Origin of the sequence: Butyrivibrio hungatei NK4A153, from assembly GCF_000424465.1 — a bacterium.
Classification (GTDB): Bacteria; Bacillota; Clostridia; order Lachnospirales; family Lachnospiraceae; genus Butyrivibrio; species Butyrivibrio hungatei_A.
In genome coordinates this window covers 1-115,343 of sequence record NZ_AUJY01000011.1, presented here as the reverse complement: position 1 = coordinate 115,343, position 115,343 = coordinate 1, and the positions used below count along the sequence as shown (strand labels likewise).

The 115,343-nt window shown below is 40.6% G+C and carries 109 protein-coding genes, 2 pseudogenes and 1 CRISPR repeat array (1 of these 112 running past the window's edge); of the genes and pseudogenes, 17 read left to right on the top strand and 94 right to left on the bottom strand.

Annotated elements, in window-relative coordinates:
* From G628_RS0107340 to G628_RS0107205, 28 genes are all read right to left on the bottom strand, one after another.
* Nucleotides 1-728, bottom strand: partial view of an aminoacetone oxidase family FAD-binding enzyme gene (locus G628_RS0107340; protein WP_026654697.1) — the 5' portion only. 502 nt of this gene lie to the left of the window's left edge; only the first 728 of its 1,230 coding nucleotides appear in the window; it begins with the start codon at nucleotides 726-728; the stop codon falls past the left edge of the window.
* 11 nt (nucleotides 729-739) lie between these two features.
* Nucleotides 740-2,371 (bottom strand): hypothetical protein, encoded by a 1,632-nt coding sequence (locus tag G628_RS0107335; RefSeq protein ID WP_026654696.1) that lies wholly within the window; start codon nucleotides 2,369-2,371, stop codon nucleotides 740-742.
* A 24-nt stretch (nucleotides 2,372-2,395) separates the two neighbouring features.
* On the bottom strand, nucleotides 2,396-2,899 hold the full coding sequence (gene ybeY, locus G628_RS0107330) for an rRNA maturation RNase YbeY (protein WP_026654695.1): 504 nt from the start codon (nucleotides 2,897-2,899) through the stop codon (nucleotides 2,396-2,398).
* Nucleotides 2,883-4,094 carry a hypothetical protein gene (locus G628_RS0107325; protein WP_027208845.1) on the bottom strand — a complete coding sequence of 404 codons (1,212 nt, stop codon included), beginning with the start codon at nucleotides 4,092-4,094 and terminating at the stop codon, nucleotides 2,883-2,885. The genes ybeY and G628_RS0107325 overlap by 17 nt, the downstream gene beginning before the upstream one ends.
* Nucleotides 4,081-5,130, bottom strand: coding sequence for a PhoH family protein (locus G628_RS0107320; protein WP_026654691.1), 1,050 nt, complete (start codon nucleotides 5,128-5,130; stop codon nucleotides 4,081-4,083). The genes G628_RS0107325 and G628_RS0107320 overlap by 14 nt, the downstream gene beginning before the upstream one ends.
* Nucleotides 5,127-5,609, bottom strand: a complete 483-nt coding sequence (rlmH, locus tag G628_RS0107315) for a 23S rRNA (pseudouridine(1915)-N(3))-methyltransferase RlmH (protein ID WP_155833785.1) — start codon at nucleotides 5,607-5,609, stop codon at nucleotides 5,127-5,129. The genes G628_RS0107320 and rlmH overlap by 4 nt, the downstream gene beginning before the upstream one ends.
* A 149-nt stretch (nucleotides 5,610-5,758) precedes the next feature.
* Nucleotides 5,759-6,802, bottom strand: a complete 1,044-nt coding sequence (locus G628_RS0107310; RefSeq protein WP_081670598.1) for a branched-chain amino acid aminotransferase — start codon at nucleotides 6,800-6,802, stop codon at nucleotides 5,759-5,761.
* Nucleotides 6,803-6,890: 88 nt separating this feature from the next.
* On the bottom strand, nucleotides 6,891-8,285 hold the full coding sequence (locus G628_RS16735) for an AI-2E family transporter (protein ID WP_051199076.1): 1,395 nt from the start codon (nucleotides 8,283-8,285) through the stop codon (nucleotides 6,891-6,893).
* 25 nt (nucleotides 8,286-8,310) lie between these two features.
* Nucleotides 8,311-9,132, bottom strand: a complete 822-nt coding sequence (locus tag G628_RS0107300) for an Mrp/NBP35 family ATP-binding protein (protein ID WP_026654688.1) — start codon at nucleotides 9,130-9,132, stop codon at nucleotides 8,311-8,313.
* Between the two features lie 38 nt (nucleotides 9,133-9,170).
* Nucleotides 9,171-10,157 (bottom strand): glycosyltransferase family 2 protein, encoded by a 987-nt coding sequence (locus G628_RS0107295; RefSeq protein WP_027208843.1) that lies wholly within the window; start codon nucleotides 10,155-10,157, stop codon nucleotides 9,171-9,173.
* Nucleotides 10,158-10,160: 3 nt separating this feature from the next.
* Nucleotides 10,161-10,658: a 3-isopropylmalate dehydratase small subunit gene (leuD, locus tag G628_RS0107290; protein ID WP_026654686.1), complete on the bottom strand. Its 498-nt coding sequence runs from the start codon at nucleotides 10,656-10,658 to the stop codon at nucleotides 10,161-10,163.
* A 12-nt stretch (nucleotides 10,659-10,670) separates the two neighbouring features.
* Nucleotides 10,671-11,942 (bottom strand): 3-isopropylmalate dehydratase large subunit, encoded by a 1,272-nt coding sequence (gene leuC, locus G628_RS0107285; protein ID WP_026654685.1) that lies wholly within the window; start codon nucleotides 11,940-11,942, stop codon nucleotides 10,671-10,673.
* An 83-nt stretch (nucleotides 11,943-12,025) separates the two neighbouring features.
* Nucleotides 12,026-14,506 (bottom strand): YfhO family protein, encoded by a 2,481-nt coding sequence (locus tag G628_RS0107280; protein ID WP_027208842.1) that lies wholly within the window; start codon nucleotides 14,504-14,506, stop codon nucleotides 12,026-12,028.
* A gap of 119 nt (nucleotides 14,507-14,625) precedes the next feature.
* Nucleotides 14,626-15,654 carry a ketol-acid reductoisomerase gene (gene ilvC, locus G628_RS0107275; RefSeq protein WP_027208841.1) on the bottom strand — a complete coding sequence of 343 codons (1,029 nt, stop codon included), beginning with the start codon at nucleotides 15,652-15,654 and terminating at the stop codon, nucleotides 14,626-14,628.
* 88 nt (nucleotides 15,655-15,742) lie between these two features.
* Nucleotides 15,743-16,246 carry an acetolactate synthase small subunit gene (ilvN, locus tag G628_RS0107270; RefSeq protein ID WP_026654681.1) on the bottom strand — a complete coding sequence of 168 codons (504 nt, stop codon included), beginning with the start codon at nucleotides 16,244-16,246 and terminating at the stop codon, nucleotides 15,743-15,745.
* Nucleotides 16,247-16,413: 167 nt separating this feature from the next.
* The gene (ilvN, locus tag G628_RS0107265; protein WP_027208840.1) at nucleotides 16,414-16,896 is read right to left on the bottom strand and encodes an acetolactate synthase small subunit; all 483 of its coding nucleotides are present in this window, start codon (nucleotides 16,894-16,896) and stop codon (nucleotides 16,414-16,416) included.
* A gap of 40 nt (nucleotides 16,897-16,936) precedes the next feature.
* Nucleotides 16,937-18,568, bottom strand: a complete 1,632-nt coding sequence (gene ilvB, locus G628_RS0107260; RefSeq protein ID WP_027208839.1) for a biosynthetic-type acetolactate synthase large subunit — start codon at nucleotides 18,566-18,568, stop codon at nucleotides 16,937-16,939.
* Between the two features lie 24 nt (nucleotides 18,569-18,592).
* A complete protein-coding gene (locus tag G628_RS0107255; protein ID WP_027208838.1) occupies nucleotides 18,593-21,061 on the bottom strand; it encodes a homocysteine S-methyltransferase family protein in 2,469 nt (822 codons plus the stop codon).
* A 3-nt stretch (nucleotides 21,062-21,064) separates the two neighbouring features.
* The gene (locus tag G628_RS0107250; protein ID WP_081670597.1) at nucleotides 21,065-22,138 is read right to left on the bottom strand and encodes an acyltransferase family protein; all 1,074 of its coding nucleotides are present in this window, start codon (nucleotides 22,136-22,138) and stop codon (nucleotides 21,065-21,067) included.
* A gap of 21 nt (nucleotides 22,139-22,159) precedes the next feature.
* Nucleotides 22,160-22,750, bottom strand: a complete 591-nt coding sequence (locus tag G628_RS0107245) for a hypothetical protein (RefSeq protein WP_207637988.1) — start codon at nucleotides 22,748-22,750, stop codon at nucleotides 22,160-22,162.
* 1 nt (nucleotide 22,751) lies between these two features.
* Entirely contained in the window at nucleotides 22,752-23,177 is a 426-nt protein-coding gene (atpC, locus tag G628_RS0107240) for an ATP synthase F1 subunit epsilon (RefSeq protein ID WP_026654676.1), read from the bottom strand.
* Between the two features lie 3 nt (nucleotides 23,178-23,180).
* A complete protein-coding gene (atpD, locus tag G628_RS0107235) occupies nucleotides 23,181-24,572 on the bottom strand; it encodes a F0F1 ATP synthase subunit beta (RefSeq protein ID WP_026666871.1) in 1,392 nt (463 codons plus the stop codon).
* Nucleotides 24,569-25,513: an ATP synthase F1 subunit gamma gene (atpG, locus tag G628_RS0107230; protein ID WP_026666872.1), complete on the bottom strand. Its 945-nt coding sequence runs from the start codon at nucleotides 25,511-25,513 to the stop codon at nucleotides 24,569-24,571. The genes atpD and atpG overlap by 4 nt, the downstream gene beginning before the upstream one ends.
* Nucleotides 25,500-27,011, bottom strand: a complete 1,512-nt coding sequence (atpA, locus tag G628_RS16730) for a F0F1 ATP synthase subunit alpha (protein WP_051199090.1) — start codon at nucleotides 27,009-27,011, stop codon at nucleotides 25,500-25,502. The genes atpG and atpA overlap by 14 nt, the downstream gene beginning before the upstream one ends.
* Nucleotides 27,012-27,279: 268 nt before the next feature.
* Entirely contained in the window at nucleotides 27,280-27,771 is a 492-nt protein-coding gene (locus tag G628_RS0107220) for an ATP synthase F0 subunit B (protein ID WP_081670596.1), read from the bottom strand.
* A 24-nt stretch (nucleotides 27,772-27,795) separates the two neighbouring features.
* Nucleotides 27,796-28,014 carry an ATP synthase F0 subunit C gene (gene atpE / locus G628_RS0107215; RefSeq protein WP_026654672.1) on the bottom strand — a complete coding sequence of 73 codons (219 nt, stop codon included), beginning with the start codon at nucleotides 28,012-28,014 and terminating at the stop codon, nucleotides 27,796-27,798.
* Between the two features lie 22 nt (nucleotides 28,015-28,036).
* Nucleotides 28,037-28,726, bottom strand: a complete 690-nt coding sequence (locus G628_RS0107210; protein ID WP_051199075.1) for a F0F1 ATP synthase subunit A — start codon at nucleotides 28,724-28,726, stop codon at nucleotides 28,037-28,039.
* Nucleotides 28,727-28,864: 138 nt separating this feature from the next.
* Entirely contained in the window at nucleotides 28,865-31,390 is a 2,526-nt protein-coding gene (locus G628_RS0107205) for a DUF342 domain-containing protein (protein ID WP_026654670.1), read from the bottom strand.
* A 248-nt stretch (nucleotides 31,391-31,638) separates the two neighbouring features.
* Here G628_RS0107205 and G628_RS0107200 point away from each other — a divergent pair, with 248 nt between their 5' ends.
* The gene (locus G628_RS0107200) at nucleotides 31,639-32,391 is read left to right on the top strand and encodes a hypothetical protein (RefSeq protein ID WP_027208835.1); all 753 of its coding nucleotides are present in this window, start codon (nucleotides 31,639-31,641) and stop codon (nucleotides 32,389-32,391) included.
* Between the two features lie 69 nt (nucleotides 32,392-32,460).
* Here G628_RS0107200 and G628_RS16725 read toward each other — a convergent pair whose 3' ends face one another.
* From G628_RS16725 to G628_RS16715, 4 genes and pseudogenes are all read right to left on the bottom strand, one after another.
* The gene (locus tag G628_RS16725; protein ID WP_081670595.1) at nucleotides 32,461-33,006 is read right to left on the bottom strand and encodes a cyclophilin-like fold protein; all 546 of its coding nucleotides are present in this window, start codon (nucleotides 33,004-33,006) and stop codon (nucleotides 32,461-32,463) included.
* Nucleotides 33,003-33,338, bottom strand: a pseudogene (locus G628_RS16720) (cupin domain-containing protein); the annotation flags it as partial. The gene G628_RS16725 and the pseudogene G628_RS16720, both read right to left, overlap by 4 nt.
* A gap of 39 nt (nucleotides 33,339-33,377) precedes the next feature.
* The gene (locus G628_RS0107185) at nucleotides 33,378-34,061 is read right to left on the bottom strand and encodes a YkgJ family cysteine cluster protein (RefSeq protein ID WP_027208834.1); all 684 of its coding nucleotides are present in this window, start codon (nucleotides 34,059-34,061) and stop codon (nucleotides 33,378-33,380) included.
* 89 nt (nucleotides 34,062-34,150) lie between these two features.
* Nucleotides 34,151-34,756, bottom strand: a pseudogene (locus G628_RS16715) (type IV secretory system conjugative DNA transfer family protein); the annotation flags it as partial.
* Between the two features lie 29 nt (nucleotides 34,757-34,785).
* On the opposite strand from G628_RS16715, the gene G628_RS18720 reads away from it, so the two are divergent.
* Nucleotides 34,786-35,127, top strand: a complete 342-nt coding sequence (locus tag G628_RS18720) for a hypothetical protein (protein WP_155833784.1) — start codon at nucleotides 34,786-34,788, stop codon at nucleotides 35,125-35,127.
* Between the two features lie 140 nt (nucleotides 35,128-35,267).
* Nucleotides 35,268-36,614 carry an MATE family efflux transporter gene (locus G628_RS0107175; protein ID WP_027208833.1) on the top strand — a complete coding sequence of 449 codons (1,347 nt, stop codon included), beginning with the start codon at nucleotides 35,268-35,270 and terminating at the stop codon, nucleotides 36,612-36,614.
* Between the two features lie 353 nt (nucleotides 36,615-36,967).
* On the opposite strand, the gene ppdK is transcribed toward G628_RS0107175, so the two are convergent.
* The 4 genes from ppdK to G628_RS16705 form a co-directional block, all read right to left on the bottom strand.
* A complete protein-coding gene (gene ppdK / locus G628_RS16710) occupies nucleotides 36,968-39,796 on the bottom strand; it encodes a pyruvate, phosphate dikinase (RefSeq protein WP_034500716.1) in 2,829 nt (942 codons plus the stop codon).
* A gap of 156 nt (nucleotides 39,797-39,952) precedes the next feature.
* Complete coding sequence (locus G628_RS0107165) at nucleotides 39,953-40,852, bottom strand: glycerophosphodiester phosphodiesterase family protein (protein WP_034461951.1); 900 nt, start codon at nucleotides 40,850-40,852, stop codon at nucleotides 39,953-39,955.
* A gap of 110 nt (nucleotides 40,853-40,962) precedes the next feature.
* Nucleotides 40,963-42,291 carry an MFS transporter gene (locus G628_RS0107160; RefSeq protein WP_027208832.1) on the bottom strand — a complete coding sequence of 443 codons (1,329 nt, stop codon included), beginning with the start codon at nucleotides 42,289-42,291 and terminating at the stop codon, nucleotides 40,963-40,965.
* Nucleotides 42,292-42,415: 124 nt separating this feature from the next.
* A complete protein-coding gene (locus tag G628_RS16705; RefSeq protein ID WP_051199073.1) occupies nucleotides 42,416-43,450 on the bottom strand; it encodes an iron-containing alcohol dehydrogenase in 1,035 nt (344 codons plus the stop codon).
* A 67-nt stretch (nucleotides 43,451-43,517) separates the two neighbouring features.
* On the opposite strand from G628_RS16705, the gene G628_RS0107150 reads away from it, so the two are divergent.
* The 3 genes from G628_RS0107150 (at nucleotide 43,518) to G628_RS0107140 (ending at nucleotide 47,090) form a co-directional block, all read left to right on the top strand.
* Nucleotides 43,518-44,378: an AraC family transcriptional regulator gene (locus G628_RS0107150; protein WP_026666878.1), complete on the top strand. Its 861-nt coding sequence runs from the start codon at nucleotides 43,518-43,520 to the stop codon at nucleotides 44,376-44,378.
* Nucleotides 44,379-44,542: 164 nt separating this feature from the next.
* Nucleotides 44,543-46,183, top strand: coding sequence for an ABC-F family ATP-binding cassette domain-containing protein (locus tag G628_RS0107145; RefSeq protein ID WP_027208831.1), 1,641 nt, complete (start codon nucleotides 44,543-44,545; stop codon nucleotides 46,181-46,183).
* A 31-nt stretch (nucleotides 46,184-46,214) separates the two neighbouring features.
* Complete coding sequence (locus G628_RS0107140) at nucleotides 46,215-47,090, top strand: phosphoribosylaminoimidazolesuccinocarboxamide synthase (protein WP_027208830.1); 876 nt, start codon at nucleotides 46,215-46,217, stop codon at nucleotides 47,088-47,090.
* Nucleotides 47,091-47,150: 60 nt separating this feature from the next.
* On the opposite strand, the gene G628_RS0107135 is transcribed toward G628_RS0107140, so the two are convergent.
* Nucleotides 47,151-48,845 carry a zinc ribbon domain-containing protein gene (locus tag G628_RS0107135; RefSeq protein WP_027208829.1) on the bottom strand — a complete coding sequence of 565 codons (1,695 nt, stop codon included), beginning with the start codon at nucleotides 48,843-48,845 and terminating at the stop codon, nucleotides 47,151-47,153.
* A 279-nt stretch (nucleotides 48,846-49,124) separates the two neighbouring features.
* Nucleotides 49,125-50,759: an Mbeg1-like protein gene (locus tag G628_RS0107130; protein WP_027208828.1), complete on the bottom strand. Its 1,635-nt coding sequence runs from the start codon at nucleotides 50,757-50,759 to the stop codon at nucleotides 49,125-49,127.
* Nucleotides 50,760-50,882: 123 nt separating this feature from the next.
* Between G628_RS0107130 and thrH the strand changes: the two genes are divergently transcribed.
* Entirely contained in the window at nucleotides 50,883-51,482 is a 600-nt protein-coding gene (gene thrH, locus G628_RS0107125; RefSeq protein WP_027208827.1) for a bifunctional phosphoserine phosphatase/homoserine phosphotransferase ThrH, read from the top strand.
* Between the two features lie 52 nt (nucleotides 51,483-51,534).
* Entirely contained in the window at nucleotides 51,535-51,954 is a 420-nt protein-coding gene (locus G628_RS0107120; protein ID WP_026654655.1) for an HIT family protein, read from the top strand.
* Nucleotides 51,955-52,003: 49 nt separating this feature from the next.
* Here the strand turns inward: G628_RS0107120 and G628_RS0107115 are convergent, their stop codons facing one another.
* From G628_RS0107115 to pheA, 16 genes are all read right to left on the bottom strand, one after another.
* Complete coding sequence (locus G628_RS0107115) at nucleotides 52,004-52,585, bottom strand: hypothetical protein (RefSeq protein ID WP_026666881.1); 582 nt, start codon at nucleotides 52,583-52,585, stop codon at nucleotides 52,004-52,006.
* A gap of 465 nt (nucleotides 52,586-53,050) precedes the next feature.
* Entirely contained in the window at nucleotides 53,051-53,353 is a 303-nt protein-coding gene (locus tag G628_RS0107110; RefSeq protein ID WP_026654653.1) for a Dabb family protein, read from the bottom strand.
* Nucleotides 53,346-53,942, bottom strand: coding sequence for a hypothetical protein (locus G628_RS0107105; RefSeq protein WP_027208826.1), 597 nt, complete (start codon nucleotides 53,940-53,942; stop codon nucleotides 53,346-53,348). The genes G628_RS0107110 and G628_RS0107105 overlap by 8 nt, the downstream gene beginning before the upstream one ends.
* 347 nt (nucleotides 53,943-54,289) lie before the next feature.
* A complete protein-coding gene (locus G628_RS0107100; RefSeq protein WP_027208825.1) occupies nucleotides 54,290-55,453 on the bottom strand; it encodes a glycosyl hydrolase family 8 in 1,164 nt (387 codons plus the stop codon).
* A 104-nt stretch (nucleotides 55,454-55,557) separates the two neighbouring features.
* Nucleotides 55,558-56,937 (bottom strand): TrpB-like pyridoxal phosphate-dependent enzyme, encoded by a 1,380-nt coding sequence (locus G628_RS0107095; RefSeq protein WP_026654649.1) that lies wholly within the window; start codon nucleotides 56,935-56,937, stop codon nucleotides 55,558-55,560.
* A 60-nt stretch (nucleotides 56,938-56,997) separates the two neighbouring features.
* Nucleotides 56,998-57,849 (bottom strand): PHP domain-containing protein, encoded by an 852-nt coding sequence (locus G628_RS0107090; protein WP_027208824.1) that lies wholly within the window; start codon nucleotides 57,847-57,849, stop codon nucleotides 56,998-57,000.
* Nucleotides 57,850-58,136: 287 nt separating this feature from the next.
* Nucleotides 58,137-58,847 carry a hypothetical protein gene (locus G628_RS0107085; RefSeq protein WP_026666886.1) on the bottom strand — a complete coding sequence of 237 codons (711 nt, stop codon included), beginning with the start codon at nucleotides 58,845-58,847 and terminating at the stop codon, nucleotides 58,137-58,139.
* A gap of 11 nt (nucleotides 58,848-58,858) precedes the next feature.
* Nucleotides 58,859-59,398, bottom strand: a complete 540-nt coding sequence (locus tag G628_RS0107080) for a hypothetical protein (protein ID WP_196803728.1) — start codon at nucleotides 59,396-59,398, stop codon at nucleotides 58,859-58,861.
* Nucleotides 59,331-59,609, bottom strand: coding sequence for a hypothetical protein (locus tag G628_RS0107075; RefSeq protein ID WP_027208822.1), 279 nt, complete (start codon nucleotides 59,607-59,609; stop codon nucleotides 59,331-59,333). Before G628_RS0107075 ends, G628_RS0107080 begins: the two co-directional genes overlap by 68 nt.
* Nucleotides 59,609-59,917 (bottom strand): hypothetical protein, encoded by a 309-nt coding sequence (locus tag G628_RS0107070; RefSeq protein WP_027208821.1) that lies wholly within the window; start codon nucleotides 59,915-59,917, stop codon nucleotides 59,609-59,611. Before G628_RS0107070 ends, G628_RS0107075 begins: the two co-directional genes overlap by 1 nt.
* A gap of 154 nt (nucleotides 59,918-60,071) precedes the next feature.
* The gene (locus G628_RS0107065) at nucleotides 60,072-60,899 is read right to left on the bottom strand and encodes a Cof-type HAD-IIB family hydrolase (protein ID WP_026666890.1); all 828 of its coding nucleotides are present in this window, start codon (nucleotides 60,897-60,899) and stop codon (nucleotides 60,072-60,074) included.
* Between the two features lie 17 nt (nucleotides 60,900-60,916).
* Complete coding sequence (locus G628_RS0107060) at nucleotides 60,917-61,171, bottom strand: hypothetical protein (RefSeq protein WP_026654642.1); 255 nt, start codon at nucleotides 61,169-61,171, stop codon at nucleotides 60,917-60,919.
* A 14-nt stretch (nucleotides 61,172-61,185) separates the two neighbouring features.
* On the bottom strand, nucleotides 61,186-61,761 hold the full coding sequence (locus tag G628_RS0107055; RefSeq protein WP_026654641.1) for a Maf family protein: 576 nt from the start codon (nucleotides 61,759-61,761) through the stop codon (nucleotides 61,186-61,188).
* 61 nt (nucleotides 61,762-61,822) lie between these two features.
* Nucleotides 61,823-63,982 (bottom strand): RNA degradosome polyphosphate kinase, encoded by a 2,160-nt coding sequence (locus tag G628_RS0107050; protein ID WP_051199072.1) that lies wholly within the window; start codon nucleotides 63,980-63,982, stop codon nucleotides 61,823-61,825.
* A gap of 19 nt (nucleotides 63,983-64,001) precedes the next feature.
* Nucleotides 64,002-65,549: an HD domain-containing protein gene (locus G628_RS0107045; protein ID WP_026654639.1), complete on the bottom strand. Its 1,548-nt coding sequence runs from the start codon at nucleotides 65,547-65,549 to the stop codon at nucleotides 64,002-64,004.
* Between the two features lie 35 nt (nucleotides 65,550-65,584).
* A complete protein-coding gene (pheA, locus tag G628_RS0107040; protein WP_026654638.1) occupies nucleotides 65,585-66,712 on the bottom strand; it encodes a prephenate dehydratase in 1,128 nt (375 codons plus the stop codon).
* 118 nt (nucleotides 66,713-66,830) lie between these two features.
* Between pheA and G628_RS0107035 the strand changes: the two genes are divergently transcribed.
* The 3 genes from G628_RS0107035 to G628_RS0107025 all read left to right on the top strand — a co-directional run bounded on the left by G628_RS0107035 (nucleotide 66,831) and on the right by G628_RS0107025 (nucleotide 69,314).
* Complete coding sequence (locus tag G628_RS0107035; protein WP_027208820.1) at nucleotides 66,831-67,841, top strand: DUF5050 domain-containing protein; 1,011 nt, start codon at nucleotides 66,831-66,833, stop codon at nucleotides 67,839-67,841.
* 61 nt (nucleotides 67,842-67,902) lie between these two features.
* The gene (gene pyrB / locus G628_RS0107030; protein ID WP_034500714.1) at nucleotides 67,903-68,850 is read left to right on the top strand and encodes an aspartate carbamoyltransferase; all 948 of its coding nucleotides are present in this window, start codon (nucleotides 67,903-67,905) and stop codon (nucleotides 68,848-68,850) included.
* Between the two features lie 20 nt (nucleotides 68,851-68,870).
* Nucleotides 68,871-69,314 (top strand): aspartate carbamoyltransferase regulatory subunit, encoded by a 444-nt coding sequence (locus G628_RS0107025; protein WP_026654634.1) that lies wholly within the window; start codon nucleotides 68,871-68,873, stop codon nucleotides 69,312-69,314.
* Between the two features lie 185 nt (nucleotides 69,315-69,499).
* Here the strand turns inward: G628_RS0107025 and G628_RS16700 are convergent, their stop codons facing one another.
* Nucleotides 69,500-70,057: a CAP domain-containing protein gene (locus G628_RS16700; protein WP_051199071.1), complete on the bottom strand. Its 558-nt coding sequence runs from the start codon at nucleotides 70,055-70,057 to the stop codon at nucleotides 69,500-69,502.
* A 322-nt stretch (nucleotides 70,058-70,379) separates the two neighbouring features.
* Here G628_RS16700 and G628_RS16695 point away from each other — a divergent pair, with 322 nt between their 5' ends.
* Nucleotides 70,380-71,666: a DNA polymerase Y family protein gene (locus G628_RS16695; protein ID WP_196803727.1), complete on the top strand. Its 1,287-nt coding sequence runs from the start codon at nucleotides 70,380-70,382 to the stop codon at nucleotides 71,664-71,666.
* Between the two features lie 58 nt (nucleotides 71,667-71,724).
* Here G628_RS16695 and G628_RS0107010 read toward each other — a convergent pair whose 3' ends face one another.
* From G628_RS0107010 to G628_RS0106930, 16 genes are all read right to left on the bottom strand, one after another.
* Nucleotides 71,725-72,636 (bottom strand): RluA family pseudouridine synthase, encoded by a 912-nt coding sequence (locus tag G628_RS0107010; RefSeq protein ID WP_027208818.1) that lies wholly within the window; start codon nucleotides 72,634-72,636, stop codon nucleotides 71,725-71,727.
* Between the two features lie 48 nt (nucleotides 72,637-72,684).
* Complete coding sequence (locus G628_RS18715; protein WP_155833783.1) at nucleotides 72,685-72,858, bottom strand: hypothetical protein; 174 nt, start codon at nucleotides 72,856-72,858, stop codon at nucleotides 72,685-72,687.
* 15 nt (nucleotides 72,859-72,873) lie between these two features.
* Nucleotides 72,874-73,634: a CRISPR direct-repeat array (repeat unit 36 nt; unit sequence GCTTGATATCCTTCTGAATTAACAACGCTCTCAAAC).
* Between the two features lie 107 nt (nucleotides 73,635-73,741).
* Nucleotides 73,742-74,413, bottom strand: a complete 672-nt coding sequence (gene csn2, locus G628_RS0107000) for a type II-A CRISPR-associated protein Csn2 (protein ID WP_027208817.1) — start codon at nucleotides 74,411-74,413, stop codon at nucleotides 73,742-73,744.
* The gene (gene cas2, locus G628_RS0106995) at nucleotides 74,410-74,715 is read right to left on the bottom strand and encodes a CRISPR-associated endonuclease Cas2 (RefSeq protein ID WP_027208816.1); all 306 of its coding nucleotides are present in this window, start codon (nucleotides 74,713-74,715) and stop codon (nucleotides 74,410-74,412) included. Before cas2 ends, csn2 begins: the two co-directional genes overlap by 4 nt.
* Nucleotides 74,716-74,719: 4 nt before the next feature.
* Nucleotides 74,720-75,592 carry a type II CRISPR-associated endonuclease Cas1 gene (cas1, locus tag G628_RS0106990; protein ID WP_027208815.1) on the bottom strand — a complete coding sequence of 291 codons (873 nt, stop codon included), beginning with the start codon at nucleotides 75,590-75,592 and terminating at the stop codon, nucleotides 74,720-74,722.
* 28 nt (nucleotides 75,593-75,620) lie between these two features.
* Nucleotides 75,621-79,673: a type II CRISPR RNA-guided endonuclease Cas9 gene (gene cas9 / locus G628_RS0106985; RefSeq protein ID WP_027208814.1), complete on the bottom strand. Its 4,053-nt coding sequence runs from the start codon at nucleotides 79,671-79,673 to the stop codon at nucleotides 75,621-75,623.
* Between the two features lie 319 nt (nucleotides 79,674-79,992).
* Entirely contained in the window at nucleotides 79,993-81,384 is a 1,392-nt protein-coding gene (locus G628_RS0106980) for a PhoH family protein (RefSeq protein ID WP_027208813.1), read from the bottom strand.
* Nucleotides 81,385-81,679: 295 nt separating this feature from the next.
* On the bottom strand, nucleotides 81,680-83,323 hold the full coding sequence (locus G628_RS0106975) for a SulP family inorganic anion transporter (protein ID WP_027208812.1): 1,644 nt from the start codon (nucleotides 83,321-83,323) through the stop codon (nucleotides 81,680-81,682).
* Nucleotides 83,324-83,507: 184 nt separating this feature from the next.
* On the bottom strand, nucleotides 83,508-85,382 hold the full coding sequence (locus G628_RS0106970) for a peptide ABC transporter substrate-binding protein (protein ID WP_026654630.1): 1,875 nt from the start codon (nucleotides 85,380-85,382) through the stop codon (nucleotides 83,508-83,510).
* 38 nt (nucleotides 85,383-85,420) lie between these two features.
* Nucleotides 85,421-86,413 (bottom strand): ABC transporter ATP-binding protein, encoded by a 993-nt coding sequence (locus tag G628_RS0106965; RefSeq protein WP_026654629.1) that lies wholly within the window; start codon nucleotides 86,411-86,413, stop codon nucleotides 85,421-85,423.
* A complete protein-coding gene (locus G628_RS0106960; protein WP_026666898.1) occupies nucleotides 86,410-87,399 on the bottom strand; it encodes an ABC transporter ATP-binding protein in 990 nt (329 codons plus the stop codon). The genes G628_RS0106965 and G628_RS0106960 overlap by 4 nt, the downstream gene beginning before the upstream one ends.
* Nucleotides 87,400-87,448: 49 nt before the next feature.
* Nucleotides 87,449-88,507, bottom strand: a complete 1,059-nt coding sequence (locus G628_RS0106955) for an ABC transporter permease (protein ID WP_026666899.1) — start codon at nucleotides 88,505-88,507, stop codon at nucleotides 87,449-87,451.
* A gap of 17 nt (nucleotides 88,508-88,524) precedes the next feature.
* Nucleotides 88,525-89,451, bottom strand: a complete 927-nt coding sequence (locus G628_RS0106950; protein ID WP_026654626.1) for an ABC transporter permease — start codon at nucleotides 89,449-89,451, stop codon at nucleotides 88,525-88,527.
* Nucleotides 89,452-89,802: 351 nt separating this feature from the next.
* Nucleotides 89,803-90,567 (bottom strand): flagellin, encoded by a 765-nt coding sequence (locus G628_RS0106945; RefSeq protein ID WP_027208811.1) that lies wholly within the window; start codon nucleotides 90,565-90,567, stop codon nucleotides 89,803-89,805.
* Nucleotides 90,568-91,009: 442 nt separating this feature from the next.
* Complete coding sequence (locus G628_RS18910) at nucleotides 91,010-91,906, bottom strand: hypothetical protein (protein WP_051199070.1); 897 nt, start codon at nucleotides 91,904-91,906, stop codon at nucleotides 91,010-91,012.
* A gap of 260 nt (nucleotides 91,907-92,166) precedes the next feature.
* Nucleotides 92,167-93,744 (bottom strand): helicase HerA-like domain-containing protein, encoded by a 1,578-nt coding sequence (locus G628_RS0106930; RefSeq protein ID WP_027208810.1) that lies wholly within the window; start codon nucleotides 93,742-93,744, stop codon nucleotides 92,167-92,169.
* 184 nt (nucleotides 93,745-93,928) lie between these two features.
* Here G628_RS0106930 and G628_RS0106925 point away from each other — a divergent pair, with 184 nt between their 5' ends.
* Together G628_RS0106925 and G628_RS0106920 are read left to right on the top strand one after the other, a co-directional pair.
* The gene (locus tag G628_RS0106925) at nucleotides 93,929-95,194 is read left to right on the top strand and encodes a DNA repair protein (protein ID WP_027208809.1); all 1,266 of its coding nucleotides are present in this window, start codon (nucleotides 93,929-93,931) and stop codon (nucleotides 95,192-95,194) included.
* Nucleotides 95,195-95,233: 39 nt separating this feature from the next.
* Nucleotides 95,234-95,578 carry a YolD-like family protein gene (locus tag G628_RS0106920; protein WP_027208808.1) on the top strand — a complete coding sequence of 115 codons (345 nt, stop codon included), beginning with the start codon at nucleotides 95,234-95,236 and terminating at the stop codon, nucleotides 95,576-95,578.
* On the opposite strand, the gene G628_RS0106915 is transcribed toward G628_RS0106920, so the two are convergent.
* The 14 genes from G628_RS0106915 to G628_RS16680 all read right to left on the bottom strand — a co-directional run bounded on the left by G628_RS0106915 (nucleotide 95,575) and on the right by G628_RS16680 (nucleotide 106,461).
* Nucleotides 95,575-96,939: an MATE family efflux transporter gene (locus tag G628_RS0106915; RefSeq protein WP_027208807.1), complete on the bottom strand. Its 1,365-nt coding sequence runs from the start codon at nucleotides 96,937-96,939 to the stop codon at nucleotides 95,575-95,577. The two genes, G628_RS0106920 and G628_RS0106915, sit on opposite strands and share 4 nt — an antisense overlap.
* 31 nt (nucleotides 96,940-96,970) lie before the next feature.
* A complete protein-coding gene (locus G628_RS0106910) occupies nucleotides 96,971-97,465 on the bottom strand; it encodes a low molecular weight protein-tyrosine-phosphatase (RefSeq protein ID WP_026666903.1) in 495 nt (164 codons plus the stop codon).
* 199 nt (nucleotides 97,466-97,664) lie between these two features.
* Complete coding sequence (locus tag G628_RS0106905) at nucleotides 97,665-98,909, bottom strand: site-specific integrase (RefSeq protein WP_051199069.1); 1,245 nt, start codon at nucleotides 98,907-98,909, stop codon at nucleotides 97,665-97,667.
* Between the two features lie 58 nt (nucleotides 98,910-98,967).
* The gene (locus G628_RS0106900; protein ID WP_026666905.1) at nucleotides 98,968-99,171 is read right to left on the bottom strand and encodes an excisionase; all 204 of its coding nucleotides are present in this window, start codon (nucleotides 99,169-99,171) and stop codon (nucleotides 98,968-98,970) included.
* Entirely contained in the window at nucleotides 99,158-99,529 is a 372-nt protein-coding gene (locus G628_RS0106895; RefSeq protein WP_026666906.1) for a type II toxin-antitoxin system PemK/MazF family toxin, read from the bottom strand. Before G628_RS0106895 ends, G628_RS0106900 begins: the two co-directional genes overlap by 14 nt.
* A 731-nt stretch (nucleotides 99,530-100,260) precedes the next feature.
* Nucleotides 100,261-101,160 (bottom strand): tetratricopeptide repeat protein, encoded by a 900-nt coding sequence (locus G628_RS0106885; RefSeq protein ID WP_027208805.1) that lies wholly within the window; start codon nucleotides 101,158-101,160, stop codon nucleotides 100,261-100,263.
* Between the two features lie 151 nt (nucleotides 101,161-101,311).
* Nucleotides 101,312-101,881 (bottom strand): hypothetical protein, encoded by a 570-nt coding sequence (locus G628_RS0106880; RefSeq protein ID WP_027208804.1) that lies wholly within the window; start codon nucleotides 101,879-101,881, stop codon nucleotides 101,312-101,314.
* A gap of 13 nt (nucleotides 101,882-101,894) precedes the next feature.
* Nucleotides 101,895-103,406: a hypothetical protein gene (locus G628_RS0106875; RefSeq protein ID WP_027208803.1), complete on the bottom strand. Its 1,512-nt coding sequence runs from the start codon at nucleotides 103,404-103,406 to the stop codon at nucleotides 101,895-101,897.
* A gap of 20 nt (nucleotides 103,407-103,426) precedes the next feature.
* Complete coding sequence (locus G628_RS0106870) at nucleotides 103,427-103,807, bottom strand: hypothetical protein (protein ID WP_027208802.1); 381 nt, start codon at nucleotides 103,805-103,807, stop codon at nucleotides 103,427-103,429.
* Nucleotides 103,791-104,117, bottom strand: coding sequence for a hypothetical protein (locus tag G628_RS0106865; protein WP_027208801.1), 327 nt, complete (start codon nucleotides 104,115-104,117; stop codon nucleotides 103,791-103,793). The genes G628_RS0106870 and G628_RS0106865 overlap by 17 nt, the downstream gene beginning before the upstream one ends.
* A 140-nt stretch (nucleotides 104,118-104,257) precedes the next feature.
* The gene (locus G628_RS18075; protein ID WP_027208800.1) at nucleotides 104,258-104,821 is read right to left on the bottom strand and encodes a sigma factor-like helix-turn-helix DNA-binding protein; all 564 of its coding nucleotides are present in this window, start codon (nucleotides 104,819-104,821) and stop codon (nucleotides 104,258-104,260) included.
* Nucleotides 104,822-105,135: 314 nt separating this feature from the next.
* Entirely contained in the window at nucleotides 105,136-105,294 is a 159-nt protein-coding gene (locus tag G628_RS19410) for a Com family DNA-binding transcriptional regulator (RefSeq protein ID WP_420314842.1), read from the bottom strand.
* 245 nt (nucleotides 105,295-105,539) lie between these two features.
* Nucleotides 105,540-106,079, bottom strand: coding sequence for a hypothetical protein (locus G628_RS0106855; protein ID WP_027208799.1), 540 nt, complete (start codon nucleotides 106,077-106,079; stop codon nucleotides 105,540-105,542).
* A 28-nt stretch (nucleotides 106,080-106,107) separates the two neighbouring features.
* On the bottom strand, nucleotides 106,108-106,461 hold the full coding sequence (locus tag G628_RS16680) for a helix-turn-helix domain-containing protein (RefSeq protein ID WP_051199068.1): 354 nt from the start codon (nucleotides 106,459-106,461) through the stop codon (nucleotides 106,108-106,110).
* A gap of 205 nt (nucleotides 106,462-106,666) precedes the next feature.
* Here G628_RS16680 and G628_RS0106845 point away from each other — a divergent pair, with 205 nt between their 5' ends.
* On the top strand, nucleotides 106,667-106,951 hold the full coding sequence (locus G628_RS0106845; RefSeq protein ID WP_027208795.1) for a hypothetical protein: 285 nt from the start codon (nucleotides 106,667-106,669) through the stop codon (nucleotides 106,949-106,951).
* A 30-nt stretch (nucleotides 106,952-106,981) separates the two neighbouring features.
* On the opposite strand, the gene G628_RS0106840 is transcribed toward G628_RS0106845, so the two are convergent.
* The 7 genes from G628_RS0106840 to G628_RS0106810 all read right to left on the bottom strand — a co-directional run bounded on the left by G628_RS0106840 (nucleotide 106,982) and on the right by G628_RS0106810 (nucleotide 111,645).
* Nucleotides 106,982-107,497: a CbrC family protein gene (locus G628_RS0106840; protein WP_026668465.1), complete on the bottom strand. Its 516-nt coding sequence runs from the start codon at nucleotides 107,495-107,497 to the stop codon at nucleotides 106,982-106,984.
* Between the two features lie 188 nt (nucleotides 107,498-107,685).
* Nucleotides 107,686-108,135 (bottom strand): hypothetical protein, encoded by a 450-nt coding sequence (locus G628_RS0106835; protein WP_034469715.1) that lies wholly within the window; start codon nucleotides 108,133-108,135, stop codon nucleotides 107,686-107,688.
* 188 nt (nucleotides 108,136-108,323) lie between these two features.
* Nucleotides 108,324-108,695, bottom strand: a complete 372-nt coding sequence (locus G628_RS0106830) for a hypothetical protein (RefSeq protein ID WP_026668463.1) — start codon at nucleotides 108,693-108,695, stop codon at nucleotides 108,324-108,326.
* 44 nt (nucleotides 108,696-108,739) lie between these two features.
* On the bottom strand, nucleotides 108,740-109,303 hold the full coding sequence (locus G628_RS0106825; RefSeq protein WP_026668462.1) for a hypothetical protein: 564 nt from the start codon (nucleotides 109,301-109,303) through the stop codon (nucleotides 108,740-108,742).
* Nucleotides 109,304-109,325: 22 nt separating this feature from the next.
* Nucleotides 109,326-110,945, bottom strand: a complete 1,620-nt coding sequence (locus tag G628_RS0106820) for a hypothetical protein (RefSeq protein WP_027208798.1) — start codon at nucleotides 110,943-110,945, stop codon at nucleotides 109,326-109,328.
* 19 nt (nucleotides 110,946-110,964) lie between these two features.
* On the bottom strand, nucleotides 110,965-111,339 hold the full coding sequence (locus tag G628_RS0106815; RefSeq protein WP_027208797.1) for a hypothetical protein: 375 nt from the start codon (nucleotides 111,337-111,339) through the stop codon (nucleotides 110,965-110,967).
* A 3-nt stretch (nucleotides 111,340-111,342) separates the two neighbouring features.
* Complete coding sequence (locus tag G628_RS0106810) at nucleotides 111,343-111,645, bottom strand: hypothetical protein (RefSeq protein ID WP_027208796.1); 303 nt, start codon at nucleotides 111,643-111,645, stop codon at nucleotides 111,343-111,345.
* Nucleotides 111,646-112,142: 497 nt separating this feature from the next.
* On the opposite strand from G628_RS0106810, the gene G628_RS0106805 reads away from it, so the two are divergent.
* Nucleotides 112,143-112,427, top strand: a complete 285-nt coding sequence (locus tag G628_RS0106805; RefSeq protein ID WP_027208795.1) for a hypothetical protein — start codon at nucleotides 112,143-112,145, stop codon at nucleotides 112,425-112,427.
* 93 nt (nucleotides 112,428-112,520) lie between these two features.
* Here G628_RS0106805 and G628_RS0106800 read toward each other — a convergent pair whose 3' ends face one another.
* Nucleotides 112,521-114,635 carry a PASTA domain-containing protein gene (locus G628_RS0106800; RefSeq protein ID WP_196803726.1) on the bottom strand — a complete coding sequence of 705 codons (2,115 nt, stop codon included), beginning with the start codon at nucleotides 114,633-114,635 and terminating at the stop codon, nucleotides 112,521-112,523.
* 220 nt (nucleotides 114,636-114,855) lie between these two features.
* Here G628_RS0106800 and G628_RS18700 point away from each other — a divergent pair, with 220 nt between their 5' ends.
* Nucleotides 114,856-115,011 (top strand): hypothetical protein, encoded by a 156-nt coding sequence (locus G628_RS18700; protein ID WP_155833781.1) that lies wholly within the window; start codon nucleotides 114,856-114,858, stop codon nucleotides 115,009-115,011.
* A gap of 127 nt (nucleotides 115,012-115,138) precedes the next feature.
* Here the strand turns inward: G628_RS18700 and G628_RS0106790 are convergent.
* Nucleotides 115,139-115,343 (bottom strand): transposase domain-containing protein (locus G628_RS0106790; RefSeq protein WP_034500702.1); only part of this gene is annotated, 205 nt, incomplete at its 5' end.

Below are 115,343 nucleotides of genomic sequence, written 5' to 3'. Positions count from 1 at the left end.
GGAATACCTGAAATACCGTCCTTGGATATCTGAAGTTCTCCGCTCTCCGAAGTCAAAAGCTCATCTCCGAGATAAAAAGAAATCCTTGCAGCAGCTCTTACTCCCGCATCCGGCATGGTTCCGTCATCCTCGCACTTAAATCCGACAAGCGCAGGATATGTATCTTTTAAACTCATCCCAAGCTGCTTACAGATATAATATCCGTCGCCTGTTGACATTGTACTCTTTGCTCCCGAAAGAGATCCGAGTGCAAGAATAACGGCATCGGCTTCGTACTTATCCTTATTGGTAACAAGTACATACGGCATTTTGCCGTTTTCAGTCTTTTTTACAGTCTTAACCTGACTCTCCGTAACAACATCCACATTAAGTCTTTTCAGCTCGTTAATGAGCGCATTAACAACCGTAGAAGCCTGTCCCGAAATCGGATAGATATAACCGTTCTCACTCTTTACTATCACACCGAGCGATTTAAAAAACTTTATCGTCTCTTCGGGGCCGTAGAGTGAAAGCCAGTTCTTCATTCTTCCCTCTGCAGCCTTATTGTAATATTCCGGGCGCATATCGAGATTGGTAAGATTACATCTTCCGTTTCCCGTAACGGAAAGCTTTTTTCCAAGTCTTGTATTCTTCTCAACAATCGTCACATCGGCGCCGTTTCTTGCCGCATAGATAGCAGCACACATTCCCGCAGCGCCACCGCCTACAACATATACTTTTTTACTCACACTAAATCCTCTTACGCTTCGTCAGTCTTGATAAAAACAGGCAGTGACTTAAAGTACTTGCCCAAAGGAATACTGCGAAGTTCCCTCTCATCAATACTTCCGCTCATAACCATGATTGCAAGATATACAACATAGAAAACAGGCGTGCAGATTAAAAATGTAAGAATCTCACCTATATTCTTAACCAAAACCATATCGATCAGAAATACAACAAATCCCGCAACAGCTGCTGAAACAAGTGTTTTTACAAAGTTGACCGCAAGCGCATAATTTGCATTAAGCATTTTCTTAAATACAATAAGCGAAAGAACGTCATATACAAAGAATGAAGCGATAACAGGGATCAAAACACCGTACAATCCGATGTTTCCTACACTCGCACACACAAAGAGCATCGCGATATGAACAAGCCATGTTATTCCAAGTCCGAAAACGATAAGGATAGACTTACCTGCATGGAACAATATCCATGAAAAGAAAATCGCAAAAGGAACAAGAATAACAAGACAACTTGCAGCTCTCAAAAGCTCAACACTGAAATCATTTCCATTCCAATAAACAACCGTATCTATCGACGGAGCCAGTGTGAAGATAAGAAGCGAGGCAGGAACCGTGACCTCAATAAAGTGCTTTACAAATCCGGAAAGCTTCTCTCCCGCATTCTCGGGCTCGTCTCTCTCAAATCTTGCTCTTATCCTGTTCCACTCGATAAGAAAAGGAAGGCAGCAAAGAAGCGAACATGTTATTACAATGGGAATCGTTCTTCCCGCATAAATACCGTAGTTATAAATAGGATCTGCCTTGCTTCCGACAGTTCTGTGATGGATCATGTAAAAGACCTGATCGACCAAAAGAGCTATTCCCGGTGAAGCATACATGAACAAAATAGGTCTGAGTCCCGACATAACGTCATTCTTACTGTCAACGTATCTTGGAGCACTTCTCTTTCCAATCTCTTCGAGCTCATTTCTTCTCACATAAAAGCTTACGGATGTATGAACAAGTCCTACGATAGATGCGACAAAAAGTCCGATCGTCATTCCGGTCGAACCGTATACTGCACTGAATTCATCAATATGCATAAGCGTATTTACTTTAAGTCCGTATCCGTACATGATCGCTGAAAACAAAGTTCCGACAAGAAATGCCGCTATTGCCATCAAAGCATCGGAAATAACAATGGGCTTGGTATATCCGACTCCCTGAAGATATCCTCTTACAACGCCCTGGACACACAGGAACAAAACTGAAAAAGTAGAAATAAGGAACTGAAATCTTCCCCATTTGGAACCAAGCAAAAGATCGGAGAAGTTGATTCCGATAATAGTAAATACCACTGTTACAAGAACGCCGGTAAATGCAAATATCTTAAGTGATTTCTTCATGTTCTCCTCAGCATTTTTGTACTGGGATTTTCTGGCTCTTACACGTACCATTACCCATACGGCCTTCTGCACGGCAAGAACAAAAGAGCAATAAAATGCAAAAAATATCGCAAGAGAACCCGCAGAATAACCTGCTCCCTTTTCTCCGTAAATTCTAATTGCCACAACCTCATATAACATAAGTATTATGATTGCCCAATATACAGCGGCTGTAAGCACATCGGGTCTTATTCTTTTTTCTTCGTAGTACTTTTTCATGTTTGATCTCCAATTGTATTATTTTCAGTCTCTTGTTATTCCAAGTGTATTAAGAACATCGCTCTGTTTCTTTTCCATTACCTTTGCTTCATCGTCCTCCATGTGATCGTAACCGCACAGATGAAGCATGCTGTGAGCGATGAGAAAAGCAAATTCCCTCTTTGTGCTGTGACCGTATTCTTCAGCCTGACTTCTAACCCTGTCCTCGTTCACAACAATATCGCCAAACATAATATTTCCTGTATCGGGATTGAGAAGATCGACCTCCTGCTCTCCCTCCATAACAGAGAAATCCCCAGGTTCCTCATACGAGACATTGGGAAAAGAAAGAACATCCGTCGGCCTGTCTATCTCCCTGAATTCTCTGTTAAGCTCCTGAATCCCCTCATCATTGGTGATCGTGAGACTTATCTCAACTTCCCTGTCACACCCCTCTGACCTTAAGACTTCTTTTGCAACAAGCGTCGCAACTTCCTCGGGATCAAAATCAAAAACAGCTCCCGTCTCATTTTCAACGCAAAAAGTCATAGTAAAGCTTCTCCTTTTTCATTATCTTCTTCATAACTTCAAGTTCCCTGAAAGTGACATCGTAATCTTTAAGTTCACCTTCGGAAACCTTTTTGTCTATTATCGAATCAATAAGATTGTCATAATCTATCTTCGCATCCTTATCTTTTTTAAGAAGATACATTATGGACGCAATAAGCATTTCGCCAAGCCTGACAACTAGTGCTTCCTTGGATTTGGGCTCATTTTTCTTGGGTTCGATATAATCATGTAAAAAATTCATCGCCTCCGTCGGAAAGCTGTTATCCGTATAGATATGTTTGACATCATCCCATTGTGTCTTTCCTTCAAGCACACCTATCCTGTGATAATAAGAACAGTTCTTGACCGCTCTTGCATTTATATTTAGTCCGAGCGCCATTCTCTCGGCAATATATGCCGTGTGGATGGCTCTGTAATATTCGTCTTTATTATTTTCCTTGAGAGTAACAAGAAGCGGGAAATCCGCATCATTGATTACCATATACATATCATTTGTCCGTCTTATAACATAAACACCGAAAATGTTCAGGAATATAAGAAGGATGGTAAGATTGAGCATAATATTGATAGCCGGTGAAACAAGCAGGTATGCGGAAAAAGTTCTGTTCTGGAACAACACGTTATATGCAACCAAGAATACCGCCTGCATCATAAGAGAAATAAATGTAGGAATACCAATCTCGGTATCTTCTTCCAAGTCCCTGAACATTGCTATGGCAACCGCTCCGGCAAGGATATACATAAATAACTCTCCGCATCCTCCGTTTTTTTCGAGCATGACAGAAATCGAAACAAAGCCTATACCTGTCATCATACCGATTTCCGTATTTGAAAAAAGTGCAAGCATAACAAAAAGTGACATGTACGGCCAAAACACATTAGGTATCAGGCTAAATACACATGCCAAAACGAGTGCAACAAAATATCCCGCAACAAAGCGGTTTCTCACCTCATTATTATCATATAACAATCTGTTCTGTCCGTCGGCCGCGGCATCAACAAGCATAAAAACAATTGTCCCCGCGATTGCTACAGATACGATTGTGTTTCTCAAAGTAGCTTCATAGCTTTTATCCGTAAAAAAAGAAAACGCAAATACAATAACTCCTGTAAAAATAAGCATTGCCGCATATAACAATTTGACTTTCACATTCGAAATCTTATCGTTTGCCATTGTCTGAACGCTTCTCCAATTTTTGTATAGACTTCTTTTTCTTCTTGTTTTCGGCTTTCTTCTCGTAATCTTCGTAAGCCTTAACAATCTTCTGAACAAGCGGATGTCTCACAACATCGCTGCTGGTAAGTGTACAAAAAGCTATATCATCAATTCCCTTTAAGACATTTCCCGCAATCTCAAGTCCGGATCTGACATCTGCCGAAAGATCCTTCTGGGTCGCATCACCTGTGATGATGACCTTTGAGCCGAATCCGATTCTTGTAAGAAACATCTTCATCTGTGCAGGTGTTGTATTTTGTGCCTCATCGAGAATTATAAAAGCGTTATCCAAAGTTCTTCCTCTCATATATGCAAGAGGCGCAACTTCAATAAGCCCTTTTTCCATATTCTTGATAAAATTCTCAGTGCCCATTATCTGGTAAAGAGCATCATATAATGGTCTTAAATAAGGATCGACCTTACTCTGAAGATCACCCGGCAAAAATCCGAGTTTCTCTCCTGCCTCAATCGCAGGTCTTGTCAAAATGATCCTGCTGACCTCTTCCCTCTGAAACGCCGTTATCGCCATAGCCATGGCAAGATAAGTCTTACCCGTTCCGGCAGGTCCGAGTCCGAAAACGATCATCTTATTTCTGATCGCATCAATGTATTTCTTCTGTCCGAGAGTCTTGGGTTTAATAGGTTTACCCGAGATCGTATGACAAATGATATCTCTGTCTATATCAACAAGAACATTGTCATTCTGTGCAACATCCTTGTTCTTAGCAGAATCTTCTTTTAATGAGATCGCGTAATCAACGCTCTGCTCTTCAATATTCGAGCCTCTCCTTGAAAGCTGAACAAGCTCGCGTATGATACTTGAAGCCTTGTTGGCTCCCTCTTTTTCACCTATGATCCTAAGTTCACCGTTTCTGTCGATGATCTCAACATGAAGACTGTCTTCAATCTTGCGGATATAGCTGTCGTTTCCGCCGAATATATTGCGCTCATCCTCAGCGGTAAGCGCTAATCTAAGTTCTGTAATCTCACTCATTTATGGTACGGTTCTCCACAGAAAATTTTATAACCACGATAAATCTGTTCCAAAAGAATAACTCTCATCATCTGATGAGGAAATGTCATATCCGAAAAGCTGATTGATGAATCCGCCCTCTTAAGGACGCTTTCATGTAGTCCAAGCGATCCACCTATGACAAATTGTATGTGACTTGTGCCGTTTACACCAAGTCCGCTTATATATTCAGAAAAAGCTTCCGACGTGTATCTCTTGCCCTTTATGGCAAGCACACAGACATGTGCTCTCTCATCAATATTCTTTAAAATTCTCTCCGCTTCTTTTTTCCTTATCTGCTCCTCTACCGCAGGCGGAGCATTGTCCGGAGTTTTCTCGTCGGCAACTTCCACTATGCTTAATTTGCAATATCTCGAAAGTCTCTTGGAATATTCCGTTATCGCATCATTCCAGTACTTCTCCTTGATCTTGCCGACACAAATTATACTGATATTACCCAAAAATATTCTCCTGTTTTTAAGTCTACATAAAAAGACCGCAGGCTATCATCAAATAATCTCATACATTATATCACATTCTATGCATTAAATCGCGCAAAAAAAGAAGCAGATGCATTGTTATTTCTGCATCCGCTTCGATATTGTTCAATTTATTCAATTGTGTGGATCCATCCTTCGGGAGCTTCAATGCGTCCCATCTGGATTCCTGTAAGTGTATCATAGAGTTTCTTGGTAACAGGTCCCATCTCTTCCATTCCGCTTGCAAAGCAGATTTCTTTGCCGTGATCGTTGATCTTACCAACAGGGCTGATAACAGCTGCTGTTCCGCAAAGTCCCATCTCAACAAAGTTCTCAACTTCCGAAAGCTTAACAGGTCTCTCTTCAACATTAAGTCCAAGAATCTCTTTCGCAACATAGACGATCGATCTTCTTGTGATTGAAGGAAGAATTGAATCTGTGTGTGACTTGGGAACTACAAGTCCGCCTTCCTTAGTAACGAAGATGATGTTAGCTCCGCCTGTCTCCTCGATGTATGTTCTGCTCTCTGCATCAAGATATACGTTCTCGGCAAAACCTTCCTCGTGAGCCTTTACGATAGGATGTAAGCTCATTGCATAGTTAAGTCCGGCCTTGATGTTTCCTGTTCCGTGCGGTGCTGCTCTGTCGAAATCACTTATCTTAACAACGATAGGCTTAGCACCACCCTTGAAGTAAGGTCCTACGGGTGTTACGAAAATTCTGAACTGATACTCGTCAGCAGGCTTAACACCGATAACATTTCCTGTAGCGAACATAACAGGTCTGATGTAAAGTGTTGCTCCACTTCCGTATGGAGGAACCCAGTCAAGGTTAGCCTTAACAACTTTCTCAACAGCTTCGATAAATTTATCTTCAGGGAAAGCAGGCATCTCAAGTCTTGTAGCTGAATCTACCATTCTCTTTGCATTTAAGTCAGGTCTGAAAATTACGATTTTGCCGTCCTCAGTCTCATATGCTTTAAGTCCCTCAAAGCACTCCTGCGCGTAATGAAGAACACCTGCATCCTCACTAAGAACGATCATATTGTCTTCGGTAATGACCCCGTCATCCCATTTTCCGTCTTTATAATTCGAAACGAATCTTTTGTCGGCAACCATGTAACTAAAGCCGATATTTGCCCAATCTAAATTTTTCTTACTCATTTTACACTGCATCCCCTTTCCAGATACTTTAATGCGGCAAAGCGCTAATAGTTAAATTATAGTCCAATATTTTTGAACGTCAAGTAACGAATAAAAACAATTATTTCTTGTCGGGTTTATCTTTCTTTTTAACCTTTTCGACAATCCCCTTCACCTTATCGCGGCCGTTGTGATAGAGCTTTGTCACCATACCGACTTCTTTGTGTGCATTGTACTTATCATTATGCTCATCGGTAAGCGTCTTATATTCTTTATTCTCTATATACGCAAGATCGTCATAATCCTCCGTCGCGACACTGAGTTCTTTCTTGGTAAGAAGGATATTGGTAATCCTCGATATAAAGGCATATATGACGGCAAAAATGGGAACACCCACAAGCCATCCTACTATTCCCCACATTCCGCCAAAGAACGTGATTGAAAAGAGAACCCAAAAGCTTGAAAGTCCCGTTGAATTTCCAAGAATGGCAGGTCCTAAAATATTTCCGTCAAACTGCTGCAGTACGATAATAAATATCAGGAAAATAAGTGCCTTTACCGGAGTTATCAAAAGAAGCATCGCTCCTATCGCTCCTCCGATATACGGTCCAAAGAAAGGAATAATATTGGTCACGCCTACAATAACAGAAATAAGCAAAGGATAATCAAGTTTAAGAAGAACACATCCTATATAGCATATAATTCCTATTATTACGGAATCAACCAGCTTACCTCCCACAAATCCTTCAAAAATATCTCCGATAAATCTAAATCCGCCGATAACTTCATTTGCAAATTCTTCTCTAAACAAAGCATAGGCAATCTTCTTGCCTCTTGTAGCAAACACCTCTTTGGAATTAAGGACATATATCGCAACGATAAGTCCTACAACAAGGTCAAAAAGAACCTTGATAATAGAGAACACTCCCTGAGATGCCATCTTAAAGAAAGAATCAACACTCGGTACAAGCGGCATAAGCTTTTCCTGAAGGAACTCACTTAGCGAAACGTAAGAACGGTCGAGCTGCGAATTGATAAAATTCTGAACCTCGATAGAGTTCGACTCAAACAAAATCTGTGATTCTTCATTTATCTGCTTTTCATACTCAGGAAACTTCCTTACGATCTGCCTGATACTGTCTATCAGTTCAGGAATGATGATCCTGAACAAACTATATATCACAAACAGAAAAATAAGCATTGTAATTGCAACAGATATTTTCCTAGCCTGTTTTCTCTTTTTGGCATTCGCGTTTGTTGAACGCGAAATATCATACCCCCTCAAATGATATATGGGAATAACAATCTTCCTCTCAATTCCATCCGTAAGCGGTATGAGAACGAATGCGATGATAACGCCTATTATAATTCCGGATAGGGAATCTATCACCTTTGAAACTGTCTTAACTACGGATATTCCGTTGAATATCACATAATAAGCGAGCATTATAGCAATGCTAAGGAAGAAAATCGTTATTGCCCATGTTACCTGGTTTTTCTCCGGTCTCATTTTCATATTTATGCCCCCCGACCATCCGACATTACTGCTCAGTCATTTCTTTCAAAATATACTTTAAGCTGTCGAGATAATCCTCATTTATTTCTTCAATTTTTCCACTGTCACAAAGTGCTGAAATAGCCGGATCAAGAGGAATCCTTCCAAGAATGTTGATTCCCTTTGAAGCCGCATAGCTCTCAATCTTGCTCTCGCCGAATATATTTATCGGTTTTCCGCAATGAGGGCAGTTCATATAGCTCATGTTCTCCACAATGCCAAGCACCGGGATCTTCATCATCTCAGCCATATTTATTGCTTTTTCAACTATCATGCCGACAAGCTCCTGAGGAGTTGCGACAACAATTATTCCGTCCACGGGAAGAGACTGGAAAACAGTAAGCGGAACATCACCTGTTCCCGGAGGCATATCGACAAACATAAAGTCGACATCGCCCCAGTTTACATCTGACCAGAATTGCTTAACGATTCCTGCGATAACGGGGCCTCTCCAGATAACAGGATCTGTCTCATTATCCATAAGCATATTAAGAGACATCACCTTTGTGCCCTTTTCCGATTCAGCAGGCAAAAGACCTGTCTCATCGGCGTTCTTAGCCTGTCCTATACCAAACATCTTGGGAATAGAAGGTCCTGTAATATCCGCATCAAGGATTGCGGTCTTATAGCCGTCTTTTGCCATATATACTGCAGAAAGACCTGTCACAAGGCTCTTTCCGACGCCGCCCTTACCACTTACTATTCCGATTACTTTTTTAACATGTGTATGTTCTCCGGGAGCAACTTTAAAGTTGTCCTCCATCTGTTTCTTAAAGTCCTCCGGCTTCTTACCGTGTCCGTTAGCCATTTTCTATCTCCGTTTCATAAAAAAGTTTATGCAAAAGTTTAACGCTTATATACGCAATCGGCAATTTCTTCATCTTCTTTGTCACCGACATAAGACTCGATAATAAATCTCGGACGATTCTTGGTCTCAAGATAAATCTTGCCGATATACTCTCCTATTACACCAAGAGAAATCATGATAAGTCCACCTATTGCCCAAACAGACAAAACTGTAGTTGTCCATCCCTGAATAGTCTGACCTGTAAAGTGTCTGACAAGCGAATATACAAACACCGCGATACTTACAAAGAAAATGAAGAAACCAAGTCCTGTTATCATCTTTATAGGTTTTGTACTAAGACTTGTGATTCCCTCAATCGCAAAGCTGAGCATCTTCTTAAGAGGATACTTACTCTCTCCGGCAAATCTCTCAGCTCTCTCATAATATACAATATCAGATTTAAAGCCGAGCATGGGAACAATTCCTCTGAGGAAAAGATTTACTTCCCCAAACTCGGAAAGAGCCTGAAGAGCTCTTCTGCTAAGAAGTCTGTAATCCGCATGGTTATAGACTGTCTTTGCACCCATTGCATCAATGAGCTTGTAATATGATTCAGCGGTAAATCTCTTAAAGAAGGTATCCGTAGTTCTCTTGGATCTTACTCCGTATACAACTTCGCAATCTTCCTTGTTGAATTTATCAACCATGGCATCGATCGCATTGATGTCGTCCTGAAGATCCGCATCAAGAGAAATGGCCATATCACAAAGATCCTTGGCAGTCATAAGTCCTGCCAAAAGAGCGTTCTGATGCCCCATATTCTTTGAAAGATTTATTCCCTGAAAGACTTCATCCTCTTCATGAAGTTTTTTAATTATATTCCATGTTTCATCCTTTGAACCGTCGTTTACCAGTAGAATCCTGCTGTCGGGAGCAATCATCTTTCTTCCGACAAGGTCTTCTATTTTTTCCTTTAGTCTTTTGGATGTCTCAGGTAATACTTCCTGTTCGTTATAACAAGGAATCACGCAGAATAATCTGTTCATTTTTTATTTCTCCTCCGATGAGTTTATATAATTGATAAGCCCCTCAGAATCAATTATCTTTTGCATGAATTCAGGGAAAGCCTGTCCACGGAATTTCTCCCCTGTTGTTTCATCCGTGATGATGCCGGAGTCAAAGTCTACGCTTACAATATCTCCGTTCTTGATAGCATCTGCGGCTTCCTCACATTCAATGATGGGAAGTCCGATATTGATGCTGTTTCTATAAAAGATTCTGGCAAAGCTCTTTGCAATAACGCAACTTACGCCGGCACACTTGATTGAGAGAGGCGCATGTTCTCTTGAAGATCCGCAGCCAAAATTCTTCTCGGCAACGATGATATCTCCTGCTTTAACATTCTTTGTAAAGTCCTTATCGATATCTTCCATGCAATGCTTTGCAAGCTCTTCACCCGATGTACTGTTAAGATAACGGGCAGGAATGATTACGTCTGTATCTACATTATCACCATATTTAAAAACTGTACCTTTTGCAGCCTTCATTTTCTATTCTCCTTATAATCCAAGTTCAGCGGGTTGTGAAATTTTTCCTGTGATCGCACTTGCAGCGGCTACAGCCGGAGAAGCAAGATAAATCTCAGAATCTATTGCACCCATTCTGCCGACAAAGTTTCTGTTTGTTGTAGAAACGCATCTCTCTTTTGAAGCAAGGACGCCCATATATCCGCCAAGGCAAGGACCACAGGTAGGTGTTGATACGATCGCACCGGCTTCAACAAAGCTCTTGATAAGTCCTTCTTCCATAGCCTGTAAAAAGATCTTCTGAGTTGCGGGGATAACAATACATCTGATTCCCTGAGCAATCTTTCTTCCCTTAATAACTTCGGCAGCAGTTCTGAGATCTCCGATTCTTCCGTTTGTACAAGATCCGATAACAACCTGATCGATCTTGGTATCTTCAATCTCATCAAATGTATGTGTATTCTCGGGAAGATGAGGGAAAGCAACTGTAGGCTTAAGAGTGCTTAAGTCAATTGTATACTCCTCGTCGTATTCAGCATCCGGATCTGCTTCATAAACAGTATACTCCTTACCGGGAGCATGCTCCTTGAGATATTCTTTTGCAATATCATCAACAGGGAAAATACCGTTCTTTCCGCCTGCTTCGATAGCCATATTTGCAATTGTAAGTCTGTCATCCATTGTAAGGTTCTTGATACCTTCGCCAACAAACTCCATTGATTTATAAAGAGCTCCGTCAACACCGATCATACCGATAATATGAAGGATAACATCCTTACCGCTAACCCACTTTGAGGGCTTTCCGATGATGTTGAACTTAATGGCACCGGGAACCTTGAACCATCCCTTACCTGTAGCCATTCCGGCAGCCATATCGGTAGAACCGATACCTGTTGAGAATGCGCCGAGCGCACCATATGTACATGTATGTGAATCTGCGCCGATGATAAGGTCACCCGGAACCGTAAGTCCCTGCTCGGGAAGAAGCGCATGCTCAATTCCCATCTGGCCTACTTCAAAGTAGTTTGTGATCTTATTCTTTCTTGCGAATTCTCTTACGCACTTGCAGTTCTCTGCAGACTTAATATCCTTGTTAGGAGTAAAGTGATCGGGGACAAGAGCGATCTTATCTTTGTCAAACACGCCGTCCTTTGTAAATTTAGCCATCTCGTTAATAGCAACGGGACTTGTAATGTCATTGCCAAGAACAAGATCAAGATTAGCCTCGATAAGCTGCCCTGCTTTTACCTCGGGAAGTCCGGCATGGGCTGCCAATATCTTCTGGCTCATAGTCATTCCGCTCATATTGTAATCTCCTTCAATTAATTATAATCAAAAATATACTACTAAATATAACACAACGTTCTAACATAAAGAACATGACAAATTTAATCGTTTTTCTTGATAATTTTTAATGTATAGATCGAATAAATCACCAATAAAGCCGCTCCCACAATCGACATCGCAAGGCCTGCCTTGAATCCTTCAGGTGTGTAGGTAACTCTGATGTCATGAACTCCCGCAGGTACAGGAATAGCCATAAGACCGTAATCGGCTTTTACTATATCCGTATCCTGTCCGTCAACCGTACAGCTAAAGCCTTCTGTCGCAGGAACCGAGAAAAATACGAGTCTTCCTTCCTCGAGATTGGCTGTCTTTGCGCTGAATCCGTATGTATCGGTTGTAAATGATGTACATGCGGTCTGCGCTCTCTTTCTACACTCTTCCGTAAACTTGCTGTAAGTCAGACTTGCATTTGACAATTCCTCAGACTTCATCTCTTCCATTCCAAGTGAATCGGCATATTTGGCCGCATCTTCAGTTGAAAGGATAAGGACTCTTGCAAGTTCATAGTCATAATCCGCAGGATCGAGGTCGCCCCACTCATCTTCGGTTATGTAGTAATCATACGCAAATCCCATCGGGATGTAATTTGAATTCTCAAATACGTCAAATCCGTCCTGATTATCGCGGAATGAATATCCTTCCGTACCTTCGCCGTCATTGAAGAGCCTGTTCTTACTAACCTGCTCATTTTCCATGTAATATCTTGCAGATAAGATTGAACGGATACCTGCTCTGTTTACGGGAATATTGGTCTCAACGGTTCTTGTGATTCCTGCAGCGCCGTCAAGGAAATCAAAGATCTCAGATGGAACCGTACTTAAGAAGCAATGAATCGAAGGTATTCCCCAGACCATATCGTAGTTGGTCGATGTGCTGTCAACTTCACCTCTGCAGAAGCTTGACTGATCAACATTAACCTTGTTAAAGAGCATCTGATTCTGCCACTTTTCTTTTCCCCTGTCGGAAATGATGGAACTTCCGTTGACGATGGGAACATATGTAGAAAGAACACAGCTTACAATTACAATTCCGAGAACAAGATGATCTCTGAAGCTGATGTGCATTCTTACTTTCTTTTCTTCAAACATCTTCTGCTCAAATTTAAAGCGCTTTGGGATAAGGAATATCGTAACCAAAAGCATAAATGACAGAATTGAAGACCATAGAAGATCCTTAAAAAAGATGTGAACATTCTCAGTCATGTTGAAGAATACAATATCTCCCTTGTCATTCTTGGAAGGAAGTAGGTATACAAAAACAAAGAACAGGAACATTATAACCGCAGCAACGGCGCCTTTCTTCATCTGTATTGACTTTCCACGCTCAGCAGCCATTGAAGTCATAAGGCACATGATAAGGATGGGCATATAGAACCATCTTGCGTAATATGAACTGTTAAACATAGAAAATGCCGCATTTAATACAGGCACCACTGCTATAACCGCACATACCGTGATAAGCGTCTTCTGCCAGGTCTTTTTCTTTTTATTCTGTAAAAAGAATGCTATAACGCCTGAAATTCCGAACAAAGGAATATAAGCCGCAAGAGATGCATTCTTAACGGTTCCGGTATAGAAAAGTGTTCCTTTTCCGATGATGTCGGGAAGCATTGAAAGGCTCTTAACGATATCAAAAAGAAGCTTTTCACTTGGATAAACAAGCATATCATAGCCGTTTATATAATTATCAAGTCTTGTGTTGCCCTGAACACCGACAAAAGCCTGCATAAGGAAAAATCCGGCAAACAAAACTCCCACAACTCCCGCAGCGAATGCTCTTCCGAATCTGACCGCAACGATTTCTTTATCTTCAAGATCGACATATCTGATAACAAAATAGATAACCAGAAAAACAACCTGTCCGAAGAAAAAGTAGTAATTCACGATAGACATAAAAGCTGTCATAAGCGCAAATAATACAAACGGCTTTCCTGCAAACTTAAACTTACCGTCTTCTTTTGCGGGCGCATTCATGAGATTGTCAAATGCCAAAAGGAACAGCGGGAAGAATGCAACTGCATCCGTAAAATGGTTGAACACTATGTTGCATGCGTTAAATCCTGAAAAGGCATAGAGATAGCCACCGATCATGGCATAGGTATACTTATGTACATATTTTCTGATATACAGATAAGCACATGTTGCCGATACGGCATATTTAAGTGCCATCAGAAAAGGCATCATGAAAGGTATCGCACTCTCAGGAAAAAGAGTGGTCAGCCAGAAGAACGGACTTCCCCAGAGATAAAATGCAAAATCTCCGAACATTGTTCCGCCTAAATCGACATTCCAGTTCCAAAAGAATTGTCCGTTTCGTACCGCTCTGTGTGCAAGGATATAAAACGGGATCTGCTGTACATTGTAGTCACCATAGTAAAAGAATGGCATTCCTCTCTTGATGAGAATCGGAAGTACAGCGATCACATACATAAGGTATGCGCTAAGAAACATTACCACAGGCACATACCAGCTTTTTTCCGTAATTTTTTTCTTAGTATTAGTAGTTTCCAATCCAGTATCCAATATAATCTCCTCGTATATAAAAAAATGCTTAATCTAAAGAAAAAAGAGTGTCGCCATTTAAATAAACGACACTCTTTCTATATTATCCCTATTTTGAAACAATTTCAATTATATACGGATTAGTTGTTGATAAGCTTATCAGACTCATTGTTCCAGCTGTAAAGCTTTCTGATCTCCTCACCAATCTTCTCAGCGGGATGCTCTGATGCAAGCTTTCTCATAGCCTTGAAGTGAACCTGTCCGCCTGCCTCTGACATATCAAGAAGGAATTCCTTAGCAAAGCTTCCATCCTGGATGTCCTTAAGGATCTGCTTCATAGCCTTCTTTGTCTCAGGTGTGATAACCTTAGGTCCTGTGATGTAATCACCGTACTCAGCTGTGTTAGAGATTGAATATCTCATTCCTGCGAAACCTGACTGATAGATAAGGTCTACGATGAGCTTCATCTCGTGGATACACTCAAAGTAAGCGTTTCTGGGATCATATCCTGCCTCAACAAGAGTCTCGAAACCGCACTGCATAAGTGCACAAACACCGCCGCAAAGAACTGCCTGCTCACCGAAGAGGTCAGTCTCTGTCTCTGTTCTGAAGTTAGTCTCAAGAAGACCTGCTCTTGCTCCACCGATTCCTGCACCGTAAGCAAGTGCAAGATCAAGCGCCTTACCTGTTGCATCCTGCTCAACTGCAACAAGACAAGGTGTTCCCTTTCCTGCCTGGTACTCTGAACGAACTGTGTGTCCGGGAGCCTTAGGAGCGATCATAGCAACGTCTACATCCTTAGGAGCCTTGATAAGTCCGAAGTGTACGTTGAAGCCATGAGCGAACATAAGCATGTTGCCGGGCTGAAGGTTGGGCTCGATGTCCTCTTTGTACATCTTAGCCTGCTTCTCATCATTGATAAGGATCATGATGATATCAGCCATATTAGCAGCTTCTGCTGTATTGTAGACTTTAAGTCCCTGAGCCTCAGCCTTAGCCTTACTCTTTGATCCCTCGTAGAGACCGATAATTACGTTGCATCCTGAATCTTTAAGGTTAAGTGCATGAGCATGTCCCTGTGAACCATAACCGATAATTGCAATAGTCTTACCCTCTAATAATGAAAGGTTACAATCTTCCTGATAAAAAATACGTGCATCCTGTGACATTTCTTTTTCCTCCGTTTTTCCTTTTAAGGTTTTAAAAGTTTATATATATTTTGAAAGATCAAAATCATATATTATCAATAATTAATCATCAGTCATCTAAGTAAATGACCTTGTCTGTTCCTCTTCCGAGTCCCGCAATTCCTGTTCTTGCAAGCTCAAGAATCTCATATCCCTCAAGAAGTTTAAGGAACGCATCAATCTTGGACTGGTTTCCTGTAATCTCAACGATGACCGAATCAACGCTGACATCGACAATATTTCCTCTGAAGACATTTGCCGTAGCAAGAATACTCTGTCTCTGCTCGGCAGCCGCCTTAACTTTGACCATGGCAAGTTCTCTGTAAACACTGTCCGAAGGCATAAGTTCGTGAATATCTCTGACATCCACCAATTTGCCAACCTGTTTCTCAATCTGATCGAGTATGACGTCGTCTCCCGAAGCCACTATAGTGATTCTTGTGTATCTGGGATCTGCTGTTACACCGGCCGTGATACTCTCAATATTATATCCTCTTCTTGAAAACAAACCCGAAATTCTCGAAAGAACACCGGGATTATTATCTACGAGAAGCTGAAATACTTTTTTCTGCATTTTACTTTCTGCTCCTTTGATTATTTCAGGATAAATATGCACCCTTTTTTTAACCAATTATATGCATTGTAGCACTACAAGCACACTTGTTCAACAAGTTTTTCTTTTTCACTTTAAATTTTTACCGATTCAACTCGATAAAGCGCTGTATTGACGGATTTAAGCCGTTATTGTTCTTTGCATTTTGTAAGAGCAACCGTTCCGGTGCGCGCAATCTCGACAATACTTACACTTCTGAGCATTTCGATAAAGAGTTCTATTCTTTCAGACGTATCACAGATCTGAATAACCATCATGTTCTTTGACATATCGACAATCTGCGCATTCATGATCTGGCAGTTTTCCATGATGTCTCTTCTGTTTTCTTTATTGTATTTTACTTTGATTAGCATAAGCTCTCTGTTTATACTAAGACTCTCTTTAAATGTCTTTACCTTGATGACATCTATTTTCTTGTTGAGCTGTTTCTCGATCTGTTCGATCGTACGCTCATCTCCCGATGAGACAATTGTCATGCAGGACACACTCTTATCAGCTGTCTCACCTACAACAAGTGAATCAATATTAAAATTTCTTCTTGAGAACAAACCGGATACCTTGGAAAGGACACCTGCTCTGTTTTCTACAAGAACTGAATAAATACGCTTCATATCTGGGCTCCTTATCTAATATCATATGTGACAGCGATCATCACTTCTCTTTTGTAAGTTCCATGGGATCTACACAGACTTCCATAAGAGCCGACTTATCGTCCTTTAAGAACTTTTTGATCTCGGCATCTATGTCACTGTTTCCGTCAACCTTCTCATATTCCATTCCGTATGCTGCGGCAATAAGAGAAAGATCGGGATCACCCTGAAGTTCAACCATGGAATAATTGTCATTATAAGCAAAGTGCTGATGCTCTCTTACCATTCCAAGGAAACCGTTCTTCATGACAACAATCTTTACGTTTATTCCGTACTGTCTCATTGTTGCAAGTTCCATCATCGACATCTGGAAAGCACCGTCGCCGGTAACCGCAACAACCTGTTTTTTCTTATCTACAAGTTTTGCGCCCATGGCTGCGGGGATTGAATATCCCATAGTTCCCATACCGCCTGATGTAATGAATCTGCCATTCTTTACTATATGATATGCACAGGACCACATCTGATTCTGTCCTACGTCCGCAACGTAGATCGCATCGTCCTTCATAAGCTCTGAGAGTCTTACGATGAAATCCTTTGGCTTTACATATCCGCTCTTTGCGGGCTTAGTCTTAACAGCCGCATCTTTCTTGTAACCGTTTAAAATATCAAGCCACTCCGAGTGATCGTCCGCATGTTCATCCTGCTCAAGGAAATCAGCAAAAATATGCTTAATATCACCTACAAGCGGAATCGTAGGTCCGACATTTTTACCGATCTCGGCAGGATCAACATCAATATGGACCATAACCTTATTCTCGGTTATAAGATCCGGTCTGTTGACTGCTCTGTCAGCAACTCTCGCACCTACCATAAGAAGAAGATCCGACTCGTTCATCGCTCTGTTTGCATAGCTCTGACCGTTATTTCCGACCATTCCAAAATACAGAGGATGTTCTGTAGGCATTACGCCGATACCCATCATTGTAGAAACAACAGGCACACTGTTAAGTTCGGCAAACTTTCTGATCTCAGCGGTCGCCTTACTTAAGTGAACACCGCCTCCGACACAGATAATAGGTCTCTTCGCCTTCTCAACTTCTTTTATTACTTTCTTTATCTGAACCATATTTCCCTTAACTGTGGGCTTATAGGTTCTCATGGAAATCGTCTCGGGATAGCTGAATTTCCCTTCAAGCTGCGCATTCTGCACGTCAAAAGGAATATCTATAAGGACGGGTCCTTTTCGTCCCGTTCCCGCAAGATAAAAAGCTTCTTTAAAAATCCTGGGAATGTCATTAACATCCCTTACAAGATAACTGTATTTTACAAAAGACTCGACAGCTCCGGTAATGTCAGCTTCCTGGAAAACGTCACTTCCGATCATGTCGCTGTTTACCTGACCTGTGATAGCAACAAGAGGAATACTGTCGGCATAAGCCGTTGCAATACCTGTAATAAGATTTGTGGCACCGGGGCCCGAAGTCACGGCACAGACACCAACCTTACCACTGATCCTTGCATATCCGTTTGCGCAATGTGCGGCGTTCTGCTCGGTTCTTATAAGTACTCTCTTGATGTCAGATTCGAGAATCTTGTTCCAAAATGGATCAATCGCAACTCCCGAGTAACCGAATACAACTTCTGTCTTCTCTTTTTCAAGGCATTTTACTATAGCCTCAGCTCCTATCATGTCGTTCCTCCAAAATCTATTCTATTAGTCTATGCTTAAAATCTGTTTTACCAGTCTCACTGCATCTGCGGCATCGGTTGAATATCCGTCCGCTCCGATCTCTTCCGCGTAATCGGGAGTCACAACGGCACCCCCTATTATTATCTTGGAATCAAGATTTTCTTCATGAGCAAGGTCGACAACGTTTCGCATCTCTTTCATTGTTGTGGTCATAAGTGCGGAAAGAGCGATTATGCTGGCGTTATTTTCTTTCGCAGCCTTTACTATCTCTTCCTTGGGCACATCTTTTCCAAGATCGATCACATTGAATCCGTAATTTTTAAGCATAAGTGCTACCAGGTTCTTACCTATATCGTGAATATCTCCGTGCACAGTAGCAATAACAATTGCAGGAAGTTCCTTGCCGTCATCATCGTCGCCTTTAAGAAGCGGCTCAAGATAAGCGATTGAAAGTTTCATCGCCTCAGCTCCGGCTATAAGCTGCGGAAGGAAGTATTTGCCCTTGTCAAAAAGGTCACCCACTTCGTTGATCGCAGGCATCAGGACAGTGTCCAGAATAACCCTCGGCTCGATTCCCATATTCACGGCTTTTTCGGTATTCTTAACGATGCTGCGCTTAGAACCCGTGAGCACATCTTTTTTTATTATATCAAGAATGTCTTCATTAGAGTTAGTGGTGATTTTAACCTCTTTTCCCGAAGGTGCACCACTTTCATTCTTCATTTCATATCTTTGCATCCTCCGGATGTAGCGAAGATCGGCGCCTTCCTTCTTCTTAAGAAGGTCTGATGCAAACGCAGCATTTACCAGCATTTCCTGAGAAGGATTGGCAATTGCCATCGAAAGTCCCTTCTCTATTGCCATGGTCAAAAATGCCGTATTTACGTTACTTCTCTGAGGAAGTCCGAATGAAATATTTGAAAGTCCGCATATTGTAGCGAAACCGTTTTTATAACAATAATCAATTGTATCAAGCGTATTGAGTGCCGCAGCGGGATCCGCTCCGACTGTCGCAACAAGACCGTCAACAACAATGTCCTGCTTTGTCATGCCCATATCTTTTGCCATCTCGGAGAGCTTAACGATATTGCCGATCTTCTCTTCGGTGTTCTTGGGAAGCCCCTCCGGATTAAGCGGAAGAAGGATGAACATAGCTCCGTATTTCTTCGCAATCGGAAGAAATACCTCGGCTTTACCCTTCTCAAGTGATATGGAATTCATAAGCGCTCTTCCCGGATACCTTCTGAGAGCCGCTTCCATAACCTCCGCGCTACTCGTATCAAGGCAAAGAGGAAGATCCGTTATGGAAGTAACTTCCTCCATAACCGTGAGCATCATGCCCTTTTCATCAATTCCGCTCATACCGACATTGATATCAAGAATAGACGCTCCGTCTTCTTCCTGTTTCTCTGCAAAGTCGATGACCATATCAAGATTGCCCTCGCGGAGCTGTTCCTGAAGCTTCTTCTTACCTGTAGGATTTATTCTCTCACCTACTATCATGAAAAGATCGTCCATTCCAAATGACAGACTGCTTCTTTCTGAAGAAAGATATCTCCTTGAAGCATCTTTTCTGCGAATAGGATTTCCTTCATCATCTCTTATCGTAGAAGGCTTCAGATTGCCGTATCTTTCCTTAAGTCCTCTTATAAAGTCGGGAGTTGTTCCGCAGCATCCACCAAGGACAGATGCACCCGCATTTATAAGCTTCTCCATCTCAATTACAAAAGTTTCGCAGTCCATGTCATACTCGGTGTTTCCGTTTTCATCGACTGAAGGAAGTCCTGCGTTAGGTTTTGCAATGATCGGAATACTTGTTACAGAAGCCATATTTCCAATGATCTCAACCATCTTATCGGGTCCCGTCGAGCAGTTCGCACCTATCGCACATGCGCCGAGAGCTTCCAATGTTATTGCACTTGCCGCAGCATCCGAACCAAAGAGCGTTCTTCCGTCCGCCTCAAAAGTAAGAGTAACCATTACCGCAAGATCGGACACCTCTTTTGCCGCAATAAGCGCAGCTCTGCATTCCTGAAGGCTCATCATCGTCTCAACAACAAGAAGATCACATCCTGCGCTCTCAAGTATTCTTATCTGTTCTTTATAAACATCTACAAGTTCTTCAAAATCAAGGTCGCCAATAGGCTTAAGCTGCTTTCCCGTCATGGTAAGGTCGCCTGCAACAAGCGCTCTTTCGCCGACCGCCTCCTTGGAAAGCTTGACCAGTTCGGAATTTATTTCTTCAATTCTTCCTTCAAAGCCATAGTCTGCAAGCTTTATCCTGTTTCCCGTAAAAGTGGGGGCATAGACAATATCAGAGCCCGCACCTGCATAAGCACTCTGAAGATTTTTCATTACATCTTTATGATTAAGAATCCAGTCTTCAGGGCATACTCCGACCGGCATTCCCGCTTTAATGAGATTGGATCCCGTAGCTCCGTCAAGAAATATTATCCTGTCTTCGCTAAATTTCAAAAATTCTTCTCTGGTCATAGATCATTTTCCTTTTACACAAATCTTTTGCTCAAAAACTATCGGGGCAACATAAAAAAACATCAAGCACAATATCATCACCAACACAGGTTTAACCCACATTGACGGATAAGGAATCACCCCACTGTATGATAATCTATCAAGTACCGCAATAACAAGTACATGATAATAGTAAATTACATCGGAACTCTTTTTCCCAATCTTATACAGAAACTTTCCGTAACCGGCTTCGCACTCGGACAAAAGAAATATTCCGATAACAGCTATAAGCGAGCCTATATAGACTTCTTTTTTCCCAAAAATAAAAGTCTCTGCGACCGAACAGGCTATCCCTGCCGCGATCATAAGAATAAATACGGGCTTTTTCTTTGCCATCACTTCAACATAAGAATCGCCGTATTCCTGTTTCTTTTTCCTGAAAATATCAGATAAAAGAATTCCTGTAAGCACAAACGGAAGGCCGACAAACAGCCAGTTTCTCATAACATACCACGTTGTAATGCTGATATCAAAAGGCCTTATCGGATAATAAGTCTGAAGCGCCTCTCCAAAATATAACATAAAAAGAAGGCCTTCGATCAGCCATTTGTACCATTTTCTGAGAACTCCCGCAAATATATAGATCAGCCCGATTGCATAAATGAGTGCAAAAAGAAACCACATATGATCGAACGTAAATACAGAGTCATAAACAAAAGTACCGGAATTAAAAAGTACAAACCAAAGCGCTTCCTTCAAAGAATATTTGGATACAAGCCACTCTTTGATCGAATCGCCAAGATAAATATGAATTAAAAGAGAAAATACAAAATAAACGGCATAGACAATCCCCGTTATCTTAAGTAACTTAACGAGATATCTTCCGCTCTTTTCCCTTATCTTATCTGTATCTTCATCCCCGTCTCGTAAAAGAAATCTTCCGGATAGTGCAAAGAAATAAGGCACCGCTATTCTGCTTACGGCATCCATCGCTGTTCCAAAGTTTCCGGGAAACCTTGTATGTATCACGATAACCAGCATGCATGCTATAAAATTTACAAGATATAAGAATTTGTTTTCTTTCATTATTTTGGCCATTTCAGAAAAGAAGCACTGATATTACTCAGTGCTTTCTGTATCTTCTGTAACTTCTTCTGTTTCTTCAGCTTCGTCATCGTCACTAATAGTGGCAAATTTGAATGCATCTTCGGTAGTTACCGAAACGCCTTCATCCGTGGGATTTTCCCCGTGAAGAACCTGCAACATTATGAAGGTTCTTTTATTTGCACGTTCGTAATACTGACTTGCAAGAGATAAGCTCTCTTCATCAAACTCATTGTCATATGCTTTGTGATAGCATTCATTCGCCATCTGCATATAATCTTTTGCCTCGGATGCAATATCCGCAATACCTGAAAATTCATTCGGAACTTTGAGATCCCCCATAGCCTTATAAGCCTCATTCATCTCATCAAGGTAACCGAGAAGTTCCTCTTTTGCAGAGTCGGAATCAGGATTTATACCGTTTATCGAACTGTCATACTCCGCAAGTTTGTCGTAAAACTCCGACATACTTGTCTTATACGCAGAAAGAGCACTATCCTCTTTCTTCCCACACCCCGTCATAATTGTTAACACCATAAAAAATGTCATACTAAAAACAACATTAACAATCTTGAATTTTCTCTTCTTCTCCAAAACAATCTCCATATCAATCAACGTATTTTGATGCAGCCTTAAGTCTTGTAAGCGCTCTTGCAAGACCGGCCTGTGATTTCTTGAATTCCTTAATGGACTGCTTCTGCTGCAAATGTTCCATCGCGAATTCATAAGCCTCCCTAGCTCTCTGTTTGTCGATATCCTCGGGTTTCTCTACAGTATTTACAAGCACGATACATCTGTTGTTTGCAACCTGAACAGAACCAAGACTAACCACACCATAAAGCCACTCCCCACCGGGCTTTTTAATCTTGATCACACCGTCAGATAACGCAAGGATCATTTCCTCATGATTGGCAAGTACGGCGAGCTCACCGTCTGCGCAAGGTAAAATGATCTCTTCCGCCCTGTCGTCATAAAATATTCCGTTGACGGAAATTACCCTCAGTCCGAAGGTCATTACCTTATTACCATTCATATTTTATGCCTCTATCTGCTTTGCTTTTTCAACGACTTCCTCAATAGTACCGACGTTGAAAAATGCAGCTTCAGGATACTCGTCCATCTCACCGTCAATAATGGCCTTGAAGCCTTTAATGGTATCGGCAAGAGGTACAAACTTTCCTTTTATACCCGTAAACTGTTCAGCAACATGGAAAGGCTGAGACAAAAATCTCTGAATCTTTCTTGCTCTGTAAACAGTAATCTTATCTTCATCACTAAGTTCCTCCATACCGAGGATTGCGATGATATCCTGAAGTTCTTTGTACTTCTGGAGTATTTCCTGCACCTTGATTGCAGTCTCATAATGCTCTTTTCCGACAATGTCCTCTTCAAGGATTCTGCTTGAAGATTCAAGAGGATCGACCGCAGGATAAATACCCTGCTCAACGATCTTACGTGAAAGAACCGTCGTAGCATCAAGATGCGCAAATGTCGTCGCAGGAGCAGGATCCGTTAAGTCGTCCGCAGGCACATATACTGCCTGAACGGATGTAACCGATCCAAGTCTGGTCGAAGTAATTCTCTCCTGAAGCATACCAAGATCTGTTGCAAGAGTAGGTTGATATCCAACCGCCGAAGGCATTCTTCCAAGAAGCGAAGAAACCTCTGAACCCGCCTGTACAAATCTGAATATGTTATCTATGAAAAGAAGTACATCCTGGTGCTTTACATCTCTGAAATACTCCGCCATTGTAAGACCTGTCTCCGCAACACGCATTCTTGCTCCGGGTGGCTCATTCATCTGGCCGAACACAAGCGCTGTCTTATTAATAACGCCTGATTCATTCATTTCACTCCAAAGGTCGTTACCTTCACGTGATCTTTCTCCAACTCCCGTAAAGATTGAATATCCGCCGTGCTCCGTCGCGATATTCTGAATAAGTTCCTGGATAAGGACGGTCTTACCTACACCGGCACCACCGAAAAGTCCGATCTTTCCGCCCTTTGCATAAGGTGCAAGAAGATCGATAACCTTTATTCCCGTCTCAAGGATCTCAACTACGGGGCTCTGATCGACAAGCCTCGGTGGTTCTCTGTGAATATCCCATTTTTCCAATGTCTTCACGTCACCTTTTTTGTCAATCGTATCTCCGAGAACATTAAACAATCTTCCAAGGACTTCCTCTCCTACAGGAACACTGATAGGTCCACCCGTGAGATAAACTTCCATATCTTTGCTCAGTCCCTCACTGGGAGAAAGCATGATGCATCTCGCAACGTTGTCACCGATATGCTGTGCAACTTCCATGACACGCTTCTGGTCTTCGACCATTACAAAGAGTGCATCGCTGATATAAGGAAGATCGCTGTCCTCAAATTTTACGTCTACAACAGGTCCCATGACCTGCAAAATCTTACCGTTTTTCAACTGTAATTCCTCGTTTTCTGCTTATCTTTGTTTCTCTCTTTGGCTTTTTTGGCATTCTTAAGAGCTTTCGCCCCGCTGACAACCTCAGTTATTTCCTGAGTTATCATTGCCTGTCTCTGCCTGTTATAGGTTCTTTGAAGTTCGGCGATCATTGCCTCCGCATTCTTATTCGCGGAATCCATCGCCATCATTCTGGCACTCTGAACACTGCAAAAAGCCTCAACCAATGCTCCGTAAATAAATCCCGTAACATAATTTGGAACTATATTATCCAAGATTGCCGAAGGACTTGGCTCCATAAGGAACTCTTCGAGTATGGTTCCGGTCACCGGTTTTTCTCTCTTGATATCGGTAATGATCTCAAGAGGAAGAAACTTTTCAAACTTAGTATCAATCTTTGTTCCGTGAACGGTCGTATAAATAATATAGAACTCGTCCAGTTTTCTCGAATAGTAATAATCAAGAATCTCCGCCGCTATTTTCCTTGCTCTGTGAAGAGTGGGATTTTGCGACGTAAACATGAATGATTCCTCAATATCAACATTCTTGGAAAGGAAATGAAAACGGCCGACCTCACCTATGACAAAGAGCTTCCAGTCCCCTTTATCAGCTGCAATCTTCTCTTCGGCAAGCTTTATGACATTGTGGTTATAAGAACCCGCAAGTCCCTTGTCGTCAGTGAAGATGATGTATCCTCTCCTTCGCTCATCCTCGGGGATTTCAAGCCTCGTCTCCAGGAAGATATTATCAACCCCTTCCGGTAAATGTCTTACCAGACGTGAGATCATTGCCTGAGTGGAAAAAAAGAACGGCTCGGTATCAGTGAGCATCTTCTTCGCCCTTCGAAGCTTTGTAGAAGAGATCAGATACATCGCATTTGTAATTTTTCTGGTATCGTTTACACTGTTTATACGATCCCTGATTTCTTTAATGGTCGCCACTTTCCAATTCTTCCTTAAGTCTCTTGTTCTCGCTGTCGTTAAATTCATCAACGGCTTCGATAATTTTCTTCTTTAACTGATCTGACAAATCGCCGCTCTTAGAAAGTTCTTCGCAGATATCGCCCTGTTCCGTATCAAAATAAGCAAGAAGTCTTTCTTTGTATTCCCTGACTTTTTTAACAGGGACCATATCAAGTCTGCCCGCACCGACAGCAACCAGAATGATTACCTGCTCGTGCATTGCAAGCGGATGCTCAAGCGGCTGCTTAAGAAGTTCCATAAGAACATTTCCGTGTGCAAGCTGATTCTTGGTTGTCTCATCAAGATCTGAACTAAACTGTGTAAACACAGCCATTTCTCTGTACTGTGCAAGATTCACTCTAATACTTCCCGCTGCTTTTTTCATTGCTTTGGTCTGAGCCGCGCTACCTACACGGGATACGGAAAGTCCTACGTTAACGGCAGGTCTCATTCCCTCAAAGAACAGGTCACTCTCAAGGAAGATCTGTCCGTCCGTAATAGATATAACGTTGGTAGGAATGTATGAAGATACATCACCAGCCTGCGTCTCAATGATAGGAAGTGCAGTAATTGAACCTCCTCCAAGTTCCGATGAAAGCTTACTTGATCTCTCAAGCAATCTTGAGTGCAAATAGAATACATCTCCGGGATACGCTTCTCTTCCCGGCGATCTCTCAAGAAGAAGCGAGATCGCTCTGTATGCAACGGCATGCTTGGAAAGATCGTCATAAACAATAAGGCAATCCTTACCCTGATGCATGAAATACTCAGCCATTGCTGTTCCGGAATACGGCGCAATATACTGAAGCGGCGCCATATCTGAAGCTGTTGAGCTTACAACTATCGAATAGTCCATAGCTCCCGTCTTCTTAAGTGTCTGTATGATCTTTGAAACGGTAGATGCTTTCTGACCGATCGCAACATATATACATATTACGTTTTTGCCCTTCTGGTTAATAATGGTATCAAGGGCAATCGATGTCTTACCGGTCTGCCTGTCACCGATAATAAGCTCTCTCTGTCCGCGTCCTATAGGGAACATGGTATCAATAGACAAGATTCCCGTTTCCATAGGCTCGTTTACGGACTGTCTCTCAATAATTCCGGGTGCCGGCTGTTCAACCGGTCTGTATCCGGATTCCTTGATATCTCCAAGTCCGTCAATAGGCGTTCCGAGAGCATCTATTACTCTTCCGATAAATGCTTCTCCGACAGGTATTCCGGCTTCCTTGTAAGTTCTGACAGCTCTTGTTCCCTGTCTGATGCCTGTATCGTTACCAAACAGGATACATCCGATGTGATCTTCACGTATATCCTGGGCCATACCTTTGGTTCCGCCTTCAAACTCGATGATCTCGCCATAGAAAGCATGCTCGATACCGTCGATATTAGCGATTCCGTCTCCAACCCAGGTTACCGTTCCGACTTCTCTGTCACCAATTGCAAGATCAAAGTTCTCAACTTTGCTGCTGAGCATGCTGATGATCTTGCCGGTTTCTCTGTCTCCGGTCTTCCTGCTTAAGTTATTTAATTCTGCACGAAGCTGCCTTGCTCTTCCCGCATCGGACCAGTCGTATTCAAAGTTCTTGCATGATACGATGAATCCGCCTCCGATAGAAGTGTCCTGAACAAGTTCCATATCAATTTCCGGAACGTCAAACTTCTTAAGGAGTATTCCCTTTATCTTGGAAAGCTGTTCCTCACTGGGAGCAATGCCCGCATAGCGCAGTTTAGCTTTCAATAATTCACTCATTCTTTGCTCCGGCTTCGTTTATAAATTTGTCGTATAATTCTTTGTCGTCGGCAGCACTGTGCTTGGTAGCGGCAATCTTGGATGCCGCATCTATAACCATATCTGTAAGCTGAGCTGCGTATACCTCTTTGGCACGTTCATTCTCAACTTCGGCATTGTGCTTAGCCTCAACAATAATCTGATCGCCCTTTTTCCTGGCGTCATTAACAATACGCTCATATTCCGCATATCCCTGCTTCTTGATGTCGCCAAGGATCTGCTCTTTCTCTTCATCAACATGAGCAATCTTTTCTTCATATTCTTTTTTGGTCTCAAACGCTTCCTGTTTAGCGGCATCTGCCGCTTTTGTAGCGCTGTCCACTTCTTCTCTTCTCTGCATGAGAATAGCGTCGACCCTGCCGAAAAGAAATTTTTTCGCCAGCAAATACAAAAACAAAAGATTAAATATAGTTAAACCAATTTGTATCCAATCTACATTTAACACGTCGTAACCCCTTTTTGTCGATAATTATTTGAAAATAATAATCATAATAGCAACTACAAATCCGTAGATAGCTGTAGCCTCTGCAAGTGCACAACCCAAAAGAAGAAGCTTCATTATCTTACCGTCAGCTTCCGGCTGTCTTGCAACCGCATCTGTAGCTTTTGCAGTAGCTATACCGATACCAAGTCCTGCTCCTAATCCTGTGAATGCAGCTATAGCTGCTCCTATTGCTGTTAAATCCATTTTATTTCCTCCTTGTGCCGTATTATTCAACGGCTTCTTTAATGTATAATGACGTCAAAAAGACAAAGACATATGCCTGGATTGCTCCGTCAAATATGTCAAAATACAAGCTAAACATTGCCGGTACGATTACCGGTGCGACAGCTTTGATAAGCTCCATGATAACCGTAGCTCCGAGAATATTACCGAAAAGTCTCATGCAAAGAGACAACGGTCTTATAAGAAGCTCCAAAACATTCATGGGTGCGATCACAGCCATTGGCTGTGCAAAGCCTTTGAGCCAGTTCCTGAGACCTTTCTTCTTAAAGCCTGCGGCTTCAACAAGAATAATGCTCATGATTGAAAGCGCTATCGTCACGTTAAGATCCATGGTCGCAGGTACAACACCAAATAATCCGACCATATTGGAAAAAGCAATGAATATAAGCACCGTAGCAATATAATCGGCATATCCCATTGCCTCTTCTCCCAGCATTCCGCCGGTAACACCTCTTATCCATAACACAAAGCTTTCAACCGCAGCCTGGCGTTTTGAAATATTATGTACCTTAAAATCCCTTGTAAGGATTAGCATAAGAATAAACAAAACAAGCATAACCACCCATGTCAGGACAACGGACTTATATATTTCCAAAGTTCCGCTTCCGACGGGAATTCTAAGGAACGTTTTATCTTCCATCAAAAGTTCATTAAGAATCTCTTTTAAATCCATAGCGTATACCTTCCCCAAAAATATACAATAATTATAGAAAATCCACTTTAATAATGCAATGTAAAAAAAAGCCTTAACTTTGCTTAATTTGGTGTTTTGGCAAAGTTAAAGCTTTTGATATTATTTTTGTACCATGTTTTACATTACTTCTATACTGTCTCTGTCGGCGCTTGCTTTGATCGTCAATTTATCATATGTCTTTCTGTCTTCCTCAATTCTAAGTACCATTCTGTCAATGACAAACACCGTTCCGGAATAAGCAACTTCGGTAATTGTTGCTCTTGCCTCGCTTCCTTTGTCAATTTCAGCCTGGACCTTACTCTTTTTCGCTTCAAGGTCTTTTATCTTGCCTTCCTTCATTCCTATCGCAGCATTAACCTTGATCTTCCATTGCATCCTCTGTCTGTCGGCGGATGCATCCTCGGAAAGCCTGTCTCTTTGCACTTTAAGGCTGTTAAGTTCCTCTTCCTCTCTGCTTATTGCTTTGTTGATATTGCTGAGCTCAGCAAGTATGGTATTGTTTACGCCAAGAGTGACAATGGTCTTTGCACCGGCTTTGTTTCCGACTGACGCCGTTTCAATTCCAAAAAGACTCTGAACACTTCCTCCGTATATAGTTCCCACTCTTCCATATGTTCTGATAAGTCCGCTCGCGACGACATTGCAGTTTATGAAATAGTTAGCGGAAATATTTTTTCCGCTTATCGTTACACCCTCAAAGAATTTCGCCGAGACATCTCCCTTTGCTTTTATCGAGCCTCTGATGGGACATGTCGCACCCCCTTTAATGATAACATTCCTTCCGCTAACTATTTCAGAGCTTTCCATATGGCCGCCTATTATCACGTCTCCCGACGCATTAATATCACATCCGGAATGAACATCTCCGGTTACATATACAACCCCGTCATAAACAATCTTATTATCGGTTATCTTTACTTCGGGAAGTATCATAATCTTTTCGATATTTATCACTCCGTCGACCATGCTGATGGCACCGGAGTATTTTGCAACATAAGTAACCCTGTCATTCAGTATCATAAATCCCTCGCCTTTTAAGATTGGGATTTCTTTACCGTTTCTTGCCCGCAGAGCTTCTCCGTATACGTTATATCCGTCTTCTCCTTTTTTCGCCTTGTGATATATTGCAATCTTATCGCCGGCCTTAACCTGCTTGATTGCTTCGATATTCGAAAGATCCGCCGTTCCGTCATTCAATATCACAGGCTCCTGCTCCTGCTCCATATCCACCAAGAATTCATAATAGCCGTCAACTCCGTTAACAGCGGCTTTTCCTGCGGCAACAACATATTTCTCATTATGATTTAAGTTACTTAGCATATTTGAAATTGCTTCTTTGTTGATTCCCGCCATTATTCTGCACTGAACAAGGAAGCTCATGATCAGATCTTCAGTATATACTGCGCCGTCATTTCGCGCAGGAAGCTTAATCCAGCATATCATCTCATCGGAAGTAAACGACAGAAACTCATCCCTGTTTTCAAGCATGTAGTTAAGAAGAACAGTTTCATTGGGAACACCGTCAGTCCTATCAAGCACTTCTTCATCATGTACTCTGTGCCCTACAAAGCCATATCCCTCTCCCAATATGCGTTCTCTTATGCGACGCATATCACGGGCAGTGTACATCATCGATGAAAATGCGCTGATATCAAGTCCGTCTTCTATACCGAGTCTGAGCTCTCTCATCTGATCGGCCTGATAAAGAGGATTGGTATATGGAGTAATATCAATCTGATGCTCAAGTCCTATGCGCATCTCATACATCTGTTGCCAGCCATACGACGCATCAGCATATCTTCCGACGTCGATGCCGTTCTCAAGGCCTATCCTGATTTCTTTTATCGCATCGCTTCTCATATCCGGATTGATATATTTATCTATAGATATTTTTTCCTTAAGACATATTCTTATCTGCTCAATCTGCTCCGCATCATACTTTTCCCTTACATACTGACTTATATCTACATTATCCTTATACGCGGCATGCAGTTCTTCAAGTATGCTCGCATTGTAACTGCGTATCTGAGCCTCATCAAAGAAAAGTCCGTCTTCCGCACTTTTTCTGATCGCTCTCATTTTCATGTAAGGAATATCAACAGAAGCGTATTTAGAGATATCAATTCCCGCTTCGAGACCTTTTCTGATCTCACGCATTTGAAGGCTGTCAAATGCCGGGTCCTGAAAGAAAATGATAGGAACACCTTCTCCCCTGCTGAGGCCGATGCGGAGCTCTCTCATCTGATCCGCAAGGTATTCCCTCTTTGCATATGCAGATACATCAATTCCCGCAGCAATTCCCTTTCTTATCTGAGAAATCTGCTGAACATCAAATCCCTGTTCTCTGTATGAACTCATATCGATGTTCTGAGTCATTTCAATCCTGAGCTCTTCCATCTCAGTCCACGATTTTCTGGGATCCATATATTTTGCAACATCAACTTTATCATTGATACCCTTTCGTATCTCTGAAAGCTGAAGTGCATTAAAATTAAGAGCCCGAAGCTTATCAGCGTCAGCCCCTAATTTTTTGCACATCTCTAGTTCTCTCTCCAACGCACTCTTATTAAGCGAAGAGAGACCGGAGTAAGACATCGTTTCATTTTCAAGATCAAGTTCTAAATCAAGTTCCTGAGCATCCATAGATGTCACATCTCCCAACCGGTCATGGAATATCGGCCTGCAATGCACTATTAATTATCTATTTCTTATAACAATTTTATCATTATTACATTTACCGCTCAAGAACTAATTAATCCCCCCCTTATAAACCCAGTTCAAATCTGTGTTTATTACGCAAACGATAAAACAGTTAATTTTTTAATAGCATTCTCAAATATTATGTGCTAGAATGAAACGAGTTTTTATTTTAAATTTAGGAGAGAAAAGTTATGAAAAAGAAATTATTGGCAACAATGTTCGCACTTGCATTAGCAACAAGCTCTGTTGCTTGCGGAGCTCAGAAAGTTGAGCCTGCAACAAACAACAATGCAGAAAGCGAAGCATCCGCTGAAGCAGCACCTTCTGATTCTTCAAACGAAAACGCTGCAGAAAGCACATCTTCAGAAAGCTCTGACGCAAGTGATTCCGGCGAAAACATTTCAGGTGTTGTAAACGGAACCACATATGAAAACAAGTTTTTTGGGGTTAAGTTTTCTTTAGGCGATAACTACAAATTTGCAAATGCTGAAGAGCTTCAGACATTAAACAGCACAATAACAGATCTTGATGCATTCAAAGATAACAAAGCTGCAAAGAAAGCTCTCGACAGCGGTAGTATTATGGTAGTAACTTACGCTGTTGACGGAACAACAGGCAAAACACTTAATGTTGTTCTTCAGAGTGTAGGTTCACTTGCAGGAGCACTTGCAAATGAGCAGTCAATTATGGAATCTCAGAAAGAACCTTCAATTTCAGCTCTTGAAGCTCAGGGATTAACAGATGTAACTGCCGAGATGGAGACAGTTAAGTTCTTAGGCGAAGATCATCCTTCACTTGTACTTAATGCAAAAATAAACGGCACAGTTCTGTACCAGAGATGTATCTGTCTTATCAAAGACGGTTATATTATAACTTTCACAGGATCGGGACTTGAAGCCGATAACTATGACTCAGAATTATTAAGCGCAGAAAAAACAGAATAAATGGCAAGTCAAGGGGACGGTTCGGCTGACTCAGCAAGTCAAAAGAACCGTCCCTTTGACTCCCCTTTACTACCTTATACTTAGTGTAATTTCCGTCTCCGGTCCACTTAATATCTTTTCAAGTGTTTCTAAACTCGGCTCTTCCACTTTACCAAGTTTCGTATAAGTCCATGAATTAGCACCATAAAAAAATACAATCTGATTCCCGCTGTATAACATTACATCGCCGACCTCAGTTGTAATCTGCGTGTCATTACATGGTAGAGTTTTTCCTAACCGGCAGACTTTCTCAAATCCTCCGTAATTTGACGCTGAAATAGTCAAATCCTCATCTGTAAGCATTTCTCTCAAAGCTTTGGCTGTTTCATTGTCTTCAAGATTCACAATAAAAGAACTGTTTCCTACAGTTACACGAATCTGATTATCAGCCAGAGTGCTTTCATCCACGTTTTTCATCTCAGTCTGCTCCTTTAGCTCATTTATATCTGTTTGAACACCGGATTCCATCTGCACAGCATTATCATCTTCTTGAAAATCACCGGAACTATTCGCTTTACACCCTGTTAACAGCAACAAAAAGACCACCAGTATTGCAACAATTCTTTTCGACATCATTTTAATTCACCATATAGTTTATCCGAAACCGGTTCACACCACTCTGTTGAACCACCCTCACCATGAATCTCAAAAGCAAGATGACTCATCCAGAAATCTGCAGCAGCTCCATGCCAATGTTTTACACCTACCGGAATATTCACAACTTTACCCGGAGTAAGCTCCACTGCTTCTTTTCCCTCCTCCTGATACCAGCCTCTGCCACCTATACATATGAGCATCTGCCCTCCACCGGATTTTGCATGATGAATATGCCAGAAGTTACGACAACCAGGCTCAAATGTCACATTAAATGCAGGCACCTGTTCTGAGGATACCTGTGCCAGATAGCTTTATAATCGACTTCTTATCGACAACAGCATGGTAATTATTTAGATTTCATTTGCTAATAACGAAGACAATAAAAAAAATCTTGTATCTGGTGATTTTTCTCCATTTATTGCCATTTCAATCAAAACTTGCTCATCTGCTAATTCTGGAAAAGAATAAGAATCATTTGAAATCTGCCCTTCGCATTTACATGCTTCTCCATAATTTCTGTATCGCTGACAAACGGTAGGTCTATCATTATAGATTATGCAACTATGCTCTTCTCCTAAAAGAGGGCATGGCAACTTTAACTTTAAGTATTTTTTTTGAATATCAGTTTCATCATCTACCATTAAAAGTTTAAGAGGAATCTTATTTTCTTCAATGATTCTCATATTTTCTTGAGCTACTTTTCTTATCTTTTCACGTTGACGACGGTATAATTTATCTATAGAATCAAGTATTATTTTCGCCTCAAGATAATTTACATAAATTGCTTGATAGCAACAATCTGCACATCCCTTTTTACAAGTAGATTTAAATTCACACTTATCTTCAATTCTGTTCAGCACTTCATCGTATACTTCCAGCATACCCTCATAGGCCTTTAATGGATCACCTTTCGCTCGTTCATTTATGGTTCTTGTTATTTCGTGTTTATTCGTAGCAATATAATTGACTAATTCTTCTTTTAAATATTCAAAGGATCCTTTTCTAACTGAACTATGTTTTTTAAATAATCTCATTCTGTCATTCTCCGTATGTATTATTGAGCACCTCTCAGCACTATGTTTATTATACATTATCATAGTGCTAAAGAGGTGCCTAAATTACCTTAGACCCTCACCACATCAAACATTTCTCCACTTTTCAACTTTATCCCCTGATGCAGAAACCGTTGGATATCCAACTTATTCCTCTCATCATACTCGCCAGTCTCCTTATAAAGCGGATGCTGGGTGACATCATATTTGTCCGACAAAAATGGACGTACATCTCGAAGCTGCAGGATGCACTTGTCACCATCCATGACTGCGATTTCATCCACAGTCATGAGGTCCTTTCCACTCTTCTGATAGTTCATGGAGTAGGAAGGATTGTTGCCCCTGCTCTCACCGGTGTTATACATATCGATGGTTTCTTTTCCAAGAAACTGGGATAAATCCTTCAGCGTGGTTGGTTAAGTGCCACCAAGGAACAGCTGAGAATCCATATTTCCTATGATGGTATCCGTGTTGTCCTTATAGATAGCTTTCAGCTGTGACTTCGCCTGTAGGAACAGGCATGCACTAATCTCACGGCTTCGGATGGTTGCCACCAGCTTCTCCAAGTTCGGGATCTGCCCGATATTAGCTGTCTCATCGATGAGGCATCTGACGTGGACTGGAAGTCTGCCGCCGTACACATCATCAGCCTTCTCACAAAGCAGATTACTTCGTTGTTAATCATACACGATCCTCCTTGTAAAAAATGTTTTATTATTGTCCTGCGCAGGGCAAAGCAAACGTTACCGTAACGCTCAAAAAAATCGGCTCTGCAAATACTGAAGAAGCCATTCTCGAAGCCGAAAAAGAAACAGTTGTAAAAGATTTTGAAGGCCAAGGTTTAACCGGTGTAACTGCAGAAGTTGAAAAAGTCACTTTCTTAGGCGAAGAACATCCTTCACTTAAGATTTCAGGAACATTCAACGGCGCCAAGTTAAACAGAAGAATATTATGCCTTGTCAAAGATAACTACATTTCACTTTACGATGCATCAGGCCTTGACGATGAATATGATGCCGAGCTGTTAAATGCAACAACATTAGAATGATCGGCTAACGCAAATTGTGGTATACTATAAATAAGCAAATCAGAAAGTAGGAAACGATATACAGATACTCGTCTCCTACTTTTTATTTGATAATCTATTTCAAATCTACTCAAAATAAAACAGGGAAAAAATCAGACACAATGGCAAAAGATCAGGACATGACAACAGGCAATCCCTTCAAACTCATTCTTTCTTTTTCTTCATCCATGATATTGGGAAATATATTCCAGCAGCTATATACTGTCGTTGACAGCATTATCATAGGCAAGAAAATAGGTGCTCTTGGAATAGCCTCAATCGGAGGCACCGATTGGCTCATCTTTCTCGTAACCGCTTCATTGATCGGACTGATTCAGGGATTCTCAGTGCTTTTGGGCAATAAGTACGGCGAAAAGAATGAACAGGCTTTTTATTATTACTACAAAAAAGCTCAAACCATATGCATCATTATTTCCATTTTACTCATCCCGATACTTCTCATATGTTTAAGACCTTTTCTGAATTTGATAGGCACACTGCCCGAGGCATTTGACTACGCATATACATATGCCGCCGTCATATTCGCAGGAATTCCTTTTCTTATCTTTTATCAGTTCTTCGCCGCAACTCTTAGAAGCTGCGGAAACAGCCATATTCCTTTATTGGCAATGACAATATCATCACTCTGTAACATCGTTCTCGACCTTCTTTTCATATGCATAATGCACTTAGGCGTTGCCGGAGCCGCACTGGGAACAATCCTTTCAGAATGCCTTGTCATGATCATATGCGGCTATCACGTTCTCAAGATTAAATCTATAAAAGAAAAAATTGGCAAAAACTCTTACAAGGAAAAGCATATATTCCACAAACTTATAAGCACCGGCCTTCCTATGGCCATTCAAAGCATCATCACCGCAATAGGAGGTCTTATAGTAAACCGAAACGTAAACATGTTCGGAATAGATTTACTATCAGGTTATACAATTGGCGGAAAAATATACGCCCTTCTCGAAATAGCCGCTTCATCATACGGAATGGCTATAGTTGCATACGTCTCCCAAAACTACGGAGCCAAAAAGATCGACCGCATCCATTCAGGCGTAAAATCCGCACTCTTACTCGGTATAGTGACAGCACTAATCTGCTCCTTCATCATGATATTCTTCGGCGAAAGTTCCATGAAATTATTCGTCGAAGCAGACAAAACCTCTCCCATGGCCTTTTCATACGGCCGCCAATACCTCCTTATAATCGGCCTCTTCTACCCCCTTCTCTACACCCTCTACATCGTAAGAGCCGCATTACAAGGCATCGGAAACACCCTTGTCCCCATGATATCCAGCGCAGGACAACTATTAATGAGAGTTCTATGCGCAACAGTCATGACAAAAATCATAGGCTACACCGGCATCTTCTACGGCGAAATCAGCGCCTGGATCCTCGCCGATCTAATACTTTTTGTCGTATACTTCTACGAAATCCGCAATAAAGAAAAAGCCATCTGAATAAATACAGTAAAAAAAATTATTCCCTGAACACATCTTCTCGCAAAAAGCCGAGCTTCTCGAAGCTCGTATTCTTGCGTCTACCGCCATTTCATAGACAGCCCAGCCACAAAGGTATATATTCGAAGATGCGCTGTATTCGGACGAGGACGATGATTTCCAAAATTCTAAAACAGATAAATGCCGATTGTTCTGAATAACATGAAATGAGGCATTTATCTGTTTTAGAATTTATGGAAATCACGCCGCAGACGTACACAGCGCATCTCCGAATATATACCTTTGTGGCCGGGCGTAAAGAAAGGCTGCCACACCAGATCAAACCGGTGCGACAGCCTCTATTGTATAAGCTATTAGTTCTTCTTTGAGCTATTGTAAACTTTCTTAGCTTCCTCAAGTCCAGCCTTAAGCCCTGCAAGTCCTGCCTTAGCAACCTCAGCTGATGTCTCAGCAAGTTCCTTAGCAATAACTGTAGCCTTCTCAGCAGCATCCTTGAGCTTTTCCTTTGTCTCGTCATCTACGATGTTCTTTGAACCGCAGCATGCGCTCTTCTCAGCGATAGCAGCCTGTGCAGCAGCAAGTCTTGCAACAGGTACACGGAAAGGTGAGCATGATACATAGTCAAGACCGATCTTGTGGCAGAACTCAACTGATGAAGGATCACCACCGTGCTCACCACAGATACCAACGTGGAGACTGGGATTAACGGGCTTACCAAGCTTAAGTGACATTTCCATAAGCTTACCAACACCAGTCTGGTCAAGCTTAGCGAAAGGATCGTTCTCGAAGATCTTAGCATCATAGTAAGCATCAAGGAACTTACCTGCATCATCACGAGAGAATCCGAATGTCATCTGTGTAAGGTCGTTAGTACCGAAGCAGAAGAAGTCAGCTTCCTTAGCGATCTCGTCAGCTGTAAGAGCAGCTCTGGGGATCTCGATCATTGTACCAACTTCGTACTCAAGCTTAGCGCCTGCAGCAGCGATCTCAGCGTCAGCTGTCTCTACTACTACCTTCTTAACGTTCTTAAGCTCCTTAACTTCGCAAACAAGAGGAATCATGATCTCAGGCTTAACGTTCCAGTCAGCGTGTGCCTTCTGTACTTCAAGAGCAGCACGGATAACAGCCTTAGTCTGCATCTTAGCAATTTCAGGATATGTAACTGCAAGACGACATCCTCTGTGACCCATCATAGGGTTGAACTCGTGAAGAGAATTGATGATAGCCTTGATATCTTCTACGCTCTTGCCCTTAGCATCAGCAAGCTTCTTGATCTCGTCCTCTGTTGTAGGAACGAACTCGTGAAGCGGAGGATCAAGGAATCTGATTGTAACAGGATTTCCTTCGAGTGCCTCATAAAGAGCCTTGAAGTCGTTCTGCTGATAAGGAAGAATCTTATCAAGAGCAGCTTCTCTCTCTTCAACTGTATCTGAACAGATCATCTCACGGAATGCAGCAATTCTGTCTTCCTCGAAGAACATGTGCTCTGTACGGCAAAGACCGATACCCTCAGCACCAAGTTCTCTAGCCTTCTTAGCATCAGCAGGTGTATCAGCATTTGTACGAACCTTAAGCTTTCTGAACTGGTCAGCCCAAGCCATGATACGTCCGAACTCACCGGCGATCTGAGCGTCTACTGTAGCAATCTGTCCTTCATAGATGTTACCTGTTGTACCATCGATTGAAATGAAGTCTCCCTCTGTGAATGTTTTTCCACCAAGAGTGAACTTCTTGTTTTCTTCGTCCATGTTGATGTCACCGCAACCTGATACGCAGCACTCACCCATTCCACGAGCAACTACGGCAGCGTGTGATGTCATACCACCACGAACTGTAAGGATACCCTGAGCAGCCTTCATACCTGTGATATCCTCAGGAGATGTCTCAAGACGAACAAGAACAACCTTCTCGCCTCTTGCAGCCCATTCTACTGCGTCATCAGCTGTGAATACAACCTTACCGCAAGCAGCTCCGGGAGATGCACCAAGACCCTTTCCGATAGGTGTTGCAGCCTTAAGAGCAGCAGCATCGAACTGAGGGTGAAGAAGTGTATCAAGGTTACGAGGATCAATCATAGCAACTGCTTCTTCAGGAGTCTTGTGTCCTTCATCAACGAGGTCGCAAGCGATCTTAAGAGCAGCAGGAGCTGTTCTCTTACCGTTACGGCACTGAAGCATATAGAGCTTCTTGTTCTCAACAGTGAACTCCATATCCTGCATGTCATGATAGTGGTTCTCAAGAGTATCACATACTTTGATGAACTCAGCGTATGCCTCAGGGAACTCCTTCTCCATCTGAGCGATAGGCATAGGTGTACGAACACCTGCAACTACGTCCTCACCCTGTGCGTTGATAAGGAACTCACCCATAAGCTTATTCTCACCTGTAGCAGGGTCACGAGTGAATGCAACACCTGTACCGGACTCATTGTTAAGGTTACCGAATACCATAGGCATTACGTTAACAGCTGTTCCCCATGAGTAAGGGATATCGTTATCACGACGATATACGTTAGCACGAGGGTTATCCCATGAACGGAATACAGCCTCGATAGCAAGCTTAAGCTGCTCTACAGGATCTGAAGGGAAGTCCTTGCCAAGCTGTTTCTTATACTCAGCCTTGAACTGCTCAGCGAGCTCCTTAAGGTCAGCTGCTGTGAGGTCAACGTCAAACTTAACACCCTTCTTCTCTTTCATCTGGTCGATAAGCTGCTCGAAGTACTTCTTACCAACCTCCATAACTACGTCAGAGAACATCTGGATGAAACGACGATATGAATCATATACAAAACGCTCGAATGCAGGATCGGGATTACCCTTGATCATTGCTGCAACTACTTCATCATTAAGACCGAGGTTGAGGATTGTATCCATCATACCGGGCATAGAAGCACGAGCTCCTGAACGAACAGAAACAAGAAGAGGATTCTGAAGGTCACCGAATTTCTTTCCGTTGATCTCTTCCATCTTCTTAACGCCTTCCATAGCCTGAGCCATGATCTCGTCGTTAATCTTACGGCCATCCTCATAGTACTGTGTACATGCCTCTGTTGTGATTGTGAATCCCTGAGGTACAGGAAGACCAATACTTGTCATCTCAGCAAGGTTGGCACCCTTACCACCGAGAAGGTTACGCATTGTCATGTTACCTTCATTGAACATATAAACCCACTTGTTCGCCATTTTTGTCATACCTTTCTTACCGGTACTATTAAAAACCGGTACCTTTCATGTATTTCTTTTTTATAACTACCGCGGAAACCACTACCGTGAAATAAAAACGCGGATAATTACCGATTTAATAAAATATAAAACCTCTAAATAAAAAACCTCTGAATATTACACTTTTGGCCCCTTTACAGGAACAAAACTGTCAAATATATAAATGTCAAAATTCTGCTCTGCCCTTGCAAGCTCCTCTTCGCTCTTAATAGTCCATGCAGCTGTGACATTTTTATACAGGTGCCTGCACAGCCATAATGACAGGTTACCCGGATATTTGTGATTGTATGATATAAAATCGGGTCTTGTTAAAAAATTCAGAAAAAGATTCGTGAGCGCGAAGTAAAGAAAGCTGTTAAATTCCGAAGGCGACTCCTTATGAAACTCATCGGAGAGCTGTCCTCTCATGATCTGCGGTTTATGCTTTCTATACCAAAGCAAACCGAGCGGATTGAAGGACTCAATGCAATAAACTCCTTTATAAGATGAAAGAAGCGCATCCGCTTTCGAACAAACAGTACAATTTTTAAATTCGATCTTAAGCTCCACAATAAGCGGAACTTTACCGTCTACAAGCGCCAAAAAATCTTCGAATTTGGGGATTTTCTCAACAGAATCAAGAATATGAAACCTTTGAAGCTCTTCATATGTATAGTCAATTACCTTACCCTTAACTCCGAAGCTCCCGTCCTTATTCTTCACTGCATCTTCGGGAATCTCACCCTCTGAATATCTCGCCACTCTGGCAAGAGTAAAATCATGAAAAATAACCGGAACACCATCCTTGGTAAGCTGAACATCACACTCAATCCCGTAGCCGGCATCCACTGCCTTCTTAAAGGCCGCCATAGTGTTTTCCGGTGCATCCGATGAATTGTCATGAAGTCCACGATGCGCATAACGCACACCTAAATGAGGTAATCTGTCAGGTTTATGTACTATCCTTGGCATGATCATCAGCAAATAAAGAACGACCATTATAGGTGCTATTTCGCACAAAACCCTAATAAAAAGCATTAATCCACTTCCTACTGATAATTTTTTAACACGTCTGCTACATATTTTACTTCCTAATTGTTTAATTCGCAACAATTAAATGCGTTAATCGACATTAATTTCATATAATTTTAATCATCAACGTCGAAATTCTCGAGTATATTACCCTTCATATCGGGTCTCGCATCGCCGTGTTTGACCAAAAGCATTGTTAAAAATGCCAAAACTGAAAAGATAAATGCATAAGGGAATAACGTCTTATATGATATATGCTCAAGCAGATATCCCGAGAATACAGGTGTAAACACCTGAGCAGCCATTGAGAACGTATAATATGTTCCCGTGTACTTACCTATCTCTCCCGCTTTACACATCTCAACAACCATCGGATAAGAGTTTACGTTGATCGCAGCCCATCCTATTCCCACAATTGCAAAAAAGATATTTATAGAAGCTGAAAAATGCGGGTAAAGTCCTGTAATAATGTAGCTTGCAGCCATAAGAACAATTCCGCAAAGAATAGTCTTTTTTCTGCCTATCTTTCCTGATATATATGCAATGGGAATATAACTGAGTGTAGCCGCAACAGTGGCAACAAGAAGGCATGTAGCGTAATCATTGTTGTGAAGATCCCACACAACGCCCACAAAACGCGAAAACGCCGTAGTCACCGCATTGTAAGCCGTAAACCAGAAAAATACCGAGATCAGAAGAAAAATGAGACTTCTTCTCACCTCAGCAGGCATCTTACCATTTGTTTCTTCCCCGGAAATACCTTCGCCATCTTCCGAAGTTTTCTCATCGAAAGCCTCTCCGAAAGACTTAAGGCCTCCCTGTTCTTCTACTTCTTTTTTTATTTTCTTTTCATTTATGGTAAAAAATAATATTACTACGGACACAACCATGCAGATAATAATGCTAATGATAAAAGGCATGTAATCCGTTTTCGCCGGATCCTCCGCCTCTTTTAACAAAACCTTGGTCATGATAAGAACAAAAATACCGCCGACTGTTCCCATAAGATTTATTATCGCATTTCCCGAACTTCTAAAGGGTGCGGGTGTAAGATCGGGCATGAGCGAAACGGCCGGTGATCTGTAGATTCCCATAGCAAACAAAATAAACAGCAGTCCAAACATAAACAAGAGCAGATTTCCGCTCTTTCTTGCCACTGCAATAAGTAAATACAAAAGAGTAACCGACATAGCGGTTCCAACGAGAATATACGGCATTCTTTTACCGATCTTACTGTCCGTGTGATCCGACAGATTTCCAAACAGCGGTAAAAGAAAAAGTGCAAATACATTATCAAGTGCCATTACAATGCCGGTCGCGGTTTCGCCAAGTCCAAAGCTGTATTTCAATATCTTAGGAATCTCATTGTCATAAAACTGCCAGAATGCGCAGATTGAAAGAAAGGCAAAGCCGATAAGTACCGTTCTCTTATAGTTTAGTTTCATAGTGTATCTCCATATCCCCATTTTTTGTACATTATATTATATATGAAGAATTATCATAAAGAAAGCAGAAGACTGCCGATATGCAACAGTCTTCTGCCATAAACACGCCTAAATATAAGCTTTTTTATACCATCATCTTGTAAATCTTCGTGCAATCATCTTCATTTAGAGTCACGAAACCGCTAATTGTTCCGTTTCTTCCGTCTCCTCTGCAAAGTACCTCAACGAGCTTAGGGATATCCTCTTCTTTTGCGCCAAGCTCTTCAAAGTTCTTTGGCATTCCGATAGAAATAAGGAAGTTTCTAAATGCTTCGATTCCCTCTTTTGCAGTAACTTCGGGATGATCGAAGTCCATCTGGCAGCCCCATACTCTTGTTGCAACCTTTGCAAATCTCATAACGTCGTGATTCATAACATAGCTGAATACCGCAGGCATGGTAACCGCAAGTCCCGCACCGTGCGCACAGTCATAAACCGCAGAGAGCTCATGTTCAATATTGTGGCTGTTCCAGTCCTGACTTCTTCCCACACCGCAAGAATTGTTGTGAGCCATCATTCCTGCCCACATAATATTTGCTCTTGCCTCATAGTTATTGGGATCTTCTATTACTCTCGGAGCCTCATGCTTCATTGTAAGAAGGAGCGCCTCGATCATTCTGTCCGTAACTTCAACATCCTTGGTATTGGTAAGATATCTCTCATAAAGATGTGCCATGATATCTGTCACACCGGCAGCCGTCTGATATGCGGGAAGAGTTTGTGTAAGTGCAGGGTTCAAAATACTGAATTTAGGTCTGAGCGCATCGGAACCCACGCCTCTTTTAAACATTCCCTCTTCTTTTGTTATTACGGAATCGGGACTTCCTTCACTTCCGGCTGCAGCGATCGTAAGGATTGTTCCTACAGGAAGAGCCTCTTTAATTCTTTCTTTTCCCTGATAGAAATCCCAGAAATCGCCGTCATACAATGTTCCTGCCGCGATTGCTTTTGAAGAATCTATCGTACTTCCGCCTCCTACAGCGAGAACAAAATCTATTTTTTCTTCCTTGCAGAGCTTTATTCCTTCATATACAAGGCCGCTCCTTGGATTTGGCTTTACACTTTTCCAAAAACAAAATATGTGGGAGAATAAAAGGTAAAATTGTCCATTTTTTTCCATTCCTTTCTATATAAGATTCATATAAAATTATTCTATTACTTAATTTATTAAAAACGGAGGTGCGAACATGGATCCAAGTCAATATGAGACTTTTCCTTTTCAAACTACCCACGCATTTAATCTGGCTACCGGTTCGGAAGAAAGAACGTTTCCGTCACACTGGCACTCTTTTGGTGAAATCATCCTCGTTGGACCCGGTGAAAAAAATGTATATAAGATCGGTCAAAAAATATATAACCTGGTTGAAGGTGATATCGTGCTTATATGGCCTATGGAAATTCACGAGATTGTTGATGCCGACAGAACATGCTCAATCATCCTGCAGTTTAGTAATGCGATAGCAGATGCCGTTTTTGACTTTAAACGTATCATCCACTACTATCACAATCTTCACGTTATCTGCATAAACAATCACAGGGAACTTGCCCTTAAACTTGGTGAGATTGCGCATAAGATGCGCGATACCTTCAGATCGAACAAAAACAACAAAGAAATTCTGTGTACCAAGCTCCTTTTTGATTTTATGATGCTTCTTGACGATCACAAGCAGGAACTCAGCGGTGAACTTACCGATAACTATTATACTTCCGTCACAGACGAACTGTTTTTCAAAATGGTAAAGGTAACGGACTATATAAAAAATAATCTCACAGATGACAACCTAACACAATCAGAAATGGCAAAAAGAGCCGGAATAAGCAAAGATTATTTCTCACGTATTTTTAAAGAAATAACCGGCCTTAATTATAATAAGTGGTTGAATCTTATACGAGTCGAAAAAGCTGCGGAGCTTATGTCTAATGACGGCATGTCGCTGACAGAAATTGCCATGCTGTCAGGCTTTCAAAGTATATCCTCTTTTAACAGGGTTTTTAAGGAGCAAAAGAATATGTCGCCAAGTGAATATCGCGCAAGCTTTTCTGCTTAATCCGGCTATATTTGAAAATATAATTCATCACCCTGCTTTTAACTGCCCATATTTTGATATATGGGCTTCTCATTTTTTGTCCTTATTGCATTTTACAGGAGTTTCTCCTATAATACGAAATGTTGCAAAGACTATTTCTATATTAATAAGCGAGGCTATTTTTAATGATAAGTGCTAATAACGTAACACTGAGAGTTGGTAAAAAAGCTCTTTTCGAAGACGTAAATATCAAATTTACCGAAGGAAACTGCTACGGAATCATCGGTGCAAACGGCGCCGGAAAATCTACCTTTTTGAAGATCTTATCAGGTCAGATTGAGACAACAAACGGCGATGTCGTTATCACAGACGGCCAGCGTTTGTCTTTCCTTGAACAGGATCACTTTAAATATGACGACAAGGTAGTTCTTGATACCGTTATTTCGGGAAATGCCCGTCTTTTTGAGATCAAGAATGAAAAAGACGCCATTTATGCAAAAGAAGATTTCACTGACGAAGACGGAATCCGCGCAAGTGAACTCGAAGCTGAGTTTGCAGAAATGAACGGATGGGAAGCTGAATCAGACGCAGAGAGCCTTCTTAACGGACTTGGTATCGAAACTGAAAATCACTACAAGCTCATGAAAGAACTTGACGGTAATCAGAAGGTCAAGGTTCTTCTTGCAAGAGCTCTTTTCGGCAACCCCGATATCCTGCTTCTCGACGAGCCTACAAACCACTTGGATCTCGATGCTATCGCATGGCTTGAGGAATTCCTTATCAACTTCGAAAATACGGTCATTGTCGTATCTCACGACCGTTACTTCCTCAATAAAGTCTGCACTTACATTGCTGATATAGACTACGGCAAGATTCAGCTCTATGCCGGTAACTACGACTTCTGGTACGAGTCATCTCAGCTCATGATACGCCAGATGAAGGAAGCAAACAAGAAAAAAGAGGAACAGATCAAGGAACTTAAAGAGTTCATCGCACGTTTCTCTGCTAATGCAAGTAAATCAAAGCAGGCTACATCAAGAAAGAAAGCTCTTGAGAAGATTGAGCTCGATACTATCAAGCCTTCAAGCAGAAAGTATCCTTACATCGACTTTAGACCCGAGCGTGAGATCGGTAACGAAGTTCTTACCGTTTCAGGAATTTCAAAGACAATAAACGGCGAGAAGATTCTCGACAACATTTCATTCGTCGTACAGCACGACGACAAGATTGCTTTTGTAGGCGGAAACGAGCTCGCAAAGACTACTCTCTTCCAGATCCTTACAGGCGAACTTGAGCCCGACGAGGGAACATACAAATGGGGTGTAACAACTTCACAGGCTTACTTCCCCAAGGATAATACAAAAGAATTTGATAATGACTACAACATTACCGAGTGGCTTACAGGCTATTCTGAGATAAAGGACGCAACTTACGTAAGAGGATTCCTTGGAAGAATGCTCTTTGCAGGCGAAGACGGTGTCAAGAAGGTTAAGGTTCTTTCAGGAGGAGAAAAAGTTCGCTGTCTCCTTTCAAAGATGATGATAAGCGGCGCAAACTGCCTTATCTTCGACGAGCCTACAAACCACCTTGATATGGAATCAATCTCCGCTCTCAACGACGGAATGATCAAATTCCCCGGCGTAGAACTTTTCGCTTGCCGTGACCATCAGGTTGTTCAGACAACAGCAAACAGAATAATGGAAATTCTCCCCGACGGATCACTTGTCGACAAGCGTTCTACTTATGACGAATATCTTGAAAGTGATGAGATGGCCAGAAAACGTACAGTTTATAATACAGTTGCCGAAGAAGAGGAAGACGACTGATTAAAGCATTTATATTAGGAGGAGCATAAGCATGCAGACATTTAGTCCCGTAAAAGAAGGAAAAGTAAGAGAAATTTACGATATCGGAGAGAACCTTATCATGGTTGCAACAGACAGAATCTCCGCTTTCGACGTAATTCTCAAGAACAAAGTTACTAAGAAGGGTGCTGTGTTGACCCAGATGTCAAAGTTCTGGTTTGATTATACCAAGGACATCGTAAACAACCACATGGTAAGCGTTGATACAAACGATATGCCTGAATTTTTCAGAAGCGAGGAATTTAAAGGAAACAGCATGCTTTGCAAAAAGCTCAACATGGTTCCCGTTGAGTGCATCGTTCGTGGATATATCACAGGAAGTGGCTGGAACAGCTACAAGGAAAACGGAACTGTATGCGGAATCAAGCTTCCCGAAGGTCTCAAAGAATGCGACAAGCTCCCTGAACCCATCTACACTCCCAGCACAAAGGCTGAAATCGGTGATCACGATGAGAACATCGACTTCGACCGCAGCGTAGAAGTTCTCGAGAAGGCATTCCCCGGAAAGGGCCTTGAGTACGCAACAAAGATCAAGGATTACACAATCGCTCTTTACAAGAAATGTGCAAACTACGCTCTCACTCGCGGAATCATCATAGCAGACACAAAGTTTGAGTTCGGTATCGATGAGAACGGCGAAGTTGTTCTTGCAGACGAGATGCTCACACCTGACAGCTCACGTTTCTGGCCCGTTGAAGGTTATGAGCCGGGACATGGTCAGCCTTCATTCGACAAGCAGTTCGTTCGTGACTACTTAAAGGCTAATCCTGAGTGCGATTACAGCCTTCCTCAGGACGTAATAGACAAGACAATCGCTAAATACCTTGAAGCTTACAAGCTCCTCACAGGTTCAGAACTTAACGTTTGATCTAAATAAAAATTTTCGCCGGCCGCATTGTGCGACCGGCGTTTTTTCATTTATTATTTATCAATCTTTTTTTACAATCTTACCATATATGATATATGCTAAAGTATCTTCTTCACTTTCAACGGAAATAAGGCTTTTTCCACCGGAATACTCGTCCCAAAAACCATATGCATTATCAACCTTTCCAATCTCATCATGATTTCCGTTTTCATCAAGAACAAATACAGTTCCACTATCACTTATACAATATGCTTTATCACTCAATGGATCGTTCATTATATTTCCTATGGAAAAGCCATCATTCGAAACCTTAAGTGCTTCACCCACAACTTTTCCGTCTTTGTAAGTAATGATCTTATCATATAATAAGATCCACATAACACTTTCATCATCACTTACTGCAACATCATATACGCCGTGATCGTCATGGTACAGCTCTTCTGTCTGCGTCTTCCCGTCCTTATATGTGATTGCATTTATCGAATTTTCCTCTATATCATAAACTTTAAATTCTCTGCTTGAATATGAAGTTGCATATCCATCCGTTTTACAAACGGCTTCCATATCGGAATTAAGCCAATAACTACTTCTATCAGCAATTAAATACATTCCTTCAAAGTTTTCGGCCTCAGGGAAATAATTAACTGAAATATCCGAAAAAGTAAATCCTCTTCCTTTATAATACGCATCGATATGTGAATCTGACAGAATCACTTTTGACTCGCTCATTTCGTCTGAATCAAAATAACGTAATCCTTCACCCAATTTCTTAAATAATATTTTTTTACAATCAGCATTTAACGCAACATAACCGCTAAAAGATCTAAAGTCATCATCATAAATCTTAATAACATTGCCGTCTTTCCAGCAAAACAATCCTTCACCCATTTGAGGCGAAAAATATGCAACATGCCTGTCATTTGATACAGAAATCACGTTAAAATATTGATTCGCAGCTTCGAATATATTTTCACTCTTTCCGTCAAGCCCCATCATAAATAATCCGTCTGTTCTTGAAACAAGCGCCGTATTACCGTCCGGAGATGCTGTAATACAGCATGAATCAATTATATCGCACTCTTCTATCAAGTTATAACTGTTATCTTTTGTATTGTAAACGCATAAGCCTTTGCCGAGCTTGGATTTCTCTGATGTTGCCACATAAACATAATTGCCCGTAAAGTTCATTGATACGTCCACACAGCTATCATCAATAAGCGTTGTCTTTAACTCGGAATCGATCAAGTATACTTCACCCTCAACAAAGATAACTCCAACCGTGCCCTCAGGATCTGAGTAAAATTCATATCCTTCTGCTCCTTTAAACTGCTCATTTACCGCTCCGGATGAATTGAATATAGCTCCATCGGCAACAACCATCGCATTTCCCGTAACACTAATATTAGTGTTCGCATTTGTATTTGTATTCGTATCTGTTATTCCTGCCAACTCGGGTATAACATATTTTTTCACCAGGTTAAAAGCGACCGTTCCGATAATTCCGGATATGACTGCAAAAATGACCACAACCAAAACTATAAGAGCGATCTTTCCTTTTTTATCACTTGTATTTACCTTAGCTGAAGCCATATTCCCCATAGCGGCCGAATTCTGTGCATTCTGCGGTTTTGCCAAAGATATATTTCCCGTAGCCGCAGCATTCTGTGTATACTGCGGTTTTACTACCTGTACCCCGCAGTATACACAGAAATTGCTGCTATCACTAATTTCTCTACCACAATTGTTACATTTCATAATTCTCCTCCAAGTTTTTTATTGTCTTTTATAACTAAGACATCCCTACTTTAAACCCACGATTTCTATTTTACACGAAAAAGCGTAAAATCATGATGTTTTTTACATTTCTAAACAATCTATCAAATAAATATAAACCTCTAAAGGGTAATCTTTTTTCTCCGATATATCTTACAAAGATAAATAAACCTGCTAAATAACCTCCCTTAAACCAATAATAAAAGTACCATCACTGCGGTAGACTCCCGGTGGTGGTACTTTTGCGTCAGTATAAATCTCTCAGTCATCATCTTCGTAGGAGTATCCATTGTCCTTTGATGAAGGTCTTTTCGACAAAATCTGAATGAGCAGTCTCACGATTCCGATAAGTACCAGATAGCTTCCGACCGTAAGAGACTTGACGGAAGTTAACCTTTGCGGCGTGGCAAGTGAGATGATTCCGATATTGATGTTGACTACAGCAATAAGGATCATCCAGAATCTTCCAGCGCGTTTTATTGTCTTTTTATGCTTGATAACGTACTGAACGCTGGCTGACGCCATTGTAAAAAAAACAATTGAGATAAACACGTTCGTCCACTTCGGAATGCGCTCTATGTTCGATACGATAAATACCATGAAACTCATGACAAGTATATGAAAAAGCATTCGTCCACGCTTGATAAACGCCTTTTCATCGCGCATTCCCGCCTTTATTATTCTCGAAGCGCTAAACAGCGCACACGTGAGCGCAACGGCGCCGCCTATCATATTATAGATAGCCTTCGGAATTGCAAGGAACACGATACCGAGAAGGATAAGAAAAGCATCAACAAGTCCCTGCTGGGTTTTAAGTGCCTCCATAACCCTTATTTTCTCAAATTCACGCCACAGCGATCCGAAGAACTTTCCAAGAATGATCTTGGTCTTACTCTCCGACTGAGCCGCAGATAAAAGAATTGTTCCAAAATCATGAAATCCGCCCTTTGAAATATCATACAAAGAGACCGCGCCACCTGCTTTCATGGCATCAAAAATATCCCTCGTAAACGCCTCTCTCTGCTCCATTGTAGCGTTTTCTATCCAGTCATCGATGACCCTGTTTAGCGCAGAGCTCTCCTCTGTCAGATGTTTCTTGGTAACAAAATGATCGCCCGCAACTTTCCAGGTCATTCCCGAGTGCTGAAGCATTCTCTCTCCGTCACTTGCAACTATCTTGTGCGGAACATCAAGTTCAAAGAGCATTCCCACGATACTGTACGTAGGCACAATATGCGTAAGCTTCCACTTTACGTTTGCAAATTTCTTTTCATTAAGAAGCTCAGGACAGATTCCGGGGCCGTCGTTACTGTAAACATGCTTGATCCTTGGCTGAACTATATTCGGAAGATTCATCGCGGAATATATAGCCAGATTTCCGCCCTTTGAATGTCCTCCAACGTAAACATCACCCGCGTACTTGGACAAAATATATCTAAGATAGTTCACAGCTTCTTTTTGCGCCATGATCTCTTCAAAACTTATCTTAAAGTCCATCCTCCAGTCATCGATATCCATTGTTGTTCCGCGAAATGAGACAAACAGGCTTCCATCCGGGAAATGAATTGTCATTGCCGTTATGAGCATGTCTTTGTCCATATCGTTGACATCAAGATAATCAGAAAGTGTCAGTTCCCCAAACCTTTTACTCTTTGCCATGTAAAGTAGCACCCAATCAAAATCGACTCTCGAAAGTCCATCGATAGAATGCGTACTAAAATATATGTCGGCGGCTTTTTTGACCGAAATCTTACCGCCGTTTTCCGAATCGGGAACAATCCCGTTTAAGTCATTGTATATAAGAAGCGAAAGTGCAAGATTGTCCACCTCATTAAAGGGCGACTGCTCAAAATCAAGATCCCCGCGCCATTTAATATAATTTATAAGATTTGCCATAATCTCTTACCTCTTATAATTAATATTAATCCTAATGTGAGATTTGTCCAACAAAACATTGTCTGTATCGCTTTAATGTGTTAAAATCGTCAAAGAAAAAATACGAAATAGGAGCATAAAATAATGAATATTGTTTGTTTAGACCTTGAAGGCGTGCTCGTTCCCGAAATCTGGATCGCATTTGCCGAGGCAAGCGGAATCCCTGAACTTAAGAGAACAACAAGAGACGAGCCCGATTACGATAAGCTTATGAAATGGAGAATCGGAATCCTTAAAGAGCATGGTCTTGGACTCAAAGAGATTCAGGACACAATCGCTAAGATTGATCCGCTTCCGGGAGCAAAAGAGTTCCTCGACGAGCTCAGAAAGACAACTCAGGTGATCATCATCAGTGATACTTTCACACAGTTTGCAACTCCTCTCATGGAGAAGCTCGGATGGCCCACAATCTTCTGCAATTCTCTTGAAGTTGCAGAAAGCGGTGAGATCACAGGCTTTAAGATGAGAATTGAAAATTCCAAGCTCACAACAGTTAAAGCTCTTCAGTCAATCGGCTATGACACAATCGCAAGCGGCGACAGCTACAACGATCTTGGAATGATCCAGGCATCAAAAGCTGGCTTCCTCTTCCGCTCTACAGATAAGATCAAGGCTGATTATCCCGCTCTTCCTGCATTTGAAGAGTACAATGACCTTTTACAAGCGATCAAAAAAGCATTATAATAGAGGAATGTCGCGCGCGGCATGAAATGACGTTTTGAAAGGAATAAGCACTATGAAAGACAACAATTGTCCTTATTGCGCAGGCGGAGAAGCCCTCGCAAAATTCGGAATCAAAATCTGTGACCTCGGTGTAAGCCAGCTGGTTCTCTTCAAGGAGCAGAGCCATCTCGGAAGATGCATCGTTGCATACAAGGATCACGTACATGAAATGGTAGACATTTCTGATGAAGAAAGAAATGCTTTCTTTGCAGATGTTAATCGCGCAGCTAAAGCTATCCACGCTGCATTTAATCCCGATAAGGTTAACTACGGCGCTTACAGTGATACTCTCTGCCACCTTCACATGCATCTCGTACCCAAGTATAAGGATGGTTATGAATGGGGCGGCGTATTCGCGATGAATCCTCAGGAGAAGTTCCTTACTGATGCTGAGTACGACGAGATTATCGCTAAGATCAAAGCAAACCTTTGATAGAAAAAACAAGGCTAAGCACTGATTATTTGTGCTTAGCCCTTTAAATTTAATCTGTTATTGTAGCATCACCCATGCGTAAATCAAACAATGTAAGAATCTTGAATCCTTCATCATTTACACCACTAAACCAGATATTTCCATCATCAATACAACCACCCTGCCAGTTGCCCCATAAATCTGAAACTTTCCATGCTGAAAGTGATTTGAAATAGCTGTCATCAAAGCCTGTATTCTTGGCATATTCCACAAACTCTTCCTTATTATTGCAAAGGTTGTTATCCTCTTTAGAACCGATAGGATAAGAAATCATATCGCCAACAGAATCCCAGTCTTTTGCAAGAACTGCATCTACAACCTTCTGTGCATATGCCTCTACCTCAGCATCGCTGGCATCTGTAAATACAGAATACTTTCCTTCTTCGCCACTACCATCGGTAGATGCAGCATCATCCGCTTCTTCAGACACTTCTGCTTCCGCAGCATCTGCCTCATCATCAAAATCAATATCAGTTTCTACACCTGATAGCTCAGCAACAGCTGTTTCACCCTCAGTAGCTGTATCCCCACAAGCAATAGACATAGCGCTAATAGATACGATAGCGCATAATGTTAAAAATTTCTTTTTCATAGCAATTTTCTCCTAAAAAACAATATTACGCTATGTATCATATCACATGCATGGAATTTTTACTACAAAAAGTTAACTTTTTATTCATTATTTACCATCCTATCTCGTACATCTATACATGTTCTAACTCTGCAATTTTGGACATAATAACAGCCGGCTACTTAGAAGCTCTTAATCAAAGTGAAGAAAGCACAAAATGACATAGCCTCTTATCGGCGCAAAAAACATATAACAACATGCTTCCAATAATTATTTATATGCATTTTGCGCCTCGTTTAGAATTGAAAAACATATAATTCAACATTAGGCAATCATTCTTATATGCATTTCACTCATTAAACCGAGCGAAAAAGCATATAAGATAATTTTCTCGTCATACTATTATATGCTACCCCTAACGCCATCAAGTTCAAAAGCATATAAAAAGAAAAGCGCAATCAACCTTTATATGCCCTATTACTTATATCATACCTCATAATCAAGGCAGCTTCTGATCTTCGTGTAAGGTCTTACCTTGGTATCGGCAACTGCAACATGCTCAGGATGAGTTGCGTAGTTCTTAAGCGCATCCTCATTCTCAAATGTTGAATCAAGCATAAGGTCTGCGTTTGAAGATGCAAGTCCATTGATGTTGACCTTAATCTCAACAATTCCGGGTACCTTGCCCTTTAATGCTTCGAGTCCTTCCTTAATTCCCTGCTTCACAGAAACCTTCTCCTCAGCAGAAAGCTCATCCTTAAGTGTCCATAAAATCACATGTTTAACCATTTATTTTATCCTCCTTTATTTCCTCTGCATTCTCTTCCTCATCATCGCTCTTGGATTCGGATGTTTTCTCCCAAAAGCTTGCGGCAAAAAAGATTACTCCAAAGACTATCATCTGCAGTACATCATTAAGTGTCCCGATTACATGCCGGTTAAATACCGCAAATACATAAAGCAAGAGAAATAGCACTCCGGTGCCTGCTGCAATCCCTTTAAACATGCCAAGCTTCTCACTGAAGTCCTTCTTGCACTTGGCTCCAAGACATCCTCCGGCAAATATCATTCCACCAAGCACGCTTGGGAATAAGAAGCTGACTATCTTTCCGGCTATATCTTTTCCTTCGGAAAGGAACAATACTGAAAGAATGCCCAGAAAAGCAAGCAAAGCTATTGTTACAACAACCTTCTTACTTTCACCTGTTTTTTCAAGCAGCTTTTCATAACCTATTCCTGCTCCCCAGCATACCAGACAAATGACAATCGGAGCAAGTACAGCACCGATTGTTTTAATCCCAAGCATAAAGAATATTCCCCACATCAATACGCAAAAAACTATCATCAAAGCAATGCCTAAAATCTTCTTTTTTTCCATACTACCTCCATATATATAATGTTCACCCCACAGCACACCTGCATCAGCAGCACACATATGAACTCAAAGCCACATTCCATCGGACTTAACAACACTCCTTATATAATAGCACAAATCAGATAGCCAACTGTTGCTTCAAATCAAATAATATCCCATATTGGAAACAAAAAGTTGCTTGCGAGCAATTTCCTCTCCAATTAATCAAGTGTTTTTTGTGTAAATTCCTAGTTTTTTTCATTCTCAGATTGAGTGATTGCTATGATATAAAAAATGCCGCAATCGGTAAGCAAAAACAATTACTTAAAGATTGCAGCACTCATTTATTTAAAGTTTTAATTCCGATTCAATTACCAGATTCTGTAATTTCCCGAAAGAGCAAGAAGTGCAAAGAGATACAGACAGTTATCATAGTATCTTCTCTTTCCCTGTCTGAGCGGCTGGTTCCAGAACCATTCAACCCACTTTGATGCGATTTCAAAATCGCTTCCGCTTTCCTTGCTGTAAGGAACAGAAAGTGCGCTCTGGGCCATTGTTGCAAGAAGTCCTACAGGATGAAGAACAGGAAGCTCAAGGCTTGTTCCGTCAATTTCATATACGCATCTCATTGCCTCAATATCTGTTCCGAAGAACTTCATCATCTTAAGAGGAACAGAGATCTGACCTTCATCTTTGCCAAACCACTCCGCATCAAGTCCAATATTTGCAGCTGTTCTGTACGCATCGCTAAAGAATCTTCCGTGAATACTTCCGTCCCAAGGCATGGGATCGTTTACAGGAGATCCGTCGAAATTTCCATACTCGGGATTAAGTCCTGTAACAGGATGGCAGGTCTTTACAAGATACTTTCTACTCTCCTTGGCTGCAGTCTGCCAGAACTCCTTATCTTCTTCATAAGCCCACTCTGCGAAAAGCTCATAAAAATGAGGCAGATGATAAGAAGGATCTGAGAAAGGGTGTCCCGGAACAAACAAAACGAGATGATTGTCCCTGTTCCACATAGGCGCACCGACTCTGCCGTTCTCACCCTTGTGAACGCAGGCCCTGAGAATCTCTTTTGCCTCTGCTGAATAATTAAAGATTCCTTCTCCGTCGCCCCATCTGTGAGAAGCAAAGAAAAGAGCCATCGCATAGAACTCTTCTCCGTCAGGCGCAGGACCGTTTGAATTTTTGGAACCGTCAACGTTACAGCTCCATGCAAAATAGCCCTCGTTCTCGCCTTCATTCATCCACATATAGGTCTTTGACCACTTCCAAATGCGGTCGAATTCTTCCTTCATATCAAGCTGAACGCACATCATCATGCCATAGGACATACCTTCAGTCCTTGCGTCGTGATTGCCCGTATCCTCGAGATATCCCATATCATCCCCTACAGGATGAAAGATTCTCTCTTCTTCCGATCCGTAGAAAAAGGTATCTACCGCATCCTTGATCTTCTTTTCGATCTCAGCATTGCTTTTTCCGATCTCACTAAAAACATTTCTGTATTTTTTGTCATTATACGCCGCCATAAGAACCCTCCTTATAGTAATAATAGTTCTTATTATAAACAAAAAAGGCAAAAGTGACTTATCATCCTAAATCACTTTTGCCTCAATTTTAAGCATTTACTTTTTTAAATATTTACCTTTGGAAGTGTTGCAAAGCTCTTCTCAAGTTCTTCGTCTGTAGGGATGTAATCTGACATCTCACCGTCGTTGAACTTCTGATATGCAACCATATCAAAGTAACCTGTTCCTGTAAGGCCAAAGAGAATTGTCTTTTCCTCACCGGTCTCCTTGCACTTAAGAGCTTCATCAATAGCCGCTCTGATAGCGTGGCTGCTCTCGGGAGCGGGAAGAATTCCCTCAACTCTTGCAAACTGCTCTGCTGCCTCGAATACAGCTGTCTGCTCAACGGATCTTGCTTCCATATAACCATCGTGATAGAGCTGTGACAAAATAGGGCTCATGCCGTGATATCTAAGTCCACCCGCATGGTTTGCAGAAGGAATGAAGTTACTTCCAAGTGTGTACATCTTTGCAAGAGGACATACCATTCCCGTATCGCAGAAGTCATATGCAAATTTACCTCTTGTAAGGCTCGGACAGCTTGCAGGCTCGATAGCAATGATCTGATAATCTTTTTCACCGCGGAGTTTCTCGCCCATGAAAGGAGAAATAAGTCCGCCGAGGTTTGAACCGCCGCCTGCGCATCCAATGATGATATCGGGAGTTATTCCATACTTATCAAGTGCAGCCTTTGCCTCAAGACCGATTACAGTCTGATGAAGAAGGACCTGATTAAGTACGCTTCCAAGAACATATCTGTATCCTTCTGTCTTGGTTGCAACTTCTACAGCCTCGGAAATAGCACATCCAAGTGAACCTGTTGTTCCGGGGTGCTCCGCATTTATCTTTCTTCCGATCTCAGTATCCATTGAAGGAGAAGGTGTTACGCTTGCTCCGTATGTACGCATAACTTCGCGTCTGAAAGGCTTCTGCTCATATGAAACCTTAACCATATATACTTTACAATCAATTCCAAGATATGCAGATGCCATTGAAAGAGCCGTTCCCCACTGACCTGCACCGGTCTCGGTTGTAACGCCCTTAAGTCCTTGCTTCTTGGCATAATATGCCTGAACAATAGCAGAATTAAGCTTGTGACTTCCGCTCGTATTATTGCCTTCAAATTTGTAGTAGATCTTAGCCGGAGTTCCGAGCGCCTTCTCAAGACAATATGCTCTTACCAAAGGAGCGGGCCTGTACATCTTGTAAAAGTTTCGGATTTCATCCGGAATATCTATATAAGCAGTTGTGTCATCAAGTTCCTGCTTAATAAGTTCATCGCAAAAAACAGGACGAAGATCGTCAAAGCTCATCGGCTTCATTGTCGCCGGATTAAGAAGCGGCGCCGGTTTATTCTTCATATCCGCTCTGACGTTATACCACTGTTTGGGAATCTCGTCCTCGCTAAGATAAATTTTATAAGGTATCTTTGTATTTTCGCTCATAAAAAAAGCCCCCTTAACTTTCGCAATTTAGTCCATTAAAGCACAAAAAAGGCCGCAATGTCAACCTCTTGCAGCCTTTATAGGTATAAGCAGATCCTCAGGAACAAACAGCTTTCCGCAGCCTGTTCCAAGATCGATATCAGGTTTATTTGCGCCATGAAAATCAGATCCTCCGCTTACCAAAAGATCGTATTTCTTCGCAAGCTCTTTTATCTGTCTCTCATCTCTTAATTCATATGTGGAATAAATAGCTTCTATGCCGACAAGTCCCGCCTCTTTAAGTTTTCCCACAAACGCATCCAGTCTGTCGTCGCCGAATCTGCACAAGATAGGATGGGCAAAAACAGGAACTCCCTTAGCCTTAAGTATGCTCCTTATGGCATCTTCGGGAGTTATCTTCTCTCTTCCGACATAGTACGGGCAATGGTCTCCTATATATCTGTCAAAGACCTCCGCTCTGCTGTTTACGTATCCCCTGTCCACCATGAACTTGGCGTAATGTGCCCTTGTTATCACGGTATCCGGAAACTCTTTGGTAAGCTCCTCATACGAAATGGGAATCCCAGCCTCTTCAGTAAGCTTCTTACACATCTTCTTATTTCTGACAGTTCTTGAATCTATAAAATCTTTCAGTCCGCTTACAAACTCTTTATCATGATTGTCGATATACAATCCCACAATGTGAACTTCTCGTCCTTCACCTTCCGTAGAGAGCTCAACGCCCGGAATCACTTCAAGATCAGGATATTTCTCTGCGGCATATTTCACAGCTTCATCTATGCCATCCACCGTGTCGTGATCGGTCAGTGCAATTGCCGCAAGTCCTTTCTCATGCGCTCTGTCTATAAGCTCTTCTACAGAAAAAGTACCGTCTGAATATGTTGAATGTGTATGTAAATCAATCGCTCTCATTTATCTCTCCTGTTATCTATTGTAGGTTCATCATCTAAATATACAGAAAGTTCGACATTTCTGACCGACTTACTTCCCGTAAAATAGGCACTTCCAACAATCTCATGAAAAATACGATATCCTCTTTCTTTAATATGCTCCGAAATATATGAGTACTAATCAGGAAATCTTATATAGACTCTTGGACCACATGCAGATAATGTAGCAAGTAATACAATTAATATTGGTATAATACAAAAATTTCTTTTCCCCATCTTCTATGCCAATGTTCTATTTCTGTAGTAAAATCACTGAATCTTTTGCAAATGACTATGCTCGCCGTCATATACCGACTCATATATCTCTACATTCGGCAGATACGCCTTAATAGCTTTACCTACTTCATCTTTATCATAATTGTCATCTTCATAACTAAAAATAATCTGCTCAGCTTTATCGAACTCTGTCAAAAAAGCATACTCCTCATTACTTGGAACATAATCACATCCTAAAATAACAACCGGAACACAAAAATGTATATCATCAGTAGGCTCTAATTCTTCGCCCAAACATTCGCCAATATTTATTGATACGAATTGCATTTTTGAATTACAATTTATTCCTAATTCCGCCGGATAAATATCGTCTTTCGTAAAATTACCAAAAAAAGAATTTATCCATTCGCTTCCATCTATGTTTATAATATCTATTGCTATATCATCAGGAAAATAATCCGGATTCTCCTCAACAAATTTATTATGAGCATTAATTATTTCGCTTAATTCCTTATACCCTTCCAGACCATTATCATAGTTAATTTCTAATTCTATTTTTCCTTTATCCTCTACATATCTCCATACATTTATATTCTCATGCGAAAAAAGCCCTATTTCTTTAACCCATTTTTTGTATGATGAGCCTATATTAAACCTATTTTTATAAAATCTTGGGCCGCATGCTGTCAACGACATAAGTATAGCAAGAAATATAGACGTGAAATAATAATTTTTTTTATTCATTAACAATCCCTCTACTTGATTTTGGTATTCATAACACTGGAAAATGGTTGATTTAAAGGATTTTGGGAAACCACATAAATATATTGATCATAATCAACATAATATTTATTTCCCCAAGATGAAATTTCCACCATTCTTCTCTTATCGCCATTATCATCAAACTCTTCATATAAACCTGTCGCAACAACATAATGGCTTGATGCCCCACCACCTTTTCGCTCTTTTTCAACTGCATTATGAGGATCATGCACATATACTCCATTTTTAGAATCATATTCGTGAAACGGAATACTCTCTCCTCCGAAATCATTAACTGCCCAGATAACAGGAACTCCCTCATTTAGTTGCTTTTTCATGTTTTGATAGTCAGCCTCATAGTCTTTAATATAATCCCAGTTTGAAGAAACTGTAACCCCTTTATCTTCGCACATGGAAGTAATATAAGTAGACATCTGATTAGGCAGTGCTCCGCTAATTGGGCCTTTAATAGCTTGCTTTCTTACTTCTGAATGTGTACCACGACGAGATACAGGTTGATCTTCTGCATTCAAAAAGCCATAAGCTATTTTTTATAATCTTCATTTTTCCTCTAAACTGCTCACCGCAGGTTATATCAAAGTTTTTCGCAGGTTCATATGCATCCTCTTGAATTATCCGGTATTTATTATCAATGTACTCTCGTGCTTCTTCAAGCTCAGCAATGCCTTCCTCGCATTCTCTTATTTTCTGATGTAATCTTGATATATCTGAATGAATCCCCATTACTTCTTACCTCCGATCTTTTCGACAGTAAGACTATCGCTGAGGATCTTATCCTGTTCGATCATGCTGTCTCTTAATGTAAGAAGGGCTCTTGGAAGCGAATCTGCGGTTTCATGCTTATATGAACCCTGTGTTTCATAGACCTTCATAAGGATCTTATTCATTTTTCTGCCCGCTTCAGTCCCCTCCATGACTTTAAGATTACCAAGAGGAGAATCTGATAGTTCACAGCTTGCCGCTGCATTCTGAATATCCGTAACTATCCCCGTGAACACATTTGTGTCTATAAAAACTTCTCTTTCTGCCATTTTTACACCTCATATATATTTCTAATTTTAAAATATTTTTAATAAAGTGTTAGCATTTTATCACGCAAAATAACCTAAATCAACGACAAAAAATGGGATCTATTTAGCTACTCTCCATATGCTAATAGGTCCCATTTTTTCTAATATCAAATTATTACGTTTGTATTATCGCACCAAGTATAATATCAGCAAGTCCATCGTGGTCGTTATCGTAAGTCGTAACAACATCGCTGACTTTTTTGACCGCATCCTTTCCATTCAGCATGGCTACGCCGACACCTGCTGCCTCGAGCATCGAAATATCATTTTCTTCATCTCCCGCAGCATAGGTATTCTCGATAGGAACGCCAAGTATATCCGCAAGCCTCTTTACAGCATTTCCCTTGCCCGCTTCCTTAGGGAATATCTCAAGATAATACGGACTTGAGTACAAAAGAGTGAGTTTATCGCCCACAACCTCATCGAGTGCCTTACGGAAATTCTCCTGCTTCACCTTATCGTGAAGCTCAATCGCTATCATCTTAGGCGGAGGAGATGGCAGTTCTTTTACCACATCATCCGTGATAAGAAGCGGCGTTTTGATAACCCTCCTGTAATAGTCCATACACTCGTCATTCATGGAAGTCACTATATGCGTATCATTGTAGGTATGGCAGTGAATATCAAACTTTTTTGCCATATCCATGATAACGGGCACCAGATCAAGCGGAACACCCGTCTTATAAACGTATTTTTCCTCATCGACACTGTATATCTCAGTTCCGTTACAACCACACAAAAAAGAACCCTGAAAGTTAAGTCCCAGTCCGCGATAGACAGCTTTTGCGCTATCTATCGCCCTGCCGGTGTTTATACAAAAATAATTACCGGCATCCGTGAACTTCTTCAGGGCATCCATCGTCCTTGGTGAAATATCTTTTTTAGTTGTAAGAAGAGTGCCGTCTAGGTCAAAGAAAAAAATCTTTCTGTCAGATCTCTTCACTTAATACTCCTTACTCCTTATGCTTCAACGATCAAATATCTTCCGTCACCTATATCAAAAACTTCATTAGCTTCAAGTACATTACTACCTTCAGTGTCAACGCCCGACTCCTCAAAATACTCTTCGACTTCATCAGGACTGTCGACAACAACTGCCATCGAATCCTCCAAAAAAGCTTCCGCTTCTTCCATGTTCTCTGCTACGTCCTCAGGAAAAAGCTGTCCCTGATTCTCCAAAAAACATCTCAATACTGCTTCATCATACTCATGCATAAAAAAACCTCCAATTACAACAAATCTTTCCTTTTCATCTCTGTGTAGAGTCTTGCCACAGGCAAACCTACGACATTGTAATAATCACCCTTAATACCGCTGATATAACGTGCAAACAAGCCTTGAACCCCATAGGCTCCCGCTTTGTCGTCAGGTTCGTTAGTTTTAACATAAGCGTTAATCTCTTCATCAGTCATTTTCACGACATCCACATTAGTTTCTTCGCAGAATGATACGTGATCTTCTTTTCCGTCTTTTCTGAAAAATAAAGTCACCCCTGTGTATACCTGATGTGTGTTGCCCGAAAGCTCCCCGATCATCCTCTTCGCATCATCTTTATCGGCAGGTTTACCGAGCACTTTCTGATTATATGATACGACTGTGTCAGCGCCTATTACAACCACGTCTTCCGTAAAAATTTTATGAAAAATCTCTGAAGCTTTTCGGAACGAAAGCTCCATGACGATTTTATCGGGCTCCTTTGAGTCGGCGATCTCCTCACCTTCCGGTATAAGAATCTCGTAGTCTTCGATCACCTTTCTCAAAAGCTCTTTGCGTCTGGGTGACCCCGATGCCAGTATATATCTCATCTTATTACCTCGTGCTGCTCCTTTACAATAGTACATTTTTCACTTTTTATTAAGTTTTATATCATTTCATATTAGGATTTGTCTCGGGAATAAAGATTCTCGTATTCCTGTTGTTGAGGGTTTTCGCTTCTCCATACGCCTCATCACACAGGATCTTCTGTGAGTTTATTCTCGGTACATCCTCAGAAATAGCAGGTTTTTCGTACTCTCCCTTGTCATTCATTATGTGTGCCTTCTCGGTGTCACGAAGTTCAAGTTCAAGTATGTGCCATGCTTTTTTCTTGAGTTCTTCATTCTCAATAGGGAAAAGAATCTCCACACGCCTCTCAAGGTTTCTCGGCATCCAGTCCGCGCTGCTTGCGTAGATTTCCCTGCTGCCTCCGTTCTCAAAACAGAATATCCTGCTGTGCTCAAGGAAATTACCAACTATGGACCTGACTGTAATATTCTCCGAAACGCCCTTTATTCCCGTCTTAAGGCAGCATATGCCCCTTACTATAAGGTCTATCTTAACTCCCGCACAGCTCGCAAGATAAAGCTCCGCGATGACATCCTTGTGGCATATCGCGTTCATCTTAGCAACAATCCTTGCAGGTTCATTCTTAAGAGCATGCTCTTTTTCCCTTCTGATAAGATCTATGATCCTGTCCTTAAGCCACAAAGGTGCAAGAGAGAGCTTGTTCCATCCAAGCGGCTCCGAATATCCCGAGAGCATATTAAACACAGCGGTCGCATCCTCACCAAATGCAGGTGCACAGGTGAAAAGACCTATATCTGTATATTGTTTTGCCGTCGAATCGTTATAGTTTCCGGTCGCAAGATGGACGTATCTCTTTATACCGTCCTCTTCCTTTCTGACTACAAGCGTTATCTTACAGTGCGTCTTAAGGCCGACAAGACCGTATATTACGTGGCATCCCGCTTTCTCAAGCATCTTTGCCCATACGATGTTATTCTCTTCATCAAACCTTGCCTTGAGCTCTACAAGCACGGTAACCTGCTTGCCGTTATCTGCTGCCTTTGCAAGCGCCGCGATAATAGGCGAGTTACCGCTTACTCTGTAAAGAGTCTGCTTAATGGCAAGAACTCCGGGATCGACTGCTGCCTCTTCGACAAACTTAACGACATTCTCAAATGTCTGATAAGGATGATGCATCAGTATATCGCCCTTACTTATCGCACTGAAAATATCTTTTTCCCCGATGAATTCAGGCACAGCGCTGGGCGGTCTGTATCCGTGTTCCTTCAGATGATCGAACCCTTCCACCTTATAGAGCTTCATCAAAAAAGTTAGATCTAGCGGTCCGTTCACCTTAAATATCTCATTGTCATCAACGTCAAGTTCTTCAGCGATAAGCTTTAAGAGTTTCTCATCCATTCCCGTAGAAACCTCAAGTCTTATAGCCTGTCCCCACTGGCGCTTTTTTATCTGCTTCTCGATCTCTTTAAGAAGATCTTCTGCCTCATCTTCATCAATTGAAAGATCGGCGTTTCGTTCAACCCTGTAAGGCGCACTCGCAATGACATCGTAGTTAAGATAGAGCTTATCTACGTTGTGCATTATGAGATTTTCAAGGAAGATATACTTTCCGAATTTATTCTCTTCGTTTCCCGGAATGTGAAAAAGCCTCGGAAGAACGTCAGGCACCTGAACGGTAGCAAAATCAACGTCGTCCTTACCCTCTTTCTTTTTAAGGAGCGCTCCGATATTAAGAGTCTTGTTCCTTATAAGCGGGAACGGCCTCGATGAATCTACCGCCATCGGCGTAAGAACCGGAAATACAACCTCATCAAAATACCTCTCCGCATAAGCAAGCTCTTTTCCCCCAAGCTCACTGATATCGCAGATATTAAACCCGTTCTCTTCAAGAAGGGGCAAAAGACAATCATTATAAACCGCATACTGATTCTCAGTAAAATCATGTAGCTTTTTGAGCACCTCATGAAGCTGCTTTGTTGCAGTCATTCCGGCGATATCCGGCTTTTTGTACTCCGCGTTTATCATGTCCTTCAAAGACGCAACGCGGACCATAAAAAACTCATCCAGATTGCTCGCAGAGATACTCAGAAACTTAACTCTCTCAAGAAGCGGATTCGACTCATCCTCGGCTTCGCAAAGAACCCTTTCGTTAAACTGAATCCAGCTAAGTTCTCTGTTTGTATAATATTTGGAGCTCTCAACATTGACGCTCGTTTTACCCACAGTTTTGTCCTTAGTCATAGCATCCCTCTCATATCTTTCACAGCATCTTCTTCTGCCTTATTACAGGCTTTACTCCGAAAACTTCTTCAAAAAATTCCGCTCTGTTTGTAAAAAGACCTTTTTCAAGCGTTATATCAGCCGCCGTATCAACGTTTATTACAAGTTCCCTCTCCTTGAGCTCGACGGTTACGTCCTTAAACTTCTGCTTATGCGTCCTGTCAAGGCCGTTGGCTACTCTTATTATCGCTGTGAGCTTGGCAATCCTTAAGTAGTCCTCTCTCGAAAGTCCGTCAAAGAACTTGCTCTTATTATTGTAATATTCAAAACTCTCGTGATTAAATCTGACTACATTGGCAACAATGGCTCTCTCTACATGGGAAAGACCGATAATCTCAGTCGACATTATTATGTTGTACGAACAATCTCCCAGATAAACAAGACTTATATACTTGCCGCAGTCATGAAGAATTGTCGCAATCTGCAAAAGAAGCTTCTCCCTCTCACCAAGACCATGAAGTTCCTTGGTACTGTCAAAGATAGTCAGCGCAATCTTCTGTAGCGTCTCTCTTCTTGATCTGCTACCCATGTATCTCTTTGAAATATTCTGGGCGCATGCGATGATATCCTGCTCAAAGTCATGAGGCGATTTTATATAATTCTTATTTTCCGCATATTCGTAAGCTATTCCGTCGCACAGAGTAATTCCGGGCGCCCATAGGTTTTCCGCCTTTGTGACGTCAAGAATACACTTAACAAGAACTCCCGCCACATGGAAAAGAGGCACATTTTCCTCCGGAATATTAAGCTTTTTGGCAACTTCAAGGTCACTCTTTTTATAAGCCTTTTTAAAGAGCTTACGAAACTCTTCCGCTGAAGCATAGCCCTCTCTCTCAGTGCCAAGCCCCATCTTCTGAAGTACGGGAGAAACGTAGTCATCAATGATGATAAGATTCTCGACTTTTTTGTCCTTAAGATGCATCTTACTAAAGACCGAAAGCCTTGAATTGATAAGCTCCGTTACAAGCTCCGCGTACTTAAGTCTCGATGCATGTACCTGTTCCATGGTGGTATGAAGACGAAGAACACCTGTCATTAGATTCTGCGTAACAACAAGTGTATCTTTTTCAAAAAGAGATATCTGTATACTTCCGCCTCCGATATCCGCAATCGCGGTAGGTTTTGAGATTATCTCTTCAAATTGATCGTATTTAAGAGCGATAGACTTATAGTCAATAAAACGCTGTTCAGAATTACTGAGAACATCAATGTGTATGCCGGTCCTGTTCTCTATAAGATCGCGGACTATCGCTATATCCTTGGTCTCTCTGATTGCACTCGTTCCGTAAGCCTGATAATGAGTTACTCCGTACTCCTTCATTATCTTCTTATACTCGGAGAGGATTCGGATCATCTCATCTACGTGATAACTCGATATCCTTCCCGTTGCATAAGTCTCACTTCCGATATCCATGCGGTGGCGCACGTGATCAAGCTCCCTTACGCCCTTTTTCATGGAAAGCTCAAAGATCTTCAGCGATATTTCATATGAACCGACATCAATTGCAGCAAATACTTCACCCGTCATAAGTTAAACCCCTCATAGTTTAATTTAGTATAAAATCAGTAATTACCGAGTATTCTAAGCATTTTTGCTTCCTCGCGAAGTCCGCGAAGAGCATTCTTAACTGCACTGTCTCCAAGATTCCCGTCGAAATCTATAAAGAATCTGTATTCCCAATTTCTGTCCTCGATAGGTCTTGACTCTATCTTGGTCATATTGAGATTGTTGTATATAAAATGTGACATGATGTGATAAAGAGAGCCTGCCTCGTGTGGAATTTCCATGCATATGCTTATCTTTTTCGCATCCTTCAAAAATACTTTCTGGTTTGTAACTATAATAAATCTTGTTGAATTTGAATCAGCCTGATTTATACCCTCTTTGATCACTTCAAGTCCGTAAACCTCTGCCGCTCCGGCACCTGCGATTGCTGCCTGTGATCTATCTTTTTCATCGGCAACTTTCTTAGCCGCAAAGGCATTGTTCTTCATACCGATCTGCTGAATACCGCTGTTGTCCGATAAGAACTTTGCGCTCTGCATAAGAGCCTGAGGATGAGCATAGACCGTCTTGATATCTTCAAGCTTCGCTCCGGGCACGCCCAAAAGACAATGCTTTATCTCTATTATCTGCTCTCCTACAATGTAGTGCTCATACTCCGCAAGAAGATCGTATATCTCGCTCACGATTCCGGCTGTCGAATTTTCAATCGGAAGAACCGCATAGTCAACGCTTCCTTCCTCCAAAAGAGCCATTGCATCCCTGAATGTCTCAACCGCCGTGCTGTTTACGTCTTTTCCAAAGAACTTCTTCATTGCTTCTTCCGAATAAGAGCCTGCAGCTCCCTGATAGCAAACTCTGGAGTTCTTTTTATCTATGCTGTCTTTCTGTATAAAAGGAAGATTCCCCGAAGCTCCTTTCTCTGAAAGTTTCTGATACTGAAGTTTTCTACTCATAGACATTAGCTGGGAAAAGAGCTCCTCAACGCCAATTCTGTTAAAATCAGAATGTGCAAGCGCCTTAACCGCCTTAAGCTTCTCATCTTCTCTTTGCTTGTCAAAAACTTTTTTTCCTACAGATATTTTATAATCAGCGACCTGTGACGCAACTTCCATTCTCTTTTCATAAAGTTCGACAATCTGCTTGTCTATAACATCAATCTCGCTTCGTAAATCTTTCAGATCCATATATTTGCGTATTCCTCCAAGTGTTAAATCTAATAGAATTTTAGAACAAATGCTTCTTGATAGCAAGAAATAACACGCCTATAATAATTATAACGGAAACATAAAAAGAGGTGGACAAATGACAAAACGAACTGCGGTTACTTTCGCTATCATTACTCTTATCATAGCATTTGTTGTTGCAGTCCATATCAAGGATCAGCAGATAGCTATGTTCCCATCCGATCATGGCAACCTGGCGGGCAATCTTCATAATTCCGGTCTTGTCTTTGAAATGGACGGCAAGGTCTTTTTTTCCAATCCCGCTGACAGCGATTGTCTTTATTCCATGGATCCCAACGAAACTAATCAGAAAAGACTCACCAGCATGGGAGTCAAATATATAAACGGTGCAAACGGTCTTCTGTATTTCTATATGGATTCGACCAAAAAATCCGACAAACTCTCGGGTCTTAGCACCGTCACCAACCAGTACGGCATCTACAGATGCAAGGCAAACGGACGGAACCAGACATGTCTTTTGAGGGACTTCTGCGGTGAAGTTCAGCTTTGCGGAGAATATCTGTATTTTCAGGTAAATAACGGTAACGGAGGAACTCTTGAGAAGATCAGAGTCGATCAGAAAAACCGCTCTACCGTCGCCAATGAAAAGATATCTCCCGTCTGCTACAACAACGGCACCATCTACTTTACAGGTGTTACCGAGGATCACAACATTCACACCCTGCAGACAACGGCAGGTGATGCGATATCCACCATTATCGAAGGAAATTACTTCTATCCTGTTGTTCAGGGAGATTATATATACTACATGAACGGCGACGACAATTACAGCTTGTGGCGCGCCAATCTTGCAAGCGGCAATTCACAGCCTGTTGTAAGCGACAGAATCGACTGTTTTGCCATGAACGACAACTATATTTACTACGCATTTTCCGATCCGAACGCTCCGTCTCTTAGGAGATGCAACCTTGACGGATCGGACACAGTAGTCTTATATGACGGAATTGTGAATAGTATAAATCTATCATCCAAATATGTTTATTTTAAGGTTTACGGATTGGATGATGTGATGTATCATATGCCATTGAGCGGATCGTCACCTGCTTCTATTTTTGTAAGTGCTTATTGATCCGTTTGAAATATTTTTTAGTAATCTTTTTGTATTTTATTGAGGAGACGGTATGAATAATATGCGACACATGATGAACCCCCTCGACTTCAGTGTATCTGAATTGGAGGACCTTTTCGATGTAGCTAACGACATTGAGAAAAATATGGAAGCCTACTCTCACAAGTGCGACGGAAAGCTTCTGGCTACATGCTTCTATGAACCAAGTACAAGAACAAGACTTAGTTTTGAAACAGCTATGTTAAGACTCGGAGGCAAGTGCCTCGGTTTTGCAGATGCAAGTAACTCTTCGGCAGCCAAGGGCGAAAGCGTTGCCGATACAATTCGTGTTATCTCTTGTTTCGCAGACATATGCGCCATGCGTCATCCCAAGGAAGGTGCTCCGATGGTAGCAGCTGCCAACTCCGAGATACCTGTTATAAACGCCGGTGACGGCGGCCATCAGCATCCTACACAGACACTTACCGATCTTCTTACAATCAGATCTTTACATGGTAAATTAGGCGATTTCACTATCGGTCTTTGCGGCGACCTTAAATTTGGTCGAACAGTCCACTCTTTGATAAATGCTCTGACAAGATATGAAGGAATTAATTTCATCTTTGTTTCTCCCAAGGAACTTCGTGTTCCCGATTACATAACAGAAATGCTCAACAACAAGGGCATCAAATATGAAGAAGTAATAAAGCTTGAAGAAGTTATGCCAAAGCTTGATTTCCTCTACATGACACGAGTCCAGAAAGAACGTTTCTTCAACGAGGAAGATTATATCAGACTTCGCAATTTCTACATTCTCGACGAAGCCAAGATGGCTCTTGCAAAAGAAAAAATGCACATTCTCCATCCTCTTCCGAGAGTAAACGAAATTGCGGTCGAGATTGACAAAGATCCCAGAGCTGCATATTTCAAACAGGTTCAATACGGTCTGTATGTAAGAATGGCGCTTATCCTTACGCTTCTTAATATGACAGATGCGCACATGAATGAAGGATTGCTTAAAAAATTCTAATAAACAGAAAGAGGTCATACATGTTAAATATCGGAAAAATTGAAGAAGGTTTTGTACTTGATCATATCCAGGCCGGAAAAGGCATGCAGATTTATAACCATTTGGGACTCAATAAGCTCGATTCTACGGTTGCCATAATAAAGAATGCCAAGAGTAAGGTTATGGGCAAAAAAGATATCTTAAAGGTTGAATGCGACATCGATACTCTCAACCTTGATATCCTTGCATATATCGATCACAATATCACTGTTAATGTTATCAAGTCCGGCGAGATCATCGAAAAGCGCGCTCTCGTACTTCCCAAGGAGATCACAAACGTTATCCGCTGCCACAATCCCAGATGTATTTCATCTATCGAGCAGGGACTTCCTCAGGTCTTCTATCTCGCTGACGAAAAGAACGAGGTTTACCGTTGCAAATACTGCGACGAGAAGTATACGGAAGGTGATGCTTCCAAGAACTAAGAATTCACTGATTTTTCTATTAAAAAAAGAGTCGCTTGCGGCTCTTTTTTAGATTCAAATGAAAATAATATTTCGATGAAATAATCTTATTGATTCAGATGAAAAGAGCCTTGAGAAATCATCCGCTTCTCAAGGCTTCTACTTCATGGGGTTTGTCTGTTGTATTTGTTTATATTATCAATTTATCAATATCCGAATTCCTGTGCCCAGTACCAGTTTCCGTCTGCTGCCTGGAATACTGCGATACCTACAGTCTTGTATCCGCCATCAAGAATGTTGGCAGCGTGTGTAGGTGAGTTCATCCATGCTGTGTAAACCGCATCAGCTGACTGATACAGCTTAGCAAGATTCTCACCGTACTGAACATTACTATCTACTGTCCAGAAATCAGATCCGTTAGGTCTTGTGTGTGAAAATGAAGTTGTGATCTCATTAGCTCTAACCTGAGCTGCTGATGTAAGAGCATCGCTCCATACGAGTGCTGAAAGTCCCTGAGCTGCTCTCTGCTGATTCATGAGGTTGAATACACCTGCGCAAGCATCAATAGCTGCCTGGCTTGATGCAGCTGATCCCGCAAGAGCAATTGCACCATCATCGATGTAGACTTCTCCGACGCCCTCGTCTGCTCCTCTTGCTGCAGCACCACCATCAAGTGCCCCCTCTTTGGTAGAACCGCAAGCTACAAAAGTAAAAGCAAGTACACATGAAAACATTACAGCGAAAAGTTTTTTTAAATTTCTCATATCCATCTCTCCTGCATAAGCATAAATATTAGGTACAACATAACCCTCTCATAACCTTAAATATACTTTAAAGCAATTCTTTTTATCGTTCAATATAGTTAATCACATTTTTTGGGTTAAAAATATCTATTATTTCACTTAAATAAGTTGTCCGATGAAATTTTTTTACCTAAATTTCGATACAATTCTTCAAACGCGCACTCCTACTGGATTTATAAAATTCACATTTTACCCTGTTGATTCGAATGTATGTTCGTTGTATAGTGTTAATGTAATAAAAAAATCCGTTTTTATCTATACTTTATCGTTTAAGAGGGCATGTTTGAACAATATTTCGTACAATTATGACAATTATATATTTCACATCGATGTAAACTCAGCATTTCTCTCATGGTCAGCACTAAAAAAGCTCCGCGAAGAGCCGGGGAGCATCGATCTAAGGACTATTCCTTCTGCTGTGGGAGGCGACGTCAAGACCCGCCACGGAATTATCACCGCCAAGTCAATCCCTGCAAAAAAATACGGGATTGTCACAGGTGAGCCCGTCATTAAGGCGCTCCAGAAATGTCCTAAACTCGTCCTTGTTCAATCTGACTTTGCGACTTACAGAGAATACTCTCACGCTTTCATCGATATATTAAACAAGTATTCTCCGTGTGTTCAGCAGGTATCCGTCGATGAAGCGTATCTTGATATGACGGGAACGGAATCTGTCTACGCAGATCTTTCCTCACCAGATAAGCCCTTTCCCATCTGTGTTGCCGATAAGATAAAGAACGAGATACGAGACACTCTGGGCTTTACCGTCAATGTCGGGATTTCGAGCAATAAACTCCTTGCAAAGATGGCAAGTGACTTTACCAAGCCCGACAGGATTCACACTCTTTTCCCCGACGAGGTAGAAAAGAAAATGTGGCCGCTTCCCATAGGCGACTTATACGGATGCGGCAAAGCGACCGCCGACAGACTCATGAACATCGGAATCCGAACAATCGGAGATGCCGCAAACTCCGATCCTGTTATGTTAACTCATATACTTGGAGAAAATATCGGAAGCTATATCTATTACAGCGCAAACGGTTACGGAAGCACCGAAGTATCGGGAGAATACGAAGAGGCTAAGAGTTATTCCAATGAAACTACTCTTTCATCGGACCTTACGGCAGATAACTATGATAAAGATATTATTCCCGTTCTGAAACATTTATCCGAGAGCGTATCACGAAGGCTAAGGCGCGATGGTGTTTTTGGCCGCACCGTTACCGTATCGGTTAAGACAACAGATTTTAGGCGTCACTCCTGTCAGATGCAGCTTGAAAATTCGATTGACGATGCAGATAAACTCTTTGTTTATTCCAAAGAGCTTGCAGATAAGATGATGCTCGGAACTGACGGACTGTTTATGAAAGGCGAAAACGTAAGGCTTGTAGGCGTCGGTGTTAGTAAACTCGACGACGGTTCCTACAGACAGCTCTCACTGTTTGATGTTTCATTTAATAGTAACAACAGCAACAATAAGAACGATGAACGAACCAAGAGACTAAATAAAATGGCTGATGAAATCAATCTTAAATTCGGAAAAGATACTATAAAGAAGGGACGCGTTTGATATTCAATATAAAAGCAGATTTATACAATTTGTTATATGTATAAATCTGCTTTTATCTTTATATTCTCATCGCCGTTTTCATATCTTCGGGAAGTTCCGCTTCGAAAGAAAGCTTTTCTCCCGTTATAGGCTGCTCAAACTCAAGGTGGCAAGCGTGTAATGCTGCCCTTGTAAGTCCTTTGTTATCTTCAATCTCTTTTCCGTAAAGATTATCTCCAAGAAGCGGGTGCCCGAGGTATGACATATGGACTCTTATCTGGTGCGTTCTTCCGGTATCGAGCTTAAGGCGTACCAATGAAAAATCATTAAACTCTTTTTCAACCTTATAATGAGTTATCGCTCTCTTACCGTCATCTCGGACTTCTCTTATCATCCTTTGGCCGGGGATTCTCTCAATCGGAGCATCTACCGTTCCTTCTTTTTCATCAAAGATTCCGTTGCACAGAGCTAAGTACTCTTTTCTGCGTGACATATTCTCATTCTTACGCGAAAGAATCGACGCACTGTGCCTGTTCTTTGCAAAAATAATAAGTCCCGACGTTTCCCTGTCGAGCCTTCCTATCACACGCATAACATGTTCCTGCCCCGTTCTTACATAGTATCCGGCAAGTGCATTGCTGAGCGAATCCTTGTAATGAGCATACGAAGGATGCACAACCTGATCTCCTTTTTTATTTAATAAGATAAGATCTTCATCCTCATAAACAACATCTACCGGCTCGTCACTCGGCACAATTTCAGAGCTATTCTCTATATCTTCATACAACCTGACTGTAAGTACGTCACCCGGCATAAGCTCTGAGATAATTCTAATCGGCATTCCCTTGCACATAACACCGTCATCAAATTGTTTGCACCTGCTGACCTCCCTGCTCGAGAGCATGAGACGCTCTCTCATAATCTCGCCCGCAGTCAGCCTTCCGTCTGCTTCTGTCACTGTATATTCGATTTCTCTGTATTCTTTATTCATTACAATAAATCTTCAACTGTTCTTACTTCTGCATCGTGTCTAATTATATCACGCTTCCCTTAGTACAGACTCGTTGAATCCTACCAGCTCACCCAAACTATCAACAATTTTGTATTTGCGTTCCTTATTTTCTGTTCTTTCTTCTGTATACTCAAAGTGCATGTTCCGGCTTTGTTCAATAAAGCGCTCCGCAATTCTCTTGTTCTTATCTTTACTGTTCATATTATTTCTTCCTCCGCTTGATACCCTTCTAAATTAACAACGCTCTCAAACTGCCTAATCTAAATTCTCTTACGAATGAATGCTTGATATCCTTCTGAATTAACAACGCTCTCAAACCGGTGTGGAACTTGACGATCTAACGGGACGGCTTGATATCCTTCTGAATTAACAACGCTCTCAAACTGCCTAATCTAAATTCTCTTACGAATGAATGCTTGATATCCTTCTGAATTAACAACGCTCTCAAACGGTGTGGAACTTGACGATCTAACGGGACGGCTTGATATCCTTCTGAATTAACAACGCTCTCAAACTGCCTAATCTAAATTCTCTTACGAATGAATGCTTGATATCCTTCTGAATTAACAACGCTCTCAAACCGTGCCATTATTCGTCCTCCTGCTCCATATGCTTGATATCCTTCTGAATTAACAACGCTCTCAAACGGAGTTACTGCACCACCTTCGGGAATTGCTGCTTGATATCCTTCTGAATTAACAACGCTCTCAAACTAAAACAATTGCCTTATTACTTCTACCCTGGCTTGATATCCTTCTGAATTAACAACGCTCTCAAACTAAATCATAATCTCACAGTCACCGCTATTAGCTTGATATCCTTCTGAATTAACAACGCTCTCAAACAAGAGTATGGAGGAAGATGATGACTGATAAGCTTGATATCCTTCTGAATTAACAACGCTCTCAAACTGAGCGTTGCTGTTGAAAATGTATCTGAAGGCTTGATATCCTTCTGAATTAACAACGCTCTCAAACCTCAAATTAAAATTCGGGGTTCTCACCGAGCAAAATTACCGCCGTAATCTGTCAATTCATATATCGAAGTTATGTGTTATATAAACCTGTTCGCTATACTCAGCCCTTTACGGCTCTATTACGCATAAATCCGCATCAACTACAATATTATATTCACAATTTATTTTATCACAATAGTTCGCCTGCACTACTACAAGCTGCACTTTCTCGTATATAACAGCTTCATATACACTTTTTATTTCATTGTCGGTAAGATATTGTTTTAGATTTACAAATATAAAAACATTTGTCTTCAATATTCTATGCAGCAATTTAATATAGTCAATAATTTTTGAAACAAGCCCGTCATCATCTGTAAGGAGCTTTACTTCATACATCTTAAAAATATCCGCCACATCAACCTCAAGCTCATAGGTAATTGCATAATCAAGCTTTGCACCTATATTATCTATGAAATCAATGTTCTGCCTATTTATCTCTGCAAAACTTTCAATTTGATCTTCGGAAGCAATAGCTTTCATTTCTGAATATATTGCATTTAAAATTTTCCTATCATTGCAGTTAATGCCAAAAGGATTAAAAATCATATCGGCGACCTTAGATAATTTCAGTATTGCATCTTCTTCGGATATAATAGTCTCCCCTTCCAGCCCTGATATCTGCATCCACAAATCGCTTAATATTTTTGAAAAAACATCAGGCTTTTCCAATGTCAGTGTAAATACTTTATCTTCCGGAATATTTATATCAAGTCCCAGCTCAGAATATACAAATCTCATAATATTATCAGCCTTTCATCACTTTCAATAGTATCCGATTTGTGCTCACCAACAATATAATCCATTTTTGAATACTGCTTCTCAGTAACTCTGAGCAACTGCACAAGCCCCTTTGGAGGTTTATTCTTTTTTACATTCTCGACAAGTGCATCTGCAATCCCCGAATTTGGCACAAGCTTAACATATACAGATTCCTGAACCATCATAAAACCTGCTTTTACAAGATATTTTCGGAAATACCTGTATTCTTTTCTATCTGATGATGTAAGCACAGGCAAGTCAAAAAACACAATTACTCTCATATACCTATAACTCATACCTATAGAATTTTATCTCCGATAAATCATTGTCATTAATCGCATCAAATACACTTTTTGTATAAATTTTAATTGCATTGGTTAATATTTCATTTCTCCCGCCTATATTTACCTCCTGTTGCAAAATCTTTATAATCTCAATCTTTTCCTCGTGCTCAAACTTTTCAGGCTTCAAATTAACTACACACCTGTCAACAATGGTTCTTAACGGTTCCATTAGGTCAGATCCGAGATTAAATGGATTAAACATGTTGTTATGAAACAGTCCTATCTGCGTAAGATACCCATTAGCAGTTATTTCCCTGTTAAAAGTTGAAAGAATTATTCCATAGCCATAATTAAGAGCTGCATTTATACTGTTTTCTGCCGTCCTTGTGAATTTTTTTCCAAACAGTGCATTGAAATAAACCTTTGCGGCGTGTCCCTCTCTGTTTGTCTCATCCCCCGGTTCAACCTGTTTTACATATTCATCAAGCATCTCGGCCTCAGCCTTTCCAATCTCGTGCAGAAATAAAGCCTGATTTCGTATCTTCTCTGTTACAATTTCTGTCCATACCAATTTCTTGGTGTCGGAAGACCATGCAATCTGATTTCTTATCTTTTCACTTGTATCATGGCTACCGTAATATCCAACAAGTTCAGAACAGGGATTTCGTTTTTCATCACAAAAAATCACTTTGACCTTCTGCTTCTGAAGTTCGCATAGAAGTGCTGCTGTCAGAGATACAGCTGTAGATTCAATCATCAATATCTGAATTTCGCTTATATGAATCTTTGTAACAGTATCTCTGCGAACAACCATATATCCCATTTGATAATCTAACTTGGCACTATTTGAAATTACGACAGTTCTCCAGCTCATATCGTTCTCCCAAAACCAAATCAAACCATTACACAGTTAATAAATCAATGCACCGTTCATATAAGCCTGTAACCGATTGTTCTATCAGCACCAGTTCCTTAAAACCGGAAATCAAACTCGGCATAAGCATTAATCCACTTGTTTTACTTCCACCTATCAAAGTAAGATCTGCTCTTCCAAAACCTATTGCAGTCAAAGATAAAACCTGATACAGCGCGTTTATCTGACCATACAAATCAAGATGTAAAAATTTTTCCTTACCTTTTTCTATAGTTTCAAAAGAAGGATTAGGCTTGTTTGCAAAAATCGTATTTTTATGCTTACTCAGTATTTCATCATACAATTCATTATTCTTTTCAATTGTTAAAACATCATCCGCAATTTCCTGCGCAACGTATTTCTCTATTTTCTTAATATACCCGTTCCACTTCTGTCCCAAACACATTCCAACTGCATTACGAACTGTAATTCGATTTCCAGTCGTTCCCGAAATATTAAGATAATATCCATCCTTCTTAATAAGCGACTGTATATTTATTTTTCTTACCCTTATATCCGGATTGACCAGCTTCAGATTCTGCATGCAGTATTGCTCAAGTAAGCTACTGTCTTTCTCAATACGCTTGCTCAAATATACAGGAACCGTTTCCAGTGTTCGCACTCTCTTTTTCTTAACATCATGCTCAACAAGGAAGAAATAGGCGGTTGCAATATCAGACATTCCACCATACTTGGTAACATCAGCCATTCTCTTGTCGGATGATTTTACAGGGAAATATACATCCTGCTTGGTTATCTTTGATGACCAGATTGTCTGCTTTCTTGTAATTCCTCCATGATTTTCAAATGTCATTCTCGTAAGTATCGGAGTATTCTTCGAAAGCTGTTTCTTTACTGTGCTTATTGTTCCTTTTGTATCATCACTGCTCGCCACCCAGGCTGTCTCACCATTTCGCTCAACATTGTGCGCATACATATTTGTAAGATGATAGTTGAATTTATCGGGATCTTTATTGTATTCATTTTTTATAAATCTAATAGGATTCTGCGTAAACTTTGTAAAATACACATTCCCCACAACTATATTAAGGTACGCGTCATTTGCATGATGAAAATCATTAACAAGTCTGCTCTTGGGAATTTCATATTTTTGCCTGAACTCCGAAACATTGGAAGCTTTAGAATATACTATTGTTGTATTCTCTTTAAGCAGTTCCTTCAAAATTGTATTTACGCCTTTTGTCGCCTGACTTGTTTCTACAAGCTGTCTCGCAATAAAACCGGCCTTCTGTTCATCAGTAAGAGGCTGTCTAGATATAAGTCTGCTGTACTTAGTTTTTGATATGAATCCTTTATTACAAAGCTCTTTCCACATACCAATCTGTGATTTAAAGATTGCTTCCTCAATAGGATATACGTCACTCTTATGAGCATTTTTCTCTTTTTCCACAAGAACAAGGTTGTTCTCAATATTATCGTCTTTAACAAAATGTCTTGGATAAATGTGGTCTATATCATACAGGTTATTATCGAACAACTTATCAAGCTCAATATGCCTTCCTGTATACATGCACCTTCCCTGTTGTGTGAGATACAGATACATCTTCTTGCTGCGCAATGTACCATCCTCATCAGCTTTAGTTATAATATCGTTCCAATCATGCGACTCATCTTTGATGCTCTTATATAGATCAAGAAATTTATTCTTTCTTGATACTGTTCTCTTCTTTTCACCTTCACTCCTTGTCATTTCAACAAAGAGCTTTGCAGGTGCACAGCCCATTATTCCTTCAATCTCTTTTACTATCTTGATTGCCTGCCATACCATTCTTTTGACAGGTGCTGAAAAATAGTATGCATCCAAATCCTCAAACTTAAAGTCAGACAGAACACCCATTGATGACTTCTGCAAGTTTTCTAGCTCATCCCTGAATGTATAGTCATCACTATTAATCAGCTCTATCATGTTATGTGTGCTGTTCCACATAGCATCAATAAGAGAAATTTCTTCACCTGTAGATTTATCACAAGCTCTAAGCAATAGAAACTCTTTAGAAAGTCTGCTCCAATCCGAAAACTTAAGGCCAAGTATCCTCTTTATTTGCTCATCGGAAAGCTCAGGAAATTCCTTCATAAGCCTGCCGCGAAGATACTTCCTGTTATCTCCGTATATAGTCGCAAGGAATATTATATTCTCGCACATGTCCCTGCACTTATCTTCTTTTATATGTTCACCAAATACGCCCTTCATCTTTCCATATGAAGAAAGATAGTTGTTGAGATTTTCATCTATTCCTGATATCTGCATCTTATCAGTGATGATTCCTCTTGATACAAGATAATTCTCAAGTTTTTTACGGGTTACTTTGCTACCCTTCTCATACAATTCCGTATATATATCCTGTTTAAGTTCTGAATTTATGCGTTCTCCGTCAATTCGCATATTGTTGATCTCATTAAGAACGCAATACTTTTCATATAACAAAGAACTCTTCGGAAGGACTATCTCACCGGAAATATAAGTGCAGCGCCTTACCATTTTCTCTATAAAAGCTTCGTTGGTTTTATCCATATCAATTTTGTCATTGATATTCCACGGTAAAATTTTTCCCTCTTCTTTGCGAATCACCCAGCCGTTTCCGCCATATTTCTTACTGCTCTCCGATGTCGGCCCGACAAAATAGGGAATCGTAAATGTAAAAATAGCTAAAATCTCATCTGCAATCGTATTTCCCGATTCACCTTTTTGAGTCAAAAAAGGAAGATATTTTCCTGCATTATCAAGTATCTTGCGCATCTCGCGTTCATGAACCTGATTAGGAATTACGCCATTTGAAGGTGTAAGCTGCTTGGGAAGAAAATTCTCTCTTTCTATATGCTCCGTAATATATATGACATCTTCATCATCTGCAGGCGCAGATTTAAGGATTGCCTTAATCGACTTATATAACTCTTCGGTTGTCCTACTCTTGTAATTTCTTCTTGTCTTTTTACCCGAATTTGTAGAATTTACATATGCCGCATATGTTCCGGAGTCTTCCGACCTAAACATCTTATGGTATTCCTTGGGACAATAAGTCTTTACAACTCTTTTCAATATTTTCAGATCTTCGTGATGCTGCTCATAATCTTTAATTCTGGCATCTGACAAATAACTGCTTCCACGCATGATAACTTCAAGTGTGCCAATGTTATAAAGTTCTTTTAAAGACAGGATAATATCGCTGTAGTCATCTCCTGCAAGTCCAAGTATCTCCGATTCGTTCTCATCATAATTTGAATCAGAAAACGCAAAACTTGTCTTAACACTCTTATCTTCAATGCCAAGTTCAAAAATTTTATTTATATCGAATTTCAGTCCGCATATTGCCTTAACAAAATCTTTTTCTTTCTTGCCGATTGCAAGTAATTCCGAAAGTTCATCCACTTTCTGACTTCTAGATAATTTCCTGTCGGCAAGTATAGTTTTAAACTTGTTAAGATCAACATTTTCTTCCGGAAAATTGAGCTCGCAAATCTCATTTGCATTAGACACAAATCCATAATAAGCATCTTCAATACCTCGTACATCATTTGTTGTGTCAATACCGTTGGCAAGGAAATGTCCTCTGTGTTTGAACATATTAAGAACTGCAAGGTATATAAGCCTTACATCGTGTGGACTCTCATTATGAATGAGCTCAGATCTTAAATGAAAGATTGTAGGATATTCTTTAAAATAATCCTTATCTGTATAGTTTTTGTCATTAAAAATAGCATATTTATACCTGACAGCTTCATCCTTATCTTCAAGATGGTATTTGCTGTTAGCAAGCCTTTGCAAAAAGCTGGGATCAATCTTAGCAATTTCATCTTCAAAATAATTATTCAGCAATCCAATTCGTGCCTTTGAGCGCATGGTGCGCCTTCTGCTGATTCTATTTGTTCTTCGTTCATCAGCGGGTTTAGCTTCATCAAATTCGCGCATTCCCCACATATCCTTTCCTTTGGCACGAAGGATTTTGTAGTTTTCATCTGTAACAGCCCAACCTACAGAATTAGTACCCATGTCAAGACCAAGATAATATTTTACATTTGCCATGCCAATACCCCTCATTATTTTTTATTTTTCGTATATTGATTGACTTTCAAGTAACAAAATGCTATCTTTGAATTGAATTAACAACGCGAGTGCAAATAAGGCAATGCCGAACTCGTTTACCCGCATGGTGCGGTATTTAAAAAGAATCTCTCAGGAGGTTCTTTTTTTATAAAAAATACTTTCTTTGTTATTTTACATAAAATCATTTTGTAATTTCATACAGTTCCTTGTACATTTTACCACCACAAAAAACAGGCGTCCAACACAGACGCCTGCTTTGATACTCTTCACCTATTTTCTTTTTTCATAAATCGTCACATCAAATATCTTTTTTGTCCCGCAAACGTTCAATAGCATCCATTGCAAGACGACTACGCTCACACTCCGATGCCGATAAAGATATCTGCCAGCAGAACGGACTTCCTTTCATGTGCTCACTTGCGTAGGACAGTCCATTTGTCCGTTCATCGAGGAACGGTCTGTCTATCTGGTTAGGGTCGCCAAGAAGTATGATCTTGGTGTCTTTACCTGCTCTTGTGATGATACCCTTAGCCTGTGTAGGCGTCATATTCTGGGCTTCGTCTATTATAAGATATGTTTTCAGAATCGATCTTCCTCTTATGAAATTCAAAGCCTCACACTGAATGATGCCTCGTTCAAAGACTTCGTCCGTTTTGTCAGTCAGTTCTTTTTCATCCTTATAGCGTTCTTCCTCGTTGGAATCGATAAGCTGCTCCAGATTGTCGATTATGGGGCGCATAAGGGGTGAAATCTTCTCCTGCTCGTCTCCGGGCAAAAAGCCTATATCATCGTCAAACTGCGAATTTGGTCTGCACACAAGGATTCTTCTGTACTCGCCAGTTGGTCTGTTGAGCATCTTCTCGAGCCCGACTGCAAGTGAATAGAAAGTCTTGGCAGTTCCCGCCATTCCCTTGACAATAACAAGCGGTGCGATCTCAGCAGGCTGCATAAGCGCCTCCTGAAGGAAATACTGACCTGCATTTCTTGGCTTAACGCCGTAGGGTTGACTCTTTTCATAATCAAGCTTTTTAATAAAGCCCTTTGAGACTCTGCCCATCTGAGTTTTGTTATTGGACTGATCCGCCCTTACAACAACAAACTCATTCTCATAGAGCTCCGGTGTAAACTGCTTTCCGTCTGCATCGCAGCAATAAACCTTATCGACCGGAATGCCCTTTTTCTTGAACTCTTTAAAAGCATCCTCTGGAGCGTACACATCTACACGTCCGCTGTACTGCTCACCGCCTCCCGCAACCTGCTCAGTTGTAAAGTCCTCCGACCTCATATCGAGTATCTGAGCCTTTATCCTCATGAGAATGTCCTTGGTTACAAGAATTACCTGCTCTTTCCTACTTTCCGAAAGCCCCTTACATACTTTCAGAATTCGGTTGTCGGATTTGTGCTCCGACAGATCCTTGGGAAGCTCCACATCCTTGAAGTTCTTTTCAACTCTCAGAACTCCACCGTTATCGAGCTTAACCCCTGCAACAAGATCGCCTTTACCCCGAATTTGCTCGAGGATCTTGATTGCCTCTCGTACATTAGCTCCTCTCTCGCCCTCGTCACGCTTGTGGGCGTCAAGTTCTTCTAAGACTACCAGTGGAAGAACGACCTCGTTATCCTCAAAGCACTTCAAGGCGTGTGGTGCCTGAATCAAAACATTGGTGTCCAGTACGTAGATCTTCTTCATACGGAGCCCTCCCCATATTATATTTTTGATACATGACTGTTCATGCCGAAAGTTTCTATAATAATTGTGTCGGCATCTGTATCATGAATTAATTATACCACATCTTGTGTTTGCGTTATCTTTTTTATTATAAAGCACACTATATATTGTCAATTTTATATCAATCAATAAGACAAAAAACTTATAACTCCTATCCGAAATTTTCAATTAAAAAGATGTCCGGCACTTGCTTTTCGTAATCAATACCTAAGCAAAAACCAAACATCTTTTTTAGCAATACAGATTGTAATATTTTTTACAGCTCTGCCGCTCTGGCAAGGGCATCATCTATATGTGGTCTGAAATTCTCACGTCCGACAAGATCTACGAATCCGTCCTTTTCCATAGTGCTCATAGGCTGCTCGTTCACGTGTGAGAATACAAGAGTTACATTGTTCTTCTTGCATCTGTTGTAGAGTTCTTCAAAAGAGTGCATAGCTGTCGCATCGATAGCCGGAACACCTCTCATACGGATAACAAGAACTCTTGTGAATTCCTTAAATCCGATAGCCGCAATCTGCTCGGCATCACCGAAGAACATAGGTCCGCTTATCTCATACACACGAACGTGCTTAGGAATATCTCTAAGGCCTGTTCCGTCCGGATCATCCTCGGGATCATAGTACTTCCAGCCTTTGACCCTTGATTCTTCGCTCATTCTCTTCATAAAAAGAACGCAAGCCGCAACCATACCGATCTCAATAGCAACAACAAGGTCAAATACGATCGTAAGCACAAAAGTCATTACAAGTACAAGGATATCGCTCTTGGGCGCTGTCTTACACAAATGTACGAAAGTTCTCCACTGGCACATATTATATGCAACCATGAAAAGAATTGCCGCAATTGTCGGCATAGGAATAAGTGCCGCAAAAGGCATAAGAACAACAAGTACAAGAACAAGGCATATTGAGTGAATCATACCTGCAATAGGAGTTCTTCCACCGTTCTTGATATTTGCAGCGGTACGTGCGATAGCACCTGTAGCAGGGATTCCGCCGAATAAAGCAGAACCGATATTACCTACACCCTGTGCAACAAGTTCCATGTTTGATCTGTGCTTGGAATCAATCATGCTGTCTGCAACAACACAGGACAAAAGAGATTCGATAGCTGCAAGGATCGCGATGGTAAAGCCATCTCCCGCAACTTCTCTAAGTGTCTTATAACTGAAAGCCGGAAATCTGAGTGCCGGGAGCTGTCCCTTTATCTCATAAAGATCGCCGATAGTATTAACATTCATATTAAGGAGTTTAACCATAAGAATACCGACAATAACCGCAATGAGCGATCCGGGTATCTTCTTATTTATCTTAGGCCAGACAATCTGGATAACAAGACATATTACACCGACAATAAGAGCGCTGTAATTTATCGTAGAAATATTTTTTCCGATTGCCTCAAGCTTCTCTACTGTCTCAACCGTTGTGGTTCCTGCCGGATAAGTAAGGCCCAAAAAGTCCTTGATCTGACCGACAAAAATAGTTACAGCAATACCTGCCGTAAATCCTGTAGTAATGGTATAAGGAATAAATTTGATAAGTGATCCGAGTTTGAATACACCCATTAAAACAAGAATAACACCTGCAAATATCGTAGCAAGCGCAAGTCCTTCCATTCCCTTACTTGCAACAATTCCTGCAACTATAGTAGCAAAAGCTGCAGTAGGTCCTGCAATCTGTACTCTGCTTCCGCCAAGAAATGAAATGATAAATCCGGCTACAATCGCGGTATATAGTCCCTCTTCAGGTCCTACTCCCGATGCAAGTGCAAGTGCGATTGAGAGTGGTAATGCAATAATCGCAACAATGATTCCTGAAATCAGGTCCTGTGAGAACTGCTTGCCGTTATAGCCTTTTATAACAGTAAACAGCATGGGTTTTAGTCTTTCGTTTTCCATAATAATCTCCCTTGAATAAGATACTTTGTGCTCTGTAATTGGGATTCTCACTAAACTCGCTGCCGCTCGTTAAGTGTTCACCCATGGCTCGCACTAAGCTCGAAAAAACCTCGCTAAGTGCTCTGCACAAAAAACGTCGCCCCGGAATACCGAGGCGGCGTTTCATATTATAACACGTATTCTATTACTTGTTAACTTTTGCGTGCATAAAGAACTTAAATCCAAGAGGACTTGAGTAGAATCCGCTTACACTGTCATCTACCATGTAGATATCTGTGTAGAAGTAGATAGGGCAGATGCATCCTGTTGACATAAGGAGATCTTCTGCTCTGTGCATAAGCTCATAACGAGTCTTAGTATCTGTGCACTCTTTAATATCCTTAATTACAACATCATAAGTCTCAGCCCATGTTCCGTTCTCAACCTTTGTCTCATATCCAAGGTCTGTAAGGTCAATGCTGTATGCCTTAACATCAGCGTTAGCACCCTTACCATACTGAACGTCGTTGTTACCTGATCCTGATGTCCACATATCAAGGAATGAAATAGGATCATTGTAATCACCGAGCCAACCGTGACGTGCTACATAGTAATCACCCTTTTTACGAGTCTCAACGCAAGTAGCAAACTCCTGGTTCTCGAGGTTCATTGTAATACCGATACCTGCAAGTGTAGACTGAACAGCTTCTGCAATAGCCTTGTGTCCTTCACTTGTGTTGTAGAGGTACATGATTGTAGGAACATCTGTGAACTTCTGTGTAGCTTCATCAAATGTGTAATACTTCTTAAGTGTTGTGAGAGCCTTCTCCCAGTTTGCTTCATAAGCATCTTCTTTTACATCATAGTATCCAACATAGCTGGGATCAGGACCTGCGTTCTCATAGAACTGTGATCCGTCAGCATCTGTAAGACCCATAGCAACGAATGAAGAAGCGGGAACCTGTCCACCCTTTGCTACGTCATTTACGATGTAGTTTCTGTCGATAAGAAGAGCAAATGCATTACGGATTTCTTCCTCTGCTCTTATCTTCTCAACGCCTGTAAGCTTGCTTGACTTAGGAAGGAGATTCTTGTTGATATTCCAGCAAATGAAATATGTTCCAAGCTGACCTTCTACCTTGAACTCTGTGGGATAGTTCTCTTTGAGGTTAGGGATTTCGTTTGTAGGAACATCATCGATGAACTCCCATGATCCGTTCTCAAAGTTAGCAAGCATGTTGTTCTGATCATCAGAAAGATAGAAATTAATCTCATTAATTGTTATATCAGCTGCGTCAACAAAATCATCTCTCTTAGTTACCTTGATAACTGAGTTGTGCTGCCAATCGCTGATTGTGTAAGGTCCGTTGCAGATGTATCCGCTTGGTTCTGCAGCCCAGCTCTCATTTGATACAACGTCCTCACGAACAGGCATGTATGCAGGGAAAGCAAGAAGCTCGTTCCAGTAAGGAACATCGTTCTTAAGTGTAACAACGATAGTCTTATCATCGGGTGCTTCAACTTTAAGTTTCTCATCACCCTTTGCATTGTCAGCCCACATCTCGTCGTAACCTACGATTACATCGAACATGTAGCAATAGTCAGCAGCAAGTTCTGTTCCTGCAGCACGGTTCCATGAATATACGAAATCTCCTGCTGTCAAATCCTTACCATCTGACCACTTAAGGCCATCTCTAAGCTTGTATGTGTATGTAACAGTTCCGTCGTCGTTCTTAACGCCTTCTGTAAATCCTTCTATACAATCAGGCTGAAGCTCAGCTTTTCCGTTAGCATCAGCGCCCCATTTTGCAAGGCCTGAGAAAAGATGGCTGATTACTGTTGCGCCATCAACTGTAGAGTTGATTGCCGGATCGAGTGACTGAGGCTCTGAGCCGATACAAACATTGATAATACCTGAATTTTTTTCTTCAGCAGGCTTTGCTGCTGATGTTTCCTGCGCTGCTGAATCTGCAGCTGCCTGTGATCCTGCTTCATTTGCGGCGTCAGATGATTTTCCGCAAGCAGCGAGGCTCAGTAACATGCTGGAAGCAAGAAGTACTGAGAGCAATTTCTTTTTCATAATTTTCCTCCTTCTGAATTATGAATGTAATATATCATTTAGTTGGCGTCTTCTACATGATGACACGCAACAAAGTGACCTTTGCTAACTTCCTTAAATTCAGGCATACTCTCTGCACAATCTGCTTTTGCATAAGGGCATCTGGTACGGAAAGGACATCCTGAAGGAGCATTGAGAGGACTTGGGATATCACCCGAAAGTACAATTCTCTGGTTTGCTCTTGCAATCTTAGGATCCGGAATAGGAACCGCGGAAAGAAGAGACTTACTGTATGGATGAAGCGGATGCAAGTAGATCTCATCAGCATCTGCAAGCTCAACCATCTTACCGAGGTACATAACCGCTATTCTATCGCTAATATGTCTTACAACCAAGAGGTCATGAGCGATAAACAAGTATGTAAGTCCAAGTTTATCCTGAAGCTCATCAAACATATTTATAACCTGTGCCTGGATTGAAACGTCCAGAGCTGATACAGGCTCATCGCAGACTATAAACTCAGGGTTTACGGAAAGAGATCTTGCAATACCAATTCTCTGTCTCTGTCCGCCTGAGAACTCATGCGCATATCTTGAAGCATGCTCACTGTTAAGACCTACATAGCTCATAAGCTCAAGAATACGCTCTCTTCTCTCTTCCTTTGTAGCATAAAGCTTGTGAATATCAAGAGGCTCTCCGATAATATCGGAAACAGTCATTCTGGGATTCAATGAAGAATATGGATCCTGGAATACCATTGTTGCCTTTTTTCTGAATTCCTTGATATCACTCTTTGTCTTAATTAGCTTACCGTCGTACCAGATTTCTCCGGCTGTAGGCTTATATAAGTTTAATATTGTTCTTCCTACTGTAGTCTTACCGCATCCGGACTCACCTACAAGTCCGAGTGTTTCACCCTTCTTTATTGTAAATGAAACATCATCAACAGCTTTTAAATACTTTGATTTAAAAAATCCTACATTAATATTAAAGTACTCTTTTAAATGTTTTATTTCAACGAGATTTTTTTCATTATTAATATTTTCGCTCACTGTGGTTCACCGCCTTCCATCTGCTTCTTAACATTCATCCAGCAACATGCTGCATGATCATCATTGATCTGCATACGTTCTGCTCTCTCACGAAGACAGATTTTCATAGCAGCGTCACATCTAGGTGCAAAAGGACATCCTTTAGGCATATTGAGAAGGTCGATAGGTGTACCTGTGATAGGCTCTAACTTCTTGCCTTCCTTTCCCTCTGTAGGGATTGAGCGAAGTAACCCTTTTGTATATTCATGGCGGGGATTGTAGAATATCTCATCTGCTGTACCCTGCTCACATATTGATCCTGCATACATTACAATAACTTCATCACACATCTGTGCAACAACACCAAGGTCATGTGTGATCATGATAATAGCCATTCCGAGCTCTTTCTGAAGTGACTTCATAAGATCAAGGATCTGAGCCTGAATTGTTACATCAAGAGCTGTTGTAGGCTCGTCAGCGATAAGAATGTCGGGTTCGCACGCAAGTGCCATAGCGATCATAACACGCTGTCTCATTCCGCCTGAAAACTCATACGGATACTGATTCATTCTCTTCTCAGGTTCGTTTACATTAACGAGCTTGAGCATCTCGATAGCACGCTCTTTAGCCTGCTCTCTGTTTCTGTCAGTATGGAGAAGAATTGCCTCCATAAGCTGATGACCGATTGTATATGTAGGATTAAGTGATGTCATGGGATCCTGGAAAATAATTGAAACCTTATTTCCACGAACAGTCTTCATGACTTTCTCACCTGAACCAACAAGTTCCTGTCCGTCAAGCTTTATTGAGCCTGAAACAATTTTGCCGGCTCCTGCAAGAATCTGCATGATCGAATATGCCGTTACAGATTTTCCGGAACCTGACTCTCCTACTATTCCGAGGACTTTTCCTCTGTCTAAATAAAATGATACGCCATTAACTGCCTTAACCTCTCCGGCGTCGGTAAAAAATGAGGTATGCAGATCTTTAACTTCTAATAAACTCATCTTTTAAAATCTCCACATAATATTGTCTACTGTAAAAAACTTTGTCACATCAAGTATCAAGCTTAGGATCGAACGCATCGCGAAGTCCGTCACCGAAAAGATTGAGAGACAAAACGATGAGTGAAATAACAAGCGCAGGGAATACCAATCTGTAAGGATATGAATTGATTCCGTTAAGCGCATCTGAAGCAAGTGATCCCAATGAAGGCATGGGAGCATTTACGCCAAGTCCCAGAAATGAAAGATAACTCTCTGTAAATATCGCACTGGGAATCTGAAGTGCTGTTGATATAATTATAACCGAAAAGCAGTTAGGAATGAGATGTTTTAAGATAATCCACTTTCCTTTTGCTCCGGCTGCCTGTGAAGCAAGTACATATTCCTGCTCTCTGAGAGACAAGATCTGTCCTCTGATAAGTCTTGCCATTGATACCCAGTAAAGTACACCAAAGACAAGGAACAAGCTTATGATGTTGGAACCAATCTTGGAAAGCACAGTTCCATCAAGTGCTCCCTCAAGAACAACCTTAAGTACCGATGAAAGAAGGATAACCATCAGCATGTCAGGAAGTGAATAAATAATATCGACAATTCTCATGATGATAAGGTCGACTTTGCCGCCGGCATAACCTGCCACAGCTCCGATAGTCATACCTATTATAAGAACGATAATACTTGCAAAAAATCCAACAGCAAGAGAAATACGTGTTCCGTAAACTACTCTTATGAAATAGTCACGTCCCTGAGCATCTGTTCCGAAAATATGAGGAACAACGCTCTCTCCTTTTTCAATTCTCTTAAGTTCTGCCTTACCATATTCAAACGGTGCAAGATCGTTGAATGTGTTATCAACCGGCTTACCGGGAATAACTCCGAGAGCCTGGTCGTATGAATAAGGCCAAAACATAGGAACGAAAATTGCTGCCAATGTAATTAATACTATTATAAAGAAACAAACAGTTGCGACCTTGTTTTTAAGAAGTCTCTTAACACTATCCTTAAAAAATGTTGATGAAGGGCGCATCTGCACCATATATTCTTTTTCTTCTTCGGTTGCAGGAATGAAATCATCCATATTAACCTGTGCGCTTAATATCTTATTATCCATGTCTGAAATATCTCCAATCATTCTAATGTAATACGAGGATCGACAATCTTATACATAATATCGCCGATAAGGTTCATTATTACGATAAGTGTAGCAAGTACGATCGTTGTTCCCATAACGAGCGGATAATCACGACCCGTGATGCTGTTTACGAAAGCTCTTCCAATTCCGGGAACAGCAAAGATCTGCTCTACTACAAGTGAACCTGTTACGATGTATGCAAGCATAGGTCCAAAATATGTGATGACTGGAATAAGCGAATTTTTCAGCGCATGTCCAAAGATTATCTTGACGCCTGAAACACCCTTGGCCTTAGCAGTTCTGATATAGTCCTGACCAAGAACTTCAAGCATTGACGATCTTGTAAGTCTTGTTATATAAGCCATCGGATAAAGCGACAACGTGATTATAGGAAGAATAAGTCCGTTCTTCTGTGCTCCGTTAGCCGGCAACCATCCAAGCTTGGTAGAAAATACAACAAGTAACAAAGAACCCATAATGAATGATGGCATTGATACAAATGCCGTTGTGATTACCATGATTATCCTGTCGATAATCTTGTTTCTTCTAAGAGCTGCTATAGCGCCAAATACAACACCAAAAGCAAGTGCAATGAATGCTGCTATAACACCAAGCTTGATAGAAGTTTTCATTCCATCAAAGATCATGTCTGTTACATAACGACCTCTGCTCTTAAGTGAAGGACCAAAATCTAATCTTGTGATATCCTTAAGATAAGTAAAATACTGTTCGCTAAGAGGCTTATCCAAACCATACTTAGCTTCCATAGCCGCCTGAACCGCCGGGGTTACGGCTTTCTCTCCCACGAAGGGGCCACCGGGAACTGCATGCATTACAAAAAATGTAACTGTTATAACCACCCATACTGTAACAACTGCAAGCAAAATCCTCTTTAGAATGTACATCAGTGTCTTTGTGTTCATAATTCTCCAACCTGTCTCTCTAATTAAATATAAATGTAAAAATTGTTATCAAGATGTTTCGTTCATAACATTAGCACTGCACCACGTTAAATCACAAAAAAAAATACAATGACATACTTGCCCGTACGCCATTGTATCGTTCTATCACCTTGATATACACGTATTTATGTAAATAATACGTGCAAGCAAAAATTATGATAAATAAATACAAAACTTATGTCAAGTAGATTGATTAAATTCGCTCAAAAGTATATGAAAGTGATTAATATATATCAATCATCTGTGACAAAAAAACATCTGTCCGCAATACACGGACAGATTTAACGTTTTTGTATTTATGTAAACCTTAAATCATGCGAAAAGCATCATAGATTTGCGCTCTTCGTCATCCTGCTGCTTCTTCTGAAGCGTTGTCTTGTAAGCATCCAGCGCCTGCTTTGTCTTAAGCTGCTGGTAAGCATCCACGCTGTTTTTCTCCTCTTTGTCCATCTGGAAACCATCAAGTTCCAACGCAGCATGAGAATTATATGAAAGAGAATACTCAACTCCGTTTGTCTTAGCTCCTGCTCCGGTTCTTGAATCCGAAAGCTTATCAAGAGCCTTGTCCACATCTTTAAGGTCAAAATCCTTGGTAACATCAAAGTCCTTTATACCAAGGGATTCAAGTGTCATATTGTAGCCTGATATAGTCTCGGATGATCCGTTTGCATCAGATGCAACCGTCATATCCTTAGCTGTTCCGTCTAATAGTTTCTTCTCGTTGTACGTGGTATTGTTTGCAATATCTTCAATACCTTTTTTGTACTGATCGATCTGATCCTGAATGGATTTCTTGTCACTGTCCGACATCGTTCCGTTCATTGCCTTTACAGACAATTCCCTGATTGACTGTAGATACCCGGTAACTTCTCCCATAGCGCCGTCTTCGACCTTAAGTGCCGATCCGGCTGATGTGAGATTCTCAGAACCCGCTTCGAGTCCCCCCACCTGCTGTTTGGTTCTCTCCTGCATTGCAAGTTCTGACGCCCCTTGAGCAGCCCTGACATAGGTTCCGCCATTAGCAATAACAGAGTATGGCGAATAACCCGATCCGCTGACAGATGATACGCTACTCATATAAACCTCCTTTTATAAGTGCAAAAAAACAATTTCCTGAACATATAGTAGCATTATCGTAAAAAAAATCTATACAATTTCGATGACAAATTCGTAAAAATGAAACAGAATTACCGAAATTTCCAATCAAAATTGAAATAATGATTTCAAAAAAGGTAAAAACCCCGATGGATACTGGCTTAGAAATTTTTTCAAAAAAAGTCGGATTTTTTCACTTTTTGAACACAATTTTAGTATATAGTTATTATTAAGTTAGTGATGTAAGTTTGCTCTAATCTGTAGAGCTAATCACTATCTCCCCCTCATAAGAAAATCGCAGGCACTCACGTCCCCCCGTGGGTGTTTTTGCGTGTTAGGGATATTTTTTATACAAATTAAAAAATTAAGCTTGCGACCGGTTAAATAAACCGCCGCAAGCTCTTTTTCTTTTTACTGATCATTATTACTTGTCGCCATATTTTTCATAAAGGTCTTTGAACTCGTTCATCTCTTCCGGTGAAAAATTCTTTGCCGCATATTCAACGAGTCCGGCCTGATCATTCTTATTCACGTATTCCATGACATCTGTCATAGTTTCTGCGTCCATGTGCTCCGCAACTATCTCGCTCACCTTCTCTTTATCTTCTTCAGACATTGATTCCAGTGCTTCTTTTACCTTGGGATTCTTTCCCGCAATTTTCTCAACATTGTCATACATGATCTCAACTGCCTTATCTGCTGCCGCTTTCTTGGCCTTCTTAACAAGCTTCGGAAGTGCAACCTTGATAAACATCATCAAAACAAGGCAAACAACCATCAGTGTAAAGATAAACTTTCCGAAAACAAATCTGTTTCTATCTCTCGGAATGTAAGTGTTTTTCTTTCCTCTTCCCATATCTTCTTTATTCCTGTCTATATCCCTGTAGCGATCGATATCTCCGACTTCTTTTCTATAGCTGCCGCGATTTCTGTACATATCAGGATCTTCATCATCATAACGGTCTCTGTCATAATCATCATCCCTGTAACGATCCCTGCCATCGCCATCGTAATCGTCTCTGTAGCCGTCTCCGTCTCTATAGTCGTCGCGATAGTCATCTCTGTAATCGTCTCTGTCCCTATAGTCATCCCTGTCTCTATAGTCGTCGCGATAATCATCTCTGTATCCGTCGTCTCTATAGTCATCACGGTAGTCATCTCTGTATCTGTCATCATCGCGATATCTGTCGCTGAAATCATCGCTGTATTCATTGAATTCGTCTTCATATCGCTCTATTTCTCTATATTCATCGCCTCCTCCGTATCCGTCCCGGTCTCTGGGGATATGCGCATCTCTTCTGTTTAGATTATTTCCTGACATTTTTATTTTACTCCAATACTTATTTAATAATACGTTATATATCTTTTAGAGTTCTGACACAATTTGGCAACAGTTGGGATGTATCATAAAAACTGTCAGAAGAACATACCTTCTGAACCCCCAACAATACTTTTTTTCATACACGGGTTGCCGGTTTCCCCACCAGCAACCCCTCCTCCCAAAAACAATGCGTCTTTCGGATTCGAAGGCGCTTTTTTATTTGATGTAAAAACGCTCTCCATTTGTGTGAGTTCTCTAAATCATGACTTAAATAATGTTGATAAAATCCCTCTTCCGAGGCTGGCACCGAGATTTCCGCCGAGAGTCTTTCCGAATTTTCCAAACTTTCCTCCGACAGTCTTGCCAACTTCTCTTCCGACCGTTCCAACTACTGAATTTCCTATTGTCTTAGCCGTCTGTTTTCTCTTTCTTTCAGCAGCGGCTTCTTCTTTTTCTTTCTTCTTTGCTGCAGCAGCGTCCTCTTTTTCTTTTGCCTTAGCTGCTTCAGCTTCAGCCTTTAACTTGGCAGCCTCTTCCGCATCGGCGATTCCCTTACGCTCAAGGAACTCATACGCAGAATCGGGATCTTCGGGCTCATAATACTTGCTGTACAAAATGCTACCCTTGATTTCTTTTTCCCTGACCGAATCGTCGATTCCGCCAAACTTACTCTGCGGCGGAAGAATCTTAACCCTCTCGCATACGGTAGGCGTTCCGTCCTCTGCAAGGAATGAACATACCGCTTCTCCCGTTCCGAGCTCCTGGATAACATCCTCAGTCTTAAACTCCGGATTCTCCCTGAACGAATCGGCTGCTGCCTTCACTGCCTTCATATCGGCAGGCGTATATGCGTGAAGTGCATGCTGTATCTTATTCCCAAGCTGTGCAAGAACACCGTCCGGAATATCCCTCGGGTTCTGCGTTACAAAATAGATACCGACTCCCTTGGAACGAATGAGCTTAACCACCTGCTCAATCTTATCCATCAGAGGCTTTGGCGTGTCCGCAAACAAAAGGTGCGCCTCGTCAAAAAAGAACACCATCTTAGGCTTATCAAGGTCACCAACTTCGGGAAGCGTTTCAAAAAGCTCCGAAAGCATCCACAGAAGGAACGTCGCGTACAAAGTGCCGTTGTTTATAAGGCTTGTGCTGTCAAGAATGTTGATCGTTCCTTTGCCGTCGCTTCCTGTTGTGAACCAGTCCCTTATATTAAGTGCGGGTTCGAAAAAGAACTTGTCGCCCCCTGCAATCTCAAGCGATACCACCGCTCTTACGATAGCAGCCACGGAAACCTTACTGATATTGCCGTAGTCAGCCGCAAACTCCTTGTTATTATCGGAGATGTAGTTGAGCATTGCCTTTAAGTCCTTGGTATCGATAAGCAGAAGGTTGTTGTCATCCGCAATCTTAAATGCAATCGAGAGAATATCTCTCTGAAGGTCGTTAAGCCCCAATATTCTGGCCAAAAGAAGTGGTCCCATCTCCGAGATTGTCGTCCTAAGCGGTATTCCTTTTTCACCAAAAACATCCCAAAATGTCGCAGGATACTTCTGATATTTAAAGCCCGCTTCAGCAAGTCCGAATTTTTGGATTCTCTTTTGCATATCTTCAGAATCCGCGCCCTCGCACACCATTCCGGAAAGGTCGCCCTTAACATCTGCAAGAAATACGGGAACTCCCATGTCACTGAATGATTCCGCCAAAACTTTAAGCGTTACCGTTTTTCCCGTTCCCGTAGCACCGGCTACAAGTCCGTGCCTGTTAGCCATCTTGGGCAAAAGAAATACATTTTTTCCGTCTTCTGTGTTGGCGATCCAAATCTTTCCGTCTTTTAACATAGTCCCCTCCTCTTACATATTCAATTAATAGCAATTGGCCATTTTGGTTATTATAACACGATGGCACCTCAAGTCCAAATCCCTATTTCAAGCCTTCGGCTTCATGTTAATAAACAGAGCGGTATATCGTTTTTAATCTGATACATCGCTTGACACAAGAACGTTTGTTCTATATTATTATCTCATGGTAGGAAAAGAAAGAACTTACATCTGCATAGATCTCAAATCTTTCTACGCATCGGTTGAATGCGCGGAGAGAGGCCTTGATGTTATGACAACCCGCCTTGTTGTGGCAGATCCCGAGCGCTCCGACAAGACAATATGCCTTGCCGTATCACCGGCCATGAAAGCCCTCGGCGTCCACAACAGATGCCGTGTATTTGAGATACCCAAAAATATCGACTACATCATGGCCGTTCCCAGAATGCAGAAATACCTCGATTACTCCGCCGAAGTATACGCAATCTACCTTAAGTACATTTCCAAGGACGATATTCACGTCTACTCCGTCGACGAAGCGTTCATGGATGTCACGGAATACCTGAATCTCTACCATATGACTGCCAAGCAGCTCGGACGGCAGATAATGGATGACATAGACAAGAACTTAAAAATCCGCGCCACCTGCGGAATCGGAAGCAACCTCTTTCTTGCCAAGATAGCTCTTGATATCACAGCCAAACACTCCCCCGATTTTATCGGAGAACTTGATGAAAAGAGCTTTCGCGAGACCTTGTGGGATCACAGACCGCTCACCGACTTCTGGCGCATCGGAAAAGGTATCGCAAACCGCCTTGCCACATACGGAATGCTCACAATGAGAGACATTGCAAACGGCGACGAAAATCTTCTCTACAAACTTTTTGGCGTAAATGCCGAACTCCTTATAGACCACGCGTGGGGGCGCGAGCCGGTCACGATAAGCGACATCAGAGCCTACAGCTCTTCTTCCCATTCCCTCAGCCAGGGACAAGTCCTTATGAGCGATTACAGCTATGAAAAAGGACTTATCATAGCAAAAGAGATGATGGATGTGATGTGTCTTGATATGGTCGACAAAGGACTTGTCAGTAAATCTTTTTCCCTTATGGTCGGATATGCCAAAGGAACGCCGATTCCTTCAGCGAAAGGTACATTTTCACTCGATACCGAGACCAATGCATCAATGCTTCTGATTCCCGGAATCGCTGACCTCTACAAACAGATTGTCAATCCGCTGTATCTTGTCCGCAGAATGTACGTCGTTGCAAACAACGTCGTTCCCGAAGAATATACTCAGTACTCCTTCTTCGTATCTCCCGCCGACCTCGAACGAGACAGACGCATGCAGAAGGCAGTTCTTGAGATAAAGAATAAATTCGGTAAAAACGCGATATTAAAGGGGCTCAACTTTGAAGAAGGCGCCACAACCAGGGACAGGAACAATCAGATTGGTGGCCACAAAGCGTAAGTTGAGGATTGAATCAAGTTTTCATCAGAGGATATATAAATGAGGCAAAAAATGTCCATGGATAAAAGAGCCGCTCAGTTCCTGCCTTTTCAGGCTGTTAAGGGACTTGATGAAGCTCTTTTGGCAAAAGAAAAAATAAAAGTACCAAAAATCGAGCTCTCCGACGAAATGGCCGAAGAACTCGATAAGAAAATGCACAACATCAAAAAGGGGTTAATTTTAACATGTGTCTACTTTAATAAAGGTGAATATCTTCAAGTAACAGGTATGGTCGCCCGCTTTGATGAGGTAGCAAGAATACTTCATATTGTAAATACTAAGATAAAATTTGATGATATTCTTGATATTGAATTTGAAGAAAGCAGCCCTCGTTATATGCCCTAGTCCACGCCACGACTCACCACGGATTTTCCAAGCCATTTCTTCTTATACCAATAGTACATAACAATCAGGCCTCTGATACATTCATCTGTTGCCGTTCCTATGAAGATTCCGGCAACGCCCAGCCCAAGCACGACTCCGACCGTATATCCTACAGTAAGACCAAGTCCCCAGTTACACAGAACTCCGGCTATAAACGGGAATATATAAGCTCCCGCCGCTTTTAGACTGCTGACAAATGTCATATTAAGGCAACGTCCCGTCTCAACAAATATGTCTACGATCATTATCGTCCTGCCAAGAGCGATTATATTGAGGTTATCCGTAAATATACGCAACGTATATCCGCAAAGAATCGTATTGATACATGCCAGTGCTATCGTGATCGGCATAGAAGTCTTAAGCGTTTTGAACACTCTTTTATATGCCTCTTCAGTCTTTCCCGCGCCTACCAGATGCCCGGTAATTATCTGCGTTGACATCGCAGAGGCATTCGAGAAGATCATCGCAAAGGAGATAAGCGTATTGCAATATGCCCTTGCATTAACCGCATCATTTCCCATCGCATTAATAAAGGAAAGAAGTGTTGTCTGATAAAGATTGTATGTAAGGTTCTCACCCGCAGAAGGAAGGCCTATCCTTATCATTTTTATAAGCAGTTTCATCGGAAACGGTATCAGATAGCGAAGGGAAATCCTTCCTGTTTTTGTCACATAGAAGAAAACAATAAGCGCTATCACAGATAAAAGCCTTGCCACCACTGTAGATATCGCCACACCGGCAACGCCCATATTCAAAAACTTAAGCGGTCCGTACAGGAAGCAATAATTTCCGACAATGTTGACAATATTTATGCCAAACGTAACCCACATGCCTATCTTGGTATATCCGTTACAACGCAAAATCTGGAGCATAACATTGGACACTGCCATCAGAAAACCTGCGCCTCCGACAATATAGATATATGTCATCGAGAACGGACGCATCTCGGGCGACACATGAAGAAAATCCATAATAAACGGATTTGCGGCACAAAACACCGCACTGAGCCCGATTCCCAATACCAGATTTACAACAATCGAAAGCGTATATATCATGTTCATCCGGTCATACATCTTAGCACCGAGATACTGCGCAACAACTACACTTGTAGCCGTTGCAATGATGTTGAAAAGAATGATCATCATAAACATGATAGTGTTTGCGTTGCCAACCGCTCCGACAGCGTATTCATTGTAATGACTCAGCATAACAGTATCGACGTTGTGAAGCATTGTATTCAGCAAGAGCTCCAAGAACATGGGGCCCGCCAATACCAGAAGCGGTGTTTTTTCATCTATAACTGTATTTCCTGCTTTTTTCATCGAGCATCCTCTTCCATGTAAGCGATAATTTTTATGTTGTTGCTCCTATAACTTTGGAAATAAGACCGTTGCAACCATCAACAACGTCGTTCCATGTAGCATCAAAATTACCCGTATACCAGGGGTCTGCCACATCAGCGCTTCTTCCCGCAAAATCCAGCATCTTGTACACTTTGTTTTCAGGATCTCCGCCATATATCCTCTGCATATTTCTCATATTGGCGCTATCCATACCTATTATATAGTCGAACTTCTCATAGTCGCCGCGCACAGTCTGCCTGGCTCTCTTCTCACTAACACCAAGCTCATTATCAGAAGTTCCTATTCCATGCTCTCTAAGCTTAGCTCTCGCCGGCGGATACACGGGATTACCAACTCCGTGCCAGATCTCCTCTGTGCTTGTCGCTGCGGATTCGATGTAGAACTCATCTTCCAACCCGCGCTTTTTCACCATATCTTTTAATACAAACTCTGCCATAGGAGAACGGCATATATTGCCGTGGCAGACGAATAGTATCTTAATCATTCCCTAAATCCTCATATTTCCTAGCATTCATGCTATTTTCAATTTTTTATAAGTCGGCATATCATTGCATATTTTAGCGTTATTTTGCAACCGGTAGGGTTAAAAACGGGGTTAAAAATTTTGAGTTTAACCCTTTCAGTTTAAAAAAACATTTGCCGTTTCCCCATGGCAAAATGGATATAATAATTTAACCCTCAAATCATATTGCCTTTAAGGTTTTAAGCGACTTTAGCTCTCTTTGAGCATCCTCAAATCCAACATGAGTGTATGTATTTAATGTAACACTTATATCTGAATGCCCCATCAGATATTGAAGGGTCTTTGGATTCATTCCCGACTTTGCCATTTTACTGCAATAAGTATGCCTGCAGATATGCGGAGACACAAATGGTATCTGTATCTTGTAGATATGATTGTATTTATCGCGGATGTGCTTGAAATAATGATCCCAATGAAGCGAATATACAACGCTTCCATCCTTATCAAAATACAGAAATCCCGCTTTGCCATCTATCATAGGCTCAGGCTTTGGTGGTCGTCTGTTTGCTATTATTGTCTTAAAACACTCTTCCACCTCGGGAGTCATAGGAATCTTCCTTCGACCGCTCTCCGTCTTGGTCTCCTCAATATAATACCCTACATGAGCACCTTTTTGAAGTTGATGATCAATATTAACAGAATGATCCTCAAAGTCTATATCTGATAATGTAAGACCACAAAATTCAGATATTCTCAGTCCTGTATTAAACAGAATATAGATTCCTTCATAATACTTCTTGTAATGGTTATCTTCCTTGATAAACTTAAGAAACTTGCGCTCCTCTTCCCGAGATAAGGCATCTCGCCTTGTAGAATCATTTACAACAACATTGACCAGCTCAAAATCGAATGGATTCTTGCGGATAAGATCATCATCCATTGCAAGTTTAAAAGCAGGTCTGACAAGCCCCCTGATTGTATGAATCTGGGAATAGCTCTTACCTTTCTCCTTTTGAAGCTGAATAAGCCATAGCTTGGCATCTGACTTACGCACAAGATCAATTCTCTTCTTTCCAAAAGGGTCCTTTGCAAGAAAATTCAGAACTGTCTGATATCCGCGTCTTGTTGATATCCTAACGCCCACGCGGGTATTAACATACTTCTGAACCAACTCCAAGACCGTAAGGTCTCCTCCATTAGATACTATCTTATCAAAGCTGTCTGCATGGATTTTCTTCTCCATTTCACGAAGAGACTCCGTATACTTCTTGCCTTCAGGCGCCTTGTCATTCTTAGCAAGTCTCCAGCTATAAATTGTCTTACGATGGCCATCCCAAGATGTATATCTAAATCTGTATCGGCCATCCGGCATCTGATATTCTCCATCATGGAGAACTCTTCCTTTTTTATCATACCTTCTTTCTATTTTAATCAGCTCCTTCCAACAAAAACGGAGAAGCAGCATTTTTTTACGCTTCATCTATTGTACCTTTACAATAAAAAAAGCGCCAGAATGCCGCCCCTTATATAACTCCTGCATCATCAAGATACTCTTCAAATTTCCTGCGCTTTATTCTGACATGTGAGCCTATTTCTATCACATATTCCTCATTCAGGTTATCTGAAACAAGACTGCGAAGTCTCTTCTCTCCGATACCATAATAGGAAGCCGCTTCCTGTATACTAAGTGAATACTTTCGCCACACCGGCACTTCAATCTTTTCCATTTCTCTTTTTCCCCACTTTCAAATCCAACTGAATATTCAAAGCCTTAGCTATATCCCGACTCATAACGTTTTCGGGAAGTTTACCTATCCTCGCTATAAGCCTCTTCTTATCTATTGTCATAACCTGCTCTGCCATACAGGCTGATTCCATATCAAGCCCTGCAATTTTACCTAGCAGAACATGCGTAGGCATTCCCGCACTTTTATGAATCTTTGTTGTTATAGGCACAACAGAAACCGTCGGCGAATACCTATTTCCTTTATTGTTCTGAACGATAATTACCGGCCTCTCGCCTTTTTGTTCCGATCCGACACCTGCACCTAAGTCAGCAAGATATATCTCTCCACGCCTAACCATGACCACACTCTCCTTCCTTTTATGTAAAAAGAAGGCACCCACTGCCAGTACACAGCGGAATACCTTCTTAAAATCAAACAGTTATATGTTCCCCTATTTGCCCACGGCGCCCCGGAGAACGGGAAATCACTAAGCGGCTGCAGCACAGCTCCATAGGCTCAACCCTTCCTGCGGTTCTCGCAAGACCGCTCCCATTACGATGAGTTGTGGCTGAGCGGAAGTATCATTATACCCGCAGCTGTCATCGCCAGTGCCGGTGCTACCGACATTCCAGTGAGGCTATATCGCGCAAGGCGTACCTTTGGGGCTACATACTACAGGAACGTACTTAGTGAATGTATATTCTCTTGTCAAAGTACAGACAAGGGAAAATCCCTTCACTAATAACTACAGAAATAAGGGGAATAATAAGTCTATTTTGAAAATAAAAAAGCAATCTTCCAAGAATGGGCTCCAATTGCCCAAACAGAAGATTGCCTTTTAAGCTTAGTCACTTTTCCAAATAAATTAAATTTTTTCAGTATCTCTTGATACCACATTTCAGCTATATCATCCGATGTTTTTTCTGTATTCGTATAAATCTCATCATATTGATAATCTGCATTAAGCTTATTATTCTTACCATGTCTGCTTGAATATCTGAAAAAACATGTTCAAATCCCTCTTTCATAATCCTATCTTCTTTTTAATTTTTCAACGCCTCTAATTAGAAGACCCAATATTTTCTAATTCTATTCTTTTATTATTCTCGCATCTAATTCCTCAAGTTTTTCTTTGGCCTTATCAACAATAGGCAGCTTGCCTCCAGATGATACCGCAGCTCTGTATCTCACAATAGCCTCAATATAATCACCTTTTTCGTAAGCAATAGTCGCAAGATTATAATAGCATTCAGCTTTTAGATTATAACAAGTTATCTGATTAGCAAATATGCTACCATCTATATTACTATTCATGAGTTCTTTAGCTTCCTCATATTTTCCTTCACGAATTGCAAATGTGCATTTTAGATAATCAATCATAACGCTCAAATTTTTACGTTTTTTAGCAGCAGTAGCTTTCACTTTTTCAAGTCTCGCAAGATATTTAGCTGCTTCTTCATGATTATCAACAGCAATGTAATAGCATGCAAGTCCAAACATATTATATATGTTATAACATTTAGAAAGATTCTTAGGAATTATTTCCTCATAGTATTTCCAAGCGTTGTCATAATCTCCAAGTGCCAGATATGCATTTGCAATAGTACATTTCCTGCGCCTATCAGTGCGCCAGAAAGGTATTTTCTTTTGAACGAGTCCTTCAGCTTCAATAAATTTCTCAGGATCACCCCAAGCCAGATATATCTCTTTAAAAGAAATATACTTAACCACTCCTATTAAAGAAAATATAATCGCACAAAAAATTGCCGAAACAATGTAATAATAAAAAAATACTCTTGATAATCCACTGTGTAATTCCAAAGCCGCATCATTTCCATAAGTTAACGGGCTAATAAATATGCGTTCAGCTATATAAATTGCACTCAAAAAGATTAGAGAACAAATATAAATTATCATTATTTTCCAGTACGTTTTCACTTGGTTCTTAACACATTCAACGGCAGTCATATCGTTATATGTCTTTTTCATAATATTTCCTCTTTTTCTCAATCTAACCCCCTTAACGCACATAAAAAGCACTTACCCTTTACAGATAAGTGCCTTGATACATAGTACAATAAAATTGAAATAGGGTATAAAAGTTCCTTTTTAATCTTTGCCTTAATAAAAAAACATGTTTTCACATTTCATTTTCAGATTCTTCTTCATTATCTTCGTAGTCTTCAATTTCCTCGTCTTCATCGTCATAATTTTCAACTGCTTCGACAACATTAACCAAGATTGCATCAAATACAAATTTATCTAACTCATCTAAATCATAGTGGAAACCATCTTCACCTCTATATTTATAATAGCGAAGCATAACCCTATTATCATATTCACTTTCAATATCAACAGACATTATGATATGAAATTCATCTTCAGGGAATAAAGCATGTAATTTATACCCCCACAATTCAACAATATCAAGTCCTAATCTTAAACTTTGTTCATATGTTATTCCTTCAAAATAGCTCCCAATAAGAAATTCACTATGTTCATAATCATAATTAAAGTCTTTATATTTCATAGCTGCTTCAATTGTTTCTTCTGAGACTTTGGGCTTATCATTTATTCTCATGAGGACACAATCATGTACCTTATACATTTCAGGATTAATTACTGACAGTTTACCAGTAAAATCAAAAGTATTATCGATATCTTTGATTTTTAAAAGTTCTTCTTGCATAAGTTTATTCATTTTTATCATTTTAATACTTCTCCTATTCACTAAAATATGGTAGTTCGCCTAGATATTTTAAAGCTTTGTCTATTGCCTTTTGAATCAACGGATCTTCCAGTATCCTTTGTATACTTGGTGGTGCTTCCGGATATGGTTCTTCATCTAAATATAATTTTCCATCAACTGGATCAAAAATATATTTAGTATCTTTTGCATCATGATAATGAACATTTCCATTTCCATCACCAGGTCTTTGGTTTTCAACATCAACTCTTTCAGTTTTTCCTCGTTGAAACACTGTTTTTGATGGCATCTGCGGCCCATTTTTCCCAAGCGGTTCTCCATCTTTGTTTTTTCTATGCGGTTTTTCTTCAGATTGATTCTTATCTTTAGTTTTATCCTTTTTCTTAGCTTTACCTGAAGATTTTGACTTTGATTTTGAAGCAAAATACGTAATACCTGAAATAAGCACAATTACTAATGTTACTACAAGAACCACAGGATTAAGCTCAGCTATAATTCCTCCAACAGTAGATGCAGCCATTGATACTATTGTAACAAGTGTTGTTCCAATTAAAGCAAGTGTCTCCCAAAGGGCTTTCAAAAATGCTTCTAATGTCATTGGATCTCTAACAATTTCCTGCACAGCCTCTGTGCAAGCCAGTAATGCGACCTTTTCGTTTTTGCTCTTACAATTAAGCAACGCTAAATCTGTCGCATTCTTTAATATATTAGCATCAACAATAGCGTTTTTGTCATATTTTATTCCTGTAAGTTCGAAACACTCTTTTATATCTGCTGCCAGCTTTTTCGGATCAACTACAGCTTGATTTGTACTAAGTGCATTAAGCCATACCGCCTGTCTTTGAACTTCAGTTTTAAATACTGTCATTCCTTCAAGCGCCGATGCTGTAGCTTTTATATCTTTCTGTAACTCATTTGATTGCTCTTTAATCATCGAACGCTTTGTGTATTGCCTTGCTTCCTCATTGAAGCCCTCAAACTTCCGCAAGCATTTATCCAGAAAGCCTCCGCTTCCGCAGAATTCATCATAAACCACCAGCGCCCTTCGGTAATTGGGCTGAGTAACGTCACCATATTTTCCATATTCACTTTCTATTTCCCGCGCTATGCACTCGATATCATAACCTTCATATTCAAGCTTATCGGCAAATGTCATATGATCACGCTTAATCAAATCCAGCGTTTCGTTATCGATACGAGCTTTTGGCGATGAATCAACCCTTGCTTCGAACATATTTTTTACACCAAGGCATCTGTTAAAAAGCTCTCTCTGGATATCCTTACTACCTACATGGAATTTTTCAAACTGTTTGCGGTCAATGAATTCCTTTGAGGCAGTTGCAGCCTTTCCAACATATGTGCTGTTGTTGTAATATTTGCCATATCCGGTTTCAAGTGCTCTTGCATCCCCAATATACCTATCTATATCATGTGCAAGATTATCAACAAATCTATCAAACTTTTCTGCATCAAATTTCTTTACATCACACGCAGAAAAATACCTTTCATCTTCGTAAACTAACCCCATCTATACAAAACTCCATCCCTTTAATCATCATCCGTCAGTGAGCTTAGCTCTGCTTCGAGTTCACTATTTCTATGCTCAAGCTCATCGATAAGCTCATATATTCTGTCTATTATTCTTTGAATATCCGACAAAAGCTGCGACGTTTCACTTAATCCTGCTGCAGTCCTACTACCAATCTCTGTCTGATATCTTTCAGCTTCCTGCTCAAGCTGTCCCCAAAACGCATCACCGTGAGTCATATCATAAGACCTTGCGGGCTCATAAACTTCTTCACGAATTGTGCGTTCCTTCTCTTTTATTATTTCAGCTTTTTCTTGGAGCCTTGAAATCTTCTCCCTATACTCATCGATTTTCTCACAGTTGTGACGAATCTCTCGTTCAATATCACCTCTTCGACTCAATTCTCATACCTCCCGAGGTTTTCTCTACCCTAAGGCTTTCACTAACCTCCCTGTCAACTTCTATCATGCTGTCTCTAAGCGTAAGAAGTCCTTTAGGTAAAGCTACAGCAGCCTCATACCTATATAACTTTGATGTTGTATGAACTTCTTTTAAATATTCAAGAATCTCTACTCCGGCGGGAAATTCCTCAAGACACTCCGAACTATTAAGTGCGCTATCAGAAAGCACCAAATGATCAGCCGCATTTCTTATATCATTAACTATCCCCGTGAACACGTTTGTGTCCATAAAAACCTTATCTTCTGCCATGTATTTACATTTCCTTATATTTAATATTTTGTAACATTTCGGTAATATTTTATCACGCATAAATATACGGCGGCAAGTACGGAAAATCATTAAGAAATAGCGATACAGCCGTATATAGCTGCATCGCCACAATCTTTTTATTAAATATCCAACACATACCTCATCTGCCTTATCGCCGACTGCAAAGAATAATGCACCGCCGGTTGAGACACGCCCTCAATATCTGCTATCTCCTTCTCACTAAATCCATGGAAAAAGAACATTCTTAGCCTCCTTTGAAGCTTATCCGGCAACTGATTTATTGCAACGCGAAGAACATAAGCATTTATCGCTTCTTCAGGGTCAATAGCTTTGGGCACGCCTCTGAGGTAATCCATAGCCTTCTTATTTACCTCCATGCCTTCTTCATAGGCATTCATATCTGTGTGGCGGTAATCCTGCATCTGGAGCTTCTTTTCCAAACGCTCATACTCCGCAAATACCTCTCCCTGCTCAGGCGTTATGATGATATATGGCTTAAAGAAATTAAGTTCAAATCCATCGCACGCCTCCAGCTCCTCACGGGACAGATCTGTAGCTATCGCCCATTTTGCATCTCCCTCGATTCCGGGATAATGCTTCTCCAAACTGTACAACTTATATAAATCCTGACTCTTATTTAATTCCCTTGCTATTGAAGGGCGTCCATCTTTTCTATTATTCATTTCTGACCTCCGTTTTTGAAAATTCATAAGTTCCCAAAAACGGAAGTCATGGATAGCGCCCAACATAGGTCTCCCACTTATGCACCTGCGTTCACACTCAGAGCAACAGAAAGAAGCCTGTGATATGAGCAAAAGAAAAAGACGAAGCAAAACAGAATATCTATCACTAGATACTTCTTTCTGTTTTGCTCCGCCTTTCAACGATTCTATGTCGTTCATAGCCGCTAACAAACTCTTGCTACCCGCCGCAACCATTCCGATTCACAGCCGGATCCGATGCCGGTACGGATAACTCAAATATTTAATTGTAACAACTATACAGCTTCTTTAGATTCGAACGAAATACGAATATAAATCCGCTGTCTTTCTGCCTTGATTTTCGCCCCGCATTTTGGGCACATTGCTTCAACACCTGAGAAGCTCTCACCTTTGAACAGCAATCGCCCGCAGACAGGACAACAGACATAGATCATTTTCTCTTCTACATGTTCCAAGACCTATACCCCCTCTTTTGAAATTACTGCTCCCCCTCAAAAGATAGGTTTTAAACCTTGTCGCGTAATATAATAACACCATATTTTACTTTTTATTCCATCAACTTGTTATCAATTTAATGTACTAAAACCATCAAATAACCATCAGCAATCCATCAAATACTTTTTTAAGCATAAAAAGAGCTACTGTCTCACATATAAATGCAAAACAGCAGCTCTAAAGCTCACCTTGCTCTGTCATATTGGTCCCTTTCTTCTTGTTCTCTGCAACATGCGTATATGTACATGCTGATTCCCAGATACTTGATAGCCTCTCTCTTCTTACGTTCTATAGACGCAGTAGAAAGATTCTCCGCTCGTGCCATCTCCTCATTTGATATAGAGTCCGAATTCAGATAGTAATTCTCAATAATCCGCTTGTAGAGGTCACCCTCGCATATTCCGCCGGCAATCTGATCCAGCACCATATCAATTATCGACCGCATCCAGGTACAATCCCTGAGATTTTGAAATATCCTGTCAAGATATTCAGTAGACTCTTTTAATGGTAATCTCATTGCCTCCAAAAAATCCCTTCGCATCGATATCTTTTGATCACGGATCCCATCACTGTCCAAATTGATCTTAAACAGCTGCGGTATCTCAAAGCCACTCCGATAGTGTTCCAACAAGAGCTTCGTCAGATCGCACACATCCTTAGGTTCAAATCCGTTACTAATACATAAATTGTTAATGCGCTGCTCATTTCGGGATATAGTTGCCATAACCAAACCTCCCTCCGCATTATGATATCTATTTTTCCCTACTACTATATGCATCACTAAGCGCCTTGGCATACGTAAGCACCAAGATAAAATCTGCCTCCGTCATATTACGTAAATATGTGACTATTTCCATTTCTTTATCAGATAAATACATGCCACTTTTTGGCTCCGCAGTCGGTTTAAAAAAATCGCTCAAAGATATTCCAAACACATCACATATCTTTTGTATTGTTTGAATCTGTGGCATGCTGGTCCGTCTTCGCATCGCGGACATAGTCGAAGTAGTTACTCCGGACAGCTCACACAGCCTGTATTCTGACATATTCTTTTCGCCACGTAGATTATCAATCCTATCAATCAGCCATTTAGCAGTAACATCCATTGTGGTAAAAAAACCTCCAATCCCCACGAAGTACTACATAATTATTGTAGAGTAATAACTTACTGCATTTAACCTAACTGAATCGAGGATTTACTTGACTGTAGTAAGGTGATTTTTTATTAGAACTTTATTGAAACATCCGCTTCAAAGGTATATTATATTTATACCCAAACATTAGTTCTTTTTTTGATTGAGGTTATATGTTATGAGTAGAGTGATTGATACTGTAGACGTCATCTGCCAGCACAAGTCGAACGGCGAAGTAATTCCCCTCCGCTTCCGGCTGATGAACGAAGATGGCCAATATGAAAATTATACGATAAAAGGTTATAGAACCATAACCCATCCGGGGCCTTATACTACTCCGGACGGGCTCTATGTTTCTTACTCAACATTTGTTTTTGAATGTATTGTTGTCGTGCTTGATTACAAGCGGAAGGTACGATTATATTTTGATACACATAACAGTAAGTGGCGGATTGCGATATAAAAGCGCTTGCCCGCTCTATCTCTATAATGTTTAATCCGCATCTATTCGCAAATAGTATTTTCCGCAATGTAAACAGCGGAACAAGTAACCACAAAGACTCCCATCTTTTACCAGATACTCACGTGCATTATCATATCCATCAAAAGAGCCGTCTGCTTCAAAAAGATCATCCGCAATGCCTAGTTCATCCAATTCTTTTGTCCCTACCGTACCAATATATTCGCAATAATCATTGCAACAAACCGCCCAGTTTTCACCTTGCCAACTCACATATCCCGGCGTCCTACAAAATAATTCTTCTGTAGCAGCTTCATTATCTATCGAATCAGCGTCCTGAATAAAAGAACCATCAAACTTTTCAGCCGCTTTGCCACTTGCAACACAATCCATGCAGATACAATCTACCTTCGCCCTTGTATACATATGCTGAACATAAGCTTCTACTTCCTTGCCACAACAATTACAAACACCCTTGCTAAACTTTACTTCTCCACTTTCATAAACATTGGGGTGATATTTAAACTTAGGTAATTTATTCTTATCCATATAACGCGTCTCCATTCATAAAATCATTTACGTGCCTCTCTCCTAGCATCTCTGACTTCACTTTCTATTGAACCACGAATAACTGCTCCCAAAAATATGATCAATGCAGCTATTCCTATAAGAATTACCATCACTTTCCACGAAGTATATAAAACCATTTGAATGATTTTAATATTTACGAAATATTCTCAATGCCCCCTCAAATCAAATTCACTAGATATCCCATAATAGTCTCCCCAAGTATATAAAATGTAATAATTGTCACTATCAATGTTTGTGTCAAAGTACACAATCTGCGTTTCAATTTGTTTTATTTCGCTATCACTTTGAGGTTTAACATGATATTTTTCATTAAACTGAGCATAGTATAAATTTAAATCATCTTGTGACAACTCACTTTTTATTAATAGCGCACCAAAATATTGCATTCCATTGCCATTTCCGCACAGTTTCGCCGCCATAGATTTTTCTTCAACTATTACTGTTTTTTCGGGAAGAGGAATCTGTTGTAATTCATTTACAATATTTTTTGCGACATGATCATTATTGATAGGACACAAAATATATAGCAAAAGTACTCCTGCTATTATTAATGCGGGAATAAATTTAATAATTTTTAAAAAAACTTGATTTTTCAATATAGTTTCTCCTCGTATAATTACAGTGTATCAGTTATTATATTCAGAAAATGAATTAGGTTATTTTTCAAGGTAAATGCAATTTTAAATGCATTTACTCTGACCGGTATATGGTGTTGCATCTAGTTTGAAGAATATGGATATAAAAATGGCTCAGCCAAATCTCTTAATCTGACTGAACCATAATATTACAATACTGAAATATCAAGTTCTGCTTCAAAAGCCTTCTTCTTACCTTCACATTCCTGTATTGCTTTTTGTATATTTTTTTTAGCAACTAAGAGTTCAGACATGAATTTTTCTGTATCCTTAAGGTTTTTCCGAATTCCCACAACAATCTTCTTCCGATGTTCCTCCGCTCCTTCGTATATATCATTCCCGTATATCTTAAGTGGAGTCATGTCATAAGTCTTTGTTGGTTCATAAACGTCCTTAACAATACTCTCGTAATCTAATTTTATTACTTTATAACTTTCTTCAAGCATAATGAGGTCGTTCTCATATTCTTTGAGCTGTTCATCGAGTTTCTTTATTTCTAGACGTTTTTCACTTCGATTCAATGTCCTACCTCCGACAATATATACAAAAACACTTAATTCTTACATTACTCGTTTAGCTGATTGCAAATAGTTAAAGCACGATTGTAATATTGTTTTAATTCTTCTACCGGAACATAACCTGTAACACTTTCATATGCTTCAATGGCTTTTTGCTCAGCATCTATCCATCCGGTAGTAACCAAAGATGATCTATCAAAATTATTATTGCATATAAAAAACATGCCCGAATGCATATTTTTTTCTGTTCCGTCGTCTGCTATTAAAGTTCGAGTATCATCGTAACTGCCTTCAATTTGTTTTCCATCTTTATCTTTGTTCTGTACGCTAACTGTAAGCTCTCCCTTTTTTACTTTTTTATCAGGTTCTTCAACAACAATTTCATATTTTATAAATTTGACCTTTGCAATGCCAAGGGTATAAAAATATGTAACAGCTCCTTCTTTTATAGAAAAGTTTTTATACCCAGAGAACTCTACAGATTCACCAGCTTTATTAGCTTTTTCTGTTATCATTTCTTTTTTATAGTTAATAAAAAAATATATTGCTACCGCTATAATAAATGCGAAAAATACAATACATATTATTTTTTTGAGTACTTTTTGTGGCATGTTTATTCTCCCGCTAAAAAAATTATTTCCAGTCTATTCCGCTTTCGTCGGCTATATAATCAAGAAATTCCTCTTTTGTCTTCTTGACTTTAGTAAGATTGGTCTTAGAGGTTGCTGTTATGAGAAGCGCAGAAGCGGTTTTATAATTCAATTTTGTTTTTAGTACTGTCATTCCAATTTTAGCATTACCATAGCCCATGTTTTGCAAAAATTCTGTTGCTTCATTAATAGAACCATCACAAACATCTATATTATATTCAACCATGGTGTTCCATATATCACCATCTTCACTTTTTTTCATACGATAATATATATTGTATGCTGAAACATCTGACATTTTATCATCATCACCCATACTTCCGGAATATACATCACCTTTAAATCCTACAAGTTCACCTACGTTATCGTCTAATGTAGCTGCACCTTTATAGATATTGTCATCTGCCATCACCGAATATATAGCACATTCATGCGCAAAATCACGCTTTTCATTTTTTTGGCAAGTATTATGTTGATTATTTACCGCATCATAAAGCGCTTTACCATCTGCGCCAATAGCATCAAAATATGCAACAGCTTCACTTGGAGACATTTTATTATTTCCCATAAGTTTAAATTGCCATGAATCTGCCGAATATTGAGTGAACAAACACGCAAGTGCAGTATAAAAAGAATCAGCTTTTTCTCTGTTTCCTGTTTTTTCTGCATCTTTATAATGTTCACAATGCTTTAAATATGCATCATTAAAAAGCTTCGATTCTTCTTTGCTAAATCCATATAATTTTTCCATAGATTCTATGTATTTAACTTCATTTATTTCAGCATTTGATTTTATATTATCAATAGAAAACTTTTTCTTTACCAAAGACCATTTTCTAGGCGTTTTATACCTTGGTGAAACAAGGCTTATTCTATTTGAAGCCATCAATCTCGGCGCCAAATTAATTGAATTCAAAGTTGCATCTGTTCCGAGTGCCACAAGACTTACCGTCTGCTTATCTATATCAACAGCATGAGAATGTATTGAATCAAGTCCTGCCGCTTTATCTGATATTTCTTCTATATGTCCCTGAATAGCATCCTTAATACCTGAATTAAACAGACGATTGCTTGCTTCGTCGTCGAATTCTTCAACCTTCTTTATGCAATCATAAAGAAAACCTCCGGTGCCGCAAAATTCATCATAGTCAGCTAAAGTATCCCTTACATATACTTCTTCTATGTCTCCGCAGTATTTTCTGAATTTATCGACATCTTCCATTGTTTTCTGCTGGATTGCAAAAGCCAGACTTTCATACTCTTCAAGCTGCCTCTGAAAACGTGTTTTTGTCCTTCCTACTACATCGGTATCTATCTTAGCATCATCGGCAGGATCGACCATAACCTTAAAAGTTTCATCAAGATCAACGTATCTCTTGATCATTTCCTTTGAAAGCTCGTATTGCTGGCGGTTAAATTCAGACTGCTTCGTGCCTATAAATCTCTTAGTAGCTTCAGCGCCTCCGCCTACGAATGTCTCGTTATTCTGATATTTTTCATAGCCTGATTGAAGATAGCCTATGCCTTCCATATAATTATGAGCTGCATTTTCAAAAGTTTCTATAAAATCATGTATCTTCTTAGTATCCCAACTTTTTCCCATTACATTAACTCCAAATTTTTCATACGTTATCTCTTCGCTCCCTTTCACGGATTTCTTCTTCAAGAGCTGCTATTTCTTCTTCGCATTCTCTGATAAGTTCCCGGAGTCTTTCCATTACTTTTTGCAGATCATTCAGGTGCTTTGATGTATTGCTCAGTATTATGCTTGTCTTTGAACATAGATCATTTCTGAAACTATCTGCGTCTTGTTCAAGTTTTCCATACCAATCGCCGGAGCTTGTCATATCATAGGCTTTATCCGGCTGATATATCTCTTCCTCTATAATTCTGCGTTTCTGATTGATAAAATCGTATGATTCTTCGCACTCGGTAAGATCACGTTCATATTCTCTTTTTTCATGTTCCTTCTCTGCTAATCTTGAATGAAGTCCCATCTATTACCTCCGCTTTGTTTCTACAGTAAGCCCTTCGCTGAGGATCCTATCCTGCTCGATCATACCGTCCCTGATTGTAAGAAGTGCTCTTGGAAGACATTCAGAAGCTTCATGCCTGTATGTGTCTGTGGATTTATAGAAAAGTTTAAGAATCTCATTCATCTCACATCCAACATTCATGCCTTCAAAAACATTCACCTTACTGAGTGGATCCTTTGAAAGAACACAATTAGCTGAAGTGGTCTGTATCTCATTAACAATATCTGTAAACACCCGCGTGTCTATGTATACGCTTTTTTCTGCCATAAGAATAGCTCCATATTATAAAATAATTATTAACATCTTATCATGTGAGATAGTCTTTATCAATGTTAATTCGTCATCCGGGTGTTCTTTTTTAGAATATTAGAAAAATAGTGGGATAGGAGCTTCTATATTTCGGAATAGGCCTATAGATATTTTTATGGAAATTTATAATTCTATCGGATATAAATAGGATTCAGATTGATTTCACTTTAAGAATGTGTTAACGTTATTTTGTTATAAATTCCCAGCTCAGGCCTTATATATTTCTAACCTTAAAATATATAAGCCTCCAAGATGTTCTATATGCCATATAGAACGCAAGAACCTATTAGCCACTCCTCTATGCTAATAGGTTCTTTTTTTAATTTTGATATTTCGCGATGCGCGTTTATATTACCGCTTACATTTTTTATTAGAACTTTATTGAAACATCCGTGTCAAAGGTATATTATATTTATGCCCGAACATTAGTTCTTTTTTGATTGAGGTTATATGTTATGAGTAGAGTGATTGATACTGTAGACGTCATCTGCCAGCACAAGTCGAACGGCGAAGTAATTCCCCTCCGCTTCCGGCTGATGAACGAAGATGGCCAATATGAAAATTATACGATAAAAGGTTATAGAACAATTACCCATCCGGGGCCTTATACTACTCCGGACGGGCTCTATGTTTCTTACTCCACATTTGTTTTTGAATGTATTGTTGTCGTACTTGATTACAAGCGGAAGGTACGGTTATATTTTGATACACATAACAGTAAGTGGCGGATTGCGATATAAAACACCTGCACAGAATCCATTCTGTACAGGTGCCAATTTCTCTAATATTACTTTAAATCTCGCTGATTTAAACTGAGCCATCCACAGATATCCTTATGGAAGATGTATATCAAGCTCGTATTCTACATACTTCTCACTTTCAATGGATAAATCCATGGTCCAGCTTATTTCACTATTAGAAACCTTAAATGAAGAGTCATATATGGTAAAACCCGAATGGGGCGTTTGCTTATCTGTACTTACTATTTCCACCTTAAAATTTTGCTCTTTAAGACTATCCAGATACTCTGCAACACCATCTGTAACTGTAGCCTTTCCCCAATTTTTGAGTTTTGGTTTGTTTGAAATTCCATCCACATTAATATAGTATACAGTACTGTCTCCCTTTGAATCATAATCCCTGCCTAATTTACTGCTACGATCAGGTAAAACCACTTCTGCTTTTTTTATCTCCGTAACAGATTCAGGTTCTGTAGATGAAGAATCAACAGAATTTTCTTCGGCTTTCGCCTCTTTTTCTGCACTTGCATCTGATGAATCTTGTGTTTCCTCTTTCAGCGGCGGCGAAGAAGTTTGCGTTGTAGCCTGAACCGCATCATTCTTCCCCACTGTTATTACTATTTTTTTATTTGCATTTACTTTTGTTCCTGCTGATACGCTCTGTGAAACCACCTTCCAATCAGAGTTATCCCAAATATAACTTCCATCTTGAGTTTTACTTTCAACATCTGAAAATTCAGCATTTTTCAGAGTCACTAGCGCATCTGCCAAATTATTAGCCATTAAATTCGGCATCTCTACCATTCCCGTATATATAAAATCAAGCTGAATCTTGCCTTCACTGTTGAACGAAGCTTGTTTGACAATCCATAGTTTTTTCTCATTTTCATCCATAGTTGATATCTTATTGGTCATATACATATTCTTAGCGTAATCAACATATAGAATCTCATTGTTTAACTCCTTTGCTTTTTTAGCTGCATCATTCATATTTAATGACACATAATTTGAAGACAGGTAAGCTTCCTTTTTTACGCTATTCAAAACAATTTTCGTGTTCTTATCTACTTTTGTTCCTGCAGAAACACTCTGTGCTGTCACTATCCAATTAGAATCCATCCAGATATCATCGGAAGGTTCTTTAACTACATTGGTAAATCCAATTCCGCCAAGCACAGATAAAGCTTTATCAAGCTGCATACCAACAACATTCACCACTTCAAAAGAAGTATCCGCAATGCCATTATTAAGCACAAAATTGTTCAACTCGATATCTTTGTTATTAGAGTGTAATCTTCCGCTCAAAGTCGAATCAGTCGTGATATTTATCTTCTTTTCAGAAAATACTTTGTTATCAGTACTCTTATAGAATGTTGCAGTATGCTCTCCTTCCTTTAACTTTGTCGAATAGGTAAAATTCTTACCATGAGGGATTGTATCTATCTTTTCCCCATCTAAATACACTTCTATATCATACGTTGCCAAAAATATATTCTGATCAAATGACAAATCAAAATACAACTGAAAATATACTTTCCGACATGTCAAAACTATTTCTTCCGCCTTATCCAATTGTGAGCCCGGAGAAACATTCTGCCCTACAACCAGCCATTCAGAAGTATCAAGTATACTTGTGGAATCATTTGATTCATACCTGACATTGACAAAATGCTTGTTAGCAAGATCCTCTATTGCCTTATCCAAAGCAACATTCTCCATACTATCGTAAACTATAGCCGAATCTGCTATTGATTCACTTGTCCCAAAGGAAGTAATATCCAATGAATCATTAAAACCAAGCGTAAATACTATACTCATATCAGCATTTACATTAACGTTCTGGTTGAGATCATTAAGAATAGCATCATCTACTTTAAATGAAATAACATGATTCCCTTCTTCAACTTCTGCTAATTCCGTATAATATTTACCATCTTCAAATTTATGGAATGGCTGTTCATCAAGGTATAATTCAATGGAATGGTTTTGAAAGACATCTTCAGAAGAAGTAACATTTACGTCAAAATAGAGCTTATGCATCACAATCACAGATTCTTCTGATGAAGCTACGTCACCTTCACTATCAGATTCTTGATTTGTTCCCTGTTCTGATGATTGCACCATAGAAGTTTTAGAATTTTCTTCGCATCCCGCTAGAATCAATAAGCTCAATAAAAAAATGACTATGATACGAACGCTGTATTTCATAACGAATCCCTCATATATTTCTCTCACAAATACAATAAGTTTCTTAAAATACCCGTACATAGAAAGACATTTATATTATCTCATCATATCCTAAAAGCATTTATTAAAATACGATAAAATAATAATATTAACCCTTATTGTCCCCCACATTTTTTGTAAAATGATATTAAAAAAGAAATGAGAGATATCATGTAGAAATTTTTTCAATAGGAGGTACGCTATGCCAAGAAGCGACGCAAAGAGACGAGCCGATAATAAATACAATTTAGCTCATTATACGGTACTTGGTTGTAAAATGAAGATACCGGAAGCAGAAGCGTTTAAAAAGGCTTGTAAAGATGCAGGAACAACCCCTAATGCAGTTTTTAGAGAGTAAGCGCGCAATAATCCGGTGGGTTGTAAAACAACCACCATTGTTATCAGGTACAAGGGCTTTTGCCCATAAAATATACCCCGAGTTCTTATGAACCCGGAGCACCTTGACAATTCACATATGATAAAGATTACATTGCATCAAAGATAGCATCTTGATGTTTCCTGAACAGCTCATCAAGAGCTTCTTTGCATTCTGGATTCCATGGAGATAGCTTTTCAAGCTCCTCGTCGCTCATCTGAGATGATGGACATTTGATCAACAGATACTTGAGGTAGTAGTAAACATCTACTCCACAGGCTTTTGCTGTCTCGACCATGGAATAAGTAAGTGCA

Bases quoted from the DNA above. Each gene is read 5' to 3' on its own strand.
- G628_RS0107335 (WP_026654696.1), bottom strand. From the start codon at position 2,371: ATGAAAAAGTACTACGAAGAAAAAAGAATAAGACCCGATGTGCTTACA.
- ybeY (WP_026654695.1), bottom strand. From the start codon at position 2,899: ATGACTTTTTGCGTTGAAAATGAGACGGGAGCTGTTTTTGATTTTGAT.
- G628_RS0107325 (WP_027208845.1), bottom strand. From the start codon at position 4,094: ATGGCAAACGATAAGATTTCGAATGTGAAAGTCAAATTGTTATATGCG.
- G628_RS0107320 (WP_026654691.1), bottom strand. From the start codon at position 5,130: ATGAGTGAGATTACAGAACTTAGATTAGCGCTTACCGCTGAGGATGAG.
- G628_RS0107310 (WP_081670598.1), bottom strand. From the start codon at position 6,802: ATGCAGTGTAAAATGAGTAAGAAAAATTTAGATTGGGCAAATATCGGC.
- G628_RS16735 (WP_051199076.1), bottom strand. From the start codon at position 8,285: ATGAAAATGAGACCGGAGAAAAACCAGGTAACATGGGCAATAACGATT.
- G628_RS0107300 (WP_026654688.1), bottom strand. From the start codon at position 9,132: ATGGCTAACGGACACGGTAAGAAGCCGGAGGACTTTAAGAAACAGATG.
- G628_RS0107295 (WP_027208843.1), bottom strand. From the start codon at position 10,157: ATGAACAGATTATTCTGCGTGATTCCTTGTTATAACGAACAGGAAGTA.
- leuD (WP_026654686.1), bottom strand. From the start codon at position 10,658: ATGAAGGCTGCAAAAGGTACAGTTTTTAAATATGGTGATAATGTAGAT.
- leuC (WP_026654685.1), bottom strand. From the start codon at position 11,942: ATGAGCGGAATGACTATGAGCCAGAAGATATTGGCAGCCCATGCCGGA.
- ilvC (WP_027208841.1), bottom strand. From the start codon at position 15,654: ATGTCACAGGATGCACGTATTTTTTATCAGGAAGATTGTAACCTTTCA.
- ilvN (WP_026654681.1), bottom strand. From the start codon at position 16,246: ATGCAGAAAAAAGTATTTCAGCTTCTCGTAGATAATAATCCCGGTGTT.
- ilvN (WP_027208840.1), bottom strand. From the start codon at position 16,896: ATGAAGCGTATTTATTCAGTTCTTGTAGAAAACAGAGCAGGTGTCCTT.
- ilvB (WP_027208839.1), bottom strand. From the start codon at position 18,568: ATGATAGGAGCTGAGGCTATAGTAAAATGCCTTGAAAAAGAGAAGACA.
- G628_RS0107255 (WP_027208838.1), bottom strand. From the start codon at position 21,061: ATGACCAGAGAAGAATTTTTGAAATTTAGCGAAGACAGGATAATATTT.
- G628_RS0107250 (WP_081670597.1), bottom strand. From the start codon at position 22,138: ATGGCCAAAATAATGAAAGAAAACAAATTCTTATATCTTGTAAATTTT.
- G628_RS0107245 (WP_207637988.1), bottom strand. From the start codon at position 22,750: ATGGAGATTGTTTTGGAGAAGAAGAGAAAATTCAAGATTGTTAATGTT.
- atpC (WP_026654676.1), bottom strand. From the start codon at position 23,177: ATGAATGGTAATAAGGTAATGACCTTCGGACTGAGGGTAATTTCCGTC.
- atpA (WP_051199090.1), bottom strand. From the start codon at position 27,011: ATGCTCAGCAGCAAAGTTGAGAACTTTGATCTTGCAATTGGTGACAGA.
- atpE (WP_026654672.1), bottom strand. From the start codon at position 28,014: ATGGATTTAACAGCAATAGGAGCAGCTATAGCTGCATTCACAGGATTA.
- G628_RS0107210 (WP_051199075.1), bottom strand. From the start codon at position 28,726: ATGGATTTAAAAGAGATTCTTAATGAACTTTTGATGGAAGATAAAACG.
- G628_RS0107205 (WP_026654670.1), bottom strand. From the start codon at position 31,390: ATGGATGCTCAGGAACTTGATTTAGAACTTGATCTTGAAAATGAAACG.
- G628_RS0107200 (WP_027208835.1), top strand. From the start codon at position 31,639: ATGAAAAAGAAATTATTGGCAACAATGTTCGCACTTGCATTAGCAACA.
- G628_RS16725 (WP_081670595.1), bottom strand. From the start codon at position 33,006: ATGATGTCGAAAAGAATTGTTGCAATACTGGTGGTCTTTTTGTTGCTG.
- G628_RS0107185 (WP_027208834.1), bottom strand. From the start codon at position 34,061: ATGAGATTATTTAAAAAACATAGTTCAGTTAGAAAAGGATCCTTTGAA.
- G628_RS18720 (WP_155833784.1), top strand. From the start codon at position 34,786: ATGTTTTATTATTGTCCTGCGCAGGGCAAAGCAAACGTTACCGTAACG.
- G628_RS0107175 (WP_027208833.1), top strand. From the start codon at position 35,268: ATGGCAAAAGATCAGGACATGACAACAGGCAATCCCTTCAAACTCATT.
- ppdK (WP_034500716.1), bottom strand. From the start codon at position 39,796: ATGGCGAACAAGTGGGTTTATATGTTCAATGAAGGTAACATGACAATG.
- G628_RS0107165 (WP_034461951.1), bottom strand. From the start codon at position 40,852: ATGCTTTTTATTAGGGTTTTGTGCGAAATAGCACCTATAATGGTCGTT.
- G628_RS0107160 (WP_027208832.1), bottom strand. From the start codon at position 42,291: ATGAAACTAAACTATAAGAGAACGGTACTTATCGGCTTTGCCTTTCTT.
- G628_RS16705 (WP_051199073.1), bottom strand. From the start codon at position 43,450: ATGGAAAAAAATGGACAATTTTACCTTTTATTCTCCCACATATTTTGT.
- G628_RS0107150 (WP_026666878.1), top strand. From the start codon at position 43,518: ATGGATCCAAGTCAATATGAGACTTTTCCTTTTCAAACTACCCACGCA.
- G628_RS0107145 (WP_027208831.1), top strand. From the start codon at position 44,543: ATGATAAGTGCTAATAACGTAACACTGAGAGTTGGTAAAAAAGCTCTT.
- G628_RS0107140 (WP_027208830.1), top strand. From the start codon at position 46,215: ATGCAGACATTTAGTCCCGTAAAAGAAGGAAAAGTAAGAGAAATTTAC.
- G628_RS0107135 (WP_027208829.1), bottom strand. From the start codon at position 48,845: ATGAAATGTAACAATTGTGGTAGAGAAATTAGTGATAGCAGCAATTTC.
- G628_RS0107130 (WP_027208828.1), bottom strand. From the start codon at position 50,759: ATGGCAAATCTTATAAATTATATTAAATGGCGCGGGGATCTTGATTTT.
- thrH (WP_027208827.1), top strand. From the start codon at position 50,883: ATGAATATTGTTTGTTTAGACCTTGAAGGCGTGCTCGTTCCCGAAATC.
- G628_RS0107120 (WP_026654655.1), top strand. From the start codon at position 51,535: ATGAAAGACAACAATTGTCCTTATTGCGCAGGCGGAGAAGCCCTCGCA.
- G628_RS0107115 (WP_026666881.1), bottom strand. From the start codon at position 52,585: ATGAAAAAGAAATTTTTAACATTATGCGCTATCGTATCTATTAGCGCT.
- G628_RS0107110 (WP_026654653.1), bottom strand. From the start codon at position 53,353: ATGGTTAAACATGTGATTTTATGGACACTTAAGGATGAGCTTTCTGCT.
- G628_RS0107105 (WP_027208826.1), bottom strand. From the start codon at position 53,942: ATGGAAAAAAAGAAGATTTTAGGCATTGCTTTGATGATAGTTTTTTGC.
- G628_RS0107100 (WP_027208825.1), bottom strand. From the start codon at position 55,453: ATGGCGGCGTATAATGACAAAAAATACAGAAATGTTTTTAGTGAGATC.
- G628_RS0107095 (WP_026654649.1), bottom strand. From the start codon at position 56,937: ATGAGCGAAAATACAAAGATACCTTATAAAATTTATCTTAGCGAGGAC.
- G628_RS0107090 (WP_027208824.1), bottom strand. From the start codon at position 57,849: ATGAGAGCGATTGATTTACATACACATTCAACATATTCAGACGGTACT.
- G628_RS0107085 (WP_026666886.1), bottom strand. From the start codon at position 58,847: ATGAATAAAAAAAATTATTATTTCACGTCTATATTTCTTGCTATACTT.
- G628_RS0107075 (WP_027208822.1), bottom strand. From the start codon at position 59,609: ATGGGGATTCATTCAGATATATCAAGATTACATCAGAAAATAAGAGAA.
- G628_RS0107070 (WP_027208821.1), bottom strand. From the start codon at position 59,917: ATGGCAGAAAGAGAAGTTTTTATAGACACAAATGTGTTCACGGGGATA.
- G628_RS0107060 (WP_026654642.1), bottom strand. From the start codon at position 61,171: ATGCATGAGTATGATGAAGCAGTATTGAGATGTTTTTTGGAGAATCAG.
- G628_RS0107055 (WP_026654641.1), bottom strand. From the start codon at position 61,761: ATGAGATATATACTGGCATCGGGGTCACCCAGACGCAAAGAGCTTTTG.
- G628_RS0107050 (WP_051199072.1), bottom strand. From the start codon at position 63,982: ATGACTAAGGACAAAACTGTGGGTAAAACGAGCGTCAATGTTGAGAGC.
- G628_RS0107045 (WP_026654639.1), bottom strand. From the start codon at position 65,549: ATGACGGGTGAAGTATTTGCTGCAATTGATGTCGGTTCATATGAAATA.
- pheA (WP_026654638.1), bottom strand. From the start codon at position 66,712: ATGGATCTGAAAGATTTACGAAGCGAGATTGATGTTATAGACAAGCAG.
- G628_RS0107035 (WP_027208820.1), top strand. From the start codon at position 66,831: ATGACAAAACGAACTGCGGTTACTTTCGCTATCATTACTCTTATCATA.
- pyrB (WP_034500714.1), top strand. From the start codon at position 67,903: ATGCGACACATGATGAACCCCCTCGACTTCAGTGTATCTGAATTGGAG.
- G628_RS0107025 (WP_026654634.1), top strand. From the start codon at position 68,871: ATGTTAAATATCGGAAAAATTGAAGAAGGTTTTGTACTTGATCATATC.
- G628_RS16700 (WP_051199071.1), bottom strand. From the start codon at position 70,057: ATGAGAAATTTAAAAAAACTTTTCGCTGTAATGTTTTCATGTGTACTT.
- G628_RS0107010 (WP_027208818.1), bottom strand. From the start codon at position 72,636: ATGAATAAAGAATACAGAGAAATCGAATATACAGTGACAGAAGCAGAC.
- G628_RS18715 (WP_155833783.1), bottom strand. From the start codon at position 72,858: ATGAACAGTAAAGATAAGAACAAGAGAATTGCGGAGCGCTTTATTGAA.
- csn2 (WP_027208817.1), bottom strand. From the start codon at position 74,413: ATGAGATTTGTATATTCTGAGCTGGGACTTGATATAAATATTCCGGAA.
- cas2 (WP_027208816.1), bottom strand. From the start codon at position 74,715: ATGAGAGTAATTGTGTTTTTTGACTTGCCTGTGCTTACATCATCAGAT.
- cas1 (WP_027208815.1), bottom strand. From the start codon at position 75,592: ATGAGCTGGAGAACTGTCGTAATTTCAAATAGTGCCAAGTTAGATTAT.
- cas9 (WP_027208814.1), bottom strand. From the start codon at position 79,673: ATGGCAAATGTAAAATATTATCTTGGTCTTGACATGGGTACTAATTCT.
- G628_RS0106980 (WP_027208813.1), bottom strand. From the start codon at position 81,384: ATGAAGAAGATCTACGTACTGGACACCAATGTTTTGATTCAGGCACCA.
- G628_RS0106975 (WP_027208812.1), bottom strand. From the start codon at position 83,323: ATGGAAAACGAAAGACTAAAACCCATGCTGTTTACTGTTATAAAAGGC.
- G628_RS0106970 (WP_026654630.1), bottom strand. From the start codon at position 85,382: ATGAAAAAGAAATTGCTCTCAGTACTTCTTGCTTCCAGCATGTTACTG.
- G628_RS0106960 (WP_026666898.1), bottom strand. From the start codon at position 87,399: ATGAGTTTATTAGAAGTTAAAGATCTGCATACCTCATTTTTTACCGAC.
- G628_RS0106955 (WP_026666899.1), bottom strand. From the start codon at position 88,507: ATGGATAATAAGATATTAAGCGCACAGGTTAATATGGATGATTTCATT.
- G628_RS0106950 (WP_026654626.1), bottom strand. From the start codon at position 89,451: ATGAACACAAAGACACTGATGTACATTCTAAAGAGGATTTTGCTTGCA.
- G628_RS0106945 (WP_027208811.1), bottom strand. From the start codon at position 90,567: ATGAGTAGCGTATCATCTGTCAGCGGATCGGGTTATTCGCCATACTCT.
- G628_RS18910 (WP_051199070.1), bottom strand. From the start codon at position 91,906: ATGTCAGGAAATAATCTAAACAGAAGAGATGCGCATATCCCCAGAGAC.
- G628_RS0106930 (WP_027208810.1), bottom strand. From the start codon at position 93,744: ATGTTAAAAGACGGAAAGATTTGGATCGCCAACACAGAAGACGGAAAA.
- G628_RS0106925 (WP_027208809.1), top strand. From the start codon at position 93,929: ATGGTAGGAAAAGAAAGAACTTACATCTGCATAGATCTCAAATCTTTC.
- G628_RS0106920 (WP_027208808.1), top strand. From the start codon at position 95,234: ATGAGGCAAAAAATGTCCATGGATAAAAGAGCCGCTCAGTTCCTGCCT.
- G628_RS0106915 (WP_027208807.1), bottom strand. From the start codon at position 96,939: ATGAAAAAAGCAGGAAATACAGTTATAGATGAAAAAACACCGCTTCTG.
- G628_RS0106910 (WP_026666903.1), bottom strand. From the start codon at position 97,465: ATGATTAAGATACTATTCGTCTGCCACGGCAATATATGCCGTTCTCCT.
- G628_RS0106905 (WP_051199069.1), bottom strand. From the start codon at position 98,909: ATGCTGCTTCTCCGTTTTTGTTGGAAGGAGCTGATTAAAATAGAAAGA.
- G628_RS0106900 (WP_026666905.1), bottom strand. From the start codon at position 99,171: ATGGAAAAGATTGAAGTGCCGGTGTGGCGAAAGTATTCACTTAGTATA.
- G628_RS0106895 (WP_026666906.1), bottom strand. From the start codon at position 99,529: ATGGTTAGGCGTGGAGAGATATATCTTGCTGACTTAGGTGCAGGTGTC.
- G628_RS0106885 (WP_027208805.1), bottom strand. From the start codon at position 101,160: ATGAAAAAGACATATAACGATATGACTGCCGTTGAATGTGTTAAGAAC.
- G628_RS0106880 (WP_027208804.1), bottom strand. From the start codon at position 101,881: ATGATAAAAATGAATAAACTTATGCAAGAAGAACTTTTAAAAATCAAA.
- G628_RS0106875 (WP_027208803.1), bottom strand. From the start codon at position 103,406: ATGGGGTTAGTTTACGAAGATGAAAGGTATTTTTCTGCGTGTGATGTA.
- G628_RS0106865 (WP_027208801.1), bottom strand. From the start codon at position 104,117: ATGGCAGAAGATAAGGTTTTTATGGACACAAACGTGTTCACGGGGATA.
- G628_RS18075 (WP_027208800.1), bottom strand. From the start codon at position 104,821: ATGAATAATAGAAAAGATGGACGCCCTTCAATAGCAAGGGAATTAAAT.
- G628_RS19410 (WP_420314842.1), bottom strand. From the start codon at position 105,294: ATGATCTATGTCTGTTGTCCTGTCTGCGGGCGATTGCTGTTCAAAGGT.
- G628_RS0106855 (WP_027208799.1), bottom strand. From the start codon at position 106,079: ATGGCAACTATATCCCGAAATGAGCAGCGCATTAACAATTTATGTATT.
- G628_RS16680 (WP_051199068.1), bottom strand. From the start codon at position 106,461: ATGGATGTTACTGCTAAATGGCTGATTGATAGGATTGATAATCTACGT.
- G628_RS0106845 (WP_027208795.1), top strand. From the start codon at position 106,667: ATGAGTAGAGTGATTGATACTGTAGACGTCATCTGCCAGCACAAGTCG.
- G628_RS0106840 (WP_026668465.1), bottom strand. From the start codon at position 107,497: ATGGATAAGAATAAATTACCTAAGTTTAAATATCACCCCAATGTTTAT.
- G628_RS0106825 (WP_026668462.1), bottom strand. From the start codon at position 109,303: ATGCCACAAAAAGTACTCAAAAAAATAATATGTATTGTATTTTTCGCA.
- G628_RS0106820 (WP_027208798.1), bottom strand. From the start codon at position 110,945: ATGGGAAAAAGTTGGGATACTAAGAAGATACATGATTTTATAGAAACT.
- G628_RS0106815 (WP_027208797.1), bottom strand. From the start codon at position 111,339: ATGGGACTTCATTCAAGATTAGCAGAGAAGGAACATGAAAAAAGAGAA.
- G628_RS0106810 (WP_027208796.1), bottom strand. From the start codon at position 111,645: ATGGCAGAAAAAAGCGTATACATAGACACGCGGGTGTTTACAGATATT.
- G628_RS0106805 (WP_027208795.1), top strand. From the start codon at position 112,143: ATGAGTAGAGTGATTGATACTGTAGACGTCATCTGCCAGCACAAGTCG.
- G628_RS0106800 (WP_196803726.1), bottom strand. From the start codon at position 114,635: ATGAAATACAGCGTTCGTATCATAGTCATTTTTTTATTGAGCTTATTG.
- G628_RS18700 (WP_155833781.1), top strand. From the start codon at position 114,856: ATGCCAAGAAGCGACGCAAAGAGACGAGCCGATAATAAATACAATTTA.